99 protein-coding genes, 1 tRNA gene and 2 pseudogenes (2 of these 102 running past the window's edge) are annotated in these 115,343 nt (G+C 62.7%); 60 read left to right on the top strand and 42 right to left on the bottom strand.

Annotation, left to right across the window (positions count from 1 at the left end; all coding sequences use genetic code 11):
• From AC0NIE_RS25110 to AC0NIE_RS25080, 7 genes are all read left to right on the top strand, one after another.
• Window positions 1-931: the 3' portion of a LacI family DNA-binding transcriptional regulator gene (locus AC0NIE_RS25110; protein WP_473489297.1), read on the top strand. 125 nt of this gene lie to the left of the window's left edge; 931 of the gene's 1,056 nt are visible here — the last part of the coding sequence; its start codon lies beyond the left edge, outside the window; its stop codon occupies window positions 929-931.
• Between the two features lie 59 nt (window positions 932-990).
• Window positions 991-2,244 (top strand): ABC transporter substrate-binding protein, encoded by a 1,254-nt coding sequence (locus AC0NIE_RS25105; RefSeq protein ID WP_473489298.1) that lies wholly within the window; start codon window positions 991-993, stop codon window positions 2,242-2,244.
• Window positions 2,245-2,630: 386 nt separating this feature from the next.
• Window positions 2,631-3,557, top strand: a complete 927-nt coding sequence (locus AC0NIE_RS25100; RefSeq protein ID WP_473489299.1) for a carbohydrate ABC transporter permease — start codon at window positions 2,631-2,633, stop codon at window positions 3,555-3,557.
• Complete coding sequence (locus tag AC0NIE_RS25095; RefSeq protein WP_473489300.1) at window positions 3,557-4,414, top strand: carbohydrate ABC transporter permease; 858 nt, start codon at window positions 3,557-3,559, stop codon at window positions 4,412-4,414. The genes AC0NIE_RS25100 and AC0NIE_RS25095 overlap by 1 nt, the downstream gene beginning before the upstream one ends.
• 27 nt (window positions 4,415-4,441) lie before the next feature.
• Window positions 4,442-6,433 (top strand): glycoside hydrolase family 127 protein, encoded by a 1,992-nt coding sequence (locus tag AC0NIE_RS25090; protein WP_473489301.1) that lies wholly within the window; start codon window positions 4,442-4,444, stop codon window positions 6,431-6,433.
• Window positions 6,434-6,545: 112 nt separating this feature from the next.
• Window positions 6,546-7,709, top strand: a complete 1,164-nt coding sequence (locus AC0NIE_RS25085; RefSeq protein WP_473489302.1) for a hypothetical protein — start codon at window positions 6,546-6,548, stop codon at window positions 7,707-7,709.
• Window positions 7,696-8,328, top strand: a complete 633-nt coding sequence (locus AC0NIE_RS25080; protein WP_473489303.1) for a hypothetical protein — start codon at window positions 7,696-7,698, stop codon at window positions 8,326-8,328. The genes AC0NIE_RS25085 and AC0NIE_RS25080 overlap by 14 nt, the downstream gene beginning before the upstream one ends.
• Here the strand turns inward: AC0NIE_RS25080 and AC0NIE_RS25075 are convergent.
• Genes AC0NIE_RS25075 through AC0NIE_RS25065 form a run of 3 tightly spaced genes read right to left on the bottom strand, consistent with a single transcriptional unit; the run spans window position 8,325 to window position 10,405 of the window.
• The gene (locus AC0NIE_RS25075) at window positions 8,325-8,765 is read right to left on the bottom strand and encodes a GtrA family protein (RefSeq protein ID WP_473489304.1); all 441 of its coding nucleotides are present in this window, start codon (window positions 8,763-8,765) and stop codon (window positions 8,325-8,327) included. The two genes, AC0NIE_RS25080 and AC0NIE_RS25075, sit on opposite strands and share 4 nt — an antisense overlap.
• Window positions 8,758-9,450, bottom strand: coding sequence for a class I SAM-dependent methyltransferase (locus AC0NIE_RS25070; protein WP_473489305.1), 693 nt, complete (start codon window positions 9,448-9,450; stop codon window positions 8,758-8,760). Before AC0NIE_RS25070 ends, AC0NIE_RS25075 begins: the two co-directional genes overlap by 8 nt.
• A complete protein-coding gene (locus AC0NIE_RS25065; protein WP_473489306.1) occupies window positions 9,425-10,405 on the bottom strand; it encodes a glycosyltransferase family 2 protein in 981 nt (326 codons plus the stop codon). The genes AC0NIE_RS25070 and AC0NIE_RS25065 overlap by 26 nt, the downstream gene beginning before the upstream one ends.
• 441 nt (window positions 10,406-10,846) lie before the next feature.
• On the opposite strand from AC0NIE_RS25065, the gene AC0NIE_RS25060 reads away from it, so the two are divergent.
• The 6 genes from AC0NIE_RS25060 (at window position 10,847) to lpxK (ending at window position 16,443) form a co-directional block, all read left to right on the top strand.
• Window positions 10,847-12,190 (top strand): TldD/PmbA family protein, encoded by a 1,344-nt coding sequence (locus AC0NIE_RS25060; protein WP_473489307.1) that lies wholly within the window; start codon window positions 10,847-10,849, stop codon window positions 12,188-12,190.
• Window positions 12,177-12,983: a 3'(2'),5'-bisphosphate nucleotidase CysQ gene (locus AC0NIE_RS25055; RefSeq protein WP_473489308.1), complete on the top strand. Its 807-nt coding sequence runs from the start codon at window positions 12,177-12,179 to the stop codon at window positions 12,981-12,983. The genes AC0NIE_RS25060 and AC0NIE_RS25055 overlap by 14 nt, the downstream gene beginning before the upstream one ends.
• A 76-nt stretch (window positions 12,984-13,059) precedes the next feature.
• Entirely contained in the window at window positions 13,060-13,305 is a 246-nt protein-coding gene (locus AC0NIE_RS25050) for a DUF4170 domain-containing protein (RefSeq protein ID WP_029354097.1), read from the top strand.
• A gap of 6 nt (window positions 13,306-13,311) precedes the next feature.
• Window positions 13,312-14,100 carry a lysophospholipid acyltransferase family protein gene (locus AC0NIE_RS25045; protein WP_123151589.1) on the top strand — a complete coding sequence of 263 codons (789 nt, stop codon included), beginning with the start codon at window positions 13,312-13,314 and terminating at the stop codon, window positions 14,098-14,100.
• Window positions 14,097-15,413, top strand: a complete 1,317-nt coding sequence (waaA, locus tag AC0NIE_RS25040; RefSeq protein WP_473489309.1) for a lipid IV(A) 3-deoxy-D-manno-octulosonic acid transferase — start codon at window positions 14,097-14,099, stop codon at window positions 15,411-15,413. Before AC0NIE_RS25045 ends, waaA begins: the two co-directional genes overlap by 4 nt.
• 1 nt (window position 15,414) lies before the next feature.
• Window positions 15,415-16,443, top strand: coding sequence for a tetraacyldisaccharide 4'-kinase (gene lpxK / locus AC0NIE_RS25035; protein ID WP_123151591.1), 1,029 nt, complete (start codon window positions 15,415-15,417; stop codon window positions 16,441-16,443).
• A 98-nt stretch (window positions 16,444-16,541) separates the two neighbouring features.
• On the opposite strand, the gene AC0NIE_RS25030 is transcribed toward lpxK, so the two are convergent.
• Both AC0NIE_RS25030 and AC0NIE_RS25025 read right to left on the bottom strand, forming a co-directional pair.
• The gene (locus AC0NIE_RS25030; RefSeq protein WP_095496171.1) at window positions 16,542-16,775 is read right to left on the bottom strand and encodes a DUF2093 domain-containing protein; all 234 of its coding nucleotides are present in this window, start codon (window positions 16,773-16,775) and stop codon (window positions 16,542-16,544) included.
• A 143-nt stretch (window positions 16,776-16,918) separates the two neighbouring features.
• The gene (locus AC0NIE_RS25025; protein WP_095496170.1) at window positions 16,919-17,845 is read right to left on the bottom strand and encodes a LysR substrate-binding domain-containing protein; all 927 of its coding nucleotides are present in this window, start codon (window positions 17,843-17,845) and stop codon (window positions 16,919-16,921) included.
• A 90-nt stretch (window positions 17,846-17,935) separates the two neighbouring features.
• On the opposite strand from AC0NIE_RS25025, the gene AC0NIE_RS25020 reads away from it, so the two are divergent.
• The gene (locus tag AC0NIE_RS25020; RefSeq protein ID WP_473489310.1) at window positions 17,936-18,829 is read left to right on the top strand and encodes a DMT family transporter; all 894 of its coding nucleotides are present in this window, start codon (window positions 17,936-17,938) and stop codon (window positions 18,827-18,829) included.
• A 188-nt stretch (window positions 18,830-19,017) separates the two neighbouring features.
• Here AC0NIE_RS25020 and mutL read toward each other — a convergent pair whose 3' ends face one another.
• Both mutL and AC0NIE_RS25010 read right to left on the bottom strand, forming a co-directional pair.
• On the bottom strand, window positions 19,018-20,907 hold the full coding sequence (gene mutL / locus AC0NIE_RS25015; protein ID WP_473489311.1) for a DNA mismatch repair endonuclease MutL: 1,890 nt from the start codon (window positions 20,905-20,907) through the stop codon (window positions 19,018-19,020).
• A 79-nt stretch (window positions 20,908-20,986) separates the two neighbouring features.
• A complete protein-coding gene (locus AC0NIE_RS25010; protein ID WP_473489312.1) occupies window positions 20,987-21,889 on the bottom strand; it encodes a LysR family transcriptional regulator in 903 nt (300 codons plus the stop codon).
• A gap of 104 nt (window positions 21,890-21,993) precedes the next feature.
• Between AC0NIE_RS25010 and AC0NIE_RS25005 the strand changes: the two genes are divergently transcribed.
• Window positions 21,994-22,986: a zinc-dependent alcohol dehydrogenase family protein gene (locus AC0NIE_RS25005; RefSeq protein WP_473489313.1), complete on the top strand. Its 993-nt coding sequence runs from the start codon at window positions 21,994-21,996 to the stop codon at window positions 22,984-22,986.
• Window positions 22,987-23,001: 15 nt separating this feature from the next.
• On the opposite strand, the gene AC0NIE_RS25000 is transcribed toward AC0NIE_RS25005, so the two are convergent.
• Entirely contained in the window at window positions 23,002-23,904 is a 903-nt protein-coding gene (locus AC0NIE_RS25000; RefSeq protein ID WP_473489314.1) for a LysR substrate-binding domain-containing protein, read from the bottom strand.
• Window positions 23,905-23,996: 92 nt separating this feature from the next.
• On the opposite strand from AC0NIE_RS25000, the gene AC0NIE_RS24995 reads away from it, so the two are divergent.
• The 5 genes from AC0NIE_RS24995 to AC0NIE_RS24975 all read left to right on the top strand — a co-directional run bounded on the left by AC0NIE_RS24995 (window position 23,997) and on the right by AC0NIE_RS24975 (window position 29,599).
• The gene (locus tag AC0NIE_RS24995) at window positions 23,997-25,547 is read left to right on the top strand and encodes a trimethylamine methyltransferase family protein (RefSeq protein WP_473489315.1); all 1,551 of its coding nucleotides are present in this window, start codon (window positions 23,997-23,999) and stop codon (window positions 25,545-25,547) included.
• 43 nt (window positions 25,548-25,590) lie between these two features.
• Window positions 25,591-27,240, top strand: coding sequence for an ABC transporter substrate-binding protein (locus tag AC0NIE_RS24990; RefSeq protein ID WP_473489316.1), 1,650 nt, complete (start codon window positions 25,591-25,593; stop codon window positions 27,238-27,240).
• 123 nt (window positions 27,241-27,363) lie between these two features.
• Window positions 27,364-27,843, top strand: coding sequence for a DUF3828 domain-containing protein (locus tag AC0NIE_RS24985; protein ID WP_473489317.1), 480 nt, complete (start codon window positions 27,364-27,366; stop codon window positions 27,841-27,843).
• A 4-nt stretch (window positions 27,844-27,847) separates the two neighbouring features.
• Complete coding sequence (locus AC0NIE_RS24980) at window positions 27,848-28,408, top strand: hypothetical protein (protein ID WP_473489318.1); 561 nt, start codon at window positions 27,848-27,850, stop codon at window positions 28,406-28,408.
• A 6-nt stretch (window positions 28,409-28,414) separates the two neighbouring features.
• Window positions 28,415-29,599, top strand: coding sequence for a mandelate racemase/muconate lactonizing enzyme family protein (locus tag AC0NIE_RS24975; RefSeq protein WP_473489319.1), 1,185 nt, complete (start codon window positions 28,415-28,417; stop codon window positions 29,597-29,599).
• Between the two features lie 29 nt (window positions 29,600-29,628).
• On the opposite strand, the gene queF is transcribed toward AC0NIE_RS24975, so the two are convergent.
• A complete protein-coding gene (queF, locus tag AC0NIE_RS24970) occupies window positions 29,629-30,090 on the bottom strand; it encodes a preQ(1) synthase (RefSeq protein WP_123151602.1) in 462 nt (153 codons plus the stop codon).
• Between the two features lie 125 nt (window positions 30,091-30,215).
• Here queF and AC0NIE_RS24965 point away from each other — a divergent pair, with 125 nt between their 5' ends.
• Window positions 30,216-32,261: an oxidoreductase gene (locus AC0NIE_RS24965; RefSeq protein ID WP_473489320.1), complete on the top strand. Its 2,046-nt coding sequence runs from the start codon at window positions 30,216-30,218 to the stop codon at window positions 32,259-32,261.
• A 149-nt stretch (window positions 32,262-32,410) separates the two neighbouring features.
• On the opposite strand, the gene AC0NIE_RS24960 is transcribed toward AC0NIE_RS24965, so the two are convergent.
• Window positions 32,411-32,905: a hypothetical protein gene (locus tag AC0NIE_RS24960; protein ID WP_474044194.1), complete on the bottom strand. Its 495-nt coding sequence runs from the start codon at window positions 32,903-32,905 to the stop codon at window positions 32,411-32,413.
• A gap of 29 nt (window positions 32,906-32,934) precedes the next feature.
• Between AC0NIE_RS24960 and AC0NIE_RS24955 the strand changes: the two genes are divergently transcribed.
• Window positions 32,935-33,360 (top strand): MarR family winged helix-turn-helix transcriptional regulator, encoded by a 426-nt coding sequence (locus AC0NIE_RS24955; RefSeq protein WP_473489322.1) that lies wholly within the window; start codon window positions 32,935-32,937, stop codon window positions 33,358-33,360.
• A gap of 39 nt (window positions 33,361-33,399) precedes the next feature.
• Window positions 33,400-33,627, top strand: a pseudogene (locus tag AC0NIE_RS24950) (PIN domain-containing protein); the annotation flags it as partial.
• Between the two features lie 54 nt (window positions 33,628-33,681).
• Here AC0NIE_RS24950 and AC0NIE_RS24945 read toward each other — a convergent pair.
• Entirely contained in the window at window positions 33,682-35,754 is a 2,073-nt protein-coding gene (locus AC0NIE_RS24945; RefSeq protein WP_473489323.1) for a putative bifunctional diguanylate cyclase/phosphodiesterase, read from the bottom strand.
• A gap of 279 nt (window positions 35,755-36,033) precedes the next feature.
• Between AC0NIE_RS24945 and AC0NIE_RS24940 the strand changes: the two genes are divergently transcribed.
• Together AC0NIE_RS24940 and tdh are read left to right on the top strand one after the other, a co-directional pair.
• Entirely contained in the window at window positions 36,034-37,221 is a 1,188-nt protein-coding gene (locus tag AC0NIE_RS24940; RefSeq protein WP_473489326.1) for a glycine C-acetyltransferase, read from the top strand.
• 52 nt (window positions 37,222-37,273) lie between these two features.
• Entirely contained in the window at window positions 37,274-38,308 is a 1,035-nt protein-coding gene (tdh, locus tag AC0NIE_RS24935) for an L-threonine 3-dehydrogenase (protein ID WP_474044192.1), read from the top strand.
• 4 nt (window positions 38,309-38,312) lie between these two features.
• Here tdh and AC0NIE_RS24930 read toward each other — a convergent pair whose 3' ends face one another.
• Window positions 38,313-38,756 carry a MarR family winged helix-turn-helix transcriptional regulator gene (locus AC0NIE_RS24930; RefSeq protein ID WP_473487782.1) on the bottom strand — a complete coding sequence of 148 codons (444 nt, stop codon included), beginning with the start codon at window positions 38,754-38,756 and terminating at the stop codon, window positions 38,313-38,315.
• Window positions 38,757-38,902: 146 nt separating this feature from the next.
• On the opposite strand from AC0NIE_RS24930, the gene hmgA reads away from it, so the two are divergent.
• The 6 genes from hmgA (at window position 38,903) to AC0NIE_RS24900 (ending at window position 43,704) form a co-directional block, all read left to right on the top strand.
• Window positions 38,903-40,216 (top strand): homogentisate 1,2-dioxygenase, encoded by a 1,314-nt coding sequence (gene hmgA / locus AC0NIE_RS24925; RefSeq protein WP_473487781.1) that lies wholly within the window; start codon window positions 38,903-38,905, stop codon window positions 40,214-40,216.
• A complete protein-coding gene (locus AC0NIE_RS24920) occupies window positions 40,213-41,103 on the top strand; it encodes an MBL fold metallo-hydrolase (RefSeq protein WP_473487780.1) in 891 nt (296 codons plus the stop codon). Before hmgA ends, AC0NIE_RS24920 begins: the two co-directional genes overlap by 4 nt.
• 87 nt (window positions 41,104-41,190) lie before the next feature.
• Entirely contained in the window at window positions 41,191-42,204 is a 1,014-nt protein-coding gene (locus tag AC0NIE_RS24915) for a fumarylacetoacetate hydrolase family protein (protein WP_123147622.1), read from the top strand.
• A gap of 344 nt (window positions 42,205-42,548) precedes the next feature.
• On the top strand, window positions 42,549-43,097 hold the full coding sequence (locus AC0NIE_RS24910; protein WP_473487779.1) for a DinB family protein: 549 nt from the start codon (window positions 42,549-42,551) through the stop codon (window positions 43,095-43,097).
• Window positions 43,098-43,148: 51 nt separating this feature from the next.
• Complete coding sequence (locus AC0NIE_RS24905; protein ID WP_473487778.1) at window positions 43,149-43,406, top strand: BrnT family toxin; 258 nt, start codon at window positions 43,149-43,151, stop codon at window positions 43,404-43,406.
• Window positions 43,393-43,704 (top strand): BrnA antitoxin family protein, encoded by a 312-nt coding sequence (locus AC0NIE_RS24900; RefSeq protein ID WP_123147618.1) that lies wholly within the window; start codon window positions 43,393-43,395, stop codon window positions 43,702-43,704. The genes AC0NIE_RS24905 and AC0NIE_RS24900 overlap by 14 nt, the downstream gene beginning before the upstream one ends.
• 66 nt (window positions 43,705-43,770) lie before the next feature.
• Here AC0NIE_RS24900 and AC0NIE_RS24895 read toward each other — a convergent pair whose 3' ends face one another.
• Together AC0NIE_RS24895 and hppD are read right to left on the bottom strand one after the other, a co-directional pair.
• Complete coding sequence (locus tag AC0NIE_RS24895) at window positions 43,771-43,995, bottom strand: type II toxin-antitoxin system Phd/YefM family antitoxin (RefSeq protein WP_473487777.1); 225 nt, start codon at window positions 43,993-43,995, stop codon at window positions 43,771-43,773.
• A gap of 51 nt (window positions 43,996-44,046) precedes the next feature.
• Entirely contained in the window at window positions 44,047-45,159 is a 1,113-nt protein-coding gene (hppD, locus tag AC0NIE_RS24890) for a 4-hydroxyphenylpyruvate dioxygenase (RefSeq protein ID WP_473487776.1), read from the bottom strand.
• Between the two features lie 141 nt (window positions 45,160-45,300).
• On the opposite strand from hppD, the gene AC0NIE_RS24885 reads away from it, so the two are divergent.
• On the top strand, window positions 45,301-45,768 hold the full coding sequence (locus tag AC0NIE_RS24885; protein WP_473487775.1) for an Lrp/AsnC family transcriptional regulator: 468 nt from the start codon (window positions 45,301-45,303) through the stop codon (window positions 45,766-45,768).
• 1 nt (window position 45,769) lies between these two features.
• Here the strand turns inward: AC0NIE_RS24885 and AC0NIE_RS24880 are convergent, their stop codons facing one another.
• From AC0NIE_RS24880 to aztA, 4 genes are all read right to left on the bottom strand, one after another.
• A complete protein-coding gene (locus AC0NIE_RS24880) occupies window positions 45,770-46,108 on the bottom strand; it encodes a protein tyrosine phosphatase family protein (RefSeq protein WP_473487774.1) in 339 nt (112 codons plus the stop codon).
• Between the two features lie 225 nt (window positions 46,109-46,333).
• Window positions 46,334-47,254: a zinc ABC transporter substrate-binding protein AztC gene (aztC, locus tag AC0NIE_RS24875; RefSeq protein ID WP_473487773.1), complete on the bottom strand. Its 921-nt coding sequence runs from the start codon at window positions 47,252-47,254 to the stop codon at window positions 46,334-46,336.
• 22 nt (window positions 47,255-47,276) lie between these two features.
• Window positions 47,277-48,152, bottom strand: a complete 876-nt coding sequence (gene aztB / locus AC0NIE_RS24870) for a zinc ABC transporter permease AztB (protein WP_473487790.1) — start codon at window positions 48,150-48,152, stop codon at window positions 47,277-47,279.
• Window positions 48,152-48,958 (bottom strand): zinc ABC transporter ATP-binding protein AztA, encoded by an 807-nt coding sequence (gene aztA, locus AC0NIE_RS24865; RefSeq protein WP_473487772.1) that lies wholly within the window; start codon window positions 48,956-48,958, stop codon window positions 48,152-48,154. Before aztA ends, aztB begins: the two co-directional genes overlap by 1 nt.
• A 222-nt stretch (window positions 48,959-49,180) precedes the next feature.
• Between aztA and AC0NIE_RS24860 the strand changes: the two genes are divergently transcribed.
• The gene (locus tag AC0NIE_RS24860) at window positions 49,181-49,525 is read left to right on the top strand and encodes a RidA family protein (protein ID WP_473487771.1); all 345 of its coding nucleotides are present in this window, start codon (window positions 49,181-49,183) and stop codon (window positions 49,523-49,525) included.
• Window positions 49,526-49,705: 180 nt separating this feature from the next.
• On the opposite strand, the gene hutC is transcribed toward AC0NIE_RS24860, so the two are convergent.
• Window positions 49,706-50,452 carry a histidine utilization repressor gene (gene hutC / locus AC0NIE_RS24855; RefSeq protein WP_473487770.1) on the bottom strand — a complete coding sequence of 249 codons (747 nt, stop codon included), beginning with the start codon at window positions 50,450-50,452 and terminating at the stop codon, window positions 49,706-49,708.
• Window positions 50,449-51,801, bottom strand: coding sequence for a formimidoylglutamate deiminase (locus AC0NIE_RS24850; protein WP_473487769.1), 1,353 nt, complete (start codon window positions 51,799-51,801; stop codon window positions 50,449-50,451). The genes hutC and AC0NIE_RS24850 overlap by 4 nt, the downstream gene beginning before the upstream one ends.
• A gap of 100 nt (window positions 51,802-51,901) precedes the next feature.
• On the opposite strand from AC0NIE_RS24850, the gene hutI reads away from it, so the two are divergent.
• The 8 genes from hutI to AC0NIE_RS24810 all read left to right on the top strand — a co-directional run bounded on the left by hutI (window position 51,902) and on the right by AC0NIE_RS24810 (window position 69,785).
• A complete protein-coding gene (gene hutI / locus AC0NIE_RS24845) occupies window positions 51,902-53,137 on the top strand; it encodes an imidazolonepropionase (protein ID WP_473487768.1) in 1,236 nt (411 codons plus the stop codon).
• A complete protein-coding gene (gene hutH / locus AC0NIE_RS24840) occupies window positions 53,134-54,669 on the top strand; it encodes a histidine ammonia-lyase (RefSeq protein ID WP_473487767.1) in 1,536 nt (511 codons plus the stop codon). The genes hutI and hutH overlap by 4 nt, the downstream gene beginning before the upstream one ends.
• 64 nt (window positions 54,670-54,733) lie before the next feature.
• Complete coding sequence (gene hutG / locus AC0NIE_RS24835) at window positions 54,734-55,552, top strand: N-formylglutamate deformylase (RefSeq protein ID WP_473487766.1); 819 nt, start codon at window positions 54,734-54,736, stop codon at window positions 55,550-55,552.
• A gap of 40 nt (window positions 55,553-55,592) precedes the next feature.
• On the top strand, window positions 55,593-57,263 hold the full coding sequence (gene hutU / locus AC0NIE_RS24830) for a urocanate hydratase (RefSeq protein ID WP_473487765.1): 1,671 nt from the start codon (window positions 55,593-55,595) through the stop codon (window positions 57,261-57,263).
• 8 nt (window positions 57,264-57,271) lie between these two features.
• Complete coding sequence (locus AC0NIE_RS24825) at window positions 57,272-57,859, top strand: HutD/Ves family protein (protein WP_473487764.1); 588 nt, start codon at window positions 57,272-57,274, stop codon at window positions 57,857-57,859.
• Window positions 57,860-58,105: 246 nt separating this feature from the next.
• On the top strand, window positions 58,106-66,667 hold the full coding sequence (locus AC0NIE_RS24820; RefSeq protein WP_473487763.1) for a glycoside hydrolase family 94 protein: 8,562 nt from the start codon (window positions 58,106-58,108) through the stop codon (window positions 66,665-66,667).
• 360 nt (window positions 66,668-67,027) lie between these two features.
• Window positions 67,028-68,800, top strand: a complete 1,773-nt coding sequence (locus AC0NIE_RS24815; RefSeq protein ID WP_123147604.1) for a glucan ABC transporter ATP-binding protein/ permease — start codon at window positions 67,028-67,030, stop codon at window positions 68,798-68,800.
• Window positions 68,801-69,020: 220 nt separating this feature from the next.
• Complete coding sequence (locus AC0NIE_RS24810) at window positions 69,021-69,785, top strand: heme ABC transporter permease (RefSeq protein WP_258117917.1); 765 nt, start codon at window positions 69,021-69,023, stop codon at window positions 69,783-69,785.
• Window positions 69,786-69,880: 95 nt separating this feature from the next.
• Here AC0NIE_RS24810 and AC0NIE_RS24805 read toward each other — a convergent pair whose 3' ends face one another.
• The gene (locus AC0NIE_RS24805; protein ID WP_473487762.1) at window positions 69,881-70,939 is read right to left on the bottom strand and encodes a D-TA family PLP-dependent enzyme; all 1,059 of its coding nucleotides are present in this window, start codon (window positions 70,937-70,939) and stop codon (window positions 69,881-69,883) included.
• Window positions 70,940-71,089: 150 nt separating this feature from the next.
• On the opposite strand from AC0NIE_RS24805, the gene AC0NIE_RS24800 reads away from it, so the two are divergent.
• Window positions 71,090-71,776 (top strand): D-lyxose/D-mannose family sugar isomerase, encoded by a 687-nt coding sequence (locus AC0NIE_RS24800; RefSeq protein WP_473487761.1) that lies wholly within the window; start codon window positions 71,090-71,092, stop codon window positions 71,774-71,776.
• Between the two features lie 291 nt (window positions 71,777-72,067).
• On the opposite strand, the gene AC0NIE_RS24795 is transcribed toward AC0NIE_RS24800, so the two are convergent.
• Genes AC0NIE_RS24795 through AC0NIE_RS24770 form a run of 6 tightly spaced genes read right to left on the bottom strand, consistent with a single transcriptional unit; the run spans window position 72,068 to window position 78,144 of the window.
• Complete coding sequence (locus tag AC0NIE_RS24795) at window positions 72,068-72,964, bottom strand: RDD family protein (RefSeq protein ID WP_473487760.1); 897 nt, start codon at window positions 72,962-72,964, stop codon at window positions 72,068-72,070.
• A complete protein-coding gene (locus tag AC0NIE_RS24790; RefSeq protein ID WP_473487759.1) occupies window positions 72,951-73,982 on the bottom strand; it encodes a stage II sporulation protein M in 1,032 nt (343 codons plus the stop codon). Before AC0NIE_RS24790 ends, AC0NIE_RS24795 begins: the two co-directional genes overlap by 14 nt.
• Entirely contained in the window at window positions 73,979-75,289 is a 1,311-nt protein-coding gene (locus tag AC0NIE_RS24785; protein ID WP_473487758.1) for a DUF58 domain-containing protein, read from the bottom strand. Before AC0NIE_RS24785 ends, AC0NIE_RS24790 begins: the two co-directional genes overlap by 4 nt.
• Complete coding sequence (locus tag AC0NIE_RS24780) at window positions 75,286-76,242, bottom strand: AAA family ATPase (protein ID WP_473487757.1); 957 nt, start codon at window positions 76,240-76,242, stop codon at window positions 75,286-75,288. Before AC0NIE_RS24780 ends, AC0NIE_RS24785 begins: the two co-directional genes overlap by 4 nt.
• The gene (locus tag AC0NIE_RS24775; RefSeq protein WP_473487756.1) at window positions 76,229-77,521 is read right to left on the bottom strand and encodes a DUF4350 domain-containing protein; all 1,293 of its coding nucleotides are present in this window, start codon (window positions 77,519-77,521) and stop codon (window positions 76,229-76,231) included. Before AC0NIE_RS24775 ends, AC0NIE_RS24780 begins: the two co-directional genes overlap by 14 nt.
• A complete protein-coding gene (locus AC0NIE_RS24770; RefSeq protein ID WP_473487755.1) occupies window positions 77,518-78,144 on the bottom strand; it encodes a DUF4129 domain-containing protein in 627 nt (208 codons plus the stop codon). Before AC0NIE_RS24770 ends, AC0NIE_RS24775 begins: the two co-directional genes overlap by 4 nt.
• A gap of 152 nt (window positions 78,145-78,296) precedes the next feature.
• On the opposite strand from AC0NIE_RS24770, the gene AC0NIE_RS24765 reads away from it, so the two are divergent.
• From AC0NIE_RS24765 to AC0NIE_RS24730, 8 genes and pseudogenes are all read left to right on the top strand, one after another.
• Window positions 78,297-79,184 (top strand): DUF7847 domain-containing protein, encoded by an 888-nt coding sequence (locus tag AC0NIE_RS24765; protein WP_473487754.1) that lies wholly within the window; start codon window positions 78,297-78,299, stop codon window positions 79,182-79,184.
• Window positions 79,185-79,241: 57 nt separating this feature from the next.
• Window positions 79,242-80,024 carry a hypothetical protein gene (locus tag AC0NIE_RS24760; RefSeq protein ID WP_473487753.1) on the top strand — a complete coding sequence of 261 codons (783 nt, stop codon included), beginning with the start codon at window positions 79,242-79,244 and terminating at the stop codon, window positions 80,022-80,024.
• Window positions 80,025-80,351: 327 nt separating this feature from the next.
• On the top strand, window positions 80,352-84,161 hold the full coding sequence (gene metH, locus AC0NIE_RS24755) for a methionine synthase (RefSeq protein WP_473487752.1): 3,810 nt from the start codon (window positions 80,352-80,354) through the stop codon (window positions 84,159-84,161).
• A 239-nt stretch (window positions 84,162-84,400) separates the two neighbouring features.
• Window positions 84,401-85,267 carry a class I SAM-dependent methyltransferase gene (locus AC0NIE_RS24750; RefSeq protein ID WP_473487751.1) on the top strand — a complete coding sequence of 289 codons (867 nt, stop codon included), beginning with the start codon at window positions 84,401-84,403 and terminating at the stop codon, window positions 85,265-85,267.
• Between the two features lie 322 nt (window positions 85,268-85,589).
• Window positions 85,590-85,886 (top strand): hypothetical protein, encoded by a 297-nt coding sequence (locus tag AC0NIE_RS24745; RefSeq protein ID WP_473487750.1) that lies wholly within the window; start codon window positions 85,590-85,592, stop codon window positions 85,884-85,886.
• A 304-nt stretch (window positions 85,887-86,190) separates the two neighbouring features.
• Window positions 86,191-88,803, top strand: coding sequence for a bifunctional diguanylate cyclase/phosphodiesterase (locus AC0NIE_RS24740; RefSeq protein WP_473487789.1), 2,613 nt, complete (start codon window positions 86,191-86,193; stop codon window positions 88,801-88,803).
• Window positions 88,804-88,875: 72 nt separating this feature from the next.
• Window positions 88,876-89,256: pseudogene (locus AC0NIE_RS24735) on the top strand (vitamin B12 dependent-methionine synthase activation domain-containing protein); the annotation flags it as partial.
• Between the two features lie 879 nt (window positions 89,257-90,135).
• Window positions 90,136-90,420 carry a hypothetical protein gene (locus AC0NIE_RS24730; RefSeq protein ID WP_473487749.1) on the top strand — a complete coding sequence of 95 codons (285 nt, stop codon included), beginning with the start codon at window positions 90,136-90,138 and terminating at the stop codon, window positions 90,418-90,420.
• Window positions 90,421-90,622: 202 nt separating this feature from the next.
• Here AC0NIE_RS24730 and AC0NIE_RS24725 read toward each other — a convergent pair whose 3' ends face one another.
• Window positions 90,623-90,847 carry a hypothetical protein gene (locus tag AC0NIE_RS24725; protein ID WP_473487748.1) on the bottom strand — a complete coding sequence of 75 codons (225 nt, stop codon included), beginning with the start codon at window positions 90,845-90,847 and terminating at the stop codon, window positions 90,623-90,625.
• Between the two features lie 206 nt (window positions 90,848-91,053).
• Entirely contained in the window at window positions 91,054-91,542 is a 489-nt protein-coding gene (locus tag AC0NIE_RS24720; protein WP_473487791.1) for a hypothetical protein, read from the bottom strand.
• Between AC0NIE_RS24720 and AC0NIE_RS24715 the strand changes: the two genes are divergently transcribed.
• Complete coding sequence (locus AC0NIE_RS24715; protein WP_425294091.1) at window positions 91,426-91,665, top strand: DUF982 domain-containing protein; 240 nt, start codon at window positions 91,426-91,428, stop codon at window positions 91,663-91,665. The two genes, AC0NIE_RS24720 and AC0NIE_RS24715, sit on opposite strands and share 117 nt — an antisense overlap.
• A gap of 149 nt (window positions 91,666-91,814) precedes the next feature.
• Here the strand turns inward: AC0NIE_RS24715 and AC0NIE_RS24710 are convergent.
• Both AC0NIE_RS24710 and AC0NIE_RS24705 read right to left on the bottom strand, forming a co-directional pair.
• Window positions 91,815-91,888 (bottom strand) — tRNA-Gln (locus tag AC0NIE_RS24710).
• 353 nt (window positions 91,889-92,241) lie between these two features.
• Window positions 92,242-93,174, bottom strand: coding sequence for a lysylphosphatidylglycerol synthase domain-containing protein (locus AC0NIE_RS24705; protein WP_473487747.1), 933 nt, complete (start codon window positions 93,172-93,174; stop codon window positions 92,242-92,244).
• A 513-nt stretch (window positions 93,175-93,687) separates the two neighbouring features.
• Here AC0NIE_RS24705 and AC0NIE_RS24700 point away from each other — a divergent pair.
• From AC0NIE_RS24700 to AC0NIE_RS24685, 4 genes are all read left to right on the top strand, one after another.
• On the top strand, window positions 93,688-95,052 hold the full coding sequence (locus tag AC0NIE_RS24700; protein ID WP_473487746.1) for a Ppx/GppA phosphatase family protein: 1,365 nt from the start codon (window positions 93,688-93,690) through the stop codon (window positions 95,050-95,052).
• Window positions 95,053-95,131: 79 nt separating this feature from the next.
• Complete coding sequence (locus AC0NIE_RS24695; protein WP_473487745.1) at window positions 95,132-95,842, top strand: RlmE family RNA methyltransferase; 711 nt, start codon at window positions 95,132-95,134, stop codon at window positions 95,840-95,842.
• Between the two features lie 833 nt (window positions 95,843-96,675).
• Entirely contained in the window at window positions 96,676-98,178 is a 1,503-nt protein-coding gene (gene guaB / locus AC0NIE_RS24690; protein ID WP_123147581.1) for an IMP dehydrogenase, read from the top strand.
• A gap of 25 nt (window positions 98,179-98,203) precedes the next feature.
• Entirely contained in the window at window positions 98,204-98,743 is a 540-nt protein-coding gene (locus tag AC0NIE_RS24685) for a hypothetical protein (RefSeq protein WP_473487744.1), read from the top strand.
• 136 nt (window positions 98,744-98,879) lie between these two features.
• Here the strand turns inward: AC0NIE_RS24685 and rnd are convergent, their stop codons facing one another.
• The 7 genes from rnd to AC0NIE_RS24650 form a co-directional block, all read right to left on the bottom strand.
• The gene (gene rnd / locus AC0NIE_RS24680; RefSeq protein ID WP_473487743.1) at window positions 98,880-100,031 is read right to left on the bottom strand and encodes a ribonuclease D; all 1,152 of its coding nucleotides are present in this window, start codon (window positions 100,029-100,031) and stop codon (window positions 98,880-98,882) included.
• Between the two features lie 96 nt (window positions 100,032-100,127).
• A complete protein-coding gene (locus AC0NIE_RS24675) occupies window positions 100,128-101,372 on the bottom strand; it encodes an MFS transporter (RefSeq protein WP_473487742.1) in 1,245 nt (414 codons plus the stop codon).
• Window positions 101,373-101,537: 165 nt separating this feature from the next.
• The gene (locus tag AC0NIE_RS24670; RefSeq protein WP_473487741.1) at window positions 101,538-102,041 is read right to left on the bottom strand and encodes a DUF3280 domain-containing protein; all 504 of its coding nucleotides are present in this window, start codon (window positions 102,039-102,041) and stop codon (window positions 101,538-101,540) included.
• A gap of 116 nt (window positions 102,042-102,157) precedes the next feature.
• Window positions 102,158-102,601, bottom strand: a complete 444-nt coding sequence (locus AC0NIE_RS24665; RefSeq protein ID WP_473487740.1) for a hypothetical protein — start codon at window positions 102,599-102,601, stop codon at window positions 102,158-102,160.
• On the bottom strand, window positions 102,598-102,963 hold the full coding sequence (locus tag AC0NIE_RS24660) for a TfoX/Sxy family protein (protein WP_473487739.1): 366 nt from the start codon (window positions 102,961-102,963) through the stop codon (window positions 102,598-102,600). Before AC0NIE_RS24660 ends, AC0NIE_RS24665 begins: the two co-directional genes overlap by 4 nt.
• Window positions 102,953-103,420 (bottom strand): SRPBCC family protein, encoded by a 468-nt coding sequence (locus AC0NIE_RS24655; protein ID WP_473487738.1) that lies wholly within the window; start codon window positions 103,418-103,420, stop codon window positions 102,953-102,955. Before AC0NIE_RS24655 ends, AC0NIE_RS24660 begins: the two co-directional genes overlap by 11 nt.
• Complete coding sequence (locus AC0NIE_RS24650; RefSeq protein ID WP_473487788.1) at window positions 103,407-103,748, bottom strand: ArsR/SmtB family transcription factor; 342 nt, start codon at window positions 103,746-103,748, stop codon at window positions 103,407-103,409. Before AC0NIE_RS24650 ends, AC0NIE_RS24655 begins: the two co-directional genes overlap by 14 nt.
• Window positions 103,749-103,926: 178 nt before the next feature.
• Between AC0NIE_RS24650 and AC0NIE_RS24645 the strand changes: the two genes are divergently transcribed.
• Together AC0NIE_RS24645 and aspS are read left to right on the top strand one after the other, a co-directional pair.
• Window positions 103,927-104,583, top strand: a complete 657-nt coding sequence (locus AC0NIE_RS24645; protein WP_473487737.1) for a hypothetical protein — start codon at window positions 103,927-103,929, stop codon at window positions 104,581-104,583.
• A 320-nt stretch (window positions 104,584-104,903) separates the two neighbouring features.
• Entirely contained in the window at window positions 104,904-106,694 is a 1,791-nt protein-coding gene (aspS, locus tag AC0NIE_RS24640) for an aspartate--tRNA ligase (RefSeq protein ID WP_473487787.1), read from the top strand.
• Window positions 106,695-106,960: 266 nt separating this feature from the next.
• Here aspS and AC0NIE_RS24635 read toward each other — a convergent pair whose 3' ends face one another.
• Window positions 106,961-108,151, bottom strand: a complete 1,191-nt coding sequence (locus AC0NIE_RS24635; RefSeq protein WP_473487736.1) for a hypothetical protein — start codon at window positions 108,149-108,151, stop codon at window positions 106,961-106,963.
• Window positions 108,152-108,406: 255 nt separating this feature from the next.
• Between AC0NIE_RS24635 and parC the strand changes: the two genes are divergently transcribed.
• On the top strand, window positions 108,407-110,659 hold the full coding sequence (parC, locus tag AC0NIE_RS24630; protein ID WP_473487735.1) for a DNA topoisomerase IV subunit A: 2,253 nt from the start codon (window positions 108,407-108,409) through the stop codon (window positions 110,657-110,659).
• A 253-nt stretch (window positions 110,660-110,912) separates the two neighbouring features.
• Window positions 110,913-112,121 carry an AI-2E family transporter gene (locus tag AC0NIE_RS24625; protein ID WP_258117865.1) on the top strand — a complete coding sequence of 403 codons (1,209 nt, stop codon included), beginning with the start codon at window positions 110,913-110,915 and terminating at the stop codon, window positions 112,119-112,121.
• Here the strand turns inward: AC0NIE_RS24625 and AC0NIE_RS24620 are convergent.
• From AC0NIE_RS24620 to AC0NIE_RS24610, 3 genes are all read right to left on the bottom strand, one after another.
• Window positions 112,109-113,005 carry a DMT family transporter gene (locus AC0NIE_RS24620; RefSeq protein WP_473487734.1) on the bottom strand — a complete coding sequence of 299 codons (897 nt, stop codon included), beginning with the start codon at window positions 113,003-113,005 and terminating at the stop codon, window positions 112,109-112,111. The genes AC0NIE_RS24625 and AC0NIE_RS24620 overlap by 13 nt on opposite strands.
• Window positions 113,006-113,127: 122 nt before the next feature.
• A complete protein-coding gene (locus tag AC0NIE_RS24615; protein WP_095491336.1) occupies window positions 113,128-113,892 on the bottom strand; it encodes an arginyltransferase in 765 nt (254 codons plus the stop codon).
• A 136-nt stretch (window positions 113,893-114,028) separates the two neighbouring features.
• Complete coding sequence (locus AC0NIE_RS24610) at window positions 114,029-114,499, bottom strand: RDD family protein (RefSeq protein WP_473487733.1); 471 nt, start codon at window positions 114,497-114,499, stop codon at window positions 114,029-114,031.
• A gap of 308 nt (window positions 114,500-114,807) precedes the next feature.
• On the opposite strand from AC0NIE_RS24610, the gene sthA reads away from it, so the two are divergent.
• Window positions 114,808-115,343 carry the start of a Si-specific NAD(P)(+) transhydrogenase gene (gene sthA, locus AC0NIE_RS24605; protein WP_473487786.1) on the top strand. Its footprint extends 853 nt past the window's final position, so only the first 536 of its 1,389 coding nucleotides appear in the window; it begins with the start codon at window positions 114,808-114,810; the stop codon falls past the right edge of the window.

Raw genomic sequence — 115,343 nt, 5'->3', positions numbered from 1 at the left:
CGAGACGCGCGAGCGCATTCGCGAGACGGCGCAGCGGCTGGGCTTTCGGCCGAACAGCCTGGCACAGAGCCTGTTGCGCCGGCGCTCGTTCACCGTCGGGCTGTTGACCAACGACACCTATGGCCGCTTTTCGCTGCCGGTCATGTCGGGCATTTCGGATGCGCTGGTCGACAAGGGCGTCTCGGTGTTTTTGTGCAATGTCGAGGATGACCAGCGGCTCGGCCAGCTGCATGTCGACGCCATGCTCGACAAGCGCGTCGACGGCATCATCGCCACCGGCAAGCGCATCGATCGCCATCTGCCGGTCGATCTTTCCAATGTCGGCGTTCCCGTGATTTACGCCTTCACCCAGCCCGATCCCGGCGCTATCGCTTTTGTGTCTGATGATGCCGGCGGCGCGCGCCTGGCGGTCGAGCACTTTTGCCGGCTTGGGCGGCGCTGCATTGCCCATGTCACCGGGCCAGCGAGTTTTGCGGTGGTGCACGCGCGGGCCCAAGCCTATCGTGACGTGCTGACCGAGAAAGGCTTGCCGGTCATGGAACCGTTGCTCGGATCGTGGTCGGAAGCGTGGGGCCACGAGGCGGTGAAGAAGCTCTTCGATGGTCAACTCTTCAAGGGAAAGGGCGAAAAGCCCGATGGCGTGTTTTGCGGCAACGACCAGATCGCGCGCGGCGTCATCGACGCACTGCGCGAGCGCGGGCTTGATGTGCCGGACGATGTCGGCGTCATCGGTTTCGACAATTGGCAGATCGTCGCCGAGGCAACCCGCCCGCCGCTGACCTCCGTCGACATGAACCTGGCGGCACTCGGGCGCGAGGCCGGCCTTACCTTGCTTTCGCTCGTCGGCGGCGAACCCGCCGAGCCGGGCATCCGAAAACTGCCGTGCCGGCTGGTGGTGCGTCAGTCATGCGGCCGTCCGCCGGACGGCTAAACCAAAAGCGCTGCGCGGGGAGCGCGGTTGCAGGGAAACAGAAACATGAGGAGGAGAACATGAAAACCATGATTACCGGACTCGCCCTTGCCGCGAGCATTTTTTCCACGCTGGCGACAGTCGGGCCGGCCGCCGCCGAGACCGCCAACATCTGGGTGCGCGCCGACGGCTCGAATTTCATGCCGCGCATCGTCGATGCCTTCAACAAGGGGCATGAGAACCAGGTCAAGCTGGACATCATCCCCAATGCCGAGATCATCCCGAAATATGGCGCCGCCGCCGCCGGCGGCACAGCACCCGATGCGCTGTCGCTCGACCTGATCTACACGCCGTCCTTCGCTGCCGCCGGCCAGCTGGAAGACATCACCGACTGGGCGAAATCGCTGCCCTATTTCAACAGCCTATCGCCGGCGCACGTCAAGACTGGTACCTACAAGGACCGCATCTACGGGCTGCCGTTCTCCGCCGATAGCTCGGTGCTGATCTGGAACAAAAAACTGTTCAAGCAGGCCGGCCTCGACCCTGAAAAGGGCCCGACCAACTGGGCCGAGATCGAAGCCTATGCCGAAAAGGTCAACGCGCTCGGCGGCGATATCAAAGGCTTCTATTTTTCCGGCAATTGCGGCGGCTGCAACATCTTCACCTTCACGCCGCTGATCTGGGCCTCGGGCGGCGACATCCTCACCGAGGATGGCTCGAAGGCGACGCTCGACAGCCCGCAGCTGCGCGGCGCCATCGACCTCTACCGCTCGATGATCAAGAAGGATCTGGTGCCGGCAGGCGCGCAGACCGACACCGGCTCCAACTTCTTTGCTGCCTTCGCCGCCGGCAATATCGGCATCTCGCCGTCCGGCGCCTTCGCCATCGGCGCGCTGAACACCCAATACCCAGACATCGACTACGGTGTCACCTTCCTGCCCGGCAAGGATGGCGGCTGGTCGTCCTTTGCCGGCGGCGACAATTTCGTCGTCACCAAGGGCACCACGAAAATCGCGGTGGTGAAGGAGTTCCTCGACTTCGCCTATTCGCTCGAGGGCCAGACCATACTGGCGAAATACGGCAGCCTTCCCGTGCGCGGCGACATCGCCAATGAGGCGCTGAAGGATTTAGACCCGCGCTACAAGGTCGCCGCAGAGGCCATGGCCAAGGGCCGCACGCCCTATTCGGTGGTGTTCAACGACCTGATCAACTCCGCCAACGGTCCGTGGAACCAGATGGTCAACGAGGTCTTCTTCGGCGAAGACGTTGATGGCGCCATCGCCAATGCGCAGGAAACCATGCAGTCGATCATCGACTCGGCGCCGCAGCAGTAAGGCGCCGAGCTTTAACCTCCCCCTCGAGGGAGGTCGGACCGCAGGTCCGGGTGGGGTCGTTGCGGCAGTGCTCGACGTTCTTTTTCTGTCGGCGCGCGTCAGAGGCGACCCCACCCCCGGCCTTCGGCCGGACCCTCCCCTCAAGGAGGAGGGGGACGTCGCGCTAACAGCAAGGCTATCGCATTGAGAAAAGACCCCCTCATCCGGCCGCTTCGCGGCCACCTTCTCCCCGCTGGGGAGAAGAGGCTGGCGTCAACGCTGGCGACCTCCTCTCCCCTCGGGGAGAGGTCGGATTGCCCCGAATTGCCCTTTGCAATTCGGTTGGCAATCCGGGTGAGGGGGTCTTTTGCCGTTGCGGTTGCCCTGAACCCAGTGAGCGGCCAGGCATGACCTCCATCGCAGCAACCTCCGCACCCGCCCGTCGCCGCAAACTGGTCGGCGCCGGTCGTCGGCAGTGGATCGGCCTGCTCTATGTCGCGCCGGCCGTCGCGCTTGTCGTCGTCTTTTTCATCATCCCGCTTTGCATGACGGCGTGGATGTCGCTGCACAACTGGCCGCTGATGGGCGCGCACTCCTTCATTGGCCTCGACAATTACTGGGCAATCCTGCGCGATACCAGGTTCTGGAACGCGCTGCGTTTCACCGGCTATTACACAGCGGTGGTGACGATCGCGATCTTCGCCGTCGCCTTTCCGCTGGCGCTGTTCATCGAAAGGCCGCGGCCGCTGACCGGCTTCTACCGGACGTCCTTCTTCATGCCGGCCGTCATCGGTTTTGCCTCGGCCAGCCTGCTCTGGTCGTGGCTGCTGAATGTCGATTCCGGCCTGTTCAGCCCCGCCGCCTTCGAACTCGGCCTGACCGAGAAGAAGGTCAATCTGCTGGCGACGTTCCAGCCGGCGTTCTGGTCGATCATCGCCATGGTCGTCTGGAAGGTGGCGGGCTTCACCATGATCATCCTGATGACCGGCCTGCAATCCATCCCGCCGGATCTGCAGGAGGCGGCGATGATCGACGGGGCAGGGCCGCTGGCGCGGTTTCGCGCCATCACTCTGCCGCTGATGCGCCGCACGCTGGCGCTGGCGCTGATCCTGTCGGTTGCCGGTTCGGTGCTCGCCTTCGATCAGTTCTACATCATCCTGCGCGGCGGCCCGCGCAACCAGACGCTGACCGCCGTCTACTGGATTTTCAACCAGTCGTTCGTGTCGTTCAAGCTCGGCTATGGCGCCGCACTGTCGATGATCCTGCTGGTCATCCTGGTCGCGCTCAGCCTTATCCAGCTGCGGCTGCTGCGCCAACCGGAGGGCGTTGACTGATGGCGCAGGCACGCAGCCGTAAACGCCGCATCGGCATGCAGATCGCCGAGCACTCGACGGGCATCTTCGCCTCGCTGCTGTTCCTGGCGCCGATCGTCTGGACCGTGCTTTCGGCGTTCAAGCCGGCACAGGAGTCGCGTCAGCCGCCGCTGCCGCCCTGGCCGACGACGGGTTTTTCGGTCGAGAACTACGCCACGCTCAATACGTTCGGCGATGGGCTGTGGCTGCCGGCGCAAAACAGCATCTATGTCTCTGTCATGACGGTGGTGCTGTCGGTGATCGTCAGCGTGCTGGCCGGCTACGGCTTCTCCCGCTTCCGCTTTCCGCTGAAGAACCTGCTCTTCGTCCTCATCCTGTCGACGATCATGATCCCGTTCCAATCGATCCTGACGCCGATCTTCCTGGTGCTGACCAAGATCGGCCTGCACAACACGCTGACCGGGCTGGTTTGCGTCTATGTCACGCTGCAGCTGCCGTTTTCGATCTTCATGATGCGCAACGCCTTCGACGCCGTTCCGCGCGAGATCGAGGAAGCCGCCCGCATGGACGGCGCCAACAATGTCACCATGCTGCTCAGGGTGATGCTGCCGCTGGTCTGGCCGGGCATTGTCACCATCGCTCTGTTCGCGTTCCTCGGCGCCTGGAACGAGTTTTTGGCGGCGCTGGTGCTGATGACAGACCAGTCCAAATTCACGCTGCCGATCATGATGACGGCGCTGCAGTCGGGCCGCTTCGGCGCCATCGACTGGGGCGCGGTGCAGGCGGGCGTCACCGTGATGATGGTGCCATGCCTGGTGCTCTTCCTGCTGCTGCAGCGCTTCTACATCCGCGGCCTGATGGCAGGGGCCGTGAAGTGACCAATCGAATCGAACCGGAGTGAATTCATGACCGCATCGCAATCGGCCCTTCAGGGCACTACGCCGGGCAAGCCGAAACTCGCCTTCCGTCCGCTGGCGGTGCCGCAGGTCGATGTGCGCGGCTTCTGGGGCGACCGCGTCGATGCCGTCGCCACCAGGACCGCCGGCATCCTGTATGACCGCTGCGTCGAGGCGCGCATGCTGGAGCAGATCGATCCGGACCGGCCATCGCCCGGCGTCGTCATTCCGTTCCACTCACCCTCGCCGGACGAGGCCGCCACCGCCGGCAACGAGTTCACCGGATCGACGGTGACGACCCAGATGTTCTGGGACAGCGACTGGGGCAAGACGATCGAGACCGCCGCCTATTCGCTCTACCGTCGCCGCAACGACGAACTGGAGAAGAAGATCGACGCCGTCATCGACATGTACGGCAGACTGCAGCAGCCCGACGGTTATCTGTCGAGCTGGTACCAGCGCATCCAGCCCGGCTTGCGCTGGACCAATCTGCGCGATTGCCACGAGCTCTATTGCGCCGGCCATCTGATCGAAGGCGCGGTCGCCTACTTCCAGGCGACGGGAAAACGCAAGCTGCTCGACATCATGTGCCGCTATGCCGACCATATCGCCGAGACGTTCGGTCCCGAGCCCGGCAAGAGGAAGGGCTATTGCGGCCATGAGGAGATCGAGCTGGCGCTGGTCAAGCTCGCGCGCGTGACCGGCGAGCAGAAATATATGGACCTGGCAAAATACTTCATCGACCAGCGCGGGCTTGAGCCGCATTATTTCGACGAGGAGGCGCGTGCCCGCGGTGCCGACCCAAAAGCCTATCATTTCAAGACCTACGAATACAGCCAGTCGCACAGGCCAGTGCGCGATCAGGACAAGGTCGTCGGCCATGCGGTCAGGGCGATGTATCTCTATTCGGGCATGGCCGATATCGCGACCGAATATGGCGACGACACGCTGCGGGTGGCGCTCGACCGGCTGTGGGACGATCTCACCACCAAGAACCTCTACGTCACCGGCGGCATTGGACCGTCGTCGCACAATGAGGGCTTTACCGCAGACTACGATCTGCCCAATGAAACCGCCTATGCCGAGACCTGTGCGTCGGTCGGATTGGTGTTCTGGGCGAGCCGCATGCTCGGCATGGGCCCCAATGCGCGTTACGCCGACATGATGGAGCGGGCGCTCTACAACGGCTCGATCTCCGGCCTGTCGCTCGACGGCTCGCTGTTCTTCTATGAAAATCCGCTGGAAAGCCGGGGGAAGCACAACCGCTGGAAGTGGCATCGCTGCCCGTGCTGCCCGCCCAATATCAGCCGCATGGTCGCTTCGATCGGCAGCTATTTCTACAGCCTGTCCGACGACGCACTCGCCGTCCATCTCTATGGAAACAGCACGGCTCGTTTCGATATCGCAGGCCGGCACATAGAGCTGACCCAGGCCAGCAATTATCCGTGGGACGGGGCAGTCTCGATCGGCGTCGAACCCGAGGCGCCGACGACATTCACCTTGCACCTGCGCCTGCCGGCCTGGTGCCGCAAGGCGGCGCTCAAGGTAAACGGGGAGGCGGTCGATCTGGAGGCGGTTACCAGCGACGGCTATGCCGCGATCCGGCGCGAGTGGCGCAAGGGCGACCAGGTCGAGCTCGAGCTCGAAATGGCCGTCGACCGGCTCTATGCCAATCCGGAGGTGCGGCAGGACATCGGCCGCGTCGCGCTTGCCCGCGGCCCGTTGATCTATTGCGTCGAGGAGACCGACAATGCCGGCCAGCTGCACCGCATCGCCTTGCCACGCACGGCAAACATCGAGGCGCATAAGCAGCCGAACCTATTGGGCGGCGTCGTGACGCTTTCGGCTCTGGCCAGGAAAGAGGCGTTTGAGAGCTGGGACAACGGCCTCTACCGCACCGAACCGCCGGCGGTTGAGGAAGCAAAAGTCACCGCCGTTCCCTATTTCGCCTGGGACAACCGCGATCCCGGCGAGATGCTGGTCTGGCTGAGAGACTCGTGATCCGGGGACGAAGATGATGCCGCCGACGAAAGGGGTGTCTTGAATTTGCCCCGGCGGCGCTAATTTTAGAGGGGGAGAGTGGCGCCAGCCACTCGAATGGGTGGAGGCAGAGTTGGCGCTCGAAGATGTCGCGCGTCCGAGCGCTGGCGCTCGCGTCATGGTCCTGACCGCCGCAGCGTTGCCGCTGCTGTTCGTGCTCAGCGGTCTGGCCATTCGCTATGCGGCATTTGCTTCGGTGTCGGAGGAACCAGGTTTCGCGGCCTATGCCCGCGCGCTTTGTCGGTGGGATTGCGCCTGGTATATCGGCATCAGCGAACAGGGTTACGAGCGCTTTCCCATTCCAGACCACAGCAATGTCGGTCGCTGGGGCTTCTTCCCGCTCTATCCGATGCTGGTGGCGGCGATCCGGTCTGTTTTCCCTTTCCCTACGATACTGGTCGCCACCATCACTTCCATTGTCTGCAGCTACGCCGCCTGTCTGGTCGCATGGCCGCTGCTGGAGAAAAACATGCGGGCCTATGTGCTGTATTGCGCATTTCTGCTCAGTGGCCCGTTCTCCTTTCACTTCACGACCTTCCTGAGCGAACCGCTTTTCGTGCTCCTGACCTCGTGCGTTTTTCTGGCGCTCAAACGCTCCAGCTATCTCGCCGCGGGCGTTTCATCCGCGCTCCTGTCGGCGACCAGGCTCGTCGGGGTCTTCGTCGTATTTGCGACCGTCATTCAAATGTTCAGGGAGCACCGCCAGCAGGGCGGATCGACGCTGTCTTTCCCGCGTTGGGTGCTTGGCCGGCCGGATCTGCTGGTCGCTGTCCTCATCTCGCCCGCCGGTTTGTTCGCTTACATCCTGTTTCTTTACCTTACGGTCGGGGACGGCTTTGCGTTCCTGCATGTCCAGCGCGCGTTCGGACGGGTGGCCGGCAATCCCCTGGTCTTTCTATGGGACGGGCTCTCAGCGGTTCCGACCACCGGATGGCTGCCCACGGCGCCGCAATGGAGCGCGCTCGCCGCGATCACCGGATTGGCGCTGTCGGCCGTTCTGGCGGCTCGAAGGCAATATGGCGCGGCACTCTTCTGCACGCTCGGTATTATCCTGCCGCTGATTACCAACCTGGCCTCGATGGTCAGATATGTCGTTGGGCTTGCGCCTCTGACAATGATGCTCGTCGTCCTGTTGTCGGCGTCGAAGCTCATTTGGCTCGCGGCTTTGGTTCTCTTCCTGGGCGCCTGCTATTTCATGACTGTGGCGTGGATCGGAGGCTACCTTGCCCTGGTCTGACATTTGGGAGCCTTTCAGACGCGCCGCCTCGATCGGCGGCTACGCACTTGTGGCAGTTCTGGCCGGGTCCGAGACCGTCATCCTTGCGTTTGCTCTCAATCCAAACGTCAATGCCGATTATCGCGCCTATTACATCGATCGGACGACCACCTGTCTCAATCGCGATGCCGTCGGCAGCTACACACTTGGCCAGACGATATCGTTCCGGAACGACGGCGCCAAACTGGCAGCCAGCATAAAGGTCTGCGGCTGGTCGGGACCCGTTGCCGACGGCACCCATTCCGTGGGGGAGACCTCCCGGCTTCGCGTGAAGATACCGCCGCTGCGCAACGGGCTGATGGCCACGCTGCAAATGGCCGCCGTCATTCGTCCACCGCAGATCACGCAAAGGGTGGTGATCTCGGTGAACGGGTTTCGGGTGCATGCGGAGACGCTGTCTGGCAAAGAACCACGAACGGTCACGTTCGTCGTTCCACCGCCGGCTCTTGGCAAGGCCGATACACTCGAAATCGCCTTCGACTATCTCGACGGCATTCCGCCAACGCCGGCCGCCAGCAACATCTACAAGCGATCCATCAAGCTGGTGTCGTTCCGGCTCGATGCGATTGACACGGATTAGGTGGAGCGGTCGCCGTGCCGGTCGGGTCTTCGCTGCGCAAAAACCCATCGGTCGAGCATGAGAAGATTGACCGCCGGAATAAGCAGGCATGTAACCAGAATGGCAATGATGGGCGGCAGCCCGAGTTTCGCCGTCAAAAGCGCCGGCGCCGCGTAAGCCACGGCGAAGCCTGTCGCCGTCAGCAGCAGAAAACGCGCAGCTTCCGATCGGTGCGATCCGCTCGACATGAAGGTTACTGATTTGTGGGCGAAATACGAAAACACGGCAGCAATGGCGTAAGCCGCAAGCGACGCCTGGACAGGCGAGAAGCCGATCCATTTCGATTCGACCAAAGCGACAGCCAGGACGGCATACAGGATCGTCGCGGCGATGCCGACCAAGCCGAAGCGCGCCAGCAGCTTCAGCCCGGCGCCGGCAGTCGAACGGTCCTCAGACATGCGCGCTGCACGCAAACTGGGCTCCGAGCGGTAGGGGCGCGAGCAGGCGCTCGAGTCTTCTGACGAAGGGCCTGGCCGACGGCAGCAGCAGGAAGTGCTCGGATCGGATATCCCTGAATCCCGTCTCCTGAAAGAGGGACCTTGCCTTGGCAGCGTTGAGCAGGACCGCATCCTGATCGAACGGACACCGCAACACCGCAAGACGCGTCAGCGGATTATAGGGATTGTGCTCGATGATGCAGGCGACGCCGCCCGGCCGCACGACGCGCCGCATTTCCCGGAAGAAATCGAGCCAGGAAACGGGCGGAACGTGATGGACGACGCAACTGGCGAAAGCCAGATCGAACGCCCCGTCCTCATAAGGCAGGCTCGGCGTGGTGCAGGCTCTGTAGCTCACACGCGGATTGTCCTGGCCGGCGCGCAGGATCGATTCTTCCGAGACGTCGCAGCCATCCAGGCTCTCGAAGACGCCTTCGAGATAAGGGTGGAGCGATCCGACGCCGCAGCCGACATCCAGCGCCCGCACACCGGCACCATCCTGCCGAAGCCTTCGCTCGACGACAAGACGCTGCAGCAGGTCGGCTTTGGCGATAAGAAAGAAGTCGTGCCTGAGGCCGGAAAACCGGATGGATCCTGCGACCGCCTCTCCATAATTTGATTTATAGCTGTCGAAGAGTTCGGCCATCCGCCGAGGCTCCGTTCCTGGGTTTTCGAAACGATCGACGGCTCTCACCCGGGGTGGTTGCACGCACTGCCTTGTCGAAGCCGGCGACCCTGTCGATCACGTAAAGCGGACGGCGTTTGACCTCGGCGTGGATACCGCCGACATAGAGCCCGACCACGCCGGTCATGAAAAGATTGATGCCGCAAAGGAGCGACACGATCACCACGGTGGATGTCCAGCCGGCAATGATGCCGGTTTCAAAAATCCAGGCGAAGATAGCGTAAGCACCGAACACCACCGCAAGCGCGGAGATGGCCAATCCGCCCCACAACGCGATGCGCAGCGGCTTCTCGGAGAAGCTGACGATGCCGTGAACGGCAAGGTGCATCATCTTCCAGAATGGGTATTTGGTCTGGCCAAGGGTCCGCGCGGGACGTTCGAAAGGCACCGCCGTCTGCTTGAAGCCCATCCAGGCGAACATGCCCCTGACGAAGCGGTCCTGTTCGGGCATTTGCTTGAAGGTTTCCAGTGCCTTGCGGCCGACCAGGCGGAAATCGCCGACGTCGCGCGGGATGTCGACCGACGTCATTTTCTCCAGCAGACGGTAGAAGAGGCTCGCCGTAAAGCGCTTGAACCAGGATTCGCCCTCACGCTTGACGCGGCGGGCATAGACGATCTCGAAGCCTTCCTTCCACTTCGCCACCAGATCGAGAACCACCTCCGGCGGGTCTTGCAGGTCGGCATCCATGACGATGACGGCATCACCCGCAGCAGCGTCCATGCCGGCCGTGATCGCGACCTGGTGGCCGAAATTGCGGGAAAGCTCGATCAGCCGGAAGCGCGGCTCGACGGCGACCACTTTTCGAAGGTATTCGACGCTTCCATCGAGGCTTCCGTCATCGACGAAGATCGCCTCAGCCTCTCCGTCCAACCGGCAGATCAGCGAGCTGATCCGCTCGATCAGTCGCGGCAGCACCTGCTCTTCATTGTATATGGGAAGGACCAGCGAGTACCGCGGCGGCGACTCGTTCACCGCAGTCCTAATGCCTTGGATCACAGAGTCTCGCATGCCGTTGAAAATGGAACGCAAGCTACAAAGTTCCAAGGATACCCAAGAAATCGCTAAATTTAGCGGTTTCGGGCAGGTGATGTTCATGAGTGGAACGGACATAGGCGGCGTTACCGCAATCGAACGTCCGCATGTGATCGAGACACGGCATCAAAGAGGTTGTCGACCAGTCCGAACCTGGCGCGAAGCAGCCTTTGACGCACCGTTTCGATCATGCCGCCTAACGCCGATCTCTGCTGGCCGATCTATCCCGCTTGCGACTTCTGCCATTGCACAAGCCACATCGGAGCAATAGATGGTGCGGAACGGCCGCCCTTTTATGTCAGGCGGAAAAACAGGAACATGCGCATGACCGATACGCTCGACTCAGCGAAATTGACCGACCGCGTCGCGGCCCTGGTCGAGGCTGCCAAACGGGCCGGCGCCGACGCCGCCGACGCGGTTGCGGTGCGCGGCCGTTCGACCGGCGTGTCGGTGCGGCTTGGCAAGGTCGAGGGTACCGAGGCGTCCGAGAGCGAGGATGTCTCGCTGCGCGTCTTCGTCGGTAAGCGGGTGGCGAGCGTCTCGGCAACGGCCGCGTCGGACCCGAAGGCGCTCGCCGAGCGCGCCGTGGCGATGGCGAAAGTCTCGCCGGAAGATCCCTATCAGGGGCTCGCCGATCCGGCCTTGCTGGTCAAGAAGCCGCGCGACCTCGATCTGTTCGACGCGACGGAAGTCTCGGCCGACCAGTTGAAGGAAGCGGCGCTGGCCGCGGAAGCGGCGGCCCTTGCCGTCAAGGGCGTTACCAATTCGGCCGGCAGCGGCGCCAGCGCCGGGCTTGGCGGGCTGGTGCTCGCCACCTCGCACGGCTTTGTCGGCCACTATGTCGCCTCGCGTTTTTCGCGCTCGACCAGCGTCATCGCCGGCGAGGGCACCGGCATGGAGCGCGATTATGAATTCTCCTCGCGTCAACATTTCTCCGATCTCGACGCACCCGAAGACATCGGCCGCAAGGCCGGCGAACGCGCCGCGCGGCGCATCGGCGCGCGCAAGGCCGCGACCGGGCCGGTCGATGTGGTGTTCGACCCGCGCGTCGCCCGCGGCATCGCCGGCCATCTCGCCGGCGCCATCAATGGCGCGTCGGTCGCGCGCAAGACCAGCTTTCTGCGCGACATGATGGGCAAGCAGGTGGCGGCGGTCGCGATCACCGTCACCGACGAGCCGCTCCGGCTCCGTGGTCAGGCGTCGCGCCCGTTCGACGGTGAAGGCATCGAGGGCGAAAAGCTGCTCATGGTTGAGAAGGGCGTTTTGAACCACTGGTTCCTATCGACCTCGGCGGCGCGGGAATTGGGGCTGACCACCAACGGGCGCGGTTCGCGCAACGGCTCCTCCGTCTCGCCGTCGTCGACCAATCTTGCCATCGAGCCGGGCGAGCGGACGCCCGAGGACCTCATCAAGTCGCTCAAATCAGGCTTTTACGTCACCGAAGTGTTCGGCCAGGGCGTCGACATGGTGACTGGCGAGTACAGCCGCGGCGCTTCCGGCTTCTGGATCGAGAATGGCGAACTCGCTTATCCGGTCGCGGAAGTGACCATCGCCTCGAACCTGAAGACCATGTTTCTCAACATGGTTGCGGCGAGCGATCTCGATCGCAATTTCGGCACCGCCGCACCAACGCTGCTGATCGAAGGCATGACCCTTGCCGGAGCTTGACCAGGTCACTTCCGCCGGGGCTCGCGAGGATCTGCCGCTGCTGCGCGACGCTGCCCGCGAGGCGGGCGCCATCGCCATGCGCTATTTCGGCAACAATCCGCAAGTGTGGATGAAGGGCGGCACCTCGCCGGTGAGCGAGGCCGATCACGCCGCCGACGCCTATCTGCGCGAAACCTTGCTTGCAGCGCGGCCGGACTATGGCTGGCTGTCGGAGGAAACGGCCGACGATCCGGCAAGGCTTGCCGCCCGCCGCACCTTCGTCGTCGATCCGATAGATGGCACGCGCGGGTTCCTCGAAGGCCTGCGCTCCTGGTGCGTCAGCGTCGCGGTGGTCGAGGACGGCCGCACGCTTGCCGGCGTGCTCGAATGTCCCGCCACGGAGGAGACCTATTGGGCGCTGCCCGGTGAGGGGGCGTTCCTGAATGGCCGTCGCATTGCCGTGCGCCGCCCGGCAGCAATGGTCGAAATTGGCGGGCCGAAGCCGTTGATCGCTTTGATGCCGGCGGAATGGCAGGGCCGGCTGAGCCGCGTGCCCTATATTCCCTCGCTCGCCTACCGGCTGGCGATGGTCTCCAATGGCAGGCTCGACGCGACGTTCGTCAAACCCAATGCACATGACTGGGACATCGCCGCGGCGGATCTCATCCTGCGCGAGGCCGGCGGCGCATTGCTCGACCAGAGGGGCCGCGCGCCGCGCTATGCCGGTGAAGTGATCCACCACGGCGCGCTGGTCGCCGGCAGCGGCGAACTGCTCGCCGTGCTCTCCGGCATCATCGCAGGGCTGGGCGGTTGAACATATCATCAATGGTTCCAAAGTCGGCGGCTTTGGTCTAGACCTGTCACAAACTCACGATATGTGAAGGACCGACATGACCGCGGAAGACGGAAAGAAGCAGCTTTTGCACCTGGTGTTCGGCGGCGAACTGAAGACGCTGGGCGGGACAGAATTCCGTGATCTCGACGCGCTCGATATCGTCGGCATCTATCCGGATTATCAATCCGCGCAAACGGCGTGGAAAGCCAAGGCCCAAGCCAGCGTGGACAACGCCCACATGCGTTATTTCGTCGTTCACCTGCACCGGTTGCTTGACCCCGACAACAAGGCCGCCGGTTGACATTTGATGGATCATGAAGCCGTGAAAGGGCCGGCCACGAGGTCCGCGGTCAGAGGACGCCGCGGTGGCACCTCGAAGACATTCTGGCGCAAGATACGCGAACCGCTGGCGCAATCGCGATTCGTCAAGAACGCCATCGCCAGCCTGTTTGCTCAGTTCGTTCGCCTCGTCCGCCTGACCAACCGTGTTGTCGACGGATCGGCGCAGATGTCGGGCGGCGCCTACTCGGAGTTCGAACCCGGCATCATAGCCCTGTGGCACGGCCAGCACCTTCTGACTCCGGCCTACTATCCCAGGGGACGGCCGCTGGTCGCCATGGTATCGCGTAGTGCCGATGCCGAGCTCAACGCACTGATGATCGAGAAATTCGGCATCGAGGCGGTGCGCGGCTCGGGCGGACGCGAAAGCTCGAAGCGTCGCGACAAGGGCGGCGCCAAAGCGCTGATCGCCCTGAAAAAGTCACTCGCCACCGGCAAGAACGTCGCCATGATCGCTGACATTCCGCATGGCACGCCGCGCGACGCGGGACTTGGCATCGTTCTCCTGGCGCGGCTTTCGGGCCGGCCGATCCTGCCCGCCGCCATCGCCACCAGCCGCCGCAAGGTGTTGGAGCGCAGCTGGGACAAGACCACGATCAACCTGCCGTTCGGCCGCTCCTCGATCGTTCTGGGAACGCCGGTTTTCGTTCCGGCCAATGCCGATGAGGCCGAAATGGAACGCAAGCGCCAGGAGGTCACGGCCGCGCTCAACGCCGCGACTGCCGAGGCCTACCGCCTCGTGGATGGCTCGAAATGAGCGAGCGCTGGGCGCGCACCTTCCTGACGGCGTATCGTTTCGCTGGCGCAGCCGCCTACCCGCTGATCGGGCCCTATGTCGCCTGGCGCACCTCCAGGGGCAAGGAAGACCGAATTCGCCGGCGCGAGCGCTATGGCATCGCCGGGCGCGAGCGCCCCGACGGGCCGGTGATCTGGATCCATGCGGCGAGCGTCGGCGAGACGATCGCCGTCGTGCCGCTGGTCGAGAGCATTCTCGACTACGGCGTCAACATCGTGCTGACGACGGGGACTGTCACCTCCGCTCAGGTTGCCGACGAACGGCTCGGCGACCGCATCATCCACCAATATGTGCCGCTCGACCTCAAGCCGGCGGTCAGCCGCTTCCTCGACCATTGGCGGCCGGACCTGGCGATCATCGCCGAATCGGAGATCTGGCCGATGACCATTCTGGAGCTCGGCGCGCGCCGTGTGCCGCAGGTGCTGGTCAATGGCAGGCTATCCGACCGTTCGTTCAAATCCTGGAAGAAGCGCGCCAACATCGCCGAGGCGCTGTTCGAGAATCTCGCTCATGTCGTCGCCCAGTCGGATGTCGACGGCGAGCGCTTCCTCTCGCTCGGCGCCCGGCCGGTCACCGTATCCGGCAATCTCAAGGTCGACACCACGCCGCCGCCGGCCGATGAAAGGACGCTGTACACGCTGAAGCGCCAGCTCGGCGCCCGCCCGACCTGGGCGGCGATCTCGACCCATGACGGCGAGGAGGTGGTCGCTGCCGAGGTTCACGCGATGCTGCACAAGCGTCACCACGGTCTGTTGACGATCGTCGTGCCGCGCCATCCCGATCGCGCAGAAATTCTTGCCGCGCAGATTTCCGGCATGGGCCTGAAAGTCGCTCGGCGCAGCAAGGGCGACCGGATCACCGCCGATACGGACATTCTGCTCGGCGACACGATGGGCGAGATGGGGCTTTACCTCCGGCTGACAGAGATCGCCTTCGTTGGCCGTTCGCTCACCTCGGAGGGCGGCCAGAACCCACTGGAGCCGGCCATGCTCGACACGGCGGTGCTGGCCGGCCGCAATGTCCAGAACTTTCGCGAGACCTATCAGCGCCTGCTCGACAGCGGCGGCGCCAAGCTGGTGCGCGACCGCGACATGCTGGCCGGCGCCGTCAATTTCCTGTTGAGCAACGAGGTGGCTCGCCATGAGATGATGGCGGCCGGCGCGGCGACCGTCGACGAGATGCGCGGCGCGCTGGCGCTCACCTTGAAATCGCTCGAACCCTACATTCAGCCGTTGGTCGTCAAGTCGCGCCTCAAGGGCGCCAACGGCCGCTAAGATGGCCAGCGAAGCGCCCCCCTTCTGGTGGGAAGAACCGGACTGGCGGGCGCTGGCGCTGGCGCCGCTGTCGGCGATCTATGCTCTCGTTGCCGGCCGCCGCATGCGCTCGGCAGCGCGCGAAAAGGTTGAGGCGCCGGTGCTGTGCGTCGGCAACTTCACCGTCGGCGGCACCGGCAAGACGCCGGTGGCGATCGCCCTGGCCCGGCAGGCCAGGCGCATGCAGCTTAATCCCGGTTTCCTGTCGCGCGGCCATGGCGGCTCCTTCGCGCAGCCGCATGTCGTCGATCCGCATCACGACGCCGCCAAGCATGTCGGCGACGAGCCGTTGCTTTTGGCCGAGCACGCGCCGGTCGCAGTGACGCCGAACCGTGCCGCCGGCGCGCGCCTTCTGTTGGAAAAGCATGGCTGCGATTTCCTGATCATGGATGACGGTTTCCAGAGCGCCCGCATCCATATCGACTATGCGCTGGTCGTCGTCGATGCACGCTACGGCGTCGGCAACGGCCACGTCATTCCTGGCGGTCCGCTCAGGGCTGATATCGTCGACCAACTGGTTTTCACCAGCGCGCTGCTGAAGATGGGCGAGGGCCTTGCTGCCGATGCCGTCGTCCGCCAGGCGGCGCGTGCCGGCCGGCCGATCTTCGAGGCGCGTACACGGCCAAGCAGCAAGGCGGGGCTGGCCGGCAAGCGATTTCTCGCCTTTGCCGGCATCGGCCATCCCGACAAATTCTTCGACACGGTCCGTCAGGCCGGCGGCGAGGTTGCGCTGACCCGGTCGTTTCCGGACCACCATTTCTACGGCGAGGACGAGCTTGCCGAACTGTCAGCGACAGCGCGAGGTGCCGGACTTGGCCTCATCACCACCGCCAAGGACGCCGCCCGGCTGCGCCATGATGCCGCGTCCGCCGATTTCCTCGGACAGCTCGATGTGCTGGAGATCGACACCGTGTTCGATCCCGACCACGTGCCTGAACGCATCATCGACGAGACGCTGGATGCCTGGCGGCAGCGCAAGCTGCAGGGGTGAATCAGAGAACCTTCGAGCGCCGCGGCGGTCGGGTCGAACTTTTGCGGAGATGCCGGCGAAGGATCGCTATAGATCGGGTCTCATTCTGCGTAACCGGTTTAGCGCCGGCTGCGCATTTCGGGATGTGCCTCGATCTCGCGGCGCAGCGAGGCCGCGGCACTCACATAGGGCTCCTGCCTGGCGACGCTCCAGTATTTGAGCTCATCGAGCGGGATGCTTTCGCCGGTGACCGCGCAGCGCACGAAGGCGCCGGGGCTGGTCACCTGGAAGTCGCCGTCCAGGTAGCGGATACGGGCTTCCTTGCCGCCGGGGCCTTCGAAGCGGTTCATCATGACATGGAGCCGAGGTTCATGACGATGTCATCGCCACAAAATGCCGGCAAGGTCAAGCTTGGAGCGAGACAAGATTGGCTTTGGTCGGCTCTGTTTCAGACGACAACCAGCCGAGCAAGCCGGCAAAGCGGATGTCCGGCATCCTACTGCTCGGCTACGATGAACTCCTCGATCTTTTCCGCCGCCAGCCCGGCCTGGGCCGCGATGCGCCGGGCAAGCTCGGCGGCGGCGGCGCGCGGTCGCCCTGTAGGCCGATCGAGCCAGTAGGATATCGGGCTGAGAACGATGCGGTCGTCCACAGCGACGATGCGGCCTGACTTCAGTTGATGCTCGATCATCGGCGGCCGCGCCAGCGCGATGCCGAGACCATGGGCTGCGGCGTCGAGCACCAGATTGTAGTCCTCGAAGCGGCGGTCCTGCGGACGCGGGCGATAGTCCATGTCCTGGGCGGCAAACCAGGCGCGCCAGGCCGAGGCGTCGGAATCGTTGATCAGCGGGAATTTGAGCAGCCGGGCAGGGTCGCCACGGCCGATCTCGCGGGCGAGGTCCGGCGAGGCGACCGGAAACACATGTTCCTCGAACAGCTGCACCGAGACGCGGCCAGGGATGCGGCCGCGACCGCAGCGGATCGACAGATCGATACCGTCGTCGGCAAGGTCCGCCTGGCGGATGTCGACGTCGAGCACGATGCGCAGCCTGGACGGATTGTTTTCCAGCGCCGCCATGCGCGGCATCAGCCACAGCCCGCTAACCGAAGGGATCGAGGTCAGCCGCACCACGGCGGTGCCGCGCGGTTCGACCCAGCGGTCCGAATTGCTGGATATCAGCGCGAAGGCCTCAGTGGTGCGCAGATGCAGGCGGTTGCCTTCGATCGTCAGCGAGACCCCACGCGCGCCGCGATCGAACACTTTCAGCCCGAGCCAGTCCTCGAGCTTGGCGATCTGCCGGCTGACGGCGCCATGGGTGATGTTGAGTTTTTCGGCAGCCGCCGAAAAGCTGCCCGTCCGCGCCGCGGCGTCGAAGGCGCGCAGGGTTTCGAGCGGCAGTATTGCGTCAGAGCTGTGATCCATAGTCACAGCTGACCCTCGATTTGGTCGTTTGTCAACCGATCAGGAAAGGCGTTTTGTGTGTTTGAGGACATGAAACGCGGGAATAATGATATGAACGCCTGTACCGGCACGTTGAATACGACACAGCGGATAGATACCACGGCGGCCATTGCGGTGGCGCTGACAGTGGTCGGCTGGGCCTCCGCCTTCCCGGCGATCCGCGCCGGCCTCGTCGCTTTCGGACCGCTGGAACTCGGCGCGCTGCGCTTCGCCATCGCCGCGGTGCCGGCGGCGATCTTCCTCGCCGTCAAGCGGCCGGCGCTGCCCCGGCTCGATGAATTCTGGCGCTTTGCCTTCGGCGGCGCCGTCTTCGTTGCGCTGTACACGGCAATGCTCAATTTCGGCGAACTGACCGTTTCGGCGGGTGCTGCCGGCTTCATCATCAACGTCAGCCCGATCTTCACCGCGATCATGGCGATGGCGCTGCTCGGCGAACGCTTCTCAGGCCTCGCCTGGGCTGGAACGTTCCTGTCCTTCGCCGGCATCGGCATCATCGCCATGGGCGAAGGGCAAGGGTTGTATTTCGACAATGGTGCGCTGCTGGTCCTCGGCTCGGCGCTGTGCTCGGCCGTCAACACCATCGTGCAAAAGCCGTTGTTTGCTAGCCACCATCCGCTGACCATTTCGGCCTCGAACATGGTGCTCGGCGCGATCTGCCTGTTGCCTTTCCTGCCGAGCGGCCTGGCGCAGGCGGCGGTTGCCGACAACGCCGGTCTCGGTGCCGTCATCTTTCTCGGCATCGTGCCGAGCCTCATCGCCTACGCCGCCTGGGCGACGGCACTTTCCCGGTTGCCGGCGGCGCGCGCCTCGAACTTCCTCTATCTGGTTTCGCCTGTGGCGACGCTGATCGGCTTCTTCTGGCTGGGCGAGGTGCCGACGCTGCTCGGCATTCTCGGTGGCGCACTGGCGCTGGGCGGCGTGATCGTGGTGAATTTGAAGAGGTAAATCAGAGGGTGGGCCGTCTCTTGGCTCGAAAAGAGCCGCTGTATAGCGGCTCTTTTCGGACCCCTGCTCCGCAGCGACCCTCCCCACAAGGGGAGGGTAAGCTCCTCGCGAGACGTCCGCGGCCAAACTCCCTACCTCCCCCTTGTGGGGAGGTCGGACCGAAGGTCCGGTCTGCGCCCTGTGCCTCCTTACCGCCTGCCAAATAGCCGCTCGATATCAGCAAGCTTGAGCTCGATATAGGTCGGGCGGCCGTGGTTGCAGGTGCCGGACCCCGGCGTCGCTTCCATCTGGCGCAGCAGTGCGTTCATCTCCTCGGGTTTGAGCAGGCGGCCGGAACGCACCGAGCCGTGGCAGGCCATGGTCGCGGCTATCCTGTCCAGCCGCTCTTTCAGCGTGTCGACCGTGTCGTTGTCGGCGATCTCGTCGGCAAGGTCGCGCACCAACTGCTGGACATTGGTTTCGCCGAGCATCGACGGCGTCTCGCGCACGGCGACAGCACCCGGGCCGAAACGCTCTATGCCGAGGCCGAAGCGAGCCAGCGTTTCGGAATGCAAGGCAAGCCGCTCGGCATCCTCTTCCGGCAGATCGACGATCTCGGGCAAAAGCAGCATCTGCGACGGCACGGGGCGCGCATGCAGCGCGTTCTTCAGCGCCTCGTAGACCAGCCGCTCATGCGCCGCATGCTGGTCGACGATGACCAGCGAATCCCTGGTCTGCGCGACAATGTAGTTCTCATGCACCTGCGCGCGTGCGGCACCCAGCGCCATGCCGAGCAGCGTTTCCGCCGCCTCAGTCTGTCCGGCACGCGCGTCGGCGCTGTGAAGCGGTCCGGCGTCGAACGCCACCTGATCGTTTTCGCCGAAGCCGCCGTTTCCTGGTTCCGTGTCCTCAAATCCCCCGCCTTCCAAGCCCATGTCCAGTGGCCGCTGCGGCGAGCGGGCCGGGTCGAAACCGGCGAAGCCGGAGGCACGGTAGGCCGCCTCATAGCTGCGATGGCCGTTGGCTGGACCGGTATGCGCATAGGACGCTGCGCCCGGCCGGAACGCCGCCATCATGCCGGCCGCCCCTGATGTGGCGGCACGGATGCCGGCATTGGCCAGCGCCTCGCGGACGGCGCCGACGATCAGCCCGCGCACCAGCCCCGGATCGCGGAAGCGGACATCGGCCTTGGCCGGATGGACATTGACGTCGACGATGGCCGGATCGAGCGTCAGGAACAGCACCGTCACCGCATGGCGATCGCGCGGCAGCACGTCGGCGAAGGCGCCGCGGATGGCGCCGGCGATCAATTTGTCGCGCACCGGCCGGCCGTTGACATAGGCGTATTGCTGCAGCGCATTGGCGCGGCTGAAGGACGGGATAGAGACGTGGCCGGCGAGACGCACACCGTCACGCACGGCGTCGATAGCGATGGCATTGGCCGGAAAGTCGGCGCCCATCACTTGCGCAACGCGGCGCAGCCGGCCTTCCGCACTGTCGTCGGTCGCCGGCAGTTCCAGCGTCGAGCGGTCGGAACCGGCCAGCGTGAAGCGCACGGCGGGGAAGGCGATGGCGATGCGCTTGATCACGTCGCTGGTCGCCGAGCTTTCGGCGCGCTCGCCCTTCATGAATTTGAGGCGCGCCGGCGTGGCGAAGAACAGGTCGCGCACCTCGACCGTGGTGCCGCGATTGGCGGCCGCCGGCTTGACGGCAGATACGCGGCCGCCTTCGATGCCGATCTCGGCGGCGCTGTCGCCGTTGGCCGTGCGCGAGCGGATCGACAGCCGCGCCACTGAGCCGATCGACGGCAGCGCCTCGCCGCGAAAGCCGAGCGAGCGGATGTCGTGGATGTTGTCGGCGAGCTTCGAGGTGCAGTGGCGCGCGATCGCCAGCGCCAATTCCTTCTCCGGGATGCCCGAGCCGTCATCGGTGACGCGGATCAAGTTCAGCCCGCCGCCGGCGGTGACGATCTCTATTCTGGCAGCGCCGGCGTCGAGCGCGTTCTCGACCAGTTCCTTGACCACGCTTGCCGGACGCTCGATGACTTCGCCGGCGGCGATCTGGTTGATCATCGTTTCGGAAAGCTGGCGGATAGGCATGGGGTACTATACGCGGATTCGTCGCCCATGCGGGAGGGGCGAATTCAGGAATCCGCGCCGCTCACCGTGCTCCTGCATTTCACGTCATCAGCCTGGGCAGTGCCGCTGCCAGCGCGTCGACGGCAAGGCGAACCTTCAGCGGTAAGTGAGGCGTCTGCAGCCAGAGCGCATAGGCGTCGTAAAGAAATCCCGGCTGGTCAGATAACAGCGGGACAAGTGCGCCGGCCTGAATGCGCTCACGGACCAGCCAGTATGGCAGCCAGGCAAGCCCCATGCCGGCTGCCGCAGCATCGGCAATCGCAGCGAGGTCGTCGAACCGCAACCGGCTGACCGGCATGACTTCCAGCGCAGGCTGGCCGCTGCGTGGAAACAGCCATGGCTGAACGGCACGCCCGGAACGGCGGTAGATGATCGCGTGATGGCTGCCGAGGTCATCTATCTCCTGCGGCTGGCCGTGCCTGTCGAGATAGGATGGCGACGCGCAGACGACCATGCGCTGGCGCGCGACGCGACGCGCCATCACGCCGGCCTGATCCTCCAGATTGCCGGTCCGGATGGCAAGATCGCAGCCATCCTCTGCAAGATCGGCGATGGGATCGCTGAACGACAGGTCGAGTTCCAGAGCGGGATATCGCTGCGCAAGCTCCAGCAGGATCGGGGCAACGCAGCGCCGGCCGAAGTGCACGGGCATGATGACGCGCAGCTTTCCGCGTGGTTCGGAAAGTTGATCGGCCGCGAGTGCATCCGCAGCTTCGGCTTCAGCGAGTACCATCCGGCAGCGCTCATAGTAGGCGCGCCCGAAGTCGGTCAGGCTCTGGCGGCGTGTGGTCCGGTTGATGAGGCGCACGCCCAGACGCTCCTCGAGAAACCGGACATGCTTGCCGACCATCGGTCCGGACAGGTCGAGAGCGGCAGCAGCCGCCGCGAACGAGCCCAGATCGACGGTTTTGACGAACACGGCCATGCTCGTAAGGCGATCCATATTCAAAACTCCCAGTTTCTACTGTCTTGCCCAAGCAACCATTTATCTGCCGGATGGCCGCTGGCATAGCGTATTCGGTTCAAATATTTTGGAGTTATGACCGCATGGCACGTGTTGTTCGCTTTCATGAGCATGGTGGTCCCGAGGTTTTGCGCATCGAGAATCTCGATATTCCCGCGCTCGGTCCGGGCGAGATTCAGATCTGGGTCAAGGCATTGGGTCTCAACCGGGCCGAGGCGCTGCTGCGTTCGGGCACCTATATCCAGACGCCGCCGTTGCCTTCCGGTCTTGGCCTTGAGGCAGCGGGTGTCGTCGAAGCGGTCGGCGAAGCCGTGCACGGTTTTGCGCTAGGTGACGCCGTCAGCGTCGTGCCGCCATTATCGATGGCCCGCTGGCCCGCCTATGGTGAGATTGCCACATATCCCGCCGAGCTCGTGGTCAAACATCCGCCATCGCTCAGCTGGGAAGAGGCGGCAGCCGTCTGGATGCAATATCTCACCGCCTATGGCGCACTGATCGACATTGCCAAGCTCAGCAGAGACGACTTTGTCGTCATTACCGCGGCATCGAGCAGTGTCGGACTTGCCGCGATCCAGATTGCCAACATCGTTGGTGCGACCGCGATCGCGGTCACGCGGACATCTGCCAAGAGAGAGGCCCTGCTCAAGTTCGGCGCGGCCCATGTCGTCGCTTCAGCGGACGAAGATCTGGAAGCCCGGCTGAAGGAAATCGCCAGTCCGGACAACATCCGAGTGGTGTTCGACGCGGTCGGCGGCCCGATTTTCGCGCCTCTGACGGCGGCGATGGCACGAGGTGGCATTCTTATCGAATATGGCGGCTTGAGCCCCGAGCCGACGCCGCTCCCGTTGTTCGCCGTGCTGGCCAAGACGCTGACGCTGCGCGGCTATCTCGTCCACGAGATCACTGGCGATCCGGTGAAGTTGGAAGCTGCCAAGGCGTTCATCCTCGACGGATTGATGTCAGGTTCGCTAAAGCCGGCAATCGCCAAAACCTTTCCATTCGAGCAGATCGTCGAAGCGCATCGCTTTCTCGAGTCGAACGAGCAATTCGGCAAGATCGTCGTGACGGTTGATTGAGCATTAATGGGAGCCTCATGCTTGCGCGGCCAGCCAGTCCCGCACCTTGCGAGCATTGTCGCTGAGCTCCCGGTTTCTCGACCAGATGACATGAAAGCCCTTGCCGGTCGTCATTGTGTGGTCGGTGACGCGCACGAGCAGTCCCGACGCCAGCAGGCGCTCGGCGAGGTGACCCCAGCCGAGCGCAATGCCTTGCCCTTCCATCACCGCCTGGATCACCAAGGCATAATCATTGATGCGCAAGCCGCGCCCGGCATCGGTGATGTTGACCCCGGCCGAGGCGAACCACTCGTCCCAACTCGCGGCCTCGCGAAACGGTTCTTCGAGATGGATGAGCCGGTGTGATGGAAGATCCTCGACGGTTTCCGGCAGCCCGAACCGTGCCACATAGCTCACGCCGGCGACGGGGAATATCTCCTCGTCGGCCAGTGGCAGTGAATGATAGTCCGGCCATTCCCGGGGCTCGCCACCGCGCACAGCGAGCGGGATGCCCTCGGCGATGATGTCGAGATCGCGGTCGGCGGTCTGGATGCGCAGGTCAATACCCGGCAGTTCGTCGCGGAACTGCTGCAGGCGCGGCATCATCCAGAAGGAGCCGAAAGCGGTCGATGCGGCAAGCGTCACATGGCCGCCGGTCGCCTGTAGGCGCAAATCCTCCGCCGATTTGCGGATGTGCGACAGGCCAAGCGAGACGTCGGCGTGAAAGCGGTCACCGGCTTCGGTCAGGCTGACCTGACGATGCCGGCGCTGGAAGAGTTTCGCGCCGAGCTGCTCTTCAAGCCCCCGGATCGCATAAGACACGGCAGCCTGCGTCATGCCAAGCTCTCGCCCGGCGGCGGTAAAACTCGACAGCCGCCCGGCGGCTTCGAAAACGATCAGGCTGCCGGCGGACGGCAGCAGGTGGCGGAGGCTTCGCATAAGCTGAACTTATACAAGAGATCAGGATTTTCCAGCGTCACAGCTGTATTTTGTCTCGCTAAGTTGACTGGCTCTGGGAGGATGGAGTTTCCATGAACGCACCGGCCGCTGAAGTGACCGAACACGCCAACCGCCGAAGTGGCGGCCGCCTGGGGCGCAAGGCGCTGCGGGGAACTCCCATGGCGTCGTTTCCGACCCTGGTCCGTAAGATCCCGGTATATCAGATGGTGCCGGACGAGGCGGTGGAACTGATCCACCAGGAGTCGCTCTCCATCCTCGAAGAGGTGGGATGCGAGTTCCGCGACGACGAGGCCATTGCAATGTGGAAGGCGGCGGGAGCCGATGTCTCGGACACAAGAGTCCGGATCGACCGTGCCCTCCTGATGGAGCTCGTATCGAAGGTCCCGTCGGAGTTTACGCTCAACGCGAGGAATCCACAGCGTTCGGTGCGCGTGGGCGGAAACAACTCCATCTTCGTGCCGATGTACGGGGCGCCTTACGTGCGCGACCTCGACAACGTCAGGCGCTATGGCACGCTCGCCGACCTGCAGAATTTCCACAAGCTCGCCTACCTGGCCCCGGCGCTGCATTCGTCGAGCTCGATCATCTGCGAGCCGATGGAAATCCCGGTCCCGAAGCGTCACCTCCACATCATCCATTCAGCGCTGAAGCATTCCGACAAGCCGTTCATGGGCATCGTGACGTCCAAGGATCGAGCCGAAGACACGATGGCGATGGCAGGCATCGTTTTCGGCGAGGACTATGTCCGTGACAACCCTGTCCTGGTGGCGATCACCAACTGCAATTCGCCGCTCGTGTGGGATGCCACCATGTTGGACGCGATGAAGATCTATGCGCGCCACAACCAGCCACTGATCCTTGCGCCCTTCGCTCTCTGCGGCGCCTCGACTTCCGCCTCTGCCGTGGGAGCGGTCGCTCAGGTCAATGCGGAAGCGCTGGCGGGCGTCGCGTTCACACAGCTGCTGCGTCCGGGTTCGCCGCAGATCTACGGACAGTTCATGGTCACGGTGGACATGAAGACCGGTGCACCCATGGGCGGCACGCCTGAGGCGGCCCAGATGATGTATCTGATGGGGGCGCTGGCGCGGAAATGCCGGCTGCCGTGGCGCACGTCGGGCTTCCATGTCGGATCGAAGCTGAATGACGCCCAGGCGGGCTACGAGGCGAACATGCTGATGCATGCCGCCATCCTTGCCGGCGCCAACTACATCTGGCACTCCGCCGGATGGCTCGAGGCCGGCCTGACCTGCGGCTATTCAAAATTTGCGACGGACTGCGAACAGCTTGTCGGCTGGTACAAATATGCAGGCGGCCTTCCGTTCGACGATTTCAAGGAAGCGATGGCGGCGATCCGCGAGGTGGGGCCGCAGGGCCACTTCCTCGGCACCCAGCACACGCTTGAACATTTCGAGTCCGCCTTCTTCATGCCGAGCATCATGGACTTCAATTCGTACGAACAGTGGAAGGCCGAAGGGGCAAAGGACCACGACACGCGCGGCCGCGAGAAAGCGCGCAACATGCTGGCGGACTATGAGGAGCCGAAGCTCGATGAGGGCATCGCCGATGGTCTCGAAGATTTGATCGCGCTGCGCGAGGAGAAGCTGCCCGACAGCGTTAGTTAATAGGACAGGCGAAGACCTGACGGGAACCAGACGGGAGGAAAAAATGGCACTCTTCAGAAGCAGCGGTGATCGCGTGCCGAATGCGATCGAGGCGATGGCGGCAGAGACGCGTGCAGGTCGGATGGACCGGCGCGAGTTTCTGGCGCTGGCGAGCGCCTTCGGGGCATCGACTGCGCTTGCCTACGGTATGATCGGCCTTGCGGTGCCGGAACGGGCGTTGGCCGAAGAGCCGAAGAAAGGCGGAACGCTGCACGTGTCGATGTCGGTGAAGGCGCAGAAGGATCCGCGCACTTACGACTGGGTGGAGATGGCAAACATCACCCGCACCTGGCTCGAACCGCTTGTCCGCTATACACGCGAATTCACATTCGAGCCGGTCCTGCTCGAGAGCTGGGACGTCAACGACGACGCCACCGAATATGTGCTGCATGTGCGCAAGGGCATCACCTGGAACAATGGCGACGCTTTCAACGCCGATGATGTCGTCTACAATCTGACACGCTGGTGCGAGAAGGATGCCGCCGGCAATTCAATGGCCGCGCGCGTCGGTGCGCTGATCGACACAAAGACCGGCAAGGCCAGGGAGGGAGCGATCACCAAGGTCGATGACAATACGGTCAAGCTGAAGCTGAACGAACCGGACATTTCGCTGATCCCGAACTTCACCGACTATCCGGCGCTCGTCGTCCATCGCAAATTCGACGCCGACGGCGCCGATCCGATCGCCAAGCCGATTGGCACCGGGCCTTTCGAACTTGTGTCTTATTCGGTCGGCGAGAAAGCGGTCGTCAAGCGTCGTGAGAATGGCAAGTGGTGGGGCGGTGAAGCGCCGCTCGACAGTGTCGAATTCATCGACTACGGCACCGACTTCAATGCTTCGGTGAATGCCTTCGAATCGGGCGAAATCGACGTCAATTTCGAGACACCCGCCGACTTCATCGACATCCTCGACCAGATGGATCTGGTGAAATCGGAGGTCGCGACAGCGACGACGCTCGTTGCCCGGACCAACATCACGCACAAGCCTTATGAGGACCAAAAGGTCCGCAACGCGCTGCAGATGGCCGTCGACAACAATGCGGTGCTCGAACTTGGCTACGCCGGGCGGGGCACCCCAGGTGAAAACCACCATGTCAGCCCGATCCATCCGGAATATTTTCCGCTGCCTAAGAAGACACGCGACGCGGCGGGCGCCAAGGCGCTGATGGCCGAGGCCGGACAGGCCGACTTCGAGCATGAACTGATCACCGTCGAGGACGATTGGCAAAGGAACACCGGCGACGCGATTGCCGGGCAGCTGCGCGATGCCGGGATCAAGGTGAAGCGCACGGTGCTGCCGGGGTCGACCTTCTGGAACGACTGGACGAAATATCCCTATTCCATGACCATCTGGTACATGCGCCCGCTCGGCGTTCAGGTGTTGGCGCTTGGCTATCGCACCGGCGAGGCCTGGAATGAGACGGCGTATTCGAATCCTGATTTCGACGCCAAGCTCAAGCAGGCTCTCTCGCTGATCGACGTGGAGAAGCGCCGCGAGGTCATGAAGGACGTCGAGCAGATCCTGCAGGATTCGGGCGTCATCATTCAGCCGTTCTGGCAGAAGCTGTACAGCCACATGAACAAGAAGGTGAAGAATTACGCTGTCCACCAGACTTTCGAAATGGATCTGCAGAACGTCTGGCTGGACGCCTGAGTTAACGCCCAAGGCCGGGCGCCTGAGTTAACGCCAAAGGGGATTTCATGGGCTGCAAAAAAGCCGGGATGCAGGATTCGTGGTATTGAACGGTTCCCACCACGAAAGCCTGGAGATTATCGGATGAGACTGACTGTGCTTGCCGCCGCTCTCTCGATCGCAGCGCCTGCGGCCGCCCTTGCCGGGCCGGCATCCAATGCGGTGAAGTTCTTCTACATGCCCGAGGTCAAGTTCGAGGCCGACGCGAAATACCGCGACCGTTTCACCGAGCCGGTGACCAGGCTGTTCGACCTCAACGACCAGGCGCAGAAGAACAAGCCGGACGAGGTGCCTTGCATCGATTTCGCCCCCGGTCTCGACGCTCAGGACTATGACGAGAAGACAGTCGCCAAGACGCTGCGGCTGTCGGAAGCGGTGGATGGCGACAGCGCCAGCGTGACAGTGACGTTCAACCTTTTCCCGGAAGGCGATGACTCCAAACGCGAAATGGTCTGGTCGCTCAAGAAGATCGACGGTCAGTGGAAGATCGCCGACATCACCTCGAAGAGCAGCGGCTGGACGCTGAGTGCGCTCGAATGCCTGGCTGGCCAGACTCCGGAGTGATGCCATGGCCCGCACCTTGGCCCTGGCGACTGTGTGCCTGCTGGCGGCGGGGTTGAGCAGCACCGCTGCTCAGGGGCTGTTTGGCGCGCCGCCCGCAAACGCGCCGGCCGATAGTACGGCACCTGCAGCTCCGCCAGCCGCGCCGCCGCCAGCAGAAAATGAACCGGCAGCGCCGGTGCGGCCAGATTCGCCAACGGCGGTGGTGAAACCGTTCTACGAGCATGTCGGGCTTGAGCTCGATCCGGCAGAGCGTAGTCACTTCGCCGATCCCGCGAAGTCGGTGCTCGACAAGAGCGATGCGCTGCGGAAATCAGGGCAGGGCGAGTGTCTCGATCCCAACATGGCACTCGACAATGCGGCGTATGACAGGGCCGAGATCGACAAGAGCCTGAAGACTATTGAAGCGGTCAAGGGCGATGAGGCCAAGGTCATCGTCGCCTTTATCGTCGCTGGCAATCCGCACCGGCTGGAGTGGAAATTCAGGAAGGTCGACGGCGATTGGAAGATCACGGACCTTCTGTCGGTGACCGGCGAATGGGCGCTCAGTCAGTACCAGTGCGAGTGAGAACCGATGAAGATCACCAACATCCGCGTTACCCATGTCAACGTTCCGCTAGATGCCCCCTTCTGGTGGACGGCTGGTCTCTATAGCGGCGCCTCAAAATCGATCATCGAGGTCGTGACGGACGAAGGCGTGGTCGGACTGGGCGAGGCGCCGTGGTGGCATTTCGGCGAGGTGATCAAGGCCGAGATCGCGCCGGCGCTGATCGGCGCCGATCCGCTCGACATCGCCGACTGCGAGGCGCGCTGCGTGCCGCCCTGGCAGATCACCGCCAACACCGGCGAGAATGCCGCCTCGGTGGCGTTCGGCGCCGTCGAACTGGCGCTGTGGGACATCAGAGGCAAGGTCTTCGGCATGCCGCTCTACAAAGTCCTCGGCGGCGCCGTGCGCAAGGACATTCCGTTTTCGGAATATTTCTCGTTTCGCGCCGCGCAGGGCGGAACGGGTGGCGAGATGACGTCCGAAGCGATCGTCGAGTACTGCCTAAAGATGCGCGAGGAGCATGGCTCGACCATCTTCGAGGGCAAGCTGATCATGGGCGATCCCGAACTCGAGATCAGCACCGTGCGCATGCTGCGCGAGGCGCTTGGCGACAAGGCGCAGATCAGACTCGATTCCAACATGCAGTGGTCGCTGACCACAGCGCGCTGGGTGCTGCGCGAGATCGAGCCGTTCAACATCCGCAATTATGAGGATCCGGTCGCGACCTTCGAGGAGATGGCGGCGCTGCGCCAGCATTCGCGCATTCCGTTCTCCACGCATATCCCGGATCTCAGACGGGCGGTCGCGCTCGGCGCGCCGGATTACTTCGTCTGCAATTTTGCAGCCCTCGGCGGCTTGTCGAAAACCCTGAAATTCATCGCCGCCTGCGAAGCGATGGGCAAGGGGTTTTGGTGCTACTCGAACGATCTCGGCATCATGACATCGGCCTATCTGCATGTCGTGGCGGCGATGCCGTGGATTACCGAAGCATCGCAATCGCTGTTTCGCTGGCAGATCGGTGACGTCATCAAGGACGGTCCTTTCCGGCAGACCGGCAACACGGCGCGTGTGCCGGAGGGCAACGGACTTGGCGTCGAACTTGACCCCGCTGCAATGAAGCGCTGGGCGGGGCACTTCGCCGAACACGGGCCGATGGGCCATTTCAGCGACCCGAACAATCCCGGACGCTACCGGCGGCTGCCGCTCAACTGATGCAACGTGCGTTCCTTAGAAACTCAGGCTCACCCGCGCCCGCGATAGGGCGCAACACCGGTGTCGGGCAGCCATGCGCCTTCCGGCGGCGCGCCGGTCTGCCAGAACACGTCGATCGGAATGCCGCCGCGCGGATACCAATAGCCGCCTATGCGCAACCACAGTGGTTTGGTCGCGGCGATGATGCGGCGGCCGATCATGACGGTGCACTCTTCATGGAAGGCGCCATGGTTGCGAAACGAGGTCATGAACAGCTTCAGCGACTTCGATTCCACCAGCAGCGTGTCGGGTGCATAGTCGATTACGATATGGGCGAAGTCCGGCTGGCCGGTGACCGGACAGAGCGAGGTGAATTCCGGGCAGGTGAAGCGAACGATGGCCGGCGGCCCGTCGCCGCGCGAAAACGGCACGGTTTCCAGGACTGCCGCTTCAGGGCTCTGTGGCGCCTCGACGTTGGTGCCGAGCTGGGTAAGGTTTTTCGTATCGGTCATGGGCGGGTTCCTTACTGCATGTCGCCCAAAAGCCTGCCCACGGGCCTGACCCGCGCGGTTTTGGGATACGACATGCGCAAAACAAAAATTTGCCGCTCATTAGCACAATTTGAAACAGGAAGACGATGACCACTAACGATCCGCTTCTCCAGCCCTATCAGCTCAAACATTTGACGCTGAAGAACCGGGTCATGTCGACCAGTCACGAGCCGGCCTATTCCGAGGACGGCATGCCGAAGGAGCGCTACCGGCTCTACCACGCCGAAAAGGCCAAAGGCGGCATGGCGCTGACCATGACAGCCGGCTCGGCGATCGTCTCGCGCGACAGCCCAGCCGCATTCGGCAATCTGCATGTCTATGACGACCGCATCGTGCCCTGGCTCACCGAACTCGCCGATGCCTGCCACGAGCATGACTGCAAGGTGATGATCCAGATCACCCATCTCGGCCGCCGCACTGGCTGGAACAAGGCCGACTGGCTGCCGGTGCTGTCCGCGTCGCCGGTGCGCGAACCGGCGCATCGCGCCTTCCCGAAGACGATCGAGGACTGGGACATCGAGCGCATCGTCGCCGACTATGCCGCCGCCGCCCAGCGCTGCCAGGCCGCCGGCCTCGACGGCATCGAGTTCGAGGCCTATGGCCACCTGATGGACGGTTTCTGGTCGCCGGCCACCAACCAGCGCGACGACGATTTCGGCGGCACGCTCGACAACCGCTTGCGCTTCACCGGCATAGTGCTCGATGCGGTGCGGGCGGCGGTCGGCCAAAAGTTCGTCGTCGGTATTCGCATGGTCGCCGACGAGGATTTCGAAAAAGGCCTTTCGAAACAGGAAGGCGTGGAGATCGCCAGGAGGCTGGCCGGCTCCGGCAAGGTCGACTTCCTCAACATCATCCGCGGCTCGATCGAAACCGATGCCGCGCTGACCAAGGTCATCCCGGTGACCGGCATGCGCTCGTCGCCGCATCTCGACTTCGCCGGCGAGGTGAGGGCGGCGACGAAATTCCCGACCTTCCATGCGGCGCGGATTGCCGATGTCGCCACCGCGCGTCACGCCATCGCCACCGGCAAGCTCGACATGGTCGGCATGACCCGCGCCCACATGGCCGATCCGCATATCATCCGGAAGGTGATGGAGGGCCGCGAACACGAAATCCGCCCTTGCGTCGGCGCCACTTACTGCCTCGACCGCATCTATGAGGGCGGCGAGGCGCTGTGCATCCACAATGCGGCAACCGGCCGCGAGGCTGATATTCCGCACATCATCTCGAGAACCGAGGGACCGAAGCGAAACGTGGTCGTTGTCGGCGCTGGGGCCGGCGGTCTGGAGGCGGCGCGTGTCGCGGCCGAGCGCGGTCACAAGGTGACGGTGCTGGAAGCGTCGAGCCAGGCCGGCGGGCAGGTGCGGCTGGCGACGCAAAACCCGCGCCGCAAGGAGTTGATCGGCATTATCGACTGGCGGCTGGCCGAACTCGGCCGGCTCGGCGTCGATATCCGCTATGACATCTGGGCGGAGAAGGACGATGTTCTGGCGCTGTCTCCCGACGTGGTGGTTGTCGCCACCGGCGGCCTGCCGCAGAACCCGCCGCTGGTGGCGGGCGACAATCTCGTCACTTCGAGCTGGGAGATCATGGCCGGCAGCATCAAGCCGGCCGAACACGTGCTGCTCTATGACGACAATGGCGGCCATCAGGGCATGGGTGCGGCCGAATTGATCGCCAATAGCGGTGCAAAGCTTGAGCTGGTTTCGCCCGAACGCTTCTTCGCCCCGGAAATGGGCGGCATGAACCACGTGCCCTATATGCGCGCCTTCCAGGAAAAGGGCGTCACCATCACCATCAACACGCGGCTGCGTTCGGTGCGGCGCGAGGGCAATCAACTGGTTGCGGAGCTCAGCTCCGACTTCGCTGACGGCTGGCGCGGCGAGCGGCGGGTCGATCAGGTGGTGGTCGAGCACGGCACGCTGCCGCTCGATGATCTCTATCTCGCACTGAAACCGCTGTCGAAGAACGGCGGCGCGGTCGATTACGAGCGGCTGGTCAATGGCGGCGACATTTTTCCGGCGCGCAATCCGCAAGGCGGTTTCGTGCTTTTCCGCATCGGCGATGCGGTAGCCTCTCGCAACATCCACGCAGCAGTCTATGACGGCATCAGGTTCGGATTGCGGATCTGAAGATCACTTCGGATTGATTGGTGGCGCGCAGCCGAACCTCCGCACGGAGAGCCATCAGGCACGTCGGTCCGATCTGCGCGCCGCGCACGCTGTCGGCTTGCCGCCAGACACCGTACGATCTCTTGAACCGTGATTGCGGCAGGCCCCACTCAGAACATCCTGGCGGTAGCCATACAAAGTATGGTGATGACCAGCAGCCCACCAGCGATGCGTTCGCCCCTTGTCATTTTCGCGCGCAACTGCATTTCCGTCGCCGCGTCAGTGCCGGCAAGCCGCCTGCTGGCAGAGCCGACCAGCGCGCCCTGAATACCGGCGGCAACCAGCGCCGTCGCGATACCCAGGGCCAGAATGATTTCCATCGAACCGAAATAGCCGCTGTGGAAGAAATGCCAGAGCAGAGCGCCGGTCAGGAAAACCATGCCGGCCGCACCCATTTGCGGCCGGAAAAACCGTTCGATCCGAATCTCCGGATCGCGGGCGACCGCGATGGTCGTTCCAGCCCAGAACACACCGGCCATGACGTGAAGGCCGAGGACGACGATGTAGACATATTGCATGACCGCATTTTCTCCTTTCCCACCGCTTTCCATAGGATTAGATATCGAATGATTAGATGTCAATGTAAAGTCAAGGGCCAGTTCCATCGGCCTTTCCCTTGCTCTAGTGTCGGATCATGACGCTTTTTGACCGCCCGCCAGTCGGGATGAATCTCGCCCGCACCGCAAAGCTTGTCGCACAGGCCTTCGATTCCGCCTTGGTCGAGGCTGGCGGCACGCTGCCGGTCTGGGTCACTCTGTTGTCGATCAAGTCGCGCGAACTGGCCAACCAGCGCGAGCTCGCCGGCATGATCGGAATCCAAGGCGCGACGCTGACCCACCATCTGAACGCGATGGAGACGCAAGGCCTGCTGACCCGGCGCCGCGATCCGGAAAACCGCCGGGTCCATCAGGTCGAGCTGACCGAAGTGGGAGAGGCGCTGTTCCTGAAATTGCGCACGGCAGCACTCGCCTTCGACAAGCGGCTGCGGACCGGGTTGTCCGACGAGAGGCTGGCGGAGTTCGCGGAAGTCCTGGCGGCGCTGCGGGCGAATGTCGATTGATCCCAAACTGCCGAACGCATTGTTTCAGTGGCCCAAGGAAAGAGGGTTCTTCCCTTCGATTTGCGCGCCGCACATGCCGCCGGGTCCATCCGTGATCAGGCAAGGGCGCATCGGCCAGGGTTCGAAGACATAGCGATCGCCGCTACGGGCGAGGTCCACGGTTTGACGATACTGACGGACAACGAGCGTCATTTTGCACCGCTCGGGGTGCCGATGCTCAATCCGCTGAAGAATTTGCCGCCATTGCGACAGTCGGCGGCACCTTAGCCGGACTTACCCGTCAGGCCGCCATTTCCGAAGCGGCATGTCAAGGTTGGCGCCTTACGCCCGGCTTCCCCGCAGCAGCGTTAGCCTGGCTTTCTTCGGCGCCCGCGCGACCAGCCATTCGCGTGCCGTGTCCTGCGGCATCGGGAAGGCGATGGAATAGCCCTGCACCTGGTCGCAGCCGATCGCCATCAGCGAATCGAGCTCGGCCTCGGTTTCGGCGCCCTCGGCGACGATCGAGATGCCGAGGCCGCGGGCGAGTTCGGTGATGGCCCGCACGATCTTGGTGTTGTCGTCGTTCTCATTGATGTTCTGGACGAAGCGGCGATCGATCTTCAGCCGGTCGATCTCGTTCGGGTTGACGTGGCTGAGCGACGCGTAGCCGGTGCCGAAATCGTCGAGTTCGAGATGAACACCGGCGGCGCGGATGTGCCGTAGCTTTGCCGCGATGCCGGTCTTCTCGTCGTCGAGAATGACGGATTCGACGATTTCCAGCGAAAGTTTCTGTGGCGGCAGCCCAGTTTTTTCCAGCACGCCGAACAGGAAGGCGTCGAAATCGGGCTCACGCAGTTCGGAGCCGGACACGTTGACGGCGAGCCGTCCAAAGGCAACACCGGCGCGGTTCCACTCGGCCGCCTCGCTGATTGCCTTGGCGATGACGATGCGGCCGATCTCCGGCATGAGTCCGCATTTTTCGGCGACGGGAATGAACTCGCCCGGTGCGATCATGCCGCGCTCGGCATGTCTCCAGCGAACCAGCGCCTCGATGCCGCCGATGGTACCGTTCGACAACGAAACCTGCGGCTGGAAATAGACCTGGAACGCCTTCTCCGCGATCGCGATCCTAATGTCATGCTCGAGCTGCTTGCGGAAATCGAGTTCATGCCGCAACTCCTCGGAGAAGAATGAGAGGCTGCCGCCACTCTGCTTTTTGGCGGAGTGGAGCGCGAGGTCGGCATGGACGAGCAGATCTTGCGCATTGTCGGCGTCGACCGGATAGACGGCGACGCCGGCGCTGGCGCCCGGAAGGATGGTCGTGCCCCGAAAGACGATCGGTTCGTTGATCTGCGTCAGAACGCGCCTGGCGACCATGTTGATGTCCTCGGTGCCGCCGGCACCATTGAGGATCATTACGAACTCATCACTGCCGAGACGCACGCAGAGATCCGAAGCCCGGCAGGAATCGCGCATGCGCTGCGCCGTCACCACCAGCACATAGTCGCCGGCGGCGTGGCCAAGCGTGTCGTTGATCTGCTTGAACCGGTCGAGGTCGAGGTGGACCGCCGCAAGCCGCTCTCGCCGGCGCTGTGCCCCCTTGATCAGCGTATCGAAATGGTCGGTCAGGAAGGTGCGGTTGTGCAGGCCGGTAAGGCCGTCATGCACGGCGATGAAGGCCATGGAATTGCGGGCATCGATCAGTTCATGCGTCTTGCGCAGAATGGCGTTCGACATCGGCCTGAAGATGAAAAGTGCCACCAGCACGATGACGCCGATGGTGGTGTAGAACAGCGTTCGATGGAGATCGAGAAGTGTTTCCGATCGCGCATCGGCATGGGCGCTGATGCGCTGGCCGAGTGCCGCATAGCCCGACAGGGTCGCATTGGCGATGGAAGCGTCGAGGTTGACGCGTTCGCCGCCGCCCTTGTAGCCGCCATTATCGGCCATACCGAGTCGTGATTCGAACGCTGAAACCAGGCGTTGGCCGTTGGCGATAAGCCCGACCGAGAAGTAATCGAGATGAAACGGCTTGGCGAAAAGCACGCTCTCGACTGACTTTGGATCGAACCTTGCCGGTGACGTCGGGTCGGCGACGACCCGCTCGAGCAGAAGGTCGTAGTTCCTCTCGAACTCCGCCGTGGCCTGTTTGAATGCGGTGACCAGAGCCGGTTGTTGGTTGCGCGAAGCAGCACCTGCAGCGTTTGCAAGGAAGACAATGCGTTGCGACAGCGTCTTTTGCATGCCGACAATATTGAGCAGCGTATCGTCGTGCCGCTGGGCAGCCATCATCTGCTGGAGAAGGATGAAGGAGGCCATCACCATGGCTGCAATGATCAGCAGCGCCAGCCAATAGCCGGCCTTGATCAACAGTATGAGCCTGCCCGAAATGGATTGCGCCGGTTGCTGCGACATTTTCTGGGGCGGTCCCTCTCGCCGACAGATTGTTAGGTGTGAGAACCATTGGCTTGAAAGTGTTAACAGCTCCGGAAGTCGACAGAGCTGCGATAGCGACAGCGGTGGAAAGCTCGCGAAATGGTTATCGCGTTCTTTCGCGCCGCAGCTGCATTTGAATATCCGCCATTTGGCGTCATTCTGGCCAACGGCCGTCGCGTCACCGAAGCGGTCGCTTTTGCGGTGGATTTTTCGCCCGCGCGGGGCGACAGTCCATTCAAATCTCAACAGGGCCTGATCATGAGCGCGGCATTCCTCTCCCATATCGACAGCGAACTTCAAGGGCTGAAATCGGCCGGCCTCTACAAATCCGAGCGGGTGATCACCTCGACGCAGTCGGCAGAGATCGAGGTGGGCGGCGAAAAGGTGCTGAATTTCTGCGCCAACAACTATCTCGGGCTCGCAGACAGCGCCGAATTGCGCGACGCGGCCAAGCAGGCGCTTGACCGATACGGGTACGGCATGGCGTCGGTGCGTTTCATCTGCGGCACGCAGGAAGAGCACAAGCAGCTCGAGGCGACGATTTCTGGCTTCCTCGGCATGGAAGATACGATCCTCTACGGCTCGTGCTTCGACGCCAATGGCGGCCTGTTCGAGACGCTGCTCGGTGAGGAGGATGCGGTCATCTCCGACGCGCTGAACCACGCCTCGATCATCGACGGCGTGCGGCTATCGAAGGCGAAGCGCTACCGCTACGCCAACAACGACATGGCCGATCTGGAGGCGCGGCTGAAGGAGGCAAGGGATTGCCGTTTTCGGCTGATCGCCACCGATGGTGTATTTTCCATGGACGGCATCATAGCCAATCTGAAGGGCGTCTGCGATCTCGCCGAGAAGTACGATGCAATGGTGATGGTGGATGACAGCCATGCAGTCGGCTTCGTTGGCAAGAACGGCCGCGGCTCGGCCGAGCATTGTGGCGTCGAGGGCAGGGTGGACATCATCACCGGCACGCTTGGCAAGGCATTGGGCGGCGCATCGGGCGGCTACACATCGGCCAAGAGCCAGGTGGTCGACTGGTTGCGCCAGCGCTCGCGTCCCTATCTGTTTTCCAACACGCTGATGCCGGCGATCGCCGGCGCCTCGATCCGGGTTTTCGAACTGATCGGCAATGGCGATGCGCTGCGTCAGCGTCTCTATGCCAATGCGGCGCGCTTCCGGTCTGAAATGGGTAAGCTCGGCTTTACGCTTGCCGGCGCCGATCATCCGATCATCCCGGTCATGCTGGGCGATGCGACACTGGCGCAGGAGATGGCGGCGCGCATGCTGAAGTGCGGCATCTATGTCATCGGCTTCTCGTTTCCGGTGGTGCCTAGGGGCCAGGCGCGCATCCGCACGCAAATGTCGGCCGCCCATTCCAGTGCCGACATCGACCGCACAGTCGAGGCGTTCGGCGCGGTCGGGCGCGAACTCGGTGTGATTTCCTGAACGGCCGGAAGCCAAAAGCGGTTCCGGATCAAGAGATTCAAGGGACAAAAGAATGTCGAACATGATGAAGGCGCTGGTCAAGGCCAAGGCCGAGCCGGGCATCTGGATGGAAGAAGTGCCAGTGCCGGAAATCGGCCCCAACGACGTTCTGATCAAGATCAAGAAGACCGCGATCTGCGGTACCGACGTCCACATCTACAATTGGGATCAGTGGGCGCAGAAGACCGTGCCGGTGCCGATGGTGACCGGCCACGAATTCGTCGGCACTGTCGCCGATTTCGGTGCGGCGGTCACCGAATACAAGATCGGCCAGCGTGTGTCGGGCGAAGGCCACATCGTCTGCGGCCACTGCCGCAACTGCCGGGCGGGCAGGGGACATCTGTGCCGCAACACGCTCGGCGTCGGCGTCAACCGGCCGGGTGCCTTCGGCGAATATCTGGCGATCCCGCAGCACAATGTCGTGCCGATCCCCGACGATGTGCCCGACGAGATCGCTGCAATCTTCGATCCCTTAGGCAATGCGGTTCACACCGCGTTGTCCTTCGATCTCGTCGGCGAGGACGTGCTGGTCACCGGCGCCGGGCCGATCGGCATCATGGGTGCGCTGGTGGCGCAGTGCGTCGGCGCGCGAAAAGTGGTCATCACCGACATCAACCCGGTGCGGCTGGCGCTGGCGAAAAAACTCGGCGTCCAGCATGTGGTCGACGCGTCGAAGGAAAAGCTGCGCGATATCATGCCGGCGCTCGGCATGACCGAAGGTTTTGACGTCGGCCTCGAAATGTCGGGTGCGGCACCCGCCTTCCGCGACATGATCGACGCCATGAACAATGGCGGCAAGATCGCCATTTTGGGCATCGCGCCGACCGGCTTCGAGATCGACTGGAACAAGGTCATCTTCAAGATGCTGCATCTCAAGGGCATCTATGGCCGCGAGATGTTCGAGACCTGGTACAAGATGATCGCACTGGTGCAGGGACCGCTCGATGTCAGCGGCCTGATCACCCACCGCATCGGCGTGGACGACTATATCTCCGGCTTCGAGGCGATGAAGAGCGGCAATTCGGGCAAGGTGGTGATGGACTGGTGAGCGCCTAATCCCTGCTCAGAGCCTTCTTGAGCGCAACCAATCCGTTTGTGATCGCGGTGCGCTCGCCAGCGCTGAGTTTTGCCAGCAATTCCCGTTCGAACGCCTTCGCCAGCGGCACCATTTCGCGATAGGCGGCAAGGCCCGCTCCAGTCAGCGTCAGATGCTCGATGCGGCGGTCTTTTTCATCCGGTTTTCGTGTGAGCCAGCGACGCCGTTCGAGTTCGGCGACGGCGCGCGAAACTTTGGTCTTGTGCATCGCCGATTGTTCGCCGAGCGCTGTCGCGGTCATACTGCCGTGCTGTCCGAGCCCGGCCAGCGTGCGCCATTCGGGCCGCGTCAGGCCGTGGCGATCTTTGTAAACCCTGGAAAATTCGCGGCTGACAGCGTCGGCGAGCCGGTAAAGCCGATAAGGCAGGAAGCTTTCGAGCTCGAGGATTTCCGGTTCCATGTTCCGCGTCCGCGCAGCATGCATTGCTGGTTGATAGTTACATTTTCGATGGTTACAAATGAAACCAGTTTGGTCAATTCCGGAGCGCCGCGCGTCCTCGTGGACGCACAAAAGACGCTCTGGCAGGGTGAATCCGGGAGGAAACCATGGCCTTTTCCTACATGCCGGGGTTCGGCAACGACTTCGAAACTGAAACCTTGCCCGGTTCGCTGCCGCAAGGGCGGAACTCACCGCAGCGGCCGGCCTACGGCCTCTATGCCGAGCAGCTCTCAGGCTCGCCCTTCACCGCGCCGCGCGGCACCAACGAGCGTTCCTGGCTCTATCGCATCAGGCCGAGCGTCAGGCACACCGGCCGCTTCAAGGCGGCGACCTATCCGCTGTGGAAGAGCGCGCCGAATATCGGCGATCACGAACTGGCGCTCGGCCAATATCGCTGGAATCCGGTGCCGATGCCGAAGGAGCCGACGGACTTCATTGCCGGCATGCGCTCGATCACCACCGCCGGCGACGTGCTTGGCCAGACCGGCATGGCGGCGCATGTCTATGTCGCCAACCGCTCGATGGTCGACGACCATTTCTTCAACGCCGACGGCGAGTTGCTGGTCGTGCCGCAGGTGGGGGCGCTGCGCTTCGTTACCGAAATGGGCGTCATCGAATTGCGACCCGGCGAGATCGCGGTGCTGCCGCGCGGCCTCGTGTTCAAGGTCGAACTGGTCGATGAAACAGTGCGCGGCTATGTCTGCGAGAATTACGGCGCCAAGCTGACGCTGCCGGATCGTGGCCCGATCGGCGCCAATTGCCTGGCCAATCCGCGCGATTTCAAGACGCCTTGCGCCTGGTTCGAGGACAAGGAGACGCCTTGCCGGCTGATCGTGAAATGGTGCGGCCAGTTTCATGTCGCCGAACTCGACCATTCGCCGCTGGACGTGGTGGCGTGGCACGGCAATTATTCGCCCTATAAATATGATCTTGCAACGTTTTCGCCGGTCGGGGCGATCCTGTTCGACCATCCCGATCCGTCGATCTTCACGGTGCTGACCGCGCCGAGCGGCGAGGAGGGCACCGCCAACATCGACTTCGTCACCTTCCCGCCGCGCTGGCTGGTGACCGAAAACACGTTCCGTCCGCCCTGGTACCACCGCAACATCATGAGCGAGTTCATGGGCCTGATCCACGGCCAGTACGACGCCAAGGAGGAGGGCTTCGTTCCGGGCGGCATCAGCCTGCACAATCTGATGCTGGCCCACGGGCCTGACGCGTCTGGCTTTGAAAAGGCCTCGCGCGCCGAGCTGAAACCGGTCAAGCTCGACAACACCATGGCCTTCATGTTCGAGACGCGATTCCCGCAGATGCTGACCCGCTACGCCGCCGAAGTTGAAACCCGGCAGGAGAATTACATCGACTGCTGGGCCGATCTGAAGAAGCGCTTCAACGGCACGCCCGAGGGCGACTGGTCTTGAGCGCTGATCCTACGCGGGATCGGCTGGTGCTGCTGGGCTCGAAGGGCGGCCCGGCGCTCCGCCCGAGCGGGCCGTGGCCAAGTTCGTCGCTGCTGGAGATCGGCGGTCGCAACATCGTCGTCGATTGCGGGCTTGGCGTGACGCGCGGGCTGGCCGACGGCTGCATCAGCCTGAAGGCGCTCGATCTGGTCTTCATCACGCATCTGCATTCCGACCATGTGCTGGAACTCGGTCCGCTGATCCACACCGCATGGACGGCGGGTCTGGCGACACCGGTCGCTGTGTTCGGCCCGCCCGGCACTGGCCATTACTGGCAGCGCTTTTGCCAGGCGATGGAATTCGACATCGAGATACGCATCGCCGACGAGGGCCGGCCTGATATCGGAGATATGGTTTCGATCATCGAATTCGGCGAAGGCGGGGTGACGGAGCAGCGCGGCCTGAAGGTTTCGGCGCTGCGCGTCGACCATCCGCCGGTGACCGACTGCTTTGCGCTGCGCTTCGAGCACGCCGGACAAAGCGTCGTATTCTCTGCCGATACGACGTTCTTTCCGCCATTGGCCGATTTTGCCAAAGGCGCCGACATCCTCGTCCATGAGGCCATGCTGGAGGAGGGTATCGAGCGGCTCGTTGCGAAGACCGGCAACGGCGCGCGGCTGAGGGAACATCTGCTCGCCAGCCACAGTCTTGCCGGGGAGGCGGGGCGCATCGCCACCGACGCTGGGGTCGGGCGACTGGTGCTCAACCACCTCATTCCGGCCGACGATCCCGAGATCGACGAGGCCGACTGGATCGCCGCCGTCAGGAAAACATGGGCCGGTGACTTGACGATCGCCCGCGACGGCCTTGTTGTGGGACTGGAGCATGATCCCGAACCGGACCGCTAGCGAAAGTGAGAACCGGTTTTCGGAAGAGATCAGGCGCAGAACAAAAATTCAAAGCGGCACCAAAGCCGCACCAGGAGAGGAAACCGCATGAAGCTTGCCACATTGAAGGACGGGTCGCGCGACGGAAAGTTGGTCGTCGTCTCGCGCGACCTGACGCGCTTTACCGATGCCTCGTTTCTGGTGCCGACGCTGCAAGCGGCACTCGACGACTGGAGCCGGATCGCGCCGCATCTCGCCGCCATGGCGGAATCGCTGGAGAACAATGCGGTGCCGTCAGCGCGCTTTCACGAGCATGACGCCCATTCGCCGTTGCCGCGCGCCTATCAATGGGCGGACGGCTCGGCCTATGTGAACCATGTCGAACTGGTGCGGAAGGCGCGCGGCGCCGAGATGCCGGCAAGCTTCTGGACCGATCCGCTGATTTATCAGGGTGGTTCGGACAGTTTCATCGCGCCACGTGATCCGATCCGGGCGGCCGACGAGGCTTTCGGCATAGACATGGAAGGGGAGGTCGCCGTCATTGTCGATGATGTCCCGATGGGAGCAAGCCTAGATGAGACGCGGGCCGCGATCCGGCTGGTCATGCTGGTCAATGACGTCACGCTGCGTTCCCTTACCGCGCCAGAGCTTGCCAAGGGTTTTGGCTTCTTCCAGTCGAAACCGTCCTCGGCCTTTTCGCCGGTCGCGGTAACGCCGGACGAACTCGGCGATGCCTGGGATGGCGGCAAGGTCAGCCTGCCGCTGCTGGTCGACCTCAACGGCAAGCCGTTCGGCCGGGCTAACGCCGGCGTGGACATGACTTTCGATTTTCCGGTGCTGATCGCGCATGCCGCAAAAACCCGGCCGCTGGCCGCCGGCACCATCATCGGTTCGGGGACGGTCTCCAACAAGCTCGACGGCGGTCCGGGCAAGCCTGCCTCGGCGGGCGGCGCCGGCTATTCCTGCGTTGCCGAACTGCGCATGATCGAAACGATCGAGGCCGGCGAACCGACAACGCCGTTCCTGCGCTTTGGCGACACGGTACGCATCGAGATGAAGGACAGGACCGGACATTCGATTTTTGGTGCGATCGAGCAGAAGGTCGAGAAATACGCAATTTGAAGCAATTCTATATCTAGCGTCGTTCCGAGACGCTGGCAGGATCAGGATGCCGTACACTGCTACTTATCTCTGGTTTGTGGGAATTTCCGGCATCGCTACTGCCTGGCTTCTAATTTCGGCAATCCGACTTTGCCATCAGGTTGAGGACCGATCTGAAAGACTCCGCAACTTCAGCAGCGTTGCGCGTCGGGCGAAGCTTATTTACATCGCTTTGAACCGGGACGTTGGAAGCGATGTTGAAACGCAAGCGCTGCGGCGTGGCATGATCGCTCGTCTGCTAGCCATAGGTGCTATCGGTATTGCTGTGAACTTGATTGCCTGGGCTGGTTGGGCGAGTATGTGACGTGGACCTGCTGGACCATAATCGCCGCATGGCACGCAACAATCTCTGGTCGAACGACCGGCTCTACCGCGCCGTGCTGCAGCTTGAGCCCGGTGAATTCGAAGCCGAGCGAACCAGCTTCTTTCCCTCGATCAAGGCCACGCTCAATCACATCCTGGCTGTCGATCATCTCTATCTCGATTTTCTCGAGCAGGGTGGCGTTGGCGCCGCGGCCCATGACGATTTCGTGCCGTTCGATGAACCACCAGCGCTGTTTGCCGCCCAGGTCGCTGCCGACCGGGGGCTGATCGCCTTCTGCGACGGTCTGTCGGCGGCCGATCTAGACCGCCGTGTCGTCACTGACCGGCGCGAGGACGGAAACATACCGGAGCGGATCGGCGACCTGCTCGCCCACCTCTTCATCCACGACATCCATCATCGCGGCCAAGTGCACGCCATGCTGTCCGGTACGTCGGTGAAACCGCCGCAACTCGACGAATTCTTCCTCGACTATGATCTGCAACTCAGGAAAGCCGAGGTCGAGAGGTTGGCAATTAATGGCGGCAATTAATTGTAGTTACGAAAATTCTTGACTTAATTATTGTAGGTACATAAATTTCGGATGAAGATCGTCTGGGACGAACCGAAACGGTTGGCCAACATCGAGAAACACGGGTTGGATTTTGCCGCGCTGGATGACGAGTTTTTTCTTGCCTCGACAATCCGGACGGCAAAAGCTGGTCGCCTCATCGCAATTGGCCGGATCGTCGATGGTGTCGTTGCCGTGGTGTTTGCCCGGCTCGGCTCCGAGGGCATCTCGATAATTTCGATGCGTCCGGCCAGCCCGGCTGAAAGAAGGTTGTTCGATGACAAAACGTAAGTTGCAGACAAAGTTCGAACCGGGGCGCGGCTATAGCAAGGAAGATTGGGATGCCGTTTCGGACAATCCGGAATGGACAGAGGAGGATTTTCGAAACGCACGTCCCTTCGCTGAAGTTTTTCCGGACCTCGCCGAAAGCATTCGCCGTTCGCGCGGGCGGCCGGCGCTCGACAATCCGAAGAAGCAGGTGACGCTTCGGCTCGATAGTGACGTGGTTGCACGCTTTCGTGCCGGCGGACCCGGCTGGCAGAGCCGGATCAACGACATTCTTCGCAAAGCCGCCGGCCTCACCAAGTAAACTTCGGCGCTTGGACCTTGCTCCTCCACTTACCGGTGCGACGTCACTGATTGGCGCACGTGTCCATCATTTGTCGTAGTCGCCCCATTCAGGGCCGAGTTCGTCAAAGTCGTCACCGATGCGGATCTTGCCTTTCAAGGCGCCAATGCGAGGCAGGAGGTCGGGCGATGCTGGCGGCACGAGGCGAGCCGTGACTTTGCCGCAGCGCGTGAGCACGATCTCCTCACCGGCTTCCGCACGCCTAACGAGTTCCGACAATTTGGCCTTGGCCTCGGCGACAGAAATATTCATGGCTAGAATCTGAGCAACAACTGATCCAACCGCAAGAGGTTAGGCCACTGCCTATTCCGCCGCCTGCACCTTCAGCACGCCGCGCTTGATCTGGTCCTGCTCTATCGATTCGAACAGAGCGCGGAAATTACCCTCGCCAAAACCTTCGTCGCCCTTCCTCTGGATGAATTCGAAGAAGATCGGGCCGATCACGGTTTTTGAAAAGATTTGCAGCAGGATCTTGGTCGTGCCGCCGTCAACCACGCCTTCGCCATCGATCAGGATGCCGTGCTTTTTCATGCGCTCGATCGGCTCGTCATGGCCGTGCACGCGGGCATGGGACATGTCATAATAGGTTTCCGGCGGGCCCGGCATGAACTTTAGCCCGTTGGCGGCCAGCCTGTCGGTAGCGCCGTAGATCTCGTCCGTACCGACGGCGATGTGCTGGATGCCTTCGCCATTATATTTCTTCAAATATTCGGCGATCTGGCTGGTCTCATCCTTGGACTCGTTGAGCGGGATGCGGATCTTGCCGCAGGGCGAGGTAATGGCGCGGCTGACCAGGCCGGTGATCTTGCCGTCGATATCGAAGAAATGGATCTGCTTGAAGCCGAACAGGTCGCGATAGAAATCCCACCATTTGTCCATGTTGCCGCGGTAGACATTGTGGGTGAGGTGGTCGAGATAATAGAAGCCGACGCCTTCCGGCTTCGGGTCGCGCGCGCCCAGCCAGTCGAACTCGGCATCGTAGGCCGAGCCCTTTTCCCCATAAGTATCGATGAAATAGAGCAGTGAACCGCCGATGCCGACGATTGCCGGCACGTCGAGCGTTTTATCTTTGCCTTCATAGGGCGTCGCGCCCTTGGCGACGGCATGGTCGAACGCATGCTTGGCATCGACGACCCGCCAGGCCATGGAGGAAGCGCAGGGGCCGTGCTTGTCGACGAATTTCATCGCATGCGAGCCGGGTTCGGCATTGACGACATAGTTGATGTCGCCCTGCCGCCAGACGGTGATGTCCTTGGTGCGGTGCTTGGCTACCGGCACATAGCCCATGCGGGTAAAAAGCTCGGCGAGCTTTTCCGGTTCGGGATGCGCGAACTCGACGAATTCGAAGCCGTCGGTGCCGGCGGGATTGGCCTTGCTGATCTTTGCGGGCGGTGCGTCGTGTGGGAAGGGGCCCATGGTGTTGTCCTCCAAAAAGCTCTGTGGCCGGAAAGGGCCATTTCCGCATAATCATAGCGCGGAACGGGCGCATGGTGCTTGCATTCAAACGCTTTAAATGATCGAGTGATGCGCGAACTGTGCACGTATGGAGAAGATTCTATGGATGATGCGCGCATCGACCGGTTTGACCGCAAGATAATGGCTCTATTGCAGGGCGACGCACGGCTGACCAACAACGATTTGTCGGAACGGGTGAACCTGTCGGCGTCGCAATGTTCGCGCCGCCGCCAAAGGCTGGAGGAGGACGGCTACATCAGGGGTTATCGCGCGGTGCTCGACCGCGACAAGCTTGGCTTCTCGCTGGTCAACGTCATCTCGGTGACGCTGGCCACCCACAACCGCGACAATGCGCAGCGCTTCGGCGAACTGGTGGCGCGGCTGCCGGAAGTGCAGGAGGCGCACGCGCTAACCGGCGAGATGGACTATATAATGAAGGTGGTTACGCCGGACCTGAAGTCGCTGTCGGAATTCGTCAACGGCGTGCTTCTGCCGCACGAGTCCGTGCAGCATGTGAAGACGGCGATCGTACTCGAAACGCTGAAGGAAACCGGCGCGCTGCCGATCTAAATTAGCCCTTCGACTGCCGGATCAGCCCGTAAAGATTGGTGCAGCGTGCGCCGGAACGGCAATAGGCGAAGATCGGGCCTTCGAGCTCGTCGAGCGCCTCGGCCTGGTCCCCGACATTCTCGGCCGTGATCTGGCCGCTGATGACCGGGATGTAGCGGAAAGCGAGCCCGGCAGCTTCGACCGCTGCCTTGACACTGTCCGCTGATGGCTGGCTGGGCTGCTCGTCATCCGGCCTGTTGCAGATGACGCTCTTGAAGCCGGCGGCCTTGATGGCGGCGATCTCTTCGGGCTGAATCTGGCCCGAGACCGAATAGTCCTCGCTGATCTGACGATATTCCATGATGGCGTCCTCGCAATGTTCGATGCCTGCTGGCCAGGGGCGGAGTCTTGCCACTCCCAGGGCTGGACGGCAATCCGCCCAGAAAGAAATCCCGCTGCGCAGATAGACATTCTCATGCGGGAAATCCAGCCGGGCTACTACAGCACCGCGCGTCCTTGGATCCACAAAGGACGCTGTAGCAGTTTGTTGCCTACACGTGCGCAAGCCGACCAAGTGGTCGGCGTCTCACCCTCCGAGTATCGCGCCTTTGATCTGGGCGATGTTGTTGTGCATCAGGTCGATATAGGTCGAGGCCGGGCCGTCGGGCTGCGACAGCGCGTCTGAATAGAGCGTGCCGCCCACCTTGACCCCGGTCTCGCTGGCGATCTGCTCGATCAGCCGCGCGTTGGCGATGTTCTCGACGAAGACCGCCGCCGCCTTGTCCTGCTTAACTTGGCTGACCAGCTTTGCGACGTCCGCAGCGGACGGCTCCGACTCGGTCGACACCCCTTCGGGGGCCAGGAAGGTGAGGCCATAGGCCTTCTCGAAATAGCCGAACGCGTCATGCGAGGTGATGACGACGCGTTTCTCTTGCGGGATCGACTGGATCGCCATCTGCACTTCACCCTCGAGCGCGTCGAGCTTCTCGGTGTATGCGGCGGCATTGGCCTTATAGGTGTCGCAACCCTCGGCGTCGGCGGTGCAGAAGGCGTCGGCGATGTTCTTCACGTAGATCCTGGCATTGGCGACCGATTGGAAGGCATGCGGATCGGTATCTTCGCCTTCAGCGGCGTCGGCATCGGCGAATTCGGGTTTGAAGTTGATCGGCGTGACGCCTTTGGTCAGAACGGCGATTGTCGCGTTGGTGGCGCTGGCGTCGACCAGGCGCTGCAGAAAGCCTTCGAAATGCAGGCCGTTGACCAGCACCACATCCGCACCCGCCATGGCCACCGCGTCGGCCGGACTCGGCTCGTAGACGTGGGCATCGCCGTCCGGCCCGACGATGGTGGTCAGATCGATCCGGTCGCCGCCGACATTTTTGGCAAAATCGGCAATGACCGTGAAGCTGGCGACCACTTTCAACGGCTCCGCGAGGGCCGATGATGCGCCAAAGGCGCTTAATGTTATAACGCTCATTGCCAAGGCGGTGCGGATCGATTTCAGCATGGAAAGGTCACCTCTGTTGGGATCAGGCGGTTCTGTGGCGGTGATGGATAATACGGGCGCGCAGGATGCCGCGCGTGCCGAACAGGATCGAGGCAAGATAGACGACGCCCGCAGACAGGATGATCGCCGGGCCGGATGGCAGCGACACGTGGTAGGACAACAGCAGCCCGGCGACGCAGGAGGCAAAGCCGATCAGCACCGCCAGCACGCACATCGGCTCGACGCGCATGGTCCAGAAGCGGGCGGCGGCCGCAGGCAGCATCATCAGCCCGACGGATAGCAGCGTGCCGAGCGCCTGGAAGCCGCCGACAAGGTTGAGCACGACGAGGCCGAGGAAGATGAAATGCACCGGGCTGCCCAGCCGGCTGACCGAACGCAGGAACAGCGGATCGAGACATTCGGCGACCAGCGCCCGCCAAAAAATGGCGAGGTTGACCAGCGTGACCAGCACGATGCCGCCGATCAGCGTCAGCGCTTCATTGTTGAGCGCCAGCACGGTGCCGAACAGCACATGCATGAGATCGACGCTGGAGCCGCGGATCGATACCATCAGCACACCGATGGCCAGCGAAATCAGGTAGAAGGCCGCCATCGAGGCGTCCTCGCGCTGGATGGTGAAACGCGAGACGGCGCCGGCGCCAAGCGCGACGATGATGCCGGCAATCAACCCGCCGATGGTCATCGGCAGGATCTCCAGCCCATAGAACAGGAAACCGGCGGCAGCACCCGGCAGGATGGCGTGGGCCATGGCGTCGCCGGAAAGGCTCATGCGCCGCAGCATCAGGAAGACGCCGACGGGGCAGGCGCCGAGCGACAGCATCAGCGACCCGGCAAGCGCCCGCTGCATGAAGGCGAAATCGGCGAACGGAGCGATGAGAAGACCGTAGAGCGTTTCCATCATGCTGCCCGCGGCCCGGAGCCGTGATGATGGTCGTGCCCATGGTCGTGAGCGTGACCACCATGCTTGTGGTCGTCGGGCTCGCACCAGGGCGCGTTCTCCTCCCAGGCTTCGTGGAAGCGGCGCGCGCGCAACAGGTTTTCCGGCCGCAGCGTTTCCTTTGTCTCGCCCCAGGCGATCGGCTGGCGCGCCAGCAGCAGCGTTTCGGGGAAATTCTGGCGCACCAGATCCAGATCGTGGACTACGACCATGATGGTGCGCTCCTCACCATGCCAGCGCTTGATCAGTGCGATCAGGTCGCCGACGGTCTTGGTGTCGACGGCGTTGAACGGCTCGTCGAGCAGGATGAGATCGGCATCCTGCAGCAGCACGCGGGCAAACAGCGTGCGCTGCAGCTGGCCGCCCGACAGCGTGTCGATCGGGCGCTTCTCGAAGCCGCCGAGGCCGACGGCCATCAGCGCCTGGCTGACCGACTCGCGATCTTCCCTGGTGTAGCGGCCGAGCAGCCCGCGGCGTGGCCACAGCCCGAGCGAAACCAGATCGACGACCCTGGCCGGAAAGGAGCGGTCGAGCTCCGACTGTTGCGGCAGATAGGCGGCGCGCACGCCGGGCGCCCGGACAACCGTTCCGGCCATCGGCTTCAACACGCCGACGATACCCTTCATCAGGGTCGACTTGCCCGAGCCGTTGGCGCCGACGACGGCGGTCAGCGATCCCCGGTGGATCGTGCCGTCGAGATGATGGATTGCCGGATGGCTGTTGTAGCCCAGCGTCAGGTCGCTGAAGGTCAGGCAGGTTTTGGTCATGTGACGATCCGGTGGCACGACTGGTACGGCGGCGGCGATTGGATATGTGATGTTATTACATTAGTCAACAAGTCAATCGGGCGGAATTGCGGCGACTAAACCATTTGCCGTGTCCTGTTTGGCCCCATGCCCTGCTGGCTCAAGAGGATTCACTCAGTCGACCTTGCCCCCGGCAGACGGCGACTCTAAAGAGGCGCAACCGACAATAGAAGGAAACATCCCATGAGCATTCGTCGCATCGATGTTGGCCCGCGCATGAGCCAGATCGTCATCCACGGCAATACCGTCTATCTGGCCGGTCAGGTCGGCGAGCCGGGCGGAAACGTCGGCGCCCAGACGAGGGACATTCTGGCGGCCATCGACGAATTGCTGGCCAAGGCCGGAACGGACAAGACCAAGATCCTGCAGGCGATCATCTGGCTGGCCGACATGAGCACCTTTGCAGAGATGAACGCGGAGTGGGACAAGTGGGTGCCGCAGGGCCATGCCCCGGCCCGCGCCACCGGCGAGGCCAAGCTTGCCGGGCCGGAATATCTGGTCGAGATCATCGTTACCGCTGCCATCTGAGATGCGGCTCTTAACCCTCCCCCTTGAGGGGAGGGTCGCGGAGCAAATGCCGCAGGGCGGCATTTTGCGAAGCGGGGTGGGGTCCGTGCAACCTCGCCGACCCCACCCCGTCTCGCAGTCTCTGCTTCGCTCCGACTGCTCGCCGACCCTCCTCCCCTCGAGGGGCCTCGAGGGGGAGGTTTACCCCTGCGAGGGCGTGAACCGCGCGACCAGCGTGTGGTTCTCGGCCGCATAGGTGAAACGGACATGGGTGACGGGGTGCTCGGCGCTCCATGTCCGCCGCTCGACCACCAGGCACGGTGCGCCGGCCTCGATATCGAGTGCGGCGGCAATGTGTCCGTCGGCGGCAACAGCGCGGATGCGGTGCTCGGCGGCACTCCACGGCACCCGGGCGATCAGCCACGGGCCGGGCGCTATGGCATGAAACTCCTCGTTGGCGGCCTCGGCCACGGCGGCCAGGTTGATCAGCCGCTGTTCGTGGGCGAACGGCCGCTTGCCGGCGAAATGCCGGCATTCCAGCGCCAGCACCGGTCCGTTGGAGTCGAGTTCCAGCAAGGCGCGATCCTCGGCGTTGCTGCGCCTTTTGTGGCGCGCCACACGCTCGTAGCGATAGAGCAGACCGAGCGCCTCGACCTCGATCCTGATGTCGTGGATTTCCAGCACCGCGGCTTGCGACTGCGGCCGCCGGACAAAGCTGCCCGAGCGGCGGCGGCGCTCGATCAGCCCGGCTTTGGCAAGCTGCGACAGCGCCTTGTTCACCGTCATGCGCGAACATTTGTACTCGGCCGTCAGTTCGTGCTCGAACGGGATGCGGTGGCCAGGCGCCCAGGCGCCGGACAGGATCCGCTCGCTGATGTCGGACAGGATGCGCTGATGCAGCGAGAGAGATTCGCCGAGGTCCACATCCAATGCCTCAGTCATGCTCATCCCGAAAGCGCCGTCATCACTTTGCGAAAACGCTCGGCAATGGCATCGCGCCTTGCATGCCTGCCGCCGCTGACCAGTTTCTTGCCATGCACCCAGACGCAATCGATATTGGCGCCGTTGGCGAAGATCCAGGCATCGAGCACCGCATCGCCCGTCTTGCTTGCCAGCGAGGGATGCTTGCCATCGAGCGACACGAAATCGGCTGAGGCACCAGCGGCGATCTGCGAGGGCCCGGCGCCAAGCGCCGCACTGCCGCCGTCGAGCGCTGCATCGAATAGCGCGCGGCCGGTCGAACTGCCCGCCACCGCCAGCACGTTGCGGGCGCGGTGGGCGAGGCGCTGCGAATATTCGAGCTGCCGCAATTCGTCCGGCAGGCCGATCAGCACGTTGGAATCGGAGCCGACGCCGAGGCGGCCGCCATGTTGCTTGAACAAAGGTGCGGCAAAGGTGCCGTCGCCGAGATTGGCCTCGGTGATCGGGCAGAGGCCGGCGACTGCTCCGCTTTTCGCCATGGCCGCCGTCTCGGTCTCGGTCATGTGGGTGGCGTGGATCAGGCACCAGCGGTCATCGACCTTGGCATTGGCGAGCAGCCATTCGACCGGCCGCACCCCGGACCAGGCAAGGCAGTCCTCGACCTCCTTCACTTGCTCGGCGATATGGATGTGGACCGGTCCGCCCGGTACCATTGTCGCGATGTTTTCCAACTCCTCCGGTGTCACCGCGCGCAGACTGTGTGGGGCGACGCCAACGACGCCTTGATTCAAGGTGCGAACGGATTCGCGGCATTCCTCAATAAGCCGCGAGAACCGATTCACATCGTTGATGAATCGCCGCTGGCCTTCGTTCGGCGCGGCGCCGCCGAAAGTGGAATGCGCATAGAAGACCGGCAGCAGCGTCAGCCCAATGCCGGTGTCGGCAGCTGCGGCAGTGATGCGTTCGGCCATTTCGGCGATGTTGGCGTAGGGCTGGCCGTCGCGGTCGTGATGCAGATAGTGAAACTCGCCGACGCGTGAGAATCCAGCCTCCAGCATCTCGACATAGAGCTGCGCGGCAACCGCCTCGACCTGGTCCGGCGTCATCGACAGCGCAAATCGGTACATCACCTCGCGCCAGCTCCAGAAACTGTCGGCGGAAGGGCCGCGCAGCTCGGCAAGGCCGGCCATGCCGCGCTGGAAGGCGTGGCTGTGCAGGTTCGGCATGCCTGGCAGGAGGATGGCATGGCGTTCGTCGCCGGGCTGGGATGCAGTGTTCGGCTCGACAGTAGCGATGCGGCCTTCACTGACGACGATCCGGGCATTGGAATGCCAGCCGTCGGGCAGAAGCGCCTGTTCCGCAAAGATCGCCGTCACGTTTTTCTCTCCTATTCCCTGTGTCCCGTGCAATGATATCACTTGCAGTGTGTTTCAATATGTATATACATAATCGCCGCCGATTGAAACGGAAAAGATAATGGCTGGAGAGAGCAAAAGCCGGGCAGGGGAGGTTCGCCTCTGGCGCAATGCGCGCCTGGCAACCATGGCTGAAAGCGTCGCCGGACTTGGCATCGTCGAACACGGTGCGATCGCCGCACGCGATGGCGTGATCGTCTATGCCGGCCCGGAAGCCGACATGGCGGCAGCACTTTTGCAAGACGCCGAGATTGTCGATTGCAAGGGCCGCTGGATCACGCCCGGCTTGATCGACTGCCACACCCATCTGGTCCATGCCGGCAACCGTGCCAACGAATTCGAGATGCGGCTGGCCGGCGCCACCTATGAAGAGGTCACCAAGGCCGGCGGCGGCATCGTCTCGTCGGTCAAGGCGCTGCGCGCTGCCAGCGAGCACGAACTGGTTACGCAGTCGCTGCCGCGCCTCGATGCGCTGATCGCCGAGGGTCTCACCACCATCGAGATCAAGTCGGGTTACGGGCTCGATCTCGAAAACGAGCAGAAATCGCTGCGTGCCGCGCGGCTCCTGGGCGAACATGGTCCAGTCACAGTAAGGACGAGCTTCCTCGGGGCTCACGCGCTGCCGCCCGAGGCGAAAGGCGACAAGGACGCTTTTATCGACCGGGTCGCAAAAGAGATTTTGCCGGCCGTCGCTGCCGAGGGCCTGGCCGATGCCGTCGACGGCTTTTGCGAAGGCATCGCCTTTTCGCCCGAGCAGATTTCTCGCCTGTTCGACGCGGCGAAAGCAGCAGGCCTGCCGGTCAAGCTCCATGCCGACCAGCTGTCCAATCTGCATGGCGCGGAACTCGCCGCACGATATGGCGCGCTATCGGCAGACCATCTCGAATACACTGACGAAGCGGGTGCGGCGGCGATGGCGAAGGCAGGAACCGTGGCGACGATCCTGCCCGGCGCCTATTATTTCATCCGCGAGACCAAGAAGCCGCCGATCGGCCTGTTTCGCCAGCACGGCGTCAGAATGGCGGTCGCCACCGACTGCAATCCCGGCACTTCGCCGCTGACCTCGCTACTGCTGACCATGAACATGGCGGCGACTCTGTTCGGTCTGACCGTCGACGAATGCCTTGCCGGTGTCACCCGCGAGGCCGCACGCGCGCTCGGACTGCTCGGAAAAACCGGCACGCTGGAGGCTGGAAAATCAGCCGACATGGCGATCTGGGACATCGAGCGCCCGGCCGAGCTCGTCTACCGCATGGGCTTTAACCCGCTGCATGCCCGCATCTGGAGAGGACGATGAGCGAACTCAAACTCAAGCCGGGCAACACAACGCTGGCCGACTGGCGCGAAATCTATCGTGGTGCCGTGCCGAAGCTAGACGCTGCCTGCCGGCCAAAAATCAAGGCCAGCGCCGAGGCGGTTGCGCGGATCGTCGACCGGGGTGAGCCGGTCTATGGCATCAACACCGGCTTTGGCAAATTGGCCAGCGTCCGCATCCCCGCCGCCGACCTCGAGACCCTTCAACGCAACATCGTGCTGTCGCATGCTGCCGGCGTCGGCGAGCCTATGCCGGTTGCGATCACCCGGCTGATGATGGCGCTGAAGCTGGCCAGCCTGGCGCAGGGCGCTTCCGGCGTGCGGCCGCAGACGATCGAATTGCTGGAAGCAATGCTGGCCAATGACGTCATTCCGGTGGTGCCGGCGCAAGGCTCGGTCGGCGCCTCCGGCGACCTTGCTCCGCTGTCGCATATGACCGCGGTAATGATCGGCGTCGGCGAATGTTTTACCCCGCATGGCCGGTTCCCGGCCAAGGTCGCCTTTGTCTCGCACGGGCTGGAGCCGGTCACGCTTGGCGCCAAGGAAGGGTTGGCGCTGCTCAACGGCACGCAGTTCTCGACCGCCTACGCGTTGGCCGCCCTGTTCGACGCCGAAGTGCTCTACCAGTCGGCGCTCGTCGCCGGTGCGCTTTCGACCGATGCCGCCAAAGGCTCCGACGCCCCCTTCGATCCGCGCATCCATCTCCTCAGGAAGCATCCTAGCCAGATCGAGGCGGCCGAGGCGCTGCGCAACCTGATGGCCGGCAGCGCCATCCGTGAATCGCACCGGGTCGGCGACGAGCGCGTGCAGGATCCGTACTGCCTGCGCTGCCAGCCGCAGGTGATGGGCGCTGCGCTGAGCGTGCTGCGCCAGGCCGCCGACACGCTGGGCACCGAGGCCAACGGCGTCACCGACAATCCGCTGATCTTCGCCGAGGACGACACCGCGCTTTCCGGCGGCAATTTCCACGCCGAGCCGGTGGCCTTCGCCGCCGACATGATCGCACTCGCCGTCTGCGAGATCGGCTCGCTGTCGGAACGGCGCATCGCCATGCTGGTCGACCCGGCGTTGTCGGGCATGCCGGCCTTCCTGACGCCGAAGCCCGGGCTGAATTCCGGCTTCATGATCCCGCAAGTGACGGCAGCGGCACTCGTCTCGGAAAACAAGCAGAAGGCCTATCCGGCCAGCGTTGATTCGATCCCGACCTCGGCCAACCAGGAAGACCACGTCTCGATGGCAGCACATGGCGCGCGCCGGTTGATCGGCATGGTTGAGAATGCGACGGCGGTCGTCGGCATCGAATTGCTGGCCGCCGCGCAAGGCTGCGATTTTCATGCGCCGCTGGCGTCGAGTGCGCCGCTCGAAGCGGTGCGCAGGCTGGTCAGGGCCGAGGTGCCGCATCTCGACAATGACCGGCATTTCCACCCCGACATGGAAAAGGCCATCGCTATGGTGCGCAATGGCGCTGCGGTGAAGGCGGCGGGGGCGGTGGCGCTGCCGGGAATTGCGTCGTGAGAGCGCACACGTCGATAGGTCGCGATCCTTCGCGCCGTAGAGCGCCAGCGCGGGGGGATTTCTCATGACTTTACCCTCCTGGCTCACCGTCACCCAAGGCACGGCACCCCTGCTGGTCTCGATCCCGCATACCGGCATCGATCTCGCCGGTCTTGAGGACCGGCTGGTGTCGCCCTGGCTCGGCCGCCGCGACGCCGACTGGTGGATCGACAAGCTCTATGACTTTGCCGAAGACCTCGGCGCGACGGTGGTGCATACGGCGATCTCGCGCACAGTCATCGACGTCAATCGTGACCCGTCCGGCGCCTCGCTCTATCCCGGCCAGGCGACGACCGGGCTCTGCCCGACCGAAACGTTCGATGGCGATCCGCTTTATCGCGCCGGAGAGGAGCCTGGACCGCCGGAGGTCGACGAGCGCCGCAAGAAATACTTTGTGCCTTACCATGCTGCCCTGCAGGCCGAGATCGACGGGCTACGCGCCCTGCATCAGAAGATCGTCGTCTATGACTGCCATTCGATCCGCTCGGTGCTGCCGCGGCTGTTCGAGGGCACGTTGCCGGTGTTCAATCTCGGCACCAATGACGGCAAGAGCGCCGATCCTGCCTTGCAGGCGATGGTCGACGAAATCCTCGCCGGAACCGGCGAGACATACGTGGTGAATGGCCGCTTCAAGGGCGGCTGGATTACGCGCAATTTCGGCCAGCCGCAAAACGGCGTCCATGCGCTGCAGATGGAACTCTCCAACCGCGGCTATATGCACGAGCCTGAGGGCAAAGGGACGCCCGACAATTGGCCGGTGCCTTACAACCCCGCATTCGCCGCGCCGATCCGCGCCACGCTGAAGCGGATCCTGGAAAGCGCGATTGCCTGGGCCGGGCGCTGACGCTCCGTCGCACAGCTCATTCGAAAGGGACAGTGACGCCATGACCGATCCTCGACATAACATCCGCGAAGTCCGCAGCCCGCGCGGCAGCGAGCTCAACGCCCGCACATGGCTGACGGAAGCGCCGTTGCGCATGCTGATGAACAATCTCGATCCCGACGTCGCCGAAAACCCCAACGAACTGGTTGTCTATGGCGGCATCGGCCGGGCGGCGCGCACCTGGAACGACTTTGATCGCATCGTCGCCTCTCTGAAGACGCTTAGAGATGACGAGACGCTTCTGGTGCAGTCCGGCAAGCCTGTCGGCGTGTTTCGGACTCACACCGATGCGCCGCGCGTGCTGATCGCCAATTCCAATCTCGTGCCGCACTGGGCGACATGGGAGAAGTTCAACGATCTCGATAAGAAGGGCCTGATGATGTACGGCCAGATGACGGCCGGCTCGTGGATATACATCGGCACGCAGGGCATCGTGCAGGGCACCTACGAGACCTTCGTCGAGGCCGGCCGCCAGCATTATGGCGGCAATCTCAGGGGCAAATGGATCCTGACCGGCGGCCTCGGCGGCATGGGCGGCGCACAGCCGCTGGCTGCGGTCATGGCCGGCGCCTGCTGCCTGGCAATCGAATGCGATCCCGACCGCATCGATTTCAGGCTGCGCACCCGATATGTCGACGAACGCGCCGACACGCTCGACGAGGCGCTGGAAAAGATCGAGCGCTGGACCAGGGCCGGCGAGGCGAAATCGGTCGGCCTGGTCGGCAACACCGCCGACATCGTGCCAGAACTGGTGCGGCGCGGCGTGCGCCCCGACTTGGTCACCGACCAGACGTCGGCGCATGATCCGCTCAACGGCTATCTGCCCAAGGGCTGGTCGCTCGCCGAGTGGCGCGAGAAGCGCACCAGCGACCCGAAGGCGGTCGAAAAGGCAGCGCGCGCGTCGATGCGCGAACATGTCGAGGCGATGGTGGCGTTCTGGAACGCCGGCGTGCCGACGCTCGACTACGGCAACAACATCCGTCAGGTGGCAAAGGAGGAAGGATTCGAGAACGCCTTTGCCTTCCCGGGTTTCGTGCCGGCCTACATCCGACCGCTGTTTTGCCGCGGCATCGGCCCGTTTCGCTGGGCAGCCCTCTCAGGCGATCCCGAGGACATCTACAAGACCGACGCCAAGGTCCGCGAATTGACGCCCGGCAACACCCACCTGCACAACTGGCTCGACATGGCGCGTGAGCGCATCGCGTTCCAGGGTCTGCCGGCGCGCATCTGCTGGGTCGGTCTCGGCGACCGCCACCGGCTCGGCCTCGCCTTCAACGAGATGGTGGCGAAGGGCGAGCTCAAGGCGCCGGTGGTCATCGGCCGCGATCATCTTGATTCCGGCTCGGTTGCCTCGCCGAACCGCGAGACCGAATCGATGAAGGACGGCTCCGACGCCGTGTCCGACTGGCCGTTGCTCAATGCGCTGCTCAACACCGCCTCCGGCGCAACCTGGGTATCGCTTCATCATGGCGGCGGCGTCGGCATGGGTTTTTCGCAGCATGCCGGCATGGTCATCGTCGCCGACGGCACACGCGAAGCGGCCAAACGCCTGGAGCGGGTGCTGTGGAACGACCCCGCAACCGGCGTCATGCGCCACGCCGATGCCGGCTATGACATCGCGATCGACTGCGCCAGGGAGCACCAACTCAACCTGCCCGGCATTCTCGGCTGAGCCGCGCCTTGCGCATTCTCCGGGCAGCCGAATACCGGTCTATGCCGTGGAAGAACGGCGGCGGGGTGACGACGGAAATCGCCGTCTCGCCCGCAGGTGCTGCGCTCGACGATTTCGACTGGCGCATCTCCATCGCTCGCGTTGAAAGCGGCGGGCCATTCTCCGGGTTTGCCGGAGTGGACCGAACCTTGGCCGTGCTGGAAGGCGAAGGGATCATCCTTGATATCGCCGGCCGCCCGGCGGCTACGGTGACCAAAGCTTCCGCCCCACTTTCCTTTCCGGCCGATGTGCCGACGCAAGCGGCGCTGATCGCCGGTCCGATCACCGATCTCAACGTCATGACGCGGCGCGGACGGATGACCCACGCAGTCGAGCGCGTGGTGATTTCGGCCCCGACAGATATCCAGTCGGTGGCCGACGCGACCCTCATCCTGTGTTTTGACGGCGAGATCACGGTGGCCGGCGCGACGCCTGTCCGCATCGGGCCGCGCGACACGCTGTTGCTCGGGCCGGACGCCCTAAAATGGCGCCTGGAGCCTGCCCGAACGGCGACGCTGTTCGTGATCAGGATCGAACGGGTTGCTGCAAACGATTAACGCCTGTTTCGAAACATGATCGCAACACCGGCGAAATATGCCGTAAGCTCAAGCCCACATCACGAAAAAGCCCGAATCCTTCCGTCGATCAAGTCCCGACGGCAGCGAGGGGATGATCGTCTGAAAGTTGTGGTGCGAAAACAAACTTTCGGCCCGTGTTTCGATGCAACCAATTGCATTTGAATCGGTTTTAGGGACATTGCCGTGGCGGTGACGCCGCTATGCGTCCCTCATACGGAATTTTCAATGAATATTCAGACGGCCCCCACCCAAATGGAAAAAACGAGCGCGGGCTTCCCGGCCATTACAGAAGAGCCGATACGCTCCAATTTCCTGCCGGAAGAGCGCCTGCGCACGTTGGGTGCAAGCCTCGCCAAGGGTGACGTCAAGGATCTGTTCGGCCTGGAGTCGTTCGATTTCCAGCCACGCGTCCGCGACAGCGCCAGCAAGATCCTCGAAGTCTATCGCTCGACCAATGCCGCGCAGGCGAGAGGCGAGACGATCACGCCGGCGGCGCAATGGCTGCTCGACAACAACTATCTGGTCGAAGAAACCATCTTCCAGGTCAAGCGCGACCTGCCGCGCCGTTTCTATCGGCAGTTACCGACCCTGAAACTGTCCGACGGCGCCAGCGTGCCGCGCGCGCTTGCGCTGGCCTGGACCTATGTCGCGCATTCGGACAGTTCCGTCTCAGCGACCATGTTCAAGGCGATCGTCGAAGGCTTTCAGTCCGTCGAGCCACTGAAGATCGGCGAACTCTGGGCGCTGCCATCGCTGCTGCGCTTCGTTCTGATCGAAAATCTTCGCCGGATCGCGGTCCGGGTCAGTCGTACCCGCCAGATGCGCCAGATTGCCAACGAGGTCGCTGACCGCGTGCTGGCGATCGACGACAGCGCCGACCGTCAGGCGATCCTGTCGAACTACGTCGCCCATGCACAGGACACCACCTTTGCCACCCAATTGCTCTACCGCCTGCGCGACGGGTCGCAAAATGCCGGCAGGGCGTTGGAATGGCTGGAGGGCGAGCTTGAAAAGTCCGGCTCCGATGCCGAGGAAATCATCATCAGCGAGCATCGCACGCTGTCCGGTGGCAATGTAACCACCGGTAACATCATCCGCGGCCTCAGGCTCATCAACGATATCGACTGGACGGTTTGGTTCGAAGGTGTCAGCCGCATCGACACCTTGCTGCGCGAGCGCACCGATTTCGCCGCGCTCGATTTCTTCTCGCGCGACCAGTACCGGACCGCGATCGAGGAAATGGCGCGCCGCTCCGATCGTTCCGAATTCCGCGTCGCTGAAAAGGCGATCGAACTCGCCGGCCATGCCGCTGTCGCCAATACCACCGGCACCGGTCCGACCGCTCTCTCCGACGTCGGGTTCTTTCTCGTCGGCCCGCGCCGCCTGGAACTGGAAAAAGCGATCGGCTATCGGCCGACCGTCAGCGTCACGATCAAACGGGCGTTCGGCAAGACCGGATGGCTGGGCATTGTCGTGCCGGTGTTCGCGCTGACGGTCCTGCTTCTGGTCCTCTCCGGCAACGCCCTTGCCAATCTCGGCCTGGCCATACCGTCGATCGTCTTGATGCTGGCGCTGTTTGCCGTGCCGGCCAGCGAAGGCGCGCTTGCCTTCTTCAACACCGTCGTATCGTTGTTCCTGAAGCCCACCCGCCTCGTCGGCTACGACTACAGACGCGGCATGCCGCCCGAGGCGCGCACGCTGGTGGTGGTGCCGTCGCTGATCGGCTCGCGCGACGACGTCGAGGAGAACATCCGCAACATCGAAGTGCATCACCTGGCCAACACCGCGGACGAAATCCATTTCGCTCTGCTTTCGGACTGGCCGGACAGCAAAACCGAAATCGATGCGGCGGATATTGAGATCCTCCAATATGCTCGCGACGAGATCGCACGGCTGAACGCCCGCTATCCCAGCGAAGGCGCGCCGCGTTTCTACGTCCTGCATCGCCGGCGGCTCTACAATGAATCCCAAGGCGCCTGGATGGGCTGGGAACGCAAGCGCGGCAAGTTGCACGAACTGAACCTTCTGCTGCGCGGTGACAGCGACACCACCTTCCTGCCGCTGGATCTACCGTTGCCTGAAAACGTCATCCATGTGATGACGCTGGACGCCGACACGCGCACCACCCGCGATGCCGTCGCCAGTTTGGTTGGCAAGCTTTGCCATCCGCTCAACCGCCCGCATTACGATGCGGCAAAGCGCGTTGTCACCGCCGGCTACACCATCCTGCAGCCGCGCATCACCGCCTCGCTGACCAGCGGCGACGACGCATCCTTCTTCCAGCGGGTCTTTTCCGCCAATCGCGGCCTCGATCCCTACGTATTTGCCGTCTCGGATATCTACCAGGACGTCTTCGGCGACGGCTCCTTCACCGGCAAGGGCCTCTATCACGTCGACGCCTTCGAAGCGGCGCTGAAGGGCCGCATCGAAGAAAACACCATCCTCAGCCACGATCTGCTCGAAGGCGCCTTGGCACGCGCGGCGCTGGTCACGGACGTCGAACTGGTCGAGGACTATCCGACCCGCTATTCGGTCGACGCGTCGCGCCACCATCGCTGGGCACGCGGCGACTGGCAGCTTCTGGGCTTCATTCTCGATCCACGCTCCGGCGTGCCGGCGCTGTCGCGCTGGAAGATGGTCGACAATCTGCGGCGCTCGCTGACGCCGATCTTCTGGGTGATGGCGGCGATCGCCGGCTGGACATTGCTGCCTTTCACGCAGGCCGCGCAATGGCAAGCGCTGTTGATCCTCACACTGTTCATGGCGCCGACATTCGACATCGTCCACGCCATCCTGCCGAAAAGCGGCGACCAGACGCCGCGCGGCCATTTCTCGGCGCTGGCGCGCGACGTTGTCTTCGGCACCGCCCTGGTAGCGCTGAAGATCGTGCTGATGGCGCATCTGGCCTGGATGATGGGCGATGCCATCATTCGCACGCTCTACCGTTTGTTCGTCAGTCGCCAGAACCTGCTCGAGTGGCGCACTGCCTCGCAGGCGCAGAAGAACGGCGACAACGATCTCGGCTCCTATTACGGCATAATGTATGGCGCAGTGATTGTCGGCGTCGTCGGCCTTGCCATCCCTGTTCTGGCCGATTCCACCGGAGCTTTCGTTGCCTTCTTCTTCGCGCTTTTCTGGATCGGTTCGCCGGCCTTCGCCTTCTGGATCAGCCGCTCAGCTGAAACCGAGGACCGATTGCGCATATCGGCGGCTGACATCCATGCGCTGCGCACGGTTGCGCGGCGCACATGGCATTATTTCGAGACCTTCGTGACGGCCGAGCATCACAATCTGCCGCCCGATAATTTCCAGGAAAGTCCGGCGCCTGTCGTGGCGCCCCGCACCTCGCCGACCAATATCGGCGTCTATCTCCTGTCGGTGATTTCGGCGCGCGACTTCGGCTGGATCAGCCTGTCCGACGCAACCACCCGCATTGACGCGACGATGTCGACCATCGAGAGCATGCCGCGTGAGCGCGGCCATCTCTTCAACTGGTATGACACGACGACGCTGAAACCGCTCTATCCGCTCTACATTTCCGCCGTCGATAGCGGCAATCTTGCCGGCCATCTGGTGGCGGTGGCGGCCGCCTGCGCCGAATGGGCGGAAGCGCCTGCAGTCCACCTTCAAGGCGATTTCGAGGGTATCCTCGATACGGTGACGATCGTCGACGAAAGCCTGGCGGAGTTGCCTGACGACCGTCGCCAGTTGCGACCGTTACGCCAGCGGCTCGCCGATCGCCTCGACGGCATGCGGCGGGCGGTCGAATCGATCAAGGCACAGCCCGAGATGGCATCGATCCGCACCATCAACCTGGCCGTTCTGGCCGGCGAGATTCGCAAGCTCGCCATCGCCATCCATACCGAGGCCGTATCGACACAGAGCGACACCATCGCCGACTGGGCGGCGAGACTGGAAGCCACCTGCGAAGCGCATGTCCATGACGCGCATAGCGACGACAATGCCGTCGAAGCCTTGCGGGCCAAGCTTCTTTCGTTGCGCGAGCGCACGCGTCGCTTCGCCTTCGAGATGGATTTCTCCTTCCTAATGCGGAAGGAACGCAAGCTTCTGTCGATCGGCTACCGGGTCGAGGAGCATCAGCTCGACGAAAGCTGCTACGACCTCCTGGCTTCCGAGGCGCGGCTGACCAGCCTGTTCGCCATCGCCAAGGGCGATCTGCCGACGGAGCACTGGTTCCACCTCGGCCGGCCGATCGTCGAGATCGGGTTCAAGGGCGCGCTGATGTCCTGGTCAGGCTCGATGTTCGAGTATCTGATGCCGCCGTTGGTGATGAAAGAAGCCCAAGGCAGTATCCTCAACCAGACCAGCAAGCTCATCATCAAACGTCAGATACAGTACGGCCGCTCGAAGAACGTGCCCTGGGGGATTTCGGAAGCGGCCTACAATGCCCGCGACCGCGAACTGACCTACCAGTACACCAATTTCGGCGTGCCCGGGCTGGGCCTGAAGCGAGGTCTTGGCCAGAACACGGTGATTGCGCCTTATGCGACCGTGCTGGCGGCGCAGTTCACCCCGCGTGAATCGGTGCAGAACCTGGCCAGACTGAGGCAACTCGGCGCCCTTGGCCGGCACGGCTTCTACGATGCGGTCGATTTCACGCCGCAGCGCGTGCCGGAGGGCACCGACCATGTCGTCGTGCTGAACTACATGGCCCACCATTCCGGCATGTCGATCGCCGCCGTTGCCGACGCCATCTTCGAAGGACGCCTGCGCGACCGCTTCCACAGCGATCCGGTGATCGAGTCGGCCGAGTTGCTGCTGCAGGAAAGGGCGCCGCGCGACATCCCGACCGCCACCGTCAGGACCGAAGCCGACGAACGGTCGAAGGACGAAACGGAAGTCGAGAGCCCCGACACGCGCATCGTGCTCAATCCGCTCAAGGCGCTGCGTTCGACCAGCGTCATGTCCAACGGCCGCTACTCGGTCATGGTCACCGCGACCGGCTCCGGCTATAGCCGCTGGGGCGAGCTTGCCGTCACGCGCTGGCAGCCGGATCCAACCGAGGATCGGCTTGGCTCCTATATCTTCCTGCGCGACGCCGGCACCGGCGACTGGTGGTCGGCCACCGCCGAGCCAAAGCGTGCCACCGACGAAGAAGTGCAGACGCTGTTCTCCGACGACAAGGCGAGTTTCATCAAATCGGTGGGATCATTGCGTTCGGAGGTCGAATGCATCGTCATCTCGGAAGGAAACGGCGAAGGCCGGCGGGTGACGCTCTACAATGACGGCCCCGTCGATCGGCATATCGAAGTGACCTCCTTTGCCGAACTGGTGCTGGGCTCCGACGCATCCGACAATGCGCATCCGGCCTTCTCGAAAATGTTCGTGGAAACCGAAATCGCTGCGAATAACGGGGCGATCTTCGCCACAAGACGCAAGCGGGAAACGGACGAGCCTGATGTCACCATGGTGCATTTCGTCACCGACCCGTCTGGGTCGACGCGCGACGCCGAAGCCGAGACCGACCGGCGCGCCTTCATCGGCCGCGGCCGCACAATTGTCGAGGCCGCCGCCTTCGATCCCGGCGCCAAGCTTGGCGGCCATTCCGGCTTCACACTGGATCCGGTCGCAGCACTTCGCCGACAGGTGCGCGTGCCGGCCAACAAGAAGATATCGCTGACCTTCTGGACTGCCGTCGGCGCCAACCGTGCCGAACTCGACGATGCCATTGCGCGGCTCGATCATCCGGAAGCCTTCGCCCGCCAGGCGATGCTCGCCTGGACCCGCTCACAGGTGCAGACCCGTCATCTCGGCCTCAGCCTTGCCGATGCCGCCAATGTGCAGAACCTGGCGCGCTATCTGATCTATCCTGATCCGTTCCTGCGCCTTCCGGCCGAATCGATCGCTTCCGGGCTCGGCAAGCAGTCGGGCCTGTGGCCGACCAGCATATCCGGCGACTTTCCGATTTTCTTGGTCAGGATCGGCGATGTCGCCGATCTCGAAATCGTTGCCCAGGCGCTCCGCTTCCAGGAATATATGCGCGCCCGCGGCATGATGATCGACTTTGTCGTCGTCAACGAGCAGGCTTCATCCTACGTGCAGGATCTGCAACGGGCAGTCGAGACGCTGTGCGAAAACAGCCGCCTGCGCGGCAAGGAACTCGGACCCCGCCAGCACATCTTCGCGGTGCGCCGCGATCTGATGGACGAGACGACCTACAAGACGCTGCTCGCCGTCGCCCGCGTCGCCCTGCACACGCGAAACGGCACCATCTTCGATCAGATCGAGCGCGCCGAGGCCGCTGCGCTGCAAGCGCGGGACGCTTTGCAGCCGGCAGGTGCAGCAGCGCTTCGTGAACCGTCTCCGCCGGCGCCACAGACATGGGCTGCCCAGGCCTCGGTCGAAGGCAGCGCCGACGGCAGCGGGCTCAACCAGTGGAACGGCTTTGGCGGCTTCGAGGGCGACGGACGCCACTATGTCGTGCGCCTTGCTGGCCGGCGCACGACGCCGCAGCCCTGGATCAACGTCGTCTCCAACGCCTCGTTCGGTTTCCATGTTTCGGCTGAAGGCGCCGCCTTCACCTGGAGCCGAAACAGCCGCGACTATCAACTGACGCCGTGGGCGAACGACCCGGTCACCAACCGGCCCGGCGAGGGCATCTATATCTACGATCATGCCAACGGCCGGGCGTTCGCGCCGCTGGCCGCAGTGGTGCGCGATCCCGCCATGACCTACGAAACATGGCACGGACAGGGTTTTTCGACCTTCCGTTCGATGCGCGGACCGCTGTCGATGGACCTGACCCATGTGGTGGATCCTGTCGATCCGGTGAAAATCTCCCGATTGCGCATCCAGAATTCGGGTTCGGTGCCGGCGCGCCTGCGCGTTTACGCCTACGCGGAATGGGTTCTTGGCAGCCATCGTTCGCGCACGGCGGCGACCATCGTTCCGTCCAGGGATGCTGCGACGGGCGCGTTGCTGGCGCAAAATCCCTACGGGCTCGACTTCAGCGAGCGGGTCGCCTTCCTGGCCACCGACAGCGCGGCACATTCGGTGACCGCCGACCGCGGCGAGTTCATCGGCCGAAACGGCACCAGCGAACTTCCGTATGCCGTGCTCAGCGGCGCCAGCCTGTCGGGCCGCGTCGAGGCGGGCGACGATCCTTGTGCTGCAATTGCACGCGACGTCGACATCCCTGCCGGCGGCGACGTGACGCTGCTCTGGCTGCTCGGCGATGCAGCCTCTGCCGAGGAAGCCAGCGCGCTGGTACAGCATCATTGCAGCAAGGATTTCGATCAGCGGCTGGCTGACAATGAACGCACCTGGCGAGGATTTCTCGACACCATCCAGGTCGAGACGCCGGACAAGGCGCTCAACGCCATGGTCAACCACTGGCTGCCCTATCAGAGCCTCGCCTGCCGCATCCGAGCCCGCTCCGCTTTTTACCAGGCGAGCGGCGCCTTCGGCTTCCGCGATCAGTTGCAGGACACGCTGGCCCTGCTTGCCCATGATCCGAAACTGGCGCGCGACCAGATCCTCAACGCGGCGCGGCGGCAATTCCCCGAAGGCGATGTGCAGCATTGGTGGCTGCCGCGCACCGAGGCAGGCGTCCGCACCATGATTTCCGACGACGTGGTCTGGCTCGCCCATGCCACGGCACACTACTTGCTAGTGACCGGCGACACCGCGATCCTCAGGGAACAACTGCCCTTCATCGACGGGCCGCCGCTGGAAGAAGGCGAGCACGACGCCTTCTTCACCCCGGAGATATCGAAGAAGACCGCTTCACTCTATGATCATTGCGCACGCGCCCTTGACCTTGCCATCAAGCGCAGCAGCCCCGCCGGATTGCCGCTGATCCTCGGCGGCGACTGGAACGACGGCATGAACCGTGTCGGCGAGCACGGCAAGGGCGAGAGCGTCTGGCTGGGCTGGTTCCTGCTGAAGACGCTGGGAGACTTTGCACCTGTCGCCAAGGCGGAAGGCGATACCAAGCGTGCGCAAGCCTGGACAAAACACGCCGACGTGCTGAAGCGGGCGTTGGAAAGCACCGCCTGGGATGGTGAATGGTATCGTCGCGGCAGTTTCGACGACGGCACGCCGCTGGGGTCGCGCGGTTCGCAGGAGTGCAAGATCGACTCGATTGCCCAGTCGTGGAGCGTGCTGTCGGGAGAGGGCGATCCGGCGCGGTCGACGACGGCGATGCAGCAGGCATTGAAAATGCTCGTCGACGACGAGCTCAAGATCGTCAAGCTTTTCACCCCGCCCTTCTCCAGGACGGAACAGAACCCAGGCTACATCAAGAGCTACCCGCCGGGTGTCCGTGAAAACGGCGGCCAGTACACCCACGCGGCGACATGGTTCGTCATTGCGCTCGCCGAAATGGGGCGCACCGACGACGCCTACCGCTGTCTCTCGATGCTCAACCCGGTCAACCACGCGCTCGACGAAGCCGCTGCCGAGCACTACCGCGTTGAGCCTTATGTCGTCGCGGCCGACGTCTACGCCGGGCAAGGCAAGGGCGGCCGCGGCGGCTGGACCTGGTATACCGGCTCGGCCGGCTGGCTTTACCGCGCGGCGGTCGAGGGCATCCTCGGCATTGAGCGCAGGGGCGAGCGCATCCAGTTCAGGCCGAAACTCCCCAGCCATTGGGATGGTTATACAGCAACGCTCAAGGTGCTGGGGGCCGAACTCAGGGTTCGCGTTGTCCGCGACGCCAAGGTCAAAGCCATCTCGCTTGAGGTAGATGGTAAAAAGACGAAGGCTTCGTCTTTCGAACCGAAAGCCGGCGACAATGCTGAGGTGGTCGTCAGGATACCGGCGTAGTTTCAAGGATTTGGAGCGTCTTTGCACGTCTTGGGGGCGCGCGTTGTTTAAGCGTGCTCTAGAAATTCTATTGCGCATGAGCTCTCCAAAAAGCCGATGCAGGCTTTTGTGATCCGTACATAACCAGTTGCTGATTAAAATTGCGGCAGTGCTTGCAGCCTGCCACGATTCTGCCGCAAGGCTGACATTTTACCTTTTTTCTCAAACCGTTAGGTGATCACGACAGATTTCGCAGCGTCGCCATCTTTTGTTCGCGAATTGGGAACTGAAGGGGTACACGAGCATTGTTTCGCGACACGTCAACAGGTACGAGTCAGAAAATGATGCAGTGCACAATAACAATTTGCCGGAGTAGCTGAAGTGTCCCTTCTGCAGATCTACTGGAGAGCGCTTGGTTATCTCGCCGCCGACAGGAAACGCGTAGCGTTTATCTGCGGAGCGAATGTCGCGCTTGCCATTATCGCCATCCTTGAGCCGATCATGTTCGGACGGGTGATCGATGCTATTTCGGACGGCGGCTCGGTCTTTTCGACGCTCGCCGTATGGGCCGGTATCGGCGTCTTCAACGTTGTCGCCTTCGTTCTGGTGGCGCGCGGCGCTGATCGCTTTGCCCATGCACGGCGCAGCGAGGTTCTTTGCCAGTCATTCGAGCGCGTGATCACCATGCCGCTTGCTTGGCATCATCAGCGCGGCACCTCCAATTCCCTGCATACGCTTCTGCGCGCGGTCGAGACCTTGTTCAGTCTCTGGCTCGAGTTCATGAGGCAGCATTTGTCCACCGTTGTCGCACTGGTTCTGCTGGTGCCGACGGCGCTCAGCATGGATATTCGCATGTCGATGGTCCTGCTGGCGCTGGGCGCGCTGTACGTCGGGATCGGGCGGCTGGTGATGCGTCGTACCAGGGAAGGCCAGGCGTCCGTGGAACGGCACTTTCACCAAGTGTTCGCACATGTGAGCGACTCGGTCAGCAATGTCGCCGTGCTGCAGAGCTACAATCGCATCGGCCACGAGACCGACGCCTTGAAGCGTTATGTCAAGAACCTGCTTGATGCCCAGTATCCGGTGCTCGACTGGTGGGCACTGGCCAACGCTCTGCACCGCCTGTCGTCGACCATTTCGATGATGGTCGTGCTGTTGATCGGCTCCTATCTGGTCATGCATGGCCAATTGCGTATCGGTGACGTCATCGCCTTTACCGGCTTTGCGACGCTGCTGATTGCCCGGCTCGACCAGATGTCGGCCTTCGCCAATCAGATTTCGGAAGCCAGGGCCAAGCTCGAGGAATTTTATCGCCTTGAGGACTCCGCGGCCGACGCCGCCGAGCCGGACGGGTTGCGTGACCTGGTCAACGTCACTGGTCATGTGCGTTTTGAAAACGTCAACTTCGAATTCGCCAATTCGGGGCAGGGCGTGAACGACGTGTCATTCGAGGTCCATGCCGGCCAGACCGTGGCCATCGTCGGTCCGACCGGCGCAGGCAAGACCACGCTCATCAATCTTTTGCAGCGCGTCTTTGCGCCGTCGAGCGGCCGTATCCTGATCGATGGCATCGATACCCGCACGGTGACCCGCAAGTCGCTGCGCCACTCGATCGCCACCGTTTTCCAGGATGCGGGCCTGCTCAACCGCTCGATCGAGGACAATATCCGGGTCGGGCGCGCCGAGGCGACCTATGATGAGGTCCACGCCGCCGCCAACGCCGCTGCCGCGCAGGATTTCATCCTGTCGAAGAGCAACGGCTACGATACGGTCGTCGGCGAACGCGGCGGACAGCTTTCTGGCGGCGAGCGCCAGCGTATCGCGATCGCGCGCGCCGTTCTGAAGGATTCGCCCATCCTGGTGCTCGATGAAGCGACCAGCGCGCTTGACGTCGAGACGGAAGACCGCGTCAAGGAAGCGATCGACGAATTGCGTCGCGGCCGCACAACCTTCATCATCGCCCACCGCCTGACCACCGTTCGCGATGCCGATCTGGTCGTGTTCATGGACAAGGGCAAGGTGGTCGAAATGGGTGGGTTCGCCGAATTGTCGATGCGCAATGGCCGCTTCGCCAGCCTGCTGCGCGCCGGCGGCCTGCTCAACGACGAGGAAGTCCGCCGCCTCAGCCGCACCATCACCGACGAGGCCGCCTGAGCGGCCAGGCTCGCCCTTCTCCCCTTGTGGGAGAAGGTGGCCGCGAAGCGGCCGGATGATGGGTGCTCCAGCTTGGCACGGACGGCGCTCCGTCCAGCACCCCTCAACCGTCTTGGCGCTGCGCGCCAATCCACCTTCTCCCACAAGGGGAGAAGGAAAGGCTTGGTGCGACACCGCCACTCGATTGCCCCAAACCCATCGCCGGTTTATGTAAAGCCGCATGAGTGACCTGACTTCACGCCTCAGCGGCTGGATGGATTTCGCCAACCCGACGCGGTTTGTCGGTTTGGCCGACAAGGTGGTGCCGTGGCTTGCGACCATCGCCACACTCATCCTGGCCGCCGGGCTCTATATGAGCTTCACTGCGCCGGAGGATTTCCAGCAAGGCATCACCGTGCGCATCATGTATATCCATGTGCCCTTCGCCTGGCTGGCCATGATGTGTTTCACGCTGATGGCGGTTTTCGCGTTGGGCACGCTGGTATGGCGCCATCCGCTGGCCGACGTCGCGCTGAAATCGGCGGCACCCATCGGCGCCGTCTTTACAGCGCTCGCGCTGATCACCGGTTCGATCTGGGGCAAGCCGATGTGGGGCACCTGGTGGGTGTGGGACGCGCGGCTGACGTCGGTGTTCGTGCTGTTTCTGATGTATCTCGGCATCATCGCGCTGACGCGGGCACTCGACGATGCGGCGCGCGCCGCCTGGGCCGCCGCAATCATCACCTTGGTCGGCTTCATCAACATCCCGATCATCAAATTCTCGGTCGACTGGTGGAACACGCTGCATCAGCCGGCTTCGGTGTTCCGGCTCGGCGGGCCGACCATCGATCCCAGCTTGTTGCGGCCGTTGCTGGTAATGGCTCTGGGCTTTACCTTGCTATTTTTCGCGCTGCATCTGATGGCGATGCGCACGGAAATCCGACGTCGCCGGGTCATTTCCATGCGCCGTGTTGCGGCGAGGCAGGCAGAACGGCAATCAGCCTGACTAATTTCAGATTTGCCCGGCCCTTCGCAGGCTCAGGGGGTTCGAAGCTCGAAAAGCCAAGCAATTGGCTTTCCGGCCGCTCCGCAGACCGCTTCTCACCCCATGCGGCCGCGCGCCGCCACCGGCAGCGTCTCCAGCACCCGTTCTGCAGCGATCAGATGCACCTCGTCGAACAGATTGGTGACGACGCAGCAATGGTCGGGCACGACGCGCACGCGCTCGCCGATACGCAGCCGGGCGTCGCCGGAAAGCGTGACGTTGCCGTGTTCCTCGCTGAGGCCGGTGACGGTGGCGCCCGGAACGCCCAGCAATTCGCCGAAATCGGGCAGCCCCAGCGTGTCGCTGGACAAGGCCTTGCTGCCGGCATCGAGGATGGCCCGTGTCGGCGTCGGATGGCTGACCACCGTCGACAGCACCGTCAGCGCGCAATCGTCGAGGCTTCCGACGCCCTTGGCGACCTGGTAGCGGTCGAGATAGATATAGGTGCCGGGGCGGTACTCGGTGATAACGGAAGCCTCGCTCGAGCGCCACATATCCGGCGTGCCGCCGCTGGAGATGCGTTGGCAGGCGAGGCCGGACGCGGCGAGCGCGTTGCGCGCATCGGCGAGCCACGCCTCGGCCTCGGCAGCGCGGCCTGCTGCCGGATAGGTCATCAGCCCGCCGAAGGCGAGTCCCTTGGCCTTGTCGATCTCTCTGGCCAATGCGACCGCCTCGCTGGCCGACTGGACGCCGCAGCGGCCCTTGCCGGTGTCGCATTCCACCAGTACCTGTAGCGGCTGGCCTCGATCGGTGAAGGTGGCGTCGAGCCCGTTAAGCGTTTCCATGCTGTCTGATGTAACCGACAGCGTCACACGGCCGTGCAGCGCCTTGAGGCGCCCCAGCTTGGCCCTGCCCAGAATGTTGTAAGGCAGAAAAATGTCGGTGAGCCCGGCATCGGCCATCACCTCGGCTTCACCGATCTTCTGGCAGGTGATGCCGACCGCACCCGCGGCGATCTGCTTCTTTGCCCAGTAAGGCAGTTTATGGGTCTTGATGTGCGGCCTGAGCTTCAGCCCTTGGCGGTCGGCGTGGGCCTGCGCCCGCGCGATGTTGGCTTCGGCGCGGTCGACATCGATCAGGATCGCCGGCGTATCGAGATCGCCTATGCTCAGCATGGAATGCCACCATCAGGAAACTGGTTGCCGTTATGACCTTGATCGAACCGGATGTCATGAGGCCAGCTCATGCAGTTTACGTCGACACCGCACCGGCGTTCGGCTATTCGGTTTGGAGATCGCCTAGGCCGACTGGAAGGAACCACGACCATGAAACGCTCCGCAATCAACGACATCATCCGCGACGCCGATGCCTTCATCCGTTCGTTCGGCTACATCATGCCGCCCTTCGCCTATTGGACCCCGGAACAGATGAAGGCGCGTCGGCAGGATTCGTCGGCCATCTTCTCCTCCCGGCTCGGCTGGGACATCACCGACTATGGCCAGGGCAAGTTCAACGAGCTCGGCCTCTTCCTGTTCACCGTTCGCAACGGTCGCTTCGAGGACATGAAGAAGGGCATGGGCATGCTCTATGCCGAAAAGATCATGATCTCGCGCAAGGATCAGCTGTCGCCAATGCATCGCCACAACATCAAGGCCGAGGACATCATCAACCGTGGTGGCGGCAAGCTGGTGCTGGAACTGTTCATGCACGATCGCGATGGCGGCATCGATCCGAAGGCCGAGGTATCGGTGCCTGTCGACGGCACCATTCACAGGCTGCCGGCGGGCGGGCTGCTGAAGCTCGACCCAGGCGAGAGCGTCACATTGCTGCCGGGCGTCTGGCATGCTTTCTGGGCCGAAGGCAAGGATGTGCTGATCGGCGAGGTTTCGACGGTCAATGACGATCTCACCGACAATGTCTTCCGCGAGCCGATCGGCCGCTTCGCGGACATCGACGAGGACGTCGCGCCGCTGCACCTGCTCGTGTCGGACTACGAGAAGTGGGTGGGTTAGGAGGCAGCCTTGCTGCCTTCTAATTTGCTCGATTGAGGAGCGCGCGGAGTCTGCGCATTTCGGCGATCAGGCGAGGAACATCCTGACGCGCGGCGGCCATGAAATCCTGGTCCGCGAGCATCGCGCCGGTCATTTCGATGTCCTCGCCGCGGTCCGCCCCTTGGCCGGTCTGGATGAAACTTGAGCCGCCAAGAAAGTCCCGGCCCTCGACCCATGATTTCCACGGGCCAGGTTGGGCCGCGGCAGCTCGGGTTTCCATCTCTTGAAGTTCAAGCTCGGATAGAGATGTGTTCATGGCAGCCTCGTTGGTCCAGCGTTGCTACCGCGCGCGTGCTTGTCGGCCTTGCGGGTGCCGAGAAGAAGCTTGCGTTCGAGATGCGCCCTGAGATCCCCGTAATACGCCGTCAGGAACGGGCGGGCGTCATGCGCCTGCGGCGTTGAACCGATCTTGCGTCCGATCGTTTCAGCCACCGCCCGCAGCGCGAAGTAGTCGTCGCGGCGCAGCACTTCCTCCAGCTTGTGCAGTTCGGCGATGCCATAGGCATCGAGCTGCGCGTGGCTGAACTGAAAAGTCTTGGCGACCGGATCCTGCCTTGCCGACAGATCTTCCATCAGCGTGCGCTTCGGCGCCTCGACGACCCAGGTTCCCGCCAGGAGGTCGCCAATCCGCAACCGGTCGCCATTGAAAAGCGGGAACAAAGCGAACAGCAGCGTCCACACCAGTCCGAAGACCGTCGTCAGCGTATCGGCGATGCCCATCCCGCCCCGTCCGGCAATAATCGACAGCGGCAGAAAGACTTCAATCTCGCGCATCAGATTGCGGGCGATGACCTGATCGACCGATAGGCCGGCTCCGTTGCGTGACGCGACCCTGATGCCGACGATCCGCTTGCCGGGCGTCGACGCGCGCCGGCCCGCCTCGAAGGCGATGAAATAGACGTTGCGCAGAAAAAAGATCGCGATGATCCAGACGATGAAAAGCGGCTGCATTTCATCGGTGCCAAGGCCTCTCACCCCGAACAGCGCGCCAATCGTGACCGCGACTGCGGCCGTGGCGATAAACACGACATCGAGCAGGAAAGCGGCAGCCCGTGTGCCGGCATCGGCCAGCTTTACCTGGAGATCGACACCTTCAGGCGTGATCAGCGAGCGTATTGTCGCCAGCGCGGAGTGTCTAACGGTCGCCATTCCGCACCACCTGGAACAGGTAGAAATAGCCGATCCACAGTGCGAGCATGCCGCCGCCGATGGCATAGCGCGTGACATCGCTGGTGATCGTCTGCCTGCCGATGCCCTCGAGCAGTCCGGCAAACAGCAGCATGACCGAAACGCCGACCATCGCGGTCGCCGCGACGCGTCCGGCATGGGCGGCTGCCGTCATACGGGTCAATTCGCCGGGAAAGGCGATGCGCGTGCCGATACGCATGCCGGCAGCGCCGGCCAGCGCGATGGCGAACAATTCGGTGGTGCCGTGAATGGCCAGCCAGCCGCCAAGTTCCATGCCAAGCCCCTTTGCCCAATAGACTTGGAACAGCGCACCCAGCATGCAGCCGTTGAACAGCATCAGCAGCACCGTCGGCGCGGCGAAGGCAAATCCAAGGGCGAAGGCCAGGATTGCAACCTGGACGTTGTGGGTGAAAAGATAAGCGGCAAAGCCTGAGAGAAAGCCGTTGTCGCCATCATAAAGCATCCTGCGCAGCAGCTCGGCCGAAGCGTCGGGGCCACGGCCGGCCGCCAGGCCCGACGGGATGATCGCGTCGAACCAGCCTTTGTCGGACGCTACCAGCCAGGCGCCGACGCCGATGCCGACAAACATCAGCGCCACCGACACCAGCGTCTCGCGCCACAAGTCGCGGATGGCGCCGGGCCAGTCGCGCAGGAAGAAATCGCCAACACGCTGCCGTAGTCCGCGACGTGCCCCGTAGAGATAGAAGTAACCTCGCAACGACAGGGATTCGAGATAAGCGATCAGCGCGCTGTCGAGGGATGTCGCTCTCGCCACCGAAAGGGAAGACAATGCCGAACGGTAGAGCAGCGGCAGCGACAGCAGTTCTTCTTCCGACAGCGCCCGCGGCGCGCGTTTCTCGACGCGGGCGAGAAGCCCCTCGAACGCCTTCCAGTCGGCCTCGCGCTCCCGACGGAAGCTGGCCAGCGACTGGCGTACGGCATCGCCGCGTCCAGCATCGCCGGATACTAGCGCGCTCACAACAGATCCTCCCGCTTGAACTGCAGGTAGCGCTCGACCAACGCCGGCCCCAGCCTTTGATGATCGGCTTCGATCACATGCGCACCAAGCAGCCGCAACCTGCCGATAACGACCTGCCTTTCGCGCAAAAGCCCGCCGGCGACGACGGCGCGGGCCACATCCTCGCCGGACAAAGGCGGCATATCGGTCAAGCTCTCCAGCTCGACATCCCTCATCATCATGAACAGCACCAGATGCCGCTCGGTGAGCCGGCCGACGGTGCGCAGCATCAATTCCGCGCTGATCGGATCGACGAAGTCGGTGAAGACGATCACCAGCGAGCGCCGGTCGAGCCGCGCCGCAAGCGTGGTCAGCGCCAGGGTGAAATTGGTCTCCTCGTTGGAATAGTCGATCTCCGCAGCCCGCTTCTGGATCATCGCGAAGCTGGCCGAGCCGCGCACCGCGCCGCTCGTGACGCGCGGCCGCGCATCGAAGCCGAACAGGCTGACCATGTCGCCGCCCTTGAGCGCAACGAATGCCGACAGCAAGGCGGCCGCCACCGCCCGGTCCACCTTCGGCACACCGTCGACCGGCTCGCACATCAGGCGTCCGCTGTCGATCGCCAGCACGATATTGTTGTTCTCCTCGATTCGGAATTCGCGCGCCAGCAGCCTGCCGTGGCGGGCGCTGCGCTTCCAGTCGATCATCCGCCGGCCCATGCCGGGCTGATAATCCTTGAGCGCCTCGAACTCCCGGCCCTGGCCGGCCCGGCGCTGGGCGTGCCCGTCGGGCAGGGCGTCACGCTGCAGCAGCGTGATCGCCTGGTCGCGGGCGCTGCGGACGTCGGGCAACACTGCCACCTTGCTTTCCATCGGCAGGACGACTTGGTTCCAGACCAGTCCGAACGGCCCGCGCCAGCGCACCCACAGACGATCGAAGCTGGCGATGCCGCGCCGCAGCGCCTGGAACCGCAGGTCGAGCGATCCGCCGTCGCTGGTGGGGGCCAGGGCTCCGCCGGTTCCGCCCATCGGCGCCAGGCGGACATCATGGCCGACGCGCGCCTCCAGGCTCCGCGTCCGGCCTGAAAAACGGGCCGCGACGTGGACGGTGAACTGCCCGCCGACGCCGACCTGCGGCGGCGCGTGGACGCTGGCGGCCAGCGATGTCCGCCCGCGCCCCGCCGCGGCGTCTACCGCCAGGAAGGCGAGCAGCAGGCAGATCCACAGCAATCCGAGATACCAGAGCGACGGCAGCGCCAGCGCGACCAGGAACGCCGGCACCGCGCCGGCTGCAGCCGTCCAAACCGCTCGGCCGCTCGGATAGATCAACGCGGCGCTTCCGTCTCATCGACCAGGTCGGAGACGATCTGCTCGACCAGCCGACCATCGATCTGCGCGGCCGGGGACAGGATGACGCGATGGCGCAGCGCCGGCACCGCCAGCGCCTTGACGTCGTCGGGGATCACATAGGCGCGCCCGTCCAGCGCCGCCCGCGCCCGTGCCGCCCTGGCCAGCATGGCGCCCGCGCGTGGACTGGCACCGACCTCCAAATCGGCGGTGTCGCGTGTGGCGCGCACCAGCGCCGCGATGTAGCCGACGACGTCGTCGACAAGGGTGACGGAGCCGACGGTTTCGAGCGCCTTCTCCAGTGTCTTGCGGTCCGCCTGGGCCTTGATGCCGTATTGCGCGATGTCGTGCGAGGCGGCGCCGCCGCCATGGTGGATGATGATGGCCCGTTCCTCCTCGGGGCCGGGATAGCTGACCCGGTGTTTGAACAGGAAGCGGTCGAGCTGTGCCTCGGGCAGGGGATAGACGCCCTGGTGCTCGATCGGGTTCTGGGTCGCGACCACCATGAAGTTGCGGCCCAGCGAATGCGTGGTGCCGTCGAAGGTGACCGCATGCTCCTGCATAGCCTCCAGGAGCGCTGCCTGCGTCTTGGGCGGCGTGCGGTTGATCTCGTCGGCAAGCAGAAGATCGCAGAAGATCGGACCGCGCGTCAGCGTGAACTGTCCGGTCTGGAAATTATAGATGTTCGATCCGACGATATCGCCAGGCATCAGGTCCGGCGTGAACTGGATGCGCCCGTAGGCGACACCCAGAGCCTGGGCGAAGCAGCGCGCGGTCATTGTCTTGGCCGTGCCCGGAGGGCCTTCCAGCAGGATATGCCCGCCGGCGAACAAGGCGATCAGCATCAGGTCGACAGTGTCGTGCTGCCCGGTGATCGCCTTGGCCACTTCTTCCCTGATCCGTGTCGCCAGGGCCTTCACGTCATCGACGTTCACCGAGCCTCCTTGCCGTCCAATCGTGCAGCTGTTCCGCTGCCTCGTGCATTTGCGTCAGATTTTTCGCCTCGCCGGCGGCTTGAGCACGCGCGGTGAATCCGTCGACCTCGTCCTTATCGCGAGAATCGAGCCAGTGGTCGAGCGCTTTGCCTTGCAGCCCCTGCGGCGCTCCCAGCAGTGCGCCGGCGCGCACCCGCATCAAGGCCGCATAGCGGCCTCCCAGTTCCTCGAGCCGCCCGGCGCGCCGCAGCAGCATCGCCGTCGTATCCACCAGCGCGCGCTTGCCAAAGGCAATGGCGCGCAATTCGGCGCGCGGTGGGCCGAAACGGCCGAGGCCGTGCAGGAAAGCCAGCGCCGCCGCAGCCAGGATCGTCAGTGTCAGCGCCAGAAACGGCGGTTCGACCAACAGCTTGGCAAGATCATATTTTCGCCCCGCGCCATGCAGCGTGAGATCGAACATGACCGGCTGTGCGCGGCCTCTCTTATCTGGATTTTCGGATGCGGCGTCGCCGAGTTGGTCAGGGTCGGGCAGTTTGAAATTGGACCGGGACGGACTGATTCCGGATTGAAGCCGGCTGATCAGAGCGAGCGCGGCTGCCGCTTTGTTGGAGTCCCCAAGCGCGGCGTTGTTGATCAGGTCGGGGTCGGTCAGGATGTAAAAAGGCTTGTCGTCCACTTCGGTGAGCACAGCCTTGTCGTTGCCGGCTGCTATGATTGGATGCTCGTCCGCCACCCACTGGAATTCATCGGGGGCGGCAACAAGCCGGCCCTCGATGTCGAGTTGCTGCACCGTACTTTGGCCGACGCCGATCTTTGCGTTGGCGATCCGGCCGAGCCATTGGTTCACCACCGCATCGGGCAATCGCCCGAATTTCATCTTCCATCCTTCGTGCTCCTCCAGCGGCAATGTCTGCCATTTGGGCAGCACGAAAAGGGTATCCAGGTCCTGCCGAAGTTCGAGGATGTGGTCGAGCGCCGCGGGATCGCTCTCGGGCGAAATGGTGACGATCAGCAACATGTCGGTGCCGAGATCATCCTCGGTCCGCGCCATGGAAGACGGGTTGCCGGTCAGCCGCATCCATTCCGCCAGGCCGGCATAGCCGACACCGCTTTTCGACAGCGGCGTGGCGCCGCCATTGCCGGGTTGCCGGAAGTCGGGAGCATAGGTGGACAGCAGCAAGAAGCCCGCTGCCGCAAGCAGGCTGGCGAAAATGCCCCAGAATAGCGTTCTTCGATTGAACGGTTCCTGTGCCGCTGGTTCGACCGTCGTCGCGCTCATGTCCAGGCATCCCGGAAGACGAAACGCTCATAGGCGCCGCGTGCTTGCCGCCAGCCTTCGGCGCCGACGGGCCGGCGTGCGAACAATGCGGCTTCGACGATGCGTGCGATCTCGGTAAACGCCGCGCGGGCCTTGGCGGGAACCGAAGCAGCAGCGGCGATGTCGCGCGCCGTGAGCGATGGGCGCAGGAAGTCCGGCAGCCGACCGGCAATATCGGCGACGCTGCGGCGAAGCAGGAGATGGACAGCTTCGTCGTAGTCGCCTCGCGCGGCAAGCGCGTCGGCTTCCGACAGCAGGATCTGCGCGGCGCCGGCGTCGGGACGCCATGCTTCCTCCGCCTCGGTTTCGCGCCGCGCGCGCTGCCACGGCAGGCGCCAGGCGATATCTTTCATCTCGAGAAAGACCAGGAGCAGGATGATCGCGGCACCTGATATCACCGCCCCCCAGAACAGATAGATCATGTAGGGGCCGAGCGACGACAACAGGTCCAGCAGCGGCTTCAGCCAGTCGGGTGGCTGCGGCGGCACATAAGCCGGCAGGTCGAACTGGATCGACTTATCCGAGATCAGCTGCTCATGCGCTTTTGCCAGCCATTCGGCTTCCGCTGTGCCTGGCTGTGCCACTGCCAACCGCTCCCCTGCAACCTGTGGTTCCCCAGCCGACACTGACAATGCACAACGGCAATTGCAAGTGGACTAGACGCCGACCTCCAATGTTGGCACATTTAATGCGGGGATCACCAGCCGATATGCGGTGATTAAGCGGGGGACGCATCATGGTTTCAACGACATTGGAACGGCCGGACAAGTTTCGCATCGGCAGGGTTTTCAACAATATTTTTGCGGTCATCGGCCGCAATCCGGGTCTGTTGGTCGGACTGGCGGCTCTTTTTTCCGCCCTTCCGGCACTGGTGCTTAACCTTTGGAATTACAGAAATTTTGCCAACCTCGATTTTGCCAATCCCGAAAGCATGGCGGTTACCGATCCCTCGGCGATTCTAGGCAACTCGTTAATATCGATGGCTTTTGGCTTGATATATTTTGTGCTGGCTTTGTTGTTTCAATCGTCACTGGTGAGGGCGACGATAGAAGACTTGAACGGCAAGCGCCCGGCAATCGGTGACTGCATCCAGATCGCTTTGCGTTGCATATTCCCGACGCTCGGCATTGGCCTGGTTGTCTTCCTCACCATGATCCTCGCGATGGTGGTGATGATGTTCGTGGCTGGTATGCTTATGCCCGTTTTTGGAGCCCTCATTGCGTTCATAGCGTTCATAGCGTTGCCGGTTCCAGGCATCAGGCTGCTCCTCGGTGTATCGGTTTCCGTGCCCGTGCTGATCCAGGAGCGCCTTGGCGTGTTTGGTTCGATGTCGCGTAGCCGTGCTTTGACGAAGGGTAGCCGCTGGTCACTATTCGGTCTTTTGCTGATTCTGTTCTTGGCGGCGATTGCCATCCAAATGGCATTCGCTTTGGTGTTTGGATTGGCTTTCGCCCTTACCGGCAGCCTCTCGACGGTTGGCCTGATTGTCGGCGCGATTGGAAGCGCCGTTGTGTCGACAGTGGTGTCTACATTGATATCGGTTGCCATCGCGGTCAGCTATGTCGAACTCCGGCAGGTCAAGGAAGGCACTGGCATCGACGAGCTGGCGGAGATTTTCTCATAGCGGGGAGGTCGCCGCCTTCGTCGCATCAGCAACGGCCTGAACTGGACAGGGTACCTCATGGTTTCAACGACACTGGAACGACCGGACAAGTTTCGCATCGGCAGGGTTTTCAACGACAGCTTTGCGGTCATCGGTCGTAACGCCGTGCTTTGCTTAGGACTTGCGGCATTGTTTTCGGGTTTGCCGACTCTTGTTTTTCAACTTTGGGCGTTGAGACAGGACCCGGCCGTCCCCTTCGACCCGAGCACTTTCGGCGAGCAGAACCTGGTATTCGGCTATACCGCCGTCACGATGGGTGCCGGCCTTGCTTCGTATATCCTGTCGCTGTTGCTTCAGGCGTCACTGGTGCGCGCAACCATCGAGGACCTGAACGGCAAGCAGCCTTCGTTCGGTGACTGCATCGCGAAAGCAGTCTCCTTCCTCCTGCCGACGTTCGCCATTGCCCTGTTGGTTGGTTTAGGCGTGGGCCTCGGTTTGATGCTGCTGATTGTGCCTGGCATCATGTTGGCGCTCCGTTGGTCGGTCGCGGTACCGGCACTGGTGCAAGAGCGGCTCGGCGTGTTCGGCTCGATGGCGCGCAGCCGCGATCTGACCAAGGGAAGCCGCTGGGCGCTGTTCGGCCTGTTCATTATCCTGATCATTATCGTGATCGCCATTGAGTTGGCGCTAGGCACTGCAACCGCGCTGTTTGGAGGGGGGATAGTGGGTGCGGTGGTGGACGCATTGGTGACGAGTGTAACGTCTATGGTGATGTCGATCGCCACCGCAGTCAGCTATGTCGAGTTGCGGCAGGTTAGGGAAGGCACCAGCGTCGACGAACTGGCGGAGATATTCTCCTGACGCGAGACATCATGAACGAAGCGACATCCGCGTCGGAGACCTTGCCCGCCGTCATGTCGGCGATCGCCTGATCGACGATGGCCGCGCCCTCTCTCGCCGATGTCCACAACGGTTACCGGTGCTGCTGTCGGAAATGACCCCGACGAGCCGCGCGACCTGTTCGGGATGCTGCTCAGGGCGGCATCGGCGAAGACTGCGCAGCCGGCGTTGTAGCGCCGGCGGGTAGCATTCCCGGCGGCAGGGGTGACAGCGGCAGACAAATCTCGTATAGTGACATAAAGATGTCTTTATGTCGCTTAAGCGCGACTGTCGCCTTGAGGATTGAAAGTGTCGCAAAACCCTTCACCGCTGGACGACCTGTTCGGTCCTGTCGCGGCAAAGCCCGACGGGTCGGAAGTCCTTGCGGCGCTGACGGCGGCGGCGCGCGAGCGCATCCTCATCCTCGACGGCGCCATGGGCACGCAGATCCAGGGCCTGGGCTTCGACGAGAACCACTTCCGTGGCGACAAATTCGCGGATTGCGCCTGCCACCAGCAAGGCAACAACGACCTGCTGATCCTGACGCAGCCCAAGGCGATCGAGGAGATTCATTATCAATACGCCATCGCCGGGGCGGATATCCTTGAAACCAATACGTTCTCCTCGACGTCCATCGCCCAGACGGACTACGGCATGGAGGATGCGGTCTACGCGCTGAACCGCGACGGTGCACGGCTGGTGCGCAGGGCAGCGGTGAGGGCTGAGCAGGAGGACGGCAAACGTCGCTTCGTCGCCGGTGCGCTGGGGCCGACCAACCGCACCGCCTCGATCTCGCCGGATGTCAACAATCCCGGCTACCGCGCCGTGACGTTCGACGAATTGCGCCTTGCCTATGGCGAGCAGCTGCGCGGTCTCATCGACGGCGGCGCCGACATCATCCTGATCGAGACCATTTTCGATACGCTGAATGCCAAGGCGGCGATCTTCGCTTGCAACGAGATCTTCATCGAGAAGGACGTGCATCTGCCGGTCATGATCTCCGGCACGATCACCGACCTGTCCGGCCGCACGCTGTCCGGCCAGACGCCGACGGCGTTCTGGCATTCGGTCCGTCACGCCAACCCGTTCACGATAGGCCTCAATTGCGCGCTTGGCGCCAAAGCCATGCGCGCCCATCTGGACGAAATATCAGGCGTCGCCGACACCTTTGTTTGCGCCTATCCGAATGCCGGCCTGCCCAATGAATTCGGCCGCTATGACGAGAGCCCGGAATTCATGGCCGCGCAGATCGAGGAGTTCGCGCGCGACGGATTGGTCAACATCGTCGGCGGCTGCTGCGGCTCGACGCCGGACCACATCCGCGCCATCGCACAGGCGGTGAAGACATATCCGCCGCGCGCTGTTCCCGACGTCGAACCGAAGATGCGCCTGTCGGGGCTCGAGCCGTTCACGCTGACCGACGAGATTCGGTTCGTGAATGTCGGCGAGCGGACCAATGTCACCGGCTCGGCGAAATTCAGGAAGCTGATCACGGCGGGCGACTATGCCTCCGCGCTCGACGTCGCACGCGACCAGGTCGCCAACGGCGCGCAGATCATCGACATCAACATGGACGAAGGCCTGATCGATTCGAAGAAGGCGATGGTCGAATATCTCAACCTGATCGCCGCCGAGCCGGATATCGCCCGCGTTCCCGTGATGATCGACAGCTCCAAATGGGAGATCATCGAAGCCGGCCTGAAATGCGTGCAGGGCAAGCCGCTGGTGAACTCCATTTCGATGAAGGAAGGCGAGGAAGCGTTCCTGCACCATGCGAAGCTCGTCCGCGCGTATGGCGCGGCGGTGGTCGTCATGGCCTTCGATGAGGACGGCCAGGCCGACACCCATGCGCGCAAGGTCGAAATCTGCACCCGCGCCTATAACCTGCTGACCGAGCAGGCCGGATTCCCGCCCGAGGACATCGTTTTCGATCCGAACATCTTTGCCATCGCCACCGGCATCGACGAGCATAACAATTACGGCGTCGACTTCATCGAAGCCGCCAGGCAGATCACCGCGACGCTTCCCCATGTCCACATATCGGGCGGCGTGTCGAACCTCTCCTTCTCGTTCCGCGGCAATGAGCCGGTGCGCGAGGCCATGCATGCCGTGTTCCTCTACCATGCCATCCAGGCGGGCATGGACATGGGCATCGTCAACGCCGGACAGCTAGCCGTCTACGACACCATCGATCCGGAATTGCGCGAAGCCTGCGAGGATGTCGTCAACAACCGTCAACCGAAGGGCGGCGGCACGGCGACCGAACGCATGCTGGAACTCGCCGAACGTTTCAAGGGCACGGCGGGCAAGGAGGCGCAGGAACGCGATCTCGCCTGGCGCGACTGGCCGGTCGAGCAGCGCATTTCGCACGCACTGGTCAACGGCATCACCGAATTCATCGACCAGGACACGGACGAAGCACGACGTGCCGCTGAGCGCCCGCTGCATGTCATCGAAGGTCCTTTGATGGCAGGAATGAATGTCGTCGGCGACCTGTTCGGCGCAGGAAAAATGTTCCTGCCGCAAGTGGTGAAATCGGCCCGCGTCATGAAGCAGGCCGTTGCCGGCCTGCTTCCGCACATGGAGGCGGAGAAGCTGGCGAACGCCGCCAATGGCGTCGACACCGGCGAGCGCCAGACCGCCGGAAAGATCCTGATGGCGACGGTGAAGGGCGATGTGCACGATATCGGCAAGAACATCGTCGGCGTGGTTCTCGCCTGCAACAATTACGAGATCATCGACCTCGGCGTCATGGTGCCGGCGGCGAAGATCCTGCAGACGGCGCGCGAGCTAAAGGTCGACATCATCGGCCTGTCCGGCCTGATCACGCCCTCGCTCGATGAGATGGTGCACATGGCCGCCGAGATGGAGCGCGAAGGTTTTGACATTCCGCTGTTGATCGGCGGCGCGACGACCAGCCGCGTGCACACGGCGGTAAAAATCCATCCGCGCTATGCCAGGGGCCAGACGGTCTACGTCACCGATGCCAGCCGCGCGGTCGGCGTGGTGTCGGCACTTTTGTCGAACGAGACCAGGGGCGGCTATGTCGACAATGTTCGTGCCGAGTACAAAAAGGTCGCCGATGCGCATGCGCGCAGCGAAGCCGACAAGCAGCGCTTGCCGCTCGCCAAGGCGCGTGCCAACGCCCACAGGATCGATTGGTCGGCCTACGCGCCGCCAAAGCCGTCCTTCCTCGGCTTGAAAACTTTCGCAGCCTGGGACCTGGCCGAGCTCGCGCGCTATATCGACTGGACGCCGTTCTTCCAGACCTGGGAGCTGAAGGGGCGCTACCCGAAAATCCTCGACGACGAGGCGCAAGGGCCGGCGGCACGCCAGCTCTTCGAGGACGCCCAAGCGATGCTGGCCAAGATCATCGCGGAAAAATGGTTCGCGCCGAAGGGGGTCATCGGCTTCTGGCCGGCGAATACCGTCGGCGACGACATCAGGCTTTTCACCGACGATAAGCGCTCGCAGGAGTTGGCGACCTTCTTCACGCTGCGCCAGCAGCTGACCAAGCGCGACGGCAAGGCGAATGTCGCCCTCTCGGATTTCGTCGCGCCTGCCGACAGCGGCAGGGCCGACTATCTCGGCGGCTTCATCGTTACCGCCGGCATCGAGGAAGCAGCGATCGCCGAGCGCTTCGAGCGGGCCAACGACGATTACTCGTCGATCATGGTCAAGGCGCTGGCCGACCGTTTCGCCGAGGCCTTCGCCGAGCGTCTGCACGAACGCGTGCGCAAGGAGTTCTGGGCCTATGCGCCGGACGAGGCTCTGGCGCCGGACGAGCTGATCGGCGAACCCTATCGCGGTATCCGCCCGGCGCCCGGCTATCCGGCGCAGCCCGACCACACCGAGAAAGCGACGCTTTTCCGCCTGCTCGAGGGCGAGCGCAATGCCGGCGTCAGCCTGACCGAAAGTTTTGCGATGTGGCCGGGCTCCTCCGTGTCCGGCATCTATCTGTCGCATCCCGAAAGCTATTATTTCGGCGTCGCCAAGGTCGAACGCGACCAGGTCGAGGACTACGCGCGCCGCAAGGCCATGCCGCTAGCCGAGGTCGAGCGCTGGCTGGGGCCGATACTCAACTATGTGCCGGCGCAGGGACTTGACGCAGCCGCGTGAAATCGCGTCGCGAGGCTGACAGGGCGAGGAGCCGCCACCTCCATGACAGCAGCCTTGTCCTGATTGCGCGCTCGTTCTGCACAGAGACGTGATTGGCACGTCCGCCTTGGCCAGGGCGGTGGTGAGACTGGCCTGCAGCGGTGGTGCACCGACCCGCCTCGGATTGACGCGCGCCACATTAGCTGCAAAGTATATTAACGTTCTGTTTACCAAATATTAGTCTCGGCAGGGGGGGCAATTTGGAACTGTTTCTGGGTGCGAACCGCCTTAATTGGGATGATCGGGCCGAACTGCATTCGACCGACACGACGGGCAGCTACCACATAGAAAATGTACTGGCTGGCGGATCCAATCTCTATGAGCTGGAAACGCGCGAGGTCGGTGACATTGTCGGCAAGGATATCGTCCATTTGCAATGCCACATCGGGCTCGACACAATCAGCTTGAAGAATTTGGGCGCGGGCAGCGTGACCGGCCTCGACTTTTCACCGACGGCGATCGCAGCGGCGCGGGATTTCGCTGCAAAGGCAGGCACTGATGTGCGCTTCGTGGAGGCGCCACTGTTCGAGGCAGTCGAAGCGCTTGGCCGGACCTTTGACATCGCTTACGTTACCTGGGGTTCGGTAAACTGGCTGGACGACGTGTTCCGCTGGGCGCGGGTGGTTGCAGATCTCCTGCGGCCCGGCGGCCGGCTCTATCTGGCCGAGGGCCATCCATTGATGTTCCAGTGTGACCGCAAGGCTGCGGCGCTGGAGTTCAAGCATGACTGGCGAACGCCAATAGCTCGACCACTCGCATGGAACGAGGAACTCACCTATACCGGTGATGACCGCATCTTGAAACATCCTCGCTACTATGAGTGGATTCATCCGGTCAGTGACGTGGTGAACGCGCTGATTTCAGCTGGGCTGACGCTTGATTTTCTCAATGAGCATGACACGGTTTCGTGGCAGCACTTTTCCTTTGCCGTGAGGGCCGGCAAGGATATGTACGGCTTGCCAGAGAACTCTCCCAAGATCCCAATGGCCTATTCCATTGGTGCGACGAAGCGTAGCGTCGGCAAGATACCATACCTGGTTACCCCCAAGTCGATTGAGGGCCACTAGTCCTACTATTGATCCCGTTTTGCATTGTCGTCTCGTCGATCTGATGCCGGAAAGGTGAGCACGGTTATCCCTCGACGGTGGGGATCGCCGAGCTTTTCCTGCTCGCAGCGGCGGTCGAGTCGATCGCCCGAGGGCAACCCATGCACCTTCAGCGACTGCAAGCAGTTCTAGGACGTAGATATTGGCTCATGCTGAGCCTGAATCAGAATCCGCAGCGATATAAAAGTCTCAGTCGGAAAACGACCCATTGCGGACCTACGCCTAGTAAGGATATGTTGGCGAAGCGCGCGTAGGCATCCCGCTTCATCATCGCGCATGTTCCATGAAAGCAAAGAATAGATTCGACTCGCTCATGCACGCGGTCTGTGCTGGTCATGGCTATTGTGGAGGAATGCACGGCGACAAGTTCATGCATGTCACCGATTTCATTCCTCAATCAGGTGATGTTACAGCGGATCAATTCGTGGAATGGGTTTTTCTAGCTGAATATGAGAACGAGAGTGAGCGAATGTCTCCCAGATGGGATCGGCATCGCCAGAGGATACGAGGCTTTTTTATTGAGCATATGGGATCTGATGTTGTCGATGCCAGCCAACTAAAATGGGGCGTGAAGGGCTAAGCCAATCCCTTTATTCTGCTTCCCATCGATCTCGGTCATGCCGCATTTTATGAGTTCACGGCCTAAGGTGTCAGCCGGAGCCGCAGGTCCGTGTCATCCACTCCGGCGACCTCAGGCGGCTGGAAAGTGCAAAGATTTTAGGACTCGTGAAGGTCAAAATTAAATATTGATAGCTAATATTCCTTGGTCGGGGTTGGCCCGAGAACCTGAATAGCAGCTGAGGAATCGGCTATTGGCTCTTTTCCGCGCTAGGTTCGGCGGTATTAAGAAGGCTGTTTTCTCGTCGGCAAATATCCCGGCGGCAATGGCGGTGATAGTTATTGCCGTTGGCGCAGCGTTCGCGGACCACCAGAACAAAGTCGTCTCGGATCAAGCCGCCCGTGCGGATGTCCTGGCCAAGGTCAATCTTATCCGCGCCAAGCTTGAAGGTAACATCAACGGAAACCTTCAACTGGTGCAGGGACTGGTCGCGACGGTCGTGACTGAGCCCTATATGGGACAGCAACGCTTCGCCTCGCTCGCGAGCAACCTGTTTGGCAGGGGCTCGCAATTGAAGAATATTGCCGGCGCGCCCGATCTGGTCATTTCCCTGATGTACCCGATGGAGGGCAACGAGAAGGCGATAGGCCTCGATTACCGCAAGGACGAGCGGCAGCGTGTGGCCGCGCTAAGGGCGCGAGACGAGCGCGAGCTAATTCTTGCCGGTCCCGTCGACTTGAGGCAGGGAGGGCAAGGCTTCGTCGGTCGTATCCCGGTTTTTGTACGAAGTGCGGGCAACACCGAAAGGTTCTGGGGCATCATTTCGGCCGTTGTCGACGTTCAGCGCCTTTATAAGGCGAGCGGCCTGCTTGACGATGATCTCGGGATTGACATAGCGCTGATCGGTAAGGACGCTCTCGGTCCAAGTGGAGATCAATTCTTCGGCAATGAGCGCGTCGGCAAAAGCAATCCGGTGACAGCCGACGTTCTGCTCCCGTCCGGTTCGTGGCGGATCGCAGCCATTCCTAAAAACGGCTGGCCTTCGACGCCCGACAACGCGTGGTTCTTGCGCGCAATCATGGCGGTGGCCGGGGCGTTGGTTGTGATCCCATTCCTGGTTACGGGTCGCCTGATTGGCGAGAGACAGCGCAACTATGCGGAACTGAGTCGATTGTCGAGACGCCTGGAACTCGCTCTGGAAGCGTCGGCTATTGGCGTTTGGGAACACGATCTCGCGACCAACGAACTTACGTGGGACGACCGCGTCAATGAAATATACGGCAAACCAACTGGGGAGGGCCGCGGTTACCTGGACTGGGCAGGAGCAATCCACCCGGATGATCTGGCTGGCGCCCACGCCGATTTCGACAGCGCGATGGCCGGCGGCGGGCCATATTTGTCGGAGTACCGGATTATTCGGCCGGATGGCGAGATTCGCCATGTCCGATCCAAGGCGATAATTTACCGGGTCGCAAACGACACCCCAAAAATGATTGGCGCCGAATGGGATGTGACAGCCGATGTCCTGCTGAACAAGGACCTGGTTCGCGCAAAACAGCTCTCCGAGTCGAAAAATGCAGAACTCGAGTCGGCCAAGGCGCGCATAGAGCACATTGCGCTCCACGATTCGCTGACCGGTTTGCCCAACCGGCGTTACCTCGACCAAGTGCTGGAAGATTACGCTGCAAACGCCAGGCGCACCGGCGGGTATGCGGCACTGCTTCACATAGATCTGGATCGGTTCAAGCACATCAACGATACGCTTGGCCACGCCGCAGGCGACGCAATGCTTGTTCACGCGTCAACGGTCCTCCGATCCAAAGTCGATGGTGAGGGATTCGTCGCTCGGATCGGAGGAGACGAATTCATCGTCCTGTGCGTGGTGCATGACGATATCAAGCAACTGGCGCTGCTCGCTGACCGCGTTATCAGCCAGATGCGAGAACCGGTCTACTATCAGGGCCATCGATGCCGTTTTGGCGTGAGCGTGGGAATTGCAGTCGATAACGGAAAAGATGTCGAAGCCAAACACCTGCTGGTTAACGCTGACATCGCGCTCTACCGAGCAAAGAGGCGTGGGCGCAATCGATACGAATTCTTCACCGAGCCGATGCAAAGCGAAATCGTCGACACAAAACGGATTGCCGACGAAATTCTCGGCGGCCTTGAGCGCAACGAGTTCATTCCCTTCTACCAGCCGCAATTTGACGCAAAAACGCTTGAAATTGTTGGGGTTGAGGCGTTGGCGCGATGGAGACATCCGGAGAAGGGGATTTTGGCGCCCGACGTCTTCCTAAGGATTGCGGAAGAATTGAATGTCGTCTCGATCATCGATCGAAACATATTAGAGCAATCGCTTTTGGATCTCGATGGGTGGTCTGCTGCGAATCTTCACATCCCGCGGGTGTCAGTCAACGTTTCGGCACGCCGCCTTCAGGATGAGGAACTCATAAAGAGTCTTAGGAAACTAAATATCAAGAAGGGAGCAGTTGCATTCGAGCTCGTTGAATCAATTTTCCTTGACGAAAATGATGATTTTGTTACCTGGAACCTTGAGCAGATAAAAGAGCTCGGTATTGACGTAGAAATAGACGATTTTGGTACGGGCTACGCCTCTATAGTCAGCTTGCTCAAGCTGCAGCCTCGCCGGCTGAAGATAGATCGCCAACTGGTCATCCCAATTGTCAAATCGCCGCAACGAAGGCAGGTCGTCTCGTCGATCATTGAAATCGGCAAGTCCCTGGGTATCGAGGTCGTAGCGGAAGGTGTCGAGACGATGGAGCACGCACGGATACTCAAGAGCTTGGGCTGCGACATACTGCAGGGCCATGCCTTCGGGCATGCGCTGGATTCCGACGGACTAAAGGCCTTTGTTCGATCTCGGCGTTTGCGCACGGAACGGATTTTGGATGAACCGCTCCGGTTGGGTAGAGTATAAGCGCATACGCCTCACGTCACAGTGTAGCGCTTCGCTTGAGTCTTAGGATTTGGAGATTGGCCGATCACGGCAGAGGAGTTCTGGGGGCCCATGCACCCGATGAGACCCGGCCCCGGACGAGCTGATCGGCGAACCCTATCGCGGCATCCGTCCGGGGCCGGCCTATCGACGCAGCCCGATCACACCGAGAAGGCGGCGCTGATCCGCCTGCTCGACGGCGAGCGCAATGCCGGCGTCAGCCTGACCGAAAGCTTTGCCATGTGGCCGGGCTCCTCCGTGTCCGGCATCTAACTGTCGCATCCCGAAAGCTATTATTTCGGCGTCGCCAAGGTCGAACGCGACCAGGTCGAGGACTATGCGCGGCGCAAGCGCATGCCGCTCTCCGAGGTCGAGCGCTGGCTCGGCCCGATACTCAACTATGTGCCGGCGCAAGGGCTTGACGCACCCGCGTGAGGCGGGAAATTACGGTGCCTAACTGATTGGGCGAGGAGCCCCATGAATCATCAAGGGGCGTCGGAGGATCGTCGGTCGACCCGTTCCGAATTGGTCAGGGCTTCGCCAAGACGGCCTACGGCTTGTTTCAGTGCCTTTTCCGCGGAATCCGTCAGCGATTTGGCGCCTCCCTCACAAACGGCGCCAGCATCGCCTTGCGCGTTGCCTCTAGCGGAGACGGCCCAGCGGCTTGGTTGCGAGGGGGACTGGCAGCTTGAGGCCGCTGGGCCTTGACCACCAGCGAGCGTAACAGGAGGCGCTGTGGTGGCCTGACCAAAAACTTGCGCTCAAGGCAACGGAATAGCATCATTCGAACGAACACTGTGAGGGAACCTATTGTTCTGTCGGCAGCGGCTCTCATGGTCAGAATCTGCATGGTGGAGCACCTGGCCGAGGTCACGCATGTCGAATGTCTGGCCACAGACGGGGCAGAACTGGAAATGCCCTGCTTCGTCGTTGGCCGGCGGCCCGTGGCGCCTGCCCTTGATGCCGGTTGCCGGGGTTGTTGGTTCGATCTCGTCTCACGTTGGTCAACACCGCGCTTTTGATAGGACGGCCCGACAGCTTATCGGGGTTGACCAGCGGGCCGCCGGGCCTAACCGGCGTGAGGGGATTGAGAGCGGCGCCGGCTGGGGTGGCATTCTAATCCCCTTAATGCGCTACTGCTAATATAGTAAGGCGGATGCGGCATGCGAGATCCTTCTCCCATTGCAGGTGCCGGCTACCCCCAATCTCCAAGTTGATCAAACGACAGTTGCTCCCTTAGCCTGCAAAAATTGCAGGTGTCAGCAACGCCGGGTGTTGGAACCCGGCAATTGGGGGCAATTGGGGAGACGCATCATGACCGATCCCATCATGGACTTAGTCGAAACGGCCATCATCCCCGATGTCTTCATTTCAGGGATGGCCGACATGGAAAATTTGGGAGACGGGAATTTCAGGTGCATATTTTACAGCCGGCAGCGAGCGATCTACGAGCGTGGAAAGTTCGAACACGTGATTGTGTGCCGCCTCGTCATGTCGGCTGGCGCGGCTCATGCGATGCTGAAACAAATCGCACATGCCGTTGAACGAGGATCGGATAACACAGATTCCATCGGCGTTCCTGGTGGGGCACTTCAATGACAATCCTTCGTCTGCACCCCGCCATCGCCTAAAGGAATTAACGAGCCCCTGCTTGAAGTGCACACCGAGCACTTGCCGAAGCGCCTGATAACCCATAAGCCGATGAAGGTGGTGGGTGGCAAAAAGCGTGGTTCACCGAACGATTTCGGGGATGATTTTGTGAGCGACTGTCAGTCGCTCGCGGGGGGGGCCGGCGCCACGCTCAGTCCTTTGCATCGTCACCGTCTTGCACAGAGCCATCGTTTTCATCTGCCGGGCTTTCTAACCCGGCTAGTTGCCGGTCGGCTATTTCTTTAGCGAGGCCCACCAGAGCATCGACCTCTTGCATCTGGTCCACGTGACCGCCATTGGCGACGCGTTTCCGGATCCTCTTCAGTTGGTCAGAGGTAAGTCGCAATATTCCGGCGATGGACAGCTTCTTGGCCACGCCTGCATCTCCTGCATCTCAACCCACGAGACAAGCAAGCGTTCCGGCTCGGCGGTAATTCCGCTGTGTAGAAGCCATAAGGTGCCTCGCAATGGGTCAATACGTCTGGCACCGCAATTGCATGGTCAAGTATGGGGGAATGGGGTGGAGGCCCGTCGCTTCGCAAATGTAGCGGCGGGTCTTCTACATAAAGGTCGCGCCCCAGCCTACGCGTTGCCGTCCGTCTCGCTTTCCTCGTCTATCGTGCGCACAGGCAGATAGGCGTTGGTTTCCAGCCATTCGCGCAGCACGATCTGAATGAGGTCGGACCGACCAATTTTCATTTCAGCCGCGATGGAATTGAGCGCGTTCTCCGTTGCGGGCTCAAGCGGCACGCCTGAGACGTTCCTGAGCATCAATACGGCGCGACGCAGGATGATCTGTAGATCCGCGCGCGACATGTCCGCGATGCGATCGGCAGCGTTAGTCCGCGATGATGCAACCACCGCCATGGCCTTCGCGTTTAACCGCCTTAATCCTGGCGAGCGATAAAAATGGCGGCGTTTATTCCGATTACAGTCTACCTGAATCACAAGCCGATGGTGGTCGCTTCGATAGCCGACGCCGAGATGGCGCTTCAGCAACCATGGCCACTCGTGGAAAAGCCGTCCCGGCTTGAAGCAATCCGAATGATCGAGGAATGCCTGGCCGGACATTGCAGTCACCAAGCTGCGTTCGCTGCTTTCAAGGCGGCCGCATCTGAACAGGGACTTCTTAAGCGAAAGCGTCCAAGCGCAGGCCTTAAGAAGTTTGACGGGGTTGCTGAAGACCTGATGTAATGAGGTGGAACGGCCCGCTCCATGCTGCTATCGCGATTTCCCGCAACCCTTACAAATCGTTACAAATCAATGACTTATGTTGCTGTTCGTTACACGCCTTTAGCAACATGGTTTTTAGCCGTTTTGGTAGCTAAGTGCTTGAAATTACTTGGCTGGGGAACCTGGATTCGAACCAGGACTAACGGAGTCAGAGTCCGTGGGTCTACCGTTAACCTATTCCCCAGCAGGCGCGGTTGAAGAAAACCGCGCGGGCAGGGCGGCGATGGCGCCGCGCGTGCCTTGTAGCCGCCGCCGGAAAATAGTCAAGCCTGCCCGCCCTTCAATCAGCGCAATTGCTTCAGGTTTTGACTTGCCCTCACTCTTGCCCATTCCGGGGCGAGCCGCTTGTCTCGTGGGCTCTCCCTTCTCCCCTTGTGGGAGAAGGTGGCCGAGCTCCGCTCGGTCGGATGAGGGGTGTTCCAGCTTGGCATCGCCGCGTTCCGTCCAACACCCCTCATCCGGCTCGGCGCTGCGCGTCGATCCACCTTCTCCCACAAAGGGAGAAGGAAGAAGGGGCGGTGCCCAGGGCGGTGCCCCTCAATTCTCACTCCGCCCGAGCTGTGAGTGCTCGAAATACAGCACGACGCCGAGCGCTATCAGCAGTGGGATGATCAGGTAGAACAGCCGGAACACCAGCAGTGCTGCCAGCACGCCGACCGGGTCCATATGCGACAGGCCGGCGAGAAAGACGACCTCGAACACGCCGAGCCCGCCCGGTGCGTGCGAGATCTGGGCGATCGAGAACGACACCAGGAAAATGCCGAGCACGACGAAATAGCCGGGGTTGCCTGAAACGGGCAGGGCGAAGAAGATGATCGCCGCTGCTGCCAAAAGCTCGATCGGGCCGATCAGCAATTGCCGCGCGACGATCGGCAGCGCCGGATAATGGACCTGAAAACTGCCGATCTTCAGCGGCCGGAGATGCAGCCAACTGCCGAAGACATAGGCCGCCACCAGCAGCAGCATGGCTAGGCCCGCGGCTATGGTCAGGCCATGGTGCGGTACGCCGGAGAACCGGTCGATGATTTCAGGCTCGAAGACCAGCACGAGGCCGGAGACGAGGATCGTCGACAGCACGAAGGTGATCCAGCAGATCGCCACCAGCACGCCGACATCCTTTCCGCTCAGGCCCCTGGTTCCGTAGGCGCGGTAGCGGATCACCGCGCCTGAAAATACCGAGCCGCCGATATTGTGCGACAGCGCATAGGTGGTGAATGAGCAGAAGGTGACGAACAGCCAAGAGACCTTCTTGCCGATATGCAGGAGCGCGATGTGGTCGTAGCCGGCCAGCGATGCATAGGCGATGACCGAGCTCAGCGCGGCGAGCACCCAGCCGCGGGGAGGGATGGCGACGATGCCGTCCCAGACATCGTCGAGCGAGATGCCGCGCAGCTCATGCAGCAGCAGCCACAACGAGAAGACGACCGCCGCAACGCCGACGACCGGCCAGAAATAGCGCCTCCAATTCATGGCGTGACGATCATGCGTTGCAGCCCCGTTGCCCTTTTCCGGTTCGCGTCAGGAAAACTGGCCGCGATTCCGAATGTTCCATTCCCGCCATTTCAGAAATGCCTTATCGAAGCCGGCTATTCAACCGGCAAGGCGTGCTGCGGAGGGAGAAGGAAAGGCTGGCGATCCTTCGCGCCCCCCTCTGTCCTGCCGGACATCTCCCCCAGTTGGGGGGAGATCGGCCGGCACCGCCGCTTTCCCCAATCCCCACCGTCGCAGAAACCGGCGGAGCGCCAAAGCTGCCAATCTCCCTCCTTGTGGGGGAGATATCCGGCAGGACGGAGGGGGCGCTGTCCTGGGCGCTGTCCCGCCATGATCGGGCCGAGCGGAGCGCGAGACAATGCCGCCGGCAAAATTCGGCCCCTGCGCTCTTGGTGATCCGGCGCGGCGCTGCTAGTCTGGCGGCAACTTAGAACACGTGAAAGCGCCTGCTGCGTCCGGTCTCCGGTTCGCGCGGCGCCGGAAGGAACTGAAGTGGAAGACCACGACACCGGCGCCGGCGCGCCGGAAGTGGGCGTGTCCAGGGCTTCGCCACCGCCTTCGGGCCAAGCAAGCCCATCCGCCGGCCGGCACAATGGCCGCCCGGTGCAGCCTTGGTCCGGTCACGGACAGGCAGGCGACGCGTCCCAGCAGCAGAAGGCCAAGACCAGGAAGCGGCGAAAACGTCGGCGCGGCCGCAAGGTTTTCGTGCGCGATGACGCTCACCTCGCAGCGGCCGGACTGTCGGCGCCCGCCGGCAGCGCTCCAGCCAGCCGCCCGCCCGAGGCGATCGTCGCGCCTTTGCCCTCAGCTGCGCCAACCAGGCCGGAGCAGGATGTCCGCCGCCCGCCGGTGCAGGAACTGCCGGTGTTTGCGGCACTCGATCTCGGCACCAACAATTGCCGGCTGCTGGTGGCGGTGCCTACGCGTCACGGCCAGTTCCGCGTCATCGACGCTTTCTCGCGCATCGTCAGGCTGGGCGAGGGCCTCACCGCCAATGGCCGGCTCGGGCAGCCGGCGATGGACCGTGCGGTCGAGGCGCTGAAGATCTGCGGCGACAAATTGCGCAGCCGCAAGATCAGGAAGGCCCGGCTGATCGCCACCGAAGCCTGCCGTACTGCCGCAAACGGCGCCGAGTTCCTCGACCGCGTCGAGCGCGAGGCCGGCTTGAAGCTCGAGATCATCGACCGCCAGACCGAGGCGCGGCTGGCGGTTTCGGGCTGCGGCTCGCTGGTCGACCGCGACACGCAAGGCGTCGTCCTGTTCGACATCGGCGGCGGCTCCTCGGAAATCGCGCTGATCGATCTCACCGGCCACCGCTCGCCGAGGCTCGCCAACCACATCGTCTCCTGGACGTCGCTGCCGGTCGGCGTGGTCTCGCTGGCCGAGCGCTTCGGCGGTCGCACCGTCACCCGCGAGGTCTTTGCCGCCATGGTCGACGATGTGGCCGTGCGCCTGCACGCCTTTGACGGGCGCGACCGGCTGAGCCATGTGCTCGCCAGCCCAAAATTCCACCTGCTCGGCACCTCGGGCACGGTGACGACGCTGGCCGGCGTCCACCTTGACCTGGAACGCTACGACCGCCGCCGGGTTGACGGGCTGTGGATGGACCGCGACAGCGTCGACCGCATGGTCGAAAAACTGGTCGGCTGGGATTTCCAGCAGCGCGTCGCCAATCCTTGCATCGGCGCCGATCGCGCCGATCTGGTGCTGGCCGGCTGCGCCATCCTGGAAGCGATCCGCGCGGTGTGGCCGTCGGAGAGGCTGCGCGTCGCCGACCGCGGCCTGCGCGAAGGCATATTGAGCGAATTGATGGCCGACGACGGTGTCTGGCGCAACAATGGACGTGGCAGAGCATGATCCCGAACCGAAGGACCGCGTCAGCGAAAAGTGGCAGCCGGTTTTCGCTGGAGATCATGCTCAAACAAGAAGTCAGGCAATGACCAAGAAACCGGAAAAACCAGGCTCTGCCGGCATTCGTGTGCTGAAGACGCGGATCAAGAAGAAAAGCGGCCTGAAGGAATCGTCGCGCCGCTGGCTGCAGCGTCACATCAACGATCCCTATGTCCAGCGCTCCAGGGCCGACGGCTACCGTTCGCGCGCGGCTTACAAGCTGATCGAGATCGACGACAAGCACCATCTGCTCAAGCCCGGCATGAAGGTCATCGACCTTGGTGCGGCACCCGGCGGCTGGTGCCAGGTCGCCGCCGCGCGCACGAAATCGACGGCCGAACATCCGCATGTCGTCGGCATCGACTATCTGGAGATGGATGCGGTGCCCGGCGCGCCGGTGCTGTTGATGGATTTTCTCGACCCGCAGGCGCCGGAAAAGCTGGCCGAAACGCTAGGCGGCCAGCCGGACATCGTCTTGTCCGACATGGCGGCGCCGACCACCGGCCACCGCCGGACCGATCACATCCGCACCATGTATCTGTGCGAGGTGGCGGCCGATTTCGCCCTGTCGGTGCTCAAGCCGGGCGGCCATTTCCTCGCCAAGACCTTTCAGGGCGGCGCCGAAAACGAGCTGCTCGCCAGGCTCAAGCAGAATTTCCGCTCGGTCCACCATGTCAAGCCGCCAGCCTCACGCGATGAGTCGGTCGAGCTTTATTTGTTGGCGAAGGATTTTAAGGGCGGAAGCGGCGGAGGGTAAAAATCGCCCCGTAGTGATCCTTCGCGCCCCCCTCTGTCCTGCCGGACATCTCCCCCTCAAGGGGGAAGATCGGGCGTCATCGCGGTCTTCGCAAACCTTCGACGGTGCAGGAGTGCGTGGAGCGGCGAAGCTGCCAATCTCCCTCCTTGAGGGGGAGATGCCGGCAGGCCAGAGGGGGGTGCTGTCCCGCCAGCGCTGGAGGGCGCCACTCCTCAACTCCCAGACGCGTCCGGATTTGAATGTTGCATCGCCGATTGCTTGCCAGTCCCTTGGGGGCAAAGGGGCAAGCCGACACGCAGGGCGGTTACCACGGGTGGGGTCGGATGTCGCCTTAACTTCACATTTGTGCGACCCTGGCAGCCGTGCCAGTCAGGAGCCCTGCGAAGAATGGCGCCTAAAAAAAAACCGCCTCGGCGGCGGATCGCTGGCGCAAATCAGCACTATGAATAAATTCCTAGCATAGTTGCCGTCACAAAGCAAGACAGATGTGCTAATCACTTCAGCAAAAGCCGTCCCTCGCCCCGTCACTATACGGGGAGAGGATGCCGGCAGGCAGGTGAGGGGCGGCGCGAACCTGAAGCGATTGCCCTGAGCCTGAGCCTCTTCCGCTGCTGTCCAGACACTCAATCCGTGCAGAGCAGCGGCGAATGCCGGCCACCGATCCGTCACTGCGAAAGGCATTAAGCTGAATTCGCAGCGCTGTCGTGCACAAGCAATCGGCTTTTCATCGGCGACGGGACGTGTTACGAGCCAGCGCCAATCCTGAAAGGGAAGAAGACGAGTCGGCGCTGTCCATCCGGTCCAGCGCTTTTCATGCATTCCGAGGGCTGGCCATGGCAAAAATTATCGAGACGTCCACGGGCGCATTGGCGCTGACCTTTGACGACGTGCTGCTGCAGCCGGGTCATTCCGAGGTCATGCCCGGCGAGACCGATATCCGCACCCGCATTGCCGGCGACATCGACCTCAACGTGCCGATCCTGTCCGCCGCCATGGATACGGTCACCGAGGCGCGTCTGGCCATCGCCATGGCCCAGGCCGGCGGCATCGGCGTCATCCACCGCAATTTCTCGCCGGCCGAACAGGCCGAGCAGGTGCGGCAAGTCAAGAAATTCGAATCCGGCATGGTGGTCAACCCCGTCACCATCGGCCCCGACGCGACGCTCGCCGACGCCTTGGGGCTGATGCGCACCTACTCGATCTCGGGCATTCCGGTGGTCGAGAATGGCGGCGCCGGCGGGCATACGGTCGGACGGCTGGTCGGCATCCTGACCAACCGCGACGTGCGCTTCGCTTCCGACCCGGCGCAGAAAGTCTACGAACTGATGACGCGTGAGAACCTGATCACGGTCAAGGAGAACGTCGATCAGGACGAGGCCAAGCGGCTCCTGCATCAGCACCGCATCGAAAAGCTGGTCGTGGTCGATAGCGACGGCAATTGCGTCGGGCTGATCACCGTCAAGGACATCGAGAAGTCGCAGCTCAATCCGCACGCCACAAAGGACGTGCAGGGGCGCTTGCGCGCGGCGGCCGCCACCAGCGTCGGCGATGACGGTTTTGAGCGCGCCGAGCGGCTCATCGATGCCGGCGTCGACCTTCTGGTGATCGACACCGCGCATGGTCACTCGCAACGTGTGCTCGATGCGGTGACGCGGGCCAAGAAACTGTCCAATTCGGTCCGCATCCTGGCCGGCAACGTCGCCACATCAGAAGGCACGCTGGCGCTGATCGATGCCGGCGCCGACGCCGTCAAGGTCGGCATCGGGCCGGGGTCCATCTGCACCACCCGCATCGTCGCCGGCGTCGGCATGCCGCAGCTTTCGGCGATCATGTCGGCGGTCGAGACGGCGCAGAAGTCGGGCGTCTCGGTCATCGCCGACGGCGGCATCAAATATTCCGGCGATCTCGCCAAGGCGCTTGCCGCCGGCGCCAGTGCCGCCATGATCGGCTCGCTGCTGGCCGGCACCGACGAGAGCCCGGGCGAAGTCTATCTGCACCAGGGCCGCTCGTTCAAAGCCTATCGCGGCATGGGCTCGGTCGGCGCCATGGCGCGCGGCTCCGCCGACCGTTATTTCCAGGCCGAGGTGCGCGACACGCTGAAACTGGTGCCGGAAGGTATCGAAGGGCAGGTGCCCTACAAAGGACCTGTGTCCGGCGTGCTGCACCAGCTTGCGGGCGGCCTGAAAGCCGCTATGGGCTATGTCGGCGGGCGCGACCTTGCCGATTTCCGCGATCGCGCCACCTTTGTACGCATATCCAACGCCGGACTTCGTGAAAGCCACGCCCATGACGTCACGATCACCCGCGAAAGCCCGAATTACCCCGGCGGAGCCTAACCAGCTCGCACGAAGCCTGACGGCAATGATGCTGCGGCTGTCGCGCCACGCTGCAGCACTTTGCTTTGTCTGCGTGGCGGTTTTCGTCGCCATGACGGCGATGGAGTTCCTCTATTTCCGCCAGCTGAGTGGTGGCCTGCCGTCGCTCGACTTGCGCTTGACCGGTTTCACCCCGGACGAGGGCATGGCTTGGCTGACGGCGCTCGGCCGGCGCGGCAGCGAGATCATTCTGGTCTGGCACTACCTGACCTTCGACCTGCTGTTCCCGGCGCTGCTGTCGCTGACGTTGGTCAGCCTGATCCTGGCCACCGGGCGGCGGCTGAAGAACTTCCGGGCTCTGTCCGCGCAGCTGCAATCGCTCTTCGCGCTCGTCCTGGTGCTGCCCTACACGCTTGCCGATTATGCGCAGAACATCGCGGTGGCCCGCCTGCTCTCAGATTTCCTGTCGGCCAATCCGGATTCGCTGTCGTTTGCCTCGGCGCTGATCGTCACCAAATTCGCACTTCTGGCGATACCGGCGATCGTCATCGCGGTTTTTCACCTGATGGGTCAGAAACAGCGCTGACTCCCCTTCTCCCCTTGTGGGAGAAGGTGGCCGAGCGAAGCTCGGTCGGATTAGGGTGTTGGAGGGATCGCGGCTTTCAAGTCCCGGGCCTCGCCGCCCTTCGGGCCCCACAAAGGGGAGAAGGAGTGGGCGAACGCTACAAATCGAACAGCGCGATCTTGCGCTTGTCGAACTTGATCGCAATCTCGCCGCGCACCAGTCTGAGCGCGGCCTCGCCGAACACGGCGCGTCGCCAGCCTTGCAAAGCCGGCACGTCGGCCGCCTCGCCCTCGGCGGCGATGCGGTCGATGTCGTCGCTGGAGGCCAGCACCTTCGAAGCGACGCCCTCCTTTTCGGCGACGATCCGCAACAGTACTTTCAGCAATTCCGCGGCGGCATTGGAGCCTTCGGGCGGCTGAAAACTCTTCGGCAGCTTCGGCATCTCTTCCCTGGGCAAGGCAAGCGCGGTGTTGATCGCGCCCAGCAGCGCCGTTGCCGTCACTGAGCGTTCCCAGCCTTTCGGCGTGGTGCGCAGCTTGCCGAGTGCCGCCGCATCGCGCGGCGCCTGCTGCGCCACCTCGTAGATGGCATCGTCCTTGAGCACCCGGCCGCGCGGCACGTCGCGTTCGCGCGCCTCGCGCTCGCGCCATGCGGCCACCGCTTGCACGATCGCCAGCTCCTGCGGCTTGCGCAGCCGCATCTTCAGCCGCTTCCAGGCGTCCTCCGGATGCGGATCGTAGGTTTCACGCGCGGTCAGCACCTCCATCTCCTCGTTCAGCCAGTGAGCGCGGTTTTCCCGCACCAGCTCGGCGCTGAGGTGCTGGTAGACCTCGATCAGATGGGTGACGTCGGCAAGCGCGTAGTCGAGCTGTTTTTCGGAAAGCGGCCGGTGGCGCCAGTCGGTGAAACGTGAGGACTTGTCGAGCCGAGCGCCGGTGATCTTCTGGACGAGCTGGTCATAGGAGACGCTGTCGCCGAAGCCGCAAACCATCGCCGCCACCTGGGTGTCGAACACCGGATGCGGCACCAGATCGCCGAGATGAACGATGATTTCAATGTCCTGGCGCGCCGCATGGAAGACTTTGACGACGGCCTCGTTGGCCATCAGCCTGAAGAACGGCTTCAGGTCGATATCGGGTGACAGCGGATCGATCAGCGCCGTCACCCAGGGCGCCGCCATCTGGATCAGGCAGAGGATCGGCCAAAAGGTCGTCTCGCGAATGAATTCGGTGTCGACGGTGACGAAATCCGACTTTTCGAACGCGGCGAGAGCGGTCTCAAGTTCTTCTTGGGTGGTGATGACGTGCATCAAATCGCTTTTGGCAAAGGGTAAGGTCTCCTTCAATTTCAGCCGCGCGGGCTTTCGTCAAGCCGCAGCCCCGGTTCAACACATATCGGGCCGTCATCATTGCTTCGCAGGCCCGTCGGAATCGTCGTTGCGCTTGGCCAGCTTGGCGAACACCGTCGATGTGCGCAAAAGGCCGATGAAACGGCTGCGATGGCCGGCCGGCACGCCGGATCGCACCTGCATCCGGTACAGGATGACCACGACGAAGATGGCGTAGACGGTGGCGGTGAACACGAACAGCGCGCTTGGCCCGAAATACTGCATCGCCGTCGAGGCGGCGAACGGCCCGCCAATGGCGCCGAAGGAATAGAACAGCATCAGCGCCGCGTTGATCAGCACAAACTCGCCCTTGTCGGCGCGGTCGTTGGAATGCGCCGCCGATAGCGAGTAGAGCGGCATGGCGAAGCAGCCGAAGATGAAGACGATCACGAAGTTGAGGGACGGGTCGCTGCGCGCCCAAAACACCAGCGCCAGCGATGCAAGCAGCGCGCAGCACGTCGTTATCAGCAGCACAGAACGCCGGTCCCAGCGGTCGGACAGGTAGCCGAGCGGATACTGGATGATGGCGCCGCCGAAGATGCCGACGCTGACGAAGGTGACGACGTCGGTGACCGACATGCCGATCTGTTCGGCGTAAACCGGCGACAATGTGCGGAAGGCGCTGTTGGTGACACCGACGGCAATGCAGCCGAAGCAGCCGATCGGCGAAATCCGCCAGACGCGGGCCAGGTCGAGCTTGACGTCTTCCGGCGGGGTCGGGTTGGAGCGGTCGCCGAGCGACACCGGCACCAGCGAGAGCGTGATCATGATCGACATGACGGCGAAGATGGCGAAACCGCCGGCGCCGACGATCGGGATCAGGAACTGTGCGCCTGTGACCGAACCGATGTCGACCATCCGGTAGATGGCCAGCACCCGCGCGCGGTCCTTGTTGGCGGCCCCGGAATTGAGCCAGGCTTCCATGATGGTGAACAGGCCGGCGAAACAGAACCCGCCGGCGAGCCGCAACGCGCACCACATGATCGGGTCGACGACCAGCACCAAAAGCAATGTTCCCGCCGAAGCGATCGCCGCCAGCGCGGAAAAAGCGCGGACATGGCCGACGGCCTTCATGATGCGGGGGACGGCGAGGCAGCCGAGCAGGAAGCCGGCGAAATAGAACGTGCCCATCAGGCCGATGGTCGAGGCCGAAAACCCCTCCTGCGCGCCGCGCAGCGCGATCAGGGTGCTTTGCAGGCCGTTGCCGCCGAGCAGGATGCCGGCGGCGATAAGGAGCGGGATCAGCGGGCGCATGGAGGACATGAAGGAAGGCCTGTCGTTGACCCTTCTTGAACCATCGCCCGCGCCAATGCCAGCGGCAATTCCCGGCGGTTAGCAGGCCAGCACCGACAATCAGTTTCTCATTTTGATTTTTAGCTGAGGGGCGATCTTTCGCGCTCCCGATGGCGCGCTTGGATGGTGGGCGTCCTACCGCAAAATTCTGTTTGTCATCAGCCATTTCACGGAGCGGGGCCACGCGTAATTCGCACCCATGCGAAGATCGGTAAAGCCTTGGGAAACAGGTTTCCCGGTTTCAGTGTCGAGGATGCGAATGAACATGGTATGCTCTGTTCGGTTGACACGCGTCACGACGCCCAGCAAGGCAAGAGAGGCGCCGTGTTCTTTGGCGATTTTGCCTTCACAGCCGCCGCAGTTGCGCAATCCGTGCGGCGCAACCGCCTGCTCATCCCCCGCCGGCACATCAACCACTGTAAAACGTCCGGACTGGGAGAGCATGTCCTTCGCCATTTGTGCCGACTCGGACAGATAGCGCCTATCGTGTTCATCCGGCGGAATTATGCCTGCGCCAGCGCTCTTGTCTTCCAATTCGAATGGAAACACCTCGATTGACATCGGCGTTGTCTGAGCGTGTGCAAATGTGCAGGTGCCAACAAGCAGCGTCATCAGGACAGTCAATGTGCGAATGCGCATGGTAGTCCTCCCGTCAGTATGACGATGACGGCCATTGTACACGGCTTGACCACCCTGACCACGATCAAGGCAGAAGGTAGCAGTCGGCTTCCGTCAGTCGAAGCGCCTTCCCTCGGTCAGGCCTTGAGCTCCGACACCCCGACTCGCGCGTCTCGTGAGGAGGATCGACCGAAGGCAAAAGCGGTCAGAGGCCCGACGAGCAACCACTGCACGACCGTGAATGCTGTCTCGATCGTGAGGTAGTCGGGAACCGATGCCATCACGTTTTTTGCAGCGACGGCGAGCGTGGTGAAGCTCCACGACAGGACGGCGCCGAAGGCTGAGTAGACCAGTCCGCGCGACAGAATTGTACCGCTCCGCCGCGCAAACGCCTGTTCGTAGACCCAGGCGAAAAGGACTGCCTGGATCAGCATCGACAGGAAACCAAACGCGATGATGATGTTGCTCCGATAGATCGCAAGCTCCGCGTAATAGCGCTCGAAAAGGATCAGATGCCAGACAAATCCGAGCGCGAATGTCGGCACGACGTAGGCAAGAACACCAAGGAAGAAGCATGTCATTTCCGTTTTCCTTTCGTCAAAGCCGGCTTCTGGCCGGGCAGCTTTGGCGGCAGGGTCTGCACGAAGGCGATCGCCGGTTGGAGCCACCTGCCGACTGCTTCACCGGTCAGCGCCGGGGGATCGACGTAGATGTAGCCTTCCATTACCCGCCCCCTCATCTCCATCGGACGCGCTCCGGGCTCGGCAAGCGCTTCGTGCTGGCGGTCCTTGCCGACGCGAACCAGCAAACCGCGCCGGGACGCAGCCGCGACCATGTTGCCGTTCAGCATGAAACCTAGCCCGCCGAACATCTTGACTTCGCGGATATCACCGACGCCCGCGAGAGCGGCACGGACGCTTGCGGCAAGCTCGTCAGCGGTCATGCTGCAAATCCTGTGCTTCGAGCAACGCGGTCAACTGATCCAGAGCACCACGCCAGCCGACGGCGTGACGCACGATCGCGTCGCTGCGCGTAAGCTTTTCATGGCGGATGACGAGTTCGCTGCCGGCGCCGTCCGGCGTGATGATCACCGTGACCTCCGACTCGATGCCTGCATGCTCGTCCGGCGGCTCGATTATCCACGAAAAGACGATCTTCGCAGGCTGCTCGATCGATAGAAAAGCGCCACCGACGATGACGATTTCTCCTTGCTGCCGCTGGTAGGCGAAGCGATAGGCGCCATTGACGTGGAACTCGAACTGCAGGACGGTGAGTGTGATCTCCGGTGCCGGCTTCAGCCATCTTCCGACCAGCTCGGCCTCGGCAAAGGCGGCAAACACTTCCTCGGGCGCGGCGCTGAAACGTCTGCGCACTTCGGCGACGGTCTTATCGATGGTCATCGTTTGCGCCCTCCGACAAAAGGCGATCGAGCTGCTCGACCGCACCCGTCCAGAATGCCTGATGGCGCGCGATCCATGCCTGCGCATCCTGCAGAGGCTCTCGGCGCAACCGGAACTGATGAACACGCCCCTCAATGGCGCGTTCAATAAGCCCGGCCTGCTCCAGCACCTTCAGATGCTTGGAGATCGTCGGCTGGGTAGAGCGAAATTGGCGGCCGAGTTCGCCGGCGCTTCTGGCCTCACCTCGAGCGAGCGCATGAATCATTGAGCGACGCGTCCCGTCCGCCAAAGCGTGAAACGTTCGATCGAGACTGGCCACCTTTTGCATAGCCATATGGCTATACGTCATTCGAGCGGCAAATGCAAGGACGTGCAAGGCCGAAAATCCCTCTGCGCGCTGCGTCATACCCTGAAGGGGCCCCGGCTGGCTCCAGCAGGAAGCAGCCTGGCTGTATATTCCACCATGCTTGCTATACTCCACCGGGCAGTCACGCAGGGGGCTTCACATGTCAGGCTATTTCGGCACAGAGGTTCAGCAGCGCCTGCAAGCTCAAGCTGAGGCGAGTGTCGACTTCATCAATGCAACCCCCGGCGCGTGCCAGACCGGGCGCACTATGGGGTGCGACGATCCCGACCGGTTCGGGTGGGAAATGATCGACAAGATACTCAATCGCGACGGCATCTGCGGCTTTCGTATGATACCTGCAAGCAAGGCGGATGAGCTCAAGTCGCGATTGGCCAAGGGGGGCTTCCGTTTCGATTCCTGGGACGTATTCTCCGCCGACCAGGCAAGTGCCCTGGCGGCATCGGAGGCGATTATCGGCCGGGGATTGCCCGATGGACTTCTCGATCAAGACATGTCGGCCGAGCCGGATGGTGAGTATACGATCCGCATCCAGGCCTTCATGGCGGCGTTGGGCGTGGTGCCGTTTTCGGGGTCGCTGCTTGCCGGAACCCTGGGGCCGGCGACGACGGTAGTGGTTGGTGACGAGAGGGGGACCGTCGTGGCAACCGCGCATGGCTACCTGGCTCACAATTCCCATAGCATGGGGCGGGCTGGTTGCGGTCGCGCAATCGCAGAGGGGTCGAGGGCTTGGCAACTACATCAACGCTCGCATGATCGTCAGTGTGGTTCGCGATTTGCATGCGACGCACATTTATGAGCTCGTATCGGCCTCGAACCTACCGTCCCGACGAATGGTGGAATCATGTGGACTTCGTCGCGATCCCGCTGTTGTGTGCGGGGTTGCCACGCTTGGCGATGGTGCGCGCTTCACCCGCTAACCACCATTGGCGGTTGATGTTGGACCAGGGCTCATTCCCAGCGATGACCGCTTAGGCTCGAAGCCGAACTTCGAACCGAGATGCTGCCCGTGCGCCGCCTGCCTTGACAAAGGCGGCCTCTCATGTGCTTTTCGCGCAAATTTTCGGGCCGGGCTATCATGCCTTGGCCGCAATCAAACATCCGGACCTACCAATGACAATGCATCGTTACCGCAGCCATACCTGTGCCCAGTTGAGGAAGAGCGACGTCGGTTCTTCCGTTCGCCTGTCGGGCTGGGTGCATCGCGTGCGCGACCATGGCGGCTTGCTGTTCATCGATTTGCGCGACCACTATGGCCTGACCCAGATCGTCGCCGATCCGGATTCGCCGGCCTTCAAGATTGCCGAGACGGTGCGCGGCGAGTGGGTCATCCGCGTCGACGGCGAGGTCAAGGCGCGCCTGGCCGAGACGGCGAACGCCAACCTGCCGACCGGCGAGATCGAGGTTTTTGCACGCGAGATCGAAGTGCTGTCGGCGGCCAAGGAATTGCCGCTGCCGGTGTTCGGCGAGCCGGACTATCCCGAGGATATCCGCCTCAAATACCGCTTCCTCGACCTGCGCCGCGACACGCTGCACAAGAACATCGTGGCGCGCACGAAGGTCATCGCCGAGATGCGCAAGCGCATGGGCGAGGTCGGCTTCACCGAATTCTCGACACCGATCCTGACCGCTTCGTCGCCAGAAGGGGCGCGCGACTTCCTGGTGCCGTCGCGCATCCATCCCGGCACCTTCTACGCGCTGCCGCAGGCACCGCAGATATACAAGCAATTGATCATGGTGTCGGGCTTCGACCGTTACTTCCAGATCGCGCCGTGTTTCCGCGACGAGGACCCGCGCGCCGACCGGTTGCCGGGCGAATTCTACCAGCTTGACGTGGAAATGAGCTTCGTCGAGCAGGACGACGTTCTGGCGACAATGGAGCCGGTCATGCGCGCGGTCTTCGAGGCCTTTGCCGCCGGCAAGCCGGTGACGCAGGAGTTCCCGCGCATCGCCTATGACGTCGCTATGCGCAAATACGGCACTGACAAGCCGGACCTGCGCAACCCGATCGAGATGCAGGCGGTCTCCGATCATTTCCGCGATTCCGGCTTCAAGGTTTTCGCCAACATCCTTGCCAACGACCCCAAGGCCGAAGTCTGGGCCATTCCGGCCAAGACCGGTGGTTCACGCGCCTTCTGCGACCGCATGAATTCGTGGGCGCAAGGCGAGGGCCAGCCGGGCCTCGGCTACATCTTCTGGCGCAAGGAGGGCGAGAAGCTCGAAGGCGCCGGTCCGCTTGCCAAGAACATTGGCGAGGACCGCACCGAGGCAATCCGCCTCCAACTCGGCCTTGCCGATGGCGACGCCGCCTTCTTCGTCGCCGGCGACCCGAAAAAGTTCGTCTCGTTCGCGGGAGCGGCGCGCACCCGCGCCGGCGAGGAGCTGAACCTCGTCGACCGCGACCGCTTCGAATTGTGCTGGATCGTCGACTTCCCCTTCTACGAATGGAACGAGGACGAGAAGCTCGTCGATTTCGGCCACAACCCGTTCTCTATGCCACAGGGTGGCATCGAGGCGCTAAACGGCGAGGATCTGCTCGGCATCAAAGCGTTCCAATATGACATGGTCTGCAATGGTTTCGAGATCGCGTCGGGCGGCATCCGCAACCATTTGCCCGAAACCATGGTCAAGGCATTCGAGATCGTCGGCCTGGATCGCGAGACGGTCGAGGAGCGCTTCGGTGGCCTCTACCGCGCCTTCCAGTATGGCGCACCGCCGCATGGCGGCATGGCGGCCGGCATCGACCGCGTCGTCATGCTGCTGGTCGGCGCCAGGAACCTGCGCGAAGTGACCATGTTCCCGATGAACCAGCAGGCCTATGATCTGTTGATGAGCGCGCCATCAGAAGCCAGCCCGCAGCAGCTTCGCGAATTGTCACTGCGCGTCGCGGTGACCAAGAAAGAGGGTTAAAAACCTCCCGCAACCGACGCTAAACGCTGTCGGTTTGCGCTGCCCTCATTGCCCTGCCGGGCATTTCTCCCCGTATAGTGACGGGGAGAAAGACACTGTCACAAATGATTTCGCCAACTGCCAGCGTTGCAAGATGGGCGCAAACGTCGCGGCCGTCTCCCTTCTCCCCGTCACTATACGGGGAGAAGGTGCCGGCAAGCGGATGAGGGGCGGCGCTGACACTTCCAATGCAAGCGCATTTTGCAAACCGGCCAGAGACGTGCCGGTCAGTCTTCGTTCGCCTTGACCGTCACGCCAAGCGTCTTCGTCAGGTCCACCGGGTTTGACATGGCGCCCGCCATGATCAGCGCGAACGGCACCGCTGCCGGCGGCTCGGCCAGGATCTCGATGCTCTGCGGATCGTCGAGATATCTGCCGACCGCAGCCGACACCTGCGCCGTCAATTCGGGATTGTTGAGCTGCGCCATGCCGAAAGGCACGATCGCCTTGGCCTGGTTGGCGACGTCCTTGCCGGACATGCCTTGCTGCTTGCCGACATAGTCCAGCACCTTGTTGGTCAAGGAATCGTCGTCGAAGCGGATCGAAGCGCTGTTGAACGAAAGCTGCTGCAAGACGCCGAGCATGGCCATGCCTTGCGCCGAGTTGTCGGCGCCTTCGGGCTGCGCCGCCATCTTCTTCTGCATCTCCTGCAGCGACTTGATAACGTCAAGCGTGTAGCCGCCGAAACCGAAGGTCATGCCGAGCGTTCCGGCATTGTCGACGGAGATGTCGTATTTCGACAGCTCCATCTTGCCGTCCGCAGGCTGCCAGGTGCCCGCCATTTTAAGGTTCCCGCTGATGTTCTGGTAACCGAGCGCGTTGATCACCTCCCTGGACTTCGGGTCCTCGACCAGCGTCAGGTCGGCATTGAACTTTTCCGTGGTGCCGGAGAACGCCATCGCCTTGCCGTCGGCCGGCGGGGTGATTTCGATGGCGAGCCCGTCCATCGAGAAGGCGGTCTTGTCGCCAACCTTGACCGTCATGTTGTCGAGTTCGGCCGATTTGTACATCATCAGCGAGCCCAGCGGGCCTGTAGCGCCGTCGGCGGGAACCGTCATGTCGTGGATGACGAAGGGGCTGAGGTCGAGCGTGACGCCGTCTTCGCTGTGCTGGAACGCCGAAGTCGAGACGGTTTCGATTTCATAACCGCCATTGGCTTCGGTCACGCCTTCGAGTTTGATGTCGCCGAACTTGAGCGCTTCCTTTTCGGCCGCCGGTTTGAAGGCCACGCCTTGCAGCACCATGCTGGAGGCATCGCCCGTCACCCCGGTCCAGGAGATGTCGACGCCCTGGGCGGCGAGAGCCGCCTTCAGCCGGTCGGCGACCGCCGCATCCTGCGCCAAGGCCGCGTTCAGCGGCAGCGTCAGCAAAAACGTCGAAAAAGCAAGTTTGTTAAGTGTCGAGCGTCTGATCGTCATCGCGAGTCCCCTGAGCGTGTCCTGAAGATTGTCTTTTCAACTCGTTGCGCCGCCACCCTTCCGTGACGAACTGGACGGGAAAAAGGCGTTCTCCCGCACAATGGTCGAAAACCATGGCGAAACGCAAATCCGATCCATTGCCATAGAGCCGGGATGTAACCGATTGATGTTGGTCGGCGTCCAGTTCGTGTTGCGGAAGGGGCGGCGCATTCAGCGCCTCTTGCCGCGAATCACCCGCTCGGCTAGTCCCAGCCCATGGGAAAAAGGCTTTTACCGCCTGGCGATGGCGGTGGCGACAACATCGAGCCGATCGATCTGAAGAAAGCGCTGGAAGAGCGCTATCTCGCCTATGCGCTGTCGACCATCATGCACCGGGCGCTGCCGGATGTGCGCGACGGGCTGAAGCCGGTCCACCGCCGCATCATGCATGCCATGCGGCTGCTCAGGCTCAACCCCGACCAGGGGTTCGCCAAATGCGCCCGCATCGTCGGCGAGGTGATGGGCAAGTTCCATCCGCATGGCGACCAGTCGATCTACGACGCGCTGGTGCGGCTGGCGCAGGATTTTTCGATGCGCTATCCCCTGGTCGACGGGCAGGGCAATTTCGGCAATATCGACGGCGATAACGCCGCCGCCATGCGCTACACCGAAGCGCGCATGACCGACGTGGCGACCGAGCTGCTGTCCGGCATCACCGAGGATGCGGTCGACTACCGGCCGACCTACAATGAGGAGGACGAGGAGCCGGTCGTGCTGCCCGGCGCCTTCCCAAACCTGCTCGCTAACGGCTCGTCCGGCATTGCCGTCGGCATGGCGACCTCGATCCCGCCGCACAATGCCGCCGAGCTCTGCGCCGCCGCCCTGCATCTGATCGAGCATCCGGATGCACCGGTGACGACATTGATGGACTTCGTCCAAGGTCCGGATTTCCCGACCGGCGGCATCATCGTCGATAGCCGTGCCTCGATCCTCGAAGCCTATGAAACCGGTCGCGGTGGTTTCCGCGTCAGGGCGAAATGGAGCCAGGAGGACCAGGGCAGGGGCACCTGGAGCATCGTCGTCACCGAAATCCCCTACGGCGTCCAGAAGGCGCGGCTGATCGAAAAGATCGCCGAGCTGCTGATGGCGCGCAAATTGCCGCTGCTCGAAGACATCCGCGACGAGAGCGCCGAAGACGTCCGCGTCGTGCTGGTGCCGAAGAGCCGTTCTGTCGATCCCGGAATCCTGATGGAATCGCTGTTCAAACTGACCGAGCTCGAAAGCCGCTTTCCGCTCAACATGAACGTCCTGTCGCGCGGCAAGATACCCAACGTGCTGTCGCTGAAAGGCGTGCTCAAGGAATGGCTGGAGCACCGCCGCGAGGTGCTGATCCGCCGCTCCAGGCATCGCCTCGGCGAGATCGAAAGGCGGCTGGAGATCCTCGCCGGCTATCTAATCGCTTATCTCAACATCGATGAGGTGATCAGGATCATCCGCGAGGAGGACGAGCCCAAGCAAGTCATGATGGCGCGCTGGTCGCTCACCGACAACCAGGCCGAAGCCATCCTCAACATGCGGCTCAGGGCCCTGCGCAAGCTCGAGGAATTCGAGATCCGCAAGGAATTCGACGGCCTCACTATCGAGAAGAAGCAGATCGAGGCGCTGCTTGCGTCCGACGCCAGGCAGTGGTCGACGATCAAGTGGGAAGTCTCCAGCATCCGCGAGAAATTCGGACCGGAGACCGAGCTCGGCAAGCGCCGGACCCAGTTCGCCGACGCCCCCGAACATGACCTGACCGACATCGCCCATGCCATGATCGAGCGCGAGCCGGTCACCGTGGTCGTTTCGGAAAAGGGCTGGCTCAGGGCGATGAAAGGTCACCTGACCGATCATTCGTTGCTGACCTTCAAGGAGGGGGACAGCCTCAAGCTCGCCTTCCACGCCCAGACCACCGACAAGGTGCTGGTCTTCACCACCGGCGGCAAGTTCTACACGATCGGCGCCGACCGGCTGCCGGGTGGGCGCGGCCATGGCGAACCGATCCGCATCATCGTCGACATGGACAACGACCAGGACATCGTCACCGCCTTTGTCCATGATCCCAAGCGCAAGCTGCTGCTGGTGTCGCACGACGGCAATGGTTTTGTCGTGCCGGAAGAAGAGGTTGTCGCCAACACTCGCAAGGGCAAGCAGGTGATGAACGTCAAGGCGCCCGACGAGGCCCAGCGCTGTGTGCCGGTCGCCGGCGACCATCTCGCCATCGTCGGCGAGAACCGCAAGATGCTGGTCTTCCCACTCGCCGAGATCCCTGAGATGGGGCGCGGCAAGGGCGTTCGCCTGCAGAAATACAAGGATGGCGGCGTTCTCGACCTCAAGACCTTCACGCTCGCGGGCGGTCTCTCCTGGCAGGATTCGGCCGACCGCACCTTCATCAAATCACGTGAAGAGCTGGTCGAGTGGATCGGTGCTCGAGCCTCGGCCGGACGCATGGTGCCAAAGGGATTCCCGAGGACGGGGAAATTCGGGTAGTTGCTAATCTCCCCCCTTGAGGGGAGATGTCGCCGAAGGCGACAGAGGGGGGTCGGAACGTTCAGACGCGACATCTTATTGCGGACAGAGGAGGCTGGAGCTTCATGCTCGGCGCCCCTTGAGGGCCCTCAAGGGGGGGAGATTAGCGCCTCCATGCAAACATTTGGAATGTCGTCACGATTGCTGCACTATGTCGGTGCATAAGCACCGCTACATAACGCGACGACATACGCGTTTGGGGAGAAATGGGCATTTGAAAGAACCCAGGATTAAGAAACCGGAAGGGCAGCAGCGCTTGTTCGGCCTGTCGACGCCGGTCAGATCCGCCGTCATTCCACCGCTGTCGGCGGCGCGCTGGCTCCTGGTGCTGATCGTTGCCGCCGGGGTCTATTTCTTTCATGGTTTCCTGGTTCCGGTGCTGGCCGCTCTTGTCATCGCCTTTGCCAGCTGGCCGCTCTATCGGCGGCTGCTCGCTGCTGTCGGCGGCAACCGCACGATCGCCGCGACATTGGCGATCCTGTTCATTCTCACCTTCCTGGTGGTGCCGATCGCGCTCGCCGGCGCCTACGCCAGCAACGAAGTCCGCGAATGGGTCGGCTGGGCGATCGAGACCAACCGCGAAGGCGCGGTGACGCCGCACTGGATCGCCACGCTGCCCGTGGTCGGCGACTGGCTGAACGAGCAGTGGACGCGCAATCTCGGCCATCCCGGCGGCATCGGCGAACTGATCCAGCTGATCAGCGGCGCCAACATCGGCAGCATCTATCGCGGCGTGCTGGCCGCCGGCGGCAGCGCCTTCGGCCTTCTGCTGGCGCTGCTGTTCATGATGATCGCGCTGTTCTTTGCCTATCGCGACGGCGAGCATTTTGCCGGGCAGGTCGACCGTCTCGGCGAACGCATCCTGCCGACCAGGTGGGAGCGGATTTCACGCGTCGTGCCGGCGACGATTTCCTCGACAGTAACCGGCATGACCATTATCGCCATCGGCGAGGGGGTGGTGCTGGGCGTGGCCTACTGGCTGGCCGGCGTGCCGTCGCCTGTGACGCTCGGCGCCCTGACCGGCATCATGGCGCTGATCCCTGGCGGCGCACCGCTGTCCTTCACGCTTGTTTCGATCTATCTCGCCGCCAGCGGCTCGCCGATGGCCGGGTTGGCGCTGTTCATCTGGGGGGCTGTCGAACTGTTCATCGTCGACAAGACATTGCGCCCGAAACTGGTCGGCGGCCCGATAAAGCTGCCGTTCCTGCCGACCTTTTTTGGCCTGATCGGCGGCGTCAAGACGATGGGCTTTCTCGGCCTGTTCATCGGCCCGGTGCTGATGGCATTGCTGGTCGCGATATGGCGCGAATGGCTGCGCGAGGTGGAATTGGCCGACGAACTTGCCCCCGCAGCACCGGTGGAGCTGGAGGGGGCGCCGCCGCAAATCGAAATCGTTGCCGAGAAGAAGTCTCAGGCCGGGTGACGGACCGCAAGGGTTGCGCGGCGCTTGCGCCCCTCATGCAGCTGCCATAGTGAATGGGCGACCAGCGTGACGATCAGGATCGCACCGCCGATCAGGCTGTTGCGTGACGGCGACTCGGCAAAGATCATCCACATCCAGACGGGCGCCAGCACGGTTTCGAGCAGATAGAACATCGCCACTTCCGGCCCCGAAATATATTTCGGTCCGTTGGCGAGGCAGAAGAACGAGATCGGCATGATGACGGCGCCGTTGAAGATGATCCACCACGGCGCGTTCACCTGAACGCCTTCGCCTGAGACCATGAACACCGCGACGGCCAGCGGCAGGATCACGCCGATCAGCGACGTGAACCCCATGTCCTTGCCGCTGGCACGCGAGATGGTGATGGCCAGCGCGATGAAGAAAGCCGAGCACAGCGCCATAAGATCGCCGAACAGGTGCCCGGTGCCGATCGAATCGCCGACGATGATCGCGACGCCAACGATCATGGCCAGCATCGCGACCACGGTGACCACTCGCGGCCGCTCCTTCAGGAACAGCCAGGACAGCAGCGCCGCGAACACGGTGTTGAAGGCCAGGATGAAGACCAGATTGGCGGTCGTGGTGTAATAGATGCTGGTGACGAAAGTGACCGAGGTCAGCCCGTAGCATATGGCGACAACGAGCCCCGACCAGCCGGGGATGAGCTGCGGCGCGTTCCTGCTCAGCGAGCGCCAGACGGCCCAGATGATCAGCGCCGCGACCAAGGTGGTGCCGGTGGGCAGCAGGAGGATCGTCCACGCGCCGCCGTCGGCGAGCCGGATCAGTGGAATGTCGATGGTCAGCGTCAGCCCGCCGATGGCGGTGATGAGAAGGCCCTTCTGGTGATCATTGTGGGACGACATGCGGCAATTCTCGCAATGAATTTGAAGGCCGGCCGGCCGCGCTTTTGCACACTCTCCGCTAAGCGGAAAGGCCAGCATGCTCTTCCTGGAAACAGTTTAAGATTGGATTTTGGAAAAACTATTCAGCGCGAAACCGCCTCGTGGTCGTAGCGTTCCCAGCCTTTCGGGCCGAGATGCTCCTGCGGCATGAAGCGCATCTTATAGTTCATCTTGCGCGAGCCGTTGACCCAGTAGCCGAGATAGACATGGGGCAAGCCCATCGCCCTGGCGCGGGCGATGTGGTCGAGGATCATGAAGGTGCCAAGCGAGCGGTCCTCGAAGTCCGGATTGAAGTAGGAATAGACCATCGACAGGCCGTCGGCCATCTTGTCGGTGAGCGCCACCGCGATCAGCTCGCCCTGGCCCTTGCCGGTGATGAAGCTGTCGGGGCCGCGGCGCCGGTACTCGATGACCTTGGTGTCGACATGCGTGTCCTCGACCATCATGGCGTAGTCGAGCACCGTCATGTCGGACATGCCGCCGCGGCGGTGGCGGGCATCGAGATAGCTGCGGAACAGCGAATACTGCTCGGTCGAAGGTTGCGCGTCGTGCATCGCGCCGATGAGGTCTGAATTGTGCTGTATCACCCGCCTCATGTTGCGGCTGGCGGTGAATTCCTGGGCCAGGATGCGCACCGAAACGCAGGCGCGGCAGGTCTCGCAGGCCGGCCGGTAGGCGATGTTCTGCGATCGCCGGAAGCCGCCTTGCGTCAACAGGTCGTTCATCTCCGGCGCCTTGTCGCCGACCAGATGCGTGAACACCTTGCGTTCGAACTGGCCCTCAAGATACGGGCACGGCGACGGCGCGGTCAGGAAGAACTGCGGCGACTGGGTAGGATGGTGCGTCATCGAACCTTGGAAACACTCCTGCGAATCATCATACCTTTGGCGCGTACGGCGAAAAATTCAACAGGATTGTGAAAGCGTGGGCATCGGAGCCTTCACTTTGCACACAAATGCTCGCGGGACTCGTGAAAAAGCTGTCTCAGCGGTCACTGCGGCTGACCACCGTGCCCAGCAGCAGGTCGTGCAGCGTGCGCTTGCGGTCGGCAAACAGCGACACCAGAAGCACCAGCGGCGTCAGGATGACGTTGCCCGCCCAAAACAGCACCGAGTGCACCACGGCCGTCAGCCCGTCGATACGGGTGCCGTCCAGACGGTCGAGCCGGATTCCCATCATCTTCATGCCCGTGGTGGCCTGGTCGGCGCTGCCGAGCGTGTTCCAGATGTAGAGGATGGCGACGGCCGGCACGAGAACGGAAAACAGCATCCAGCCGAGGCCGAGCGTCAAAATCCCGAGCAAGAACACCAGGATCGCGAACGGAATGGTAAGCAGCGCGACGATGCAGTAGTCGATGATGAAGGCGAGGACACGCCGCGTGCGCACGCCGTCATAGGCCCGGATATCATCAAGCCTGAAGGTGATGATTTCACCGTCGAGAACGCGCGCGTTCATGTCATTTCCTCGTCGTCAGGCCCGGGATAGGTTGCGGGCCGCCTGATATTGAAATGGTGAAGTCTTGCGGCGGAATCAAGATCGGGCGTTTCCGCGGCATGCGGGGGAAACAGCGCCGGGTACAGCCCGAATCGGTTGAATTTGCAGCGCCGATGGCGTTAGTTTGCTGCAGCGCAGCAAAGCGCGCCTAGAGCGCCACGCGTCCTTTTGGACGCGCAAAGGACGCTCTAGCACTTTGAATCGGCGCATGATCCCCTTTCCGAAAACCGAAACCGGTTTTCGGGGTCATGCGCCAGGGCGAGGGCGACATGGACTACGACATGCTGGTCATCGGCAGCGGGCCTTCCGGGCGCCGCGCCGCGGTGCAGTCGGCCAAGCTGGGCAAATCCGTGCTGGTGGTCGACAGGGGCCGGCGGCTGGGAGGCGTTTCCGTGCATACCGGCACCATCCCGTCGAAGACGCTGCGGGAAACCGTGCTCAACCTCTCCGGCTGGCGCGAGCGCGGCTTCTACGGGCGCGGCTACCGGGTCAAGCAGGACATTTCGGTCGGCGATCTGATCGAACGCCTGCACAAGACGCTCGATCACGAGGTCGAGGTGCTGCAGCACCAGTTCATGCGCAACACGGTCAAGAGCGTGCGCGCTGCGGTCAAGTTTCTCGGTCCGAACAGAGCGAGCCTGACGACGGACAGCGGCGACTACAGTGAAGTCGGTTTTGCGCATGCGCTGATCGCGGTCGGTACCCGCCCGCACCGGCCGCGCGACGTGCCTTTCGACAAGACCCGTGTCTTCGACAGCGACGAGATGCTGGAACTCGAGCGCCTGCCGCGGACATTGACGGTGAT

The sequence above is a fragment of the Mesorhizobium sp. WSM4842 genome, assembly GCF_055901575.1.
This window is presented reverse-complemented; position numbering and strand designations above follow the sequence as displayed.

What these genes read in the sequence shown, in the direction of transcription:
- AC0NIE_RS25105 (WP_473489298.1), top strand. Translation starts at nt 991, where the DNA reads ATGAAAACCATGATTACCGGACTCGCCCTTGCCGCGAGCATTTTTTCC.
- AC0NIE_RS25100 (WP_473489299.1), top strand. Translation starts at nt 2,631, where the DNA reads ATGACCTCCATCGCAGCAACCTCCGCACCCGCCCGTCGCCGCAAACTG.
- AC0NIE_RS25095 (WP_473489300.1), top strand. Translation starts at nt 3,557, where the DNA reads ATGGCGCAGGCACGCAGCCGTAAACGCCGCATCGGCATGCAGATCGCC.
- AC0NIE_RS25090 (WP_473489301.1), top strand. Translation starts at nt 4,442, where the DNA reads ATGACCGCATCGCAATCGGCCCTTCAGGGCACTACGCCGGGCAAGCCG.
- AC0NIE_RS25075 (WP_473489304.1), bottom strand. Translation starts at nt 8,765, where the DNA reads ATGTCTGAGGACCGTTCGACTGCCGGCGCCGGGCTGAAGCTGCTGGCG.
- AC0NIE_RS25070 (WP_473489305.1), bottom strand. Translation starts at nt 9,450, where the DNA reads ATGGCCGAACTCTTCGACAGCTATAAATCAAATTATGGAGAGGCGGTC.
- AC0NIE_RS25060 (WP_473489307.1), top strand. Translation starts at nt 10,847, where the DNA reads ATGACCGATACGCTCGACTCAGCGAAATTGACCGACCGCGTCGCGGCC.
- AC0NIE_RS25050 (WP_029354097.1), top strand. Translation starts at nt 13,060, where the DNA reads ATGACCGCGGAAGACGGAAAGAAGCAGCTTTTGCACCTGGTGTTCGGC.
- AC0NIE_RS25045 (WP_123151589.1), top strand. Translation starts at nt 13,312, where the DNA reads ATGGATCATGAAGCCGTGAAAGGGCCGGCCACGAGGTCCGCGGTCAGA.
- waaA (WP_473489309.1), top strand. Translation starts at nt 14,097, where the DNA reads ATGAGCGAGCGCTGGGCGCGCACCTTCCTGACGGCGTATCGTTTCGCT.
- lpxK (WP_123151591.1), top strand. Translation starts at nt 15,415, where the DNA reads ATGGCCAGCGAAGCGCCCCCCTTCTGGTGGGAAGAACCGGACTGGCGG.
- AC0NIE_RS25030 (WP_095496171.1), bottom strand. Translation starts at nt 16,775, where the DNA reads ATGATGAACCGCTTCGAAGGCCCCGGCGGCAAGGAAGCCCGTATCCGC.
- AC0NIE_RS25025 (WP_095496170.1), bottom strand. Translation starts at nt 17,845, where the DNA reads ATGGATCACAGCTCTGACGCAATACTGCCGCTCGAAACCCTGCGCGCC.
- AC0NIE_RS25020 (WP_473489310.1), top strand. Translation starts at nt 17,936, where the DNA reads ATGAACGCCTGTACCGGCACGTTGAATACGACACAGCGGATAGATACC.
- mutL (WP_473489311.1), bottom strand. Translation starts at nt 20,907, where the DNA reads ATGCCTATCCGCCAGCTTTCCGAAACGATGATCAACCAGATCGCCGCC.
- AC0NIE_RS25010 (WP_473489312.1), bottom strand. Translation starts at nt 21,889, where the DNA reads ATGGATCGCCTTACGAGCATGGCCGTGTTCGTCAAAACCGTCGATCTG.
- AC0NIE_RS25005 (WP_473489313.1), top strand. Translation starts at nt 21,994, where the DNA reads ATGGCACGTGTTGTTCGCTTTCATGAGCATGGTGGTCCCGAGGTTTTG.
- AC0NIE_RS25000 (WP_473489314.1), bottom strand. Translation starts at nt 23,904, where the DNA reads ATGCGAAGCCTCCGCCACCTGCTGCCGTCCGCCGGCAGCCTGATCGTT.
- AC0NIE_RS24995 (WP_473489315.1), top strand. Translation starts at nt 23,997, where the DNA reads ATGAACGCACCGGCCGCTGAAGTGACCGAACACGCCAACCGCCGAAGT.
- AC0NIE_RS24990 (WP_473489316.1), top strand. Translation starts at nt 25,591, where the DNA reads ATGGCACTCTTCAGAAGCAGCGGTGATCGCGTGCCGAATGCGATCGAG.
- AC0NIE_RS24985 (WP_473489317.1), top strand. Translation starts at nt 27,364, where the DNA reads ATGAGACTGACTGTGCTTGCCGCCGCTCTCTCGATCGCAGCGCCTGCG.
- AC0NIE_RS24980 (WP_473489318.1), top strand. Translation starts at nt 27,848, where the DNA reads ATGGCCCGCACCTTGGCCCTGGCGACTGTGTGCCTGCTGGCGGCGGGG.
- AC0NIE_RS24975 (WP_473489319.1), top strand. Translation starts at nt 28,415, where the DNA reads ATGAAGATCACCAACATCCGCGTTACCCATGTCAACGTTCCGCTAGAT.
- queF (WP_123151602.1), bottom strand. Translation starts at nt 30,090, where the DNA reads ATGACCGATACGAAAAACCTTACCCAGCTCGGCACCAACGTCGAGGCG.
- AC0NIE_RS24965 (WP_473489320.1), top strand. Translation starts at nt 30,216, where the DNA reads ATGACCACTAACGATCCGCTTCTCCAGCCCTATCAGCTCAAACATTTG.
- AC0NIE_RS24960 (WP_474044194.1), bottom strand. Translation starts at nt 32,905, where the DNA reads ATGGAACTGGCCCTTGACTTTACATTGACATCTAATCATTCGATATCT.
- AC0NIE_RS24955 (WP_473489322.1), top strand. Translation starts at nt 32,935, where the DNA reads ATGACGCTTTTTGACCGCCCGCCAGTCGGGATGAATCTCGCCCGCACC.
- AC0NIE_RS24945 (WP_473489323.1), bottom strand. Translation starts at nt 35,754, where the DNA reads ATGTCGCAGCAACCGGCGCAATCCATTTCGGGCAGGCTCATACTGTTG.
- AC0NIE_RS24940 (WP_473489326.1), top strand. Translation starts at nt 36,034, where the DNA reads ATGAGCGCGGCATTCCTCTCCCATATCGACAGCGAACTTCAAGGGCTG.
- tdh (WP_474044192.1), top strand. Translation starts at nt 37,274, where the DNA reads ATGTCGAACATGATGAAGGCGCTGGTCAAGGCCAAGGCCGAGCCGGGC.
- AC0NIE_RS24930 (WP_473487782.1), bottom strand. Translation starts at nt 38,756, where the DNA reads ATGGAACCGGAAATCCTCGAGCTCGAAAGCTTCCTGCCTTATCGGCTT.
- hmgA (WP_473487781.1), top strand. Translation starts at nt 38,903, where the DNA reads ATGGCCTTTTCCTACATGCCGGGGTTCGGCAACGACTTCGAAACTGAA.
- AC0NIE_RS24915 (WP_123147622.1), top strand. Translation starts at nt 41,191, where the DNA reads ATGAAGCTTGCCACATTGAAGGACGGGTCGCGCGACGGAAAGTTGGTC.
- AC0NIE_RS24905 (WP_473487778.1), top strand. Translation starts at nt 43,149, where the DNA reads ATGAAGATCGTCTGGGACGAACCGAAACGGTTGGCCAACATCGAGAAA.
- AC0NIE_RS24900 (WP_123147618.1), top strand. Translation starts at nt 43,393, where the DNA reads ATGACAAAACGTAAGTTGCAGACAAAGTTCGAACCGGGGCGCGGCTAT.
- AC0NIE_RS24895 (WP_473487777.1), bottom strand. Translation starts at nt 43,995, where the DNA reads ATGAATATTTCTGTCGCCGAGGCCAAGGCCAAATTGTCGGAACTCGTT.
- hppD (WP_473487776.1), bottom strand. Translation starts at nt 45,159, where the DNA reads ATGGGCCCCTTCCCACACGACGCACCGCCCGCAAAGATCAGCAAGGCC.
- AC0NIE_RS24885 (WP_473487775.1), top strand. Translation starts at nt 45,301, where the DNA reads ATGGATGATGCGCGCATCGACCGGTTTGACCGCAAGATAATGGCTCTA.
- AC0NIE_RS24880 (WP_473487774.1), bottom strand. Translation starts at nt 46,108, where the DNA reads ATGGAATATCGTCAGATCAGCGAGGACTATTCGGTCTCGGGCCAGATT.
- aztC (WP_473487773.1), bottom strand. Translation starts at nt 47,254, where the DNA reads ATGCTGAAATCGATCCGCACCGCCTTGGCAATGAGCGTTATAACATTA.
- aztB (WP_473487790.1), bottom strand. Translation starts at nt 48,152, where the DNA reads ATGGAAACGCTCTACGGTCTTCTCATCGCTCCGTTCGCCGATTTCGCC.
- aztA (WP_473487772.1), bottom strand. Translation starts at nt 48,958, where the DNA reads ATGACCAAAACCTGCCTGACCTTCAGCGACCTGACGCTGGGCTACAAC.
- AC0NIE_RS24860 (WP_473487771.1), top strand. Translation starts at nt 49,181, where the DNA reads ATGAGCATTCGTCGCATCGATGTTGGCCCGCGCATGAGCCAGATCGTC.
- hutC (WP_473487770.1), bottom strand. Translation starts at nt 50,452, where the DNA reads ATGAGCATGACTGAGGCATTGGATGTGGACCTCGGCGAATCTCTCTCG.
- hutI (WP_473487768.1), top strand. Translation starts at nt 51,902, where the DNA reads ATGGCTGGAGAGAGCAAAAGCCGGGCAGGGGAGGTTCGCCTCTGGCGC.
- hutH (WP_473487767.1), top strand. Translation starts at nt 53,134, where the DNA reads ATGAGCGAACTCAAACTCAAGCCGGGCAACACAACGCTGGCCGACTGG.
- hutG (WP_473487766.1), top strand. Translation starts at nt 54,734, where the DNA reads ATGACTTTACCCTCCTGGCTCACCGTCACCCAAGGCACGGCACCCCTG.
- hutU (WP_473487765.1), top strand. Translation starts at nt 55,593, where the DNA reads ATGACCGATCCTCGACATAACATCCGCGAAGTCCGCAGCCCGCGCGGC.
- AC0NIE_RS24820 (WP_473487763.1), top strand. Translation starts at nt 58,106, where the DNA reads ATGAATATTCAGACGGCCCCCACCCAAATGGAAAAAACGAGCGCGGGC.
- AC0NIE_RS24810 (WP_258117917.1), top strand. Translation starts at nt 69,021, where the DNA reads ATGAGTGACCTGACTTCACGCCTCAGCGGCTGGATGGATTTCGCCAAC.
- AC0NIE_RS24805 (WP_473487762.1), bottom strand. Translation starts at nt 70,939, where the DNA reads ATGCTGAGCATAGGCGATCTCGATACGCCGGCGATCCTGATCGATGTC.
- AC0NIE_RS24800 (WP_473487761.1), top strand. Translation starts at nt 71,090, where the DNA reads ATGAAACGCTCCGCAATCAACGACATCATCCGCGACGCCGATGCCTTC.
- AC0NIE_RS24795 (WP_473487760.1), bottom strand. Translation starts at nt 72,964, where the DNA reads ATGGCGACCGTTAGACACTCCGCGCTGGCGACAATACGCTCGCTGATC.
- AC0NIE_RS24775 (WP_473487756.1), bottom strand. Translation starts at nt 77,521, where the DNA reads ATGAGCGCGACGACGGTCGAACCAGCGGCACAGGAACCGTTCAATCGA.
- AC0NIE_RS24765 (WP_473487754.1), top strand. Translation starts at nt 78,297, where the DNA reads ATGGTTTCAACGACATTGGAACGGCCGGACAAGTTTCGCATCGGCAGG.
- AC0NIE_RS24760 (WP_473487753.1), top strand. Translation starts at nt 79,242, where the DNA reads ATGGTTTCAACGACACTGGAACGACCGGACAAGTTTCGCATCGGCAGG.
- AC0NIE_RS24745 (WP_473487750.1), top strand. Translation starts at nt 85,590, where the DNA reads ATGAAAGCAAAGAATAGATTCGACTCGCTCATGCACGCGGTCTGTGCT.
- AC0NIE_RS24740 (WP_473487789.1), top strand. Translation starts at nt 86,191, where the DNA reads ATGGCGGTGATAGTTATTGCCGTTGGCGCAGCGTTCGCGGACCACCAG.
- AC0NIE_RS24730 (WP_473487749.1), top strand. Translation starts at nt 90,136, where the DNA reads ATGACCGATCCCATCATGGACTTAGTCGAAACGGCCATCATCCCCGAT.
- AC0NIE_RS24715 (WP_425294091.1), top strand. Translation starts at nt 91,426, where the DNA reads ATGGTGGTCGCTTCGATAGCCGACGCCGAGATGGCGCTTCAGCAACCA.
- AC0NIE_RS24720 (WP_473487791.1), bottom strand. Translation starts at nt 91,542, where the DNA reads ATGTCCGGCCAGGCATTCCTCGATCATTCGGATTGCTTCAAGCCGGGA.
- AC0NIE_RS24705 (WP_473487747.1), bottom strand. Translation starts at nt 93,174, where the DNA reads ATGAATTGGAGGCGCTATTTCTGGCCGGTCGTCGGCGTTGCGGCGGTC.
- AC0NIE_RS24695 (WP_473487745.1), top strand. Translation starts at nt 95,132, where the DNA reads ATGACCAAGAAACCGGAAAAACCAGGCTCTGCCGGCATTCGTGTGCTG.
- guaB (WP_123147581.1), top strand. Translation starts at nt 96,676, where the DNA reads ATGGCAAAAATTATCGAGACGTCCACGGGCGCATTGGCGCTGACCTTT.
- AC0NIE_RS24685 (WP_473487744.1), top strand. Translation starts at nt 98,204, where the DNA reads ATGATGCTGCGGCTGTCGCGCCACGCTGCAGCACTTTGCTTTGTCTGC.
- rnd (WP_473487743.1), bottom strand. Translation starts at nt 100,031, where the DNA reads ATGCACGTCATCACCACCCAAGAAGAACTTGAGACCGCTCTCGCCGCG.
- AC0NIE_RS24675 (WP_473487742.1), bottom strand. Translation starts at nt 101,372, where the DNA reads ATGTCCTCCATGCGCCCGCTGATCCCGCTCCTTATCGCCGCCGGCATC.
- AC0NIE_RS24670 (WP_473487741.1), bottom strand. Translation starts at nt 102,041, where the DNA reads ATGCGCATTCGCACATTGACTGTCCTGATGACGCTGCTTGTTGGCACC.
- AC0NIE_RS24665 (WP_473487740.1), bottom strand. Translation starts at nt 102,601, where the DNA reads ATGACATGCTTCTTCCTTGGTGTTCTTGCCTACGTCGTGCCGACATTC.
- AC0NIE_RS24660 (WP_473487739.1), bottom strand. Translation starts at nt 102,963, where the DNA reads ATGACCGCTGACGAGCTTGCCGCAAGCGTCCGTGCCGCTCTCGCGGGC.
- AC0NIE_RS24655 (WP_473487738.1), bottom strand. Translation starts at nt 103,420, where the DNA reads ATGACCATCGATAAGACCGTCGCCGAAGTGCGCAGACGTTTCAGCGCC.
- AC0NIE_RS24650 (WP_473487788.1), bottom strand. Translation starts at nt 103,748, where the DNA reads ATGCAAAAGGTGGCCAGTCTCGATCGAACGTTTCACGCTTTGGCGGAC.
- AC0NIE_RS24645 (WP_473487737.1), top strand. Translation starts at nt 103,927, where the DNA reads ATGTCAGGCTATTTCGGCACAGAGGTTCAGCAGCGCCTGCAAGCTCAA.
- aspS (WP_473487787.1), top strand. Translation starts at nt 104,904, where the DNA reads ATGCATCGTTACCGCAGCCATACCTGTGCCCAGTTGAGGAAGAGCGAC.
- AC0NIE_RS24635 (WP_473487736.1), bottom strand. Translation starts at nt 108,151, where the DNA reads ATGACGATCAGACGCTCGACACTTAACAAACTTGCTTTTTCGACGTTT.
- parC (WP_473487735.1), top strand. Translation starts at nt 108,407, where the DNA reads ATGGGAAAAAGGCTTTTACCGCCTGGCGATGGCGGTGGCGACAACATC.
- AC0NIE_RS24620 (WP_473487734.1), bottom strand. Translation starts at nt 113,005, where the DNA reads ATGTCGTCCCACAATGATCACCAGAAGGGCCTTCTCATCACCGCCATC.
- AC0NIE_RS24615 (WP_095491336.1), bottom strand. Translation starts at nt 113,892, where the DNA reads ATGACGCACCATCCTACCCAGTCGCCGCAGTTCTTCCTGACCGCGCCG.
- AC0NIE_RS24610 (WP_473487733.1), bottom strand. Translation starts at nt 114,499, where the DNA reads ATGAACGCGCGCGTTCTCGACGGTGAAATCATCACCTTCAGGCTTGAT.